Origin of the sequence: Acinetobacter halotolerans, assembly GCF_004208515.1 — a bacterium.
Taxonomy (GTDB): domain Bacteria; phylum Pseudomonadota; class Gammaproteobacteria; order Pseudomonadales; family Moraxellaceae; genus Acinetobacter; species Acinetobacter halotolerans.
Genome location: NZ_SGIM01000004.1, coordinates 1 through 115,343 on the forward strand (window position 1 = coordinate 1; position 115,343 = coordinate 115,343).

Annotated in this window: 108 protein-coding genes, 3 tRNA genes and 1 other RNA gene (1 of these 112 running past the window's edge); 69 read left to right on the forward strand and 43 right to left on the reverse strand. The window is 40.0% G+C overall.

Annotated features, from left to right (window positions below):
* Window positions 1-312: 312 nt before the first annotated feature.
* The 3 genes from EXE30_RS06125 (at window position 313) to rimI (ending at window position 3,047) form a co-directional block, all read left to right on the forward strand.
* A complete protein-coding gene (locus EXE30_RS06125) occupies window positions 313-1,194 on the forward strand; it encodes a metal-dependent hydrolase (RefSeq protein WP_130161649.1) in 882 nt (293 codons plus the stop codon).
* Between the two features lie 416 nt (window positions 1,195-1,610).
* Window positions 1,611-2,495, forward strand: coding sequence for a metal-dependent hydrolase (locus EXE30_RS06130; RefSeq protein ID WP_130161650.1), 885 nt, complete (start codon window positions 1,611-1,613; stop codon window positions 2,493-2,495).
* Window positions 2,496-2,588: 93 nt separating this feature from the next.
* Window positions 2,589-3,047, forward strand: a complete 459-nt coding sequence (gene rimI / locus EXE30_RS06135) for a ribosomal protein S18-alanine N-acetyltransferase (RefSeq protein WP_171457334.1) — start codon at window positions 2,589-2,591, stop codon at window positions 3,045-3,047.
* A 4-nt stretch (window positions 3,048-3,051) separates the two neighbouring features.
* Here rimI and EXE30_RS06140 read toward each other — a convergent pair whose 3' ends face one another.
* From EXE30_RS06140 to trxB, 3 genes are all read right to left on the reverse strand, one after another.
* Window positions 3,052-3,867 carry an arginyltransferase gene (locus EXE30_RS06140; RefSeq protein ID WP_130161652.1) on the reverse strand — a complete coding sequence of 272 codons (816 nt, stop codon included), beginning with the start codon at window positions 3,865-3,867 and terminating at the stop codon, window positions 3,052-3,054.
* Window positions 3,868-3,895: 28 nt separating this feature from the next.
* Window positions 3,896-4,627, reverse strand: a complete 732-nt coding sequence (gene aat, locus EXE30_RS06145) for a leucyl/phenylalanyl-tRNA--protein transferase (protein ID WP_130161653.1) — start codon at window positions 4,625-4,627, stop codon at window positions 3,896-3,898.
* Window positions 4,628-4,720: 93 nt separating this feature from the next.
* Window positions 4,721-5,671, reverse strand: coding sequence for a thioredoxin-disulfide reductase (gene trxB, locus EXE30_RS06150; protein WP_130161654.1), 951 nt, complete (start codon window positions 5,669-5,671; stop codon window positions 4,721-4,723).
* Between the two features lie 302 nt (window positions 5,672-5,973).
* Between trxB and EXE30_RS06155 the strand changes: the two genes are divergently transcribed.
* Both EXE30_RS06155 and rhtC read left to right on the forward strand, forming a co-directional pair.
* Window positions 5,974-9,021, forward strand: coding sequence for a DNA translocase FtsK (locus tag EXE30_RS06155; RefSeq protein ID WP_130161655.1), 3,048 nt, complete (start codon window positions 5,974-5,976; stop codon window positions 9,019-9,021).
* Between the two features lie 127 nt (window positions 9,022-9,148).
* Entirely contained in the window at window positions 9,149-9,766 is a 618-nt protein-coding gene (gene rhtC, locus EXE30_RS06160) for a threonine export protein RhtC (RefSeq protein WP_130161656.1), read from the forward strand.
* Window positions 9,767-9,799: 33 nt separating this feature from the next.
* Here the strand turns inward: rhtC and EXE30_RS06165 are convergent, their stop codons facing one another.
* The 6 genes from EXE30_RS06165 to EXE30_RS06190 form a co-directional block, all read right to left on the reverse strand.
* Window positions 9,800-10,087 carry a PA4642 family protein gene (locus EXE30_RS06165; protein ID WP_005150979.1) on the reverse strand — a complete coding sequence of 96 codons (288 nt, stop codon included), beginning with the start codon at window positions 10,085-10,087 and terminating at the stop codon, window positions 9,800-9,802.
* A gap of 122 nt (window positions 10,088-10,209) precedes the next feature.
* Window positions 10,210-10,482, reverse strand: a complete 273-nt coding sequence (gene minE / locus EXE30_RS06170) for a cell division topological specificity factor MinE (RefSeq protein WP_004670120.1) — start codon at window positions 10,480-10,482, stop codon at window positions 10,210-10,212.
* 2 nt (window positions 10,483-10,484) lie between these two features.
* Complete coding sequence (minD, locus tag EXE30_RS06175) at window positions 10,485-11,297, reverse strand: septum site-determining protein MinD (protein WP_130161657.1); 813 nt, start codon at window positions 11,295-11,297, stop codon at window positions 10,485-10,487.
* 59 nt (window positions 11,298-11,356) lie between these two features.
* Complete coding sequence (gene minC / locus EXE30_RS06180) at window positions 11,357-12,076, reverse strand: septum site-determining protein MinC (protein WP_121930716.1); 720 nt, start codon at window positions 12,074-12,076, stop codon at window positions 11,357-11,359.
* Between the two features lie 106 nt (window positions 12,077-12,182).
* The gene (locus tag EXE30_RS06185) at window positions 12,183-13,241 is read right to left on the reverse strand and encodes a preprotein translocase subunit SecA (protein WP_130161658.1); all 1,059 of its coding nucleotides are present in this window, start codon (window positions 13,239-13,241) and stop codon (window positions 12,183-12,185) included.
* A 4-nt stretch (window positions 13,242-13,245) separates the two neighbouring features.
* Entirely contained in the window at window positions 13,246-14,178 is a 933-nt protein-coding gene (locus tag EXE30_RS06190) for an acyltransferase (RefSeq protein ID WP_130161659.1), read from the reverse strand.
* A 390-nt stretch (window positions 14,179-14,568) separates the two neighbouring features.
* Between EXE30_RS06190 and EXE30_RS06195 the strand changes: the two genes are divergently transcribed.
* The 10 genes from EXE30_RS06195 to EXE30_RS06240 all read left to right on the forward strand — a co-directional run bounded on the left by EXE30_RS06195 (window position 14,569) and on the right by EXE30_RS06240 (window position 24,737).
* Window positions 14,569-15,222 carry an OmpA family protein gene (locus EXE30_RS06195; protein WP_130161660.1) on the forward strand — a complete coding sequence of 218 codons (654 nt, stop codon included), beginning with the start codon at window positions 14,569-14,571 and terminating at the stop codon, window positions 15,220-15,222.
* 183 nt (window positions 15,223-15,405) lie between these two features.
* A complete protein-coding gene (locus EXE30_RS06200) occupies window positions 15,406-17,445 on the forward strand; it encodes a UvrD-helicase domain-containing protein (protein WP_004670132.1) in 2,040 nt (679 codons plus the stop codon).
* Window positions 17,446-17,468: 23 nt separating this feature from the next.
* The gene (gene dut / locus EXE30_RS06205; RefSeq protein ID WP_130161661.1) at window positions 17,469-17,921 is read left to right on the forward strand and encodes a dUTP diphosphatase; all 453 of its coding nucleotides are present in this window, start codon (window positions 17,469-17,471) and stop codon (window positions 17,919-17,921) included.
* 194 nt (window positions 17,922-18,115) lie between these two features.
* Complete coding sequence (locus EXE30_RS06210) at window positions 18,116-19,537, forward strand: phosphomannomutase/phosphoglucomutase (RefSeq protein WP_130161662.1); 1,422 nt, start codon at window positions 18,116-18,118, stop codon at window positions 19,535-19,537.
* 13 nt (window positions 19,538-19,550) lie between these two features.
* On the forward strand, window positions 19,551-20,453 hold the full coding sequence (argB, locus tag EXE30_RS06215; protein ID WP_130161663.1) for an acetylglutamate kinase: 903 nt from the start codon (window positions 19,551-19,553) through the stop codon (window positions 20,451-20,453).
* Between the two features lie 125 nt (window positions 20,454-20,578).
* On the forward strand, window positions 20,579-21,355 hold the full coding sequence (locus tag EXE30_RS06220; protein ID WP_121930722.1) for a GNAT family N-acetyltransferase: 777 nt from the start codon (window positions 20,579-20,581) through the stop codon (window positions 21,353-21,355).
* A gap of 99 nt (window positions 21,356-21,454) precedes the next feature.
* Entirely contained in the window at window positions 21,455-22,303 is an 849-nt protein-coding gene (locus EXE30_RS06225; protein ID WP_130161664.1) for a class II glutamine amidotransferase, read from the forward strand.
* 336 nt (window positions 22,304-22,639) lie between these two features.
* Window positions 22,640-23,095, forward strand: coding sequence for a bacteriohemerythrin (locus tag EXE30_RS06230; RefSeq protein ID WP_130161665.1), 456 nt, complete (start codon window positions 22,640-22,642; stop codon window positions 23,093-23,095).
* 245 nt (window positions 23,096-23,340) lie between these two features.
* Window positions 23,341-24,423 carry an SLC5/6 family protein gene (locus EXE30_RS06235; RefSeq protein ID WP_130161666.1) on the forward strand — a complete coding sequence of 361 codons (1,083 nt, stop codon included), beginning with the start codon at window positions 23,341-23,343 and terminating at the stop codon, window positions 24,421-24,423.
* The gene (locus EXE30_RS06240; protein WP_130161667.1) at window positions 24,423-24,737 is read left to right on the forward strand and encodes an RnfH family protein; all 315 of its coding nucleotides are present in this window, start codon (window positions 24,423-24,425) and stop codon (window positions 24,735-24,737) included. The genes EXE30_RS06235 and EXE30_RS06240 overlap by 1 nt, the downstream gene beginning before the upstream one ends.
* A 62-nt stretch (window positions 24,738-24,799) precedes the next feature.
* Here EXE30_RS06240 and EXE30_RS06245 read toward each other — a convergent pair whose 3' ends face one another.
* A complete protein-coding gene (locus EXE30_RS06245) occupies window positions 24,800-25,198 on the reverse strand; it encodes an outer membrane protein assembly factor BamE (RefSeq protein ID WP_004670150.1) in 399 nt (132 codons plus the stop codon).
* Window positions 25,199-25,309: 111 nt separating this feature from the next.
* Between EXE30_RS06245 and fur the strand changes: the two genes are divergently transcribed.
* Window positions 25,310-25,747: a ferric iron uptake transcriptional regulator gene (fur, locus tag EXE30_RS06250; RefSeq protein WP_130161668.1), complete on the forward strand. Its 438-nt coding sequence runs from the start codon at window positions 25,310-25,312 to the stop codon at window positions 25,745-25,747.
* A 95-nt stretch (window positions 25,748-25,842) separates the two neighbouring features.
* Here the strand turns inward: fur and EXE30_RS06255 are convergent, their stop codons facing one another.
* Window positions 25,843-26,961, reverse strand: coding sequence for a PilT/PilU family type 4a pilus ATPase (locus EXE30_RS06255; protein ID WP_130161669.1), 1,119 nt, complete (start codon window positions 26,959-26,961; stop codon window positions 25,843-25,845).
* Between the two features lie 27 nt (window positions 26,962-26,988).
* Window positions 26,989-28,026 (reverse strand): type IV pilus twitching motility protein PilT, encoded by a 1,038-nt coding sequence (locus tag EXE30_RS06260; RefSeq protein ID WP_130161670.1) that lies wholly within the window; start codon window positions 28,024-28,026, stop codon window positions 26,989-26,991.
* A 128-nt stretch (window positions 28,027-28,154) separates the two neighbouring features.
* Between EXE30_RS06260 and EXE30_RS06265 the strand changes: the two genes are divergently transcribed.
* Window positions 28,155-28,847 (forward strand): YggS family pyridoxal phosphate-dependent enzyme, encoded by a 693-nt coding sequence (locus EXE30_RS06265; RefSeq protein ID WP_130161671.1) that lies wholly within the window; start codon window positions 28,155-28,157, stop codon window positions 28,845-28,847.
* 6 nt (window positions 28,848-28,853) lie between these two features.
* Here EXE30_RS06265 and EXE30_RS06270 read toward each other — a convergent pair whose 3' ends face one another.
* The 5 genes from EXE30_RS06270 to EXE30_RS06290 all read right to left on the reverse strand — a co-directional run bounded on the left by EXE30_RS06270 (window position 28,854) and on the right by EXE30_RS06290 (window position 36,962).
* Complete coding sequence (locus tag EXE30_RS06270; RefSeq protein ID WP_008940858.1) at window positions 28,854-29,525, reverse strand: HAD family hydrolase; 672 nt, start codon at window positions 29,523-29,525, stop codon at window positions 28,854-28,856.
* Between the two features lie 71 nt (window positions 29,526-29,596).
* On the reverse strand, window positions 29,597-29,869 hold the full coding sequence (locus tag EXE30_RS06275) for a hypothetical protein (protein WP_026070408.1): 273 nt from the start codon (window positions 29,867-29,869) through the stop codon (window positions 29,597-29,599).
* Between the two features lie 29 nt (window positions 29,870-29,898).
* On the reverse strand, window positions 29,899-33,495 hold the full coding sequence (locus EXE30_RS06280; protein WP_130161672.1) for an AAA family ATPase: 3,597 nt from the start codon (window positions 33,493-33,495) through the stop codon (window positions 29,899-29,901).
* Between the two features lie 9 nt (window positions 33,496-33,504).
* On the reverse strand, window positions 33,505-34,755 hold the full coding sequence (locus EXE30_RS06285; RefSeq protein WP_130161673.1) for an exonuclease SbcCD subunit D: 1,251 nt from the start codon (window positions 34,753-34,755) through the stop codon (window positions 33,505-33,507).
* A gap of 167 nt (window positions 34,756-34,922) precedes the next feature.
* On the reverse strand, window positions 34,923-36,962 hold the full coding sequence (locus EXE30_RS06290; RefSeq protein WP_130161674.1) for a BCCT family transporter: 2,040 nt from the start codon (window positions 36,960-36,962) through the stop codon (window positions 34,923-34,925).
* A gap of 471 nt (window positions 36,963-37,433) precedes the next feature.
* On the opposite strand from EXE30_RS06290, the gene EXE30_RS06295 reads away from it, so the two are divergent.
* On the forward strand, window positions 37,434-38,216 hold the full coding sequence (locus EXE30_RS06295) for a crotonase/enoyl-CoA hydratase family protein (RefSeq protein ID WP_130161675.1): 783 nt from the start codon (window positions 37,434-37,436) through the stop codon (window positions 38,214-38,216).
* 89 nt (window positions 38,217-38,305) lie between these two features.
* Here EXE30_RS06295 and EXE30_RS06300 read toward each other — a convergent pair whose 3' ends face one another.
* Window positions 38,306-38,683 (reverse strand): VOC family protein, encoded by a 378-nt coding sequence (locus EXE30_RS06300; protein WP_130161676.1) that lies wholly within the window; start codon window positions 38,681-38,683, stop codon window positions 38,306-38,308.
* A 161-nt stretch (window positions 38,684-38,844) separates the two neighbouring features.
* Here EXE30_RS06300 and EXE30_RS06305 point away from each other — a divergent pair, with 161 nt between their 5' ends.
* The 3 genes from EXE30_RS06305 (at window position 38,845) to EXE30_RS06315 (ending at window position 41,013) form a co-directional block, all read left to right on the forward strand.
* Window positions 38,845-39,312 (forward strand): GNAT family N-acetyltransferase, encoded by a 468-nt coding sequence (locus EXE30_RS06305; protein ID WP_130161677.1) that lies wholly within the window; start codon window positions 38,845-38,847, stop codon window positions 39,310-39,312.
* A 271-nt stretch (window positions 39,313-39,583) separates the two neighbouring features.
* A complete protein-coding gene (locus tag EXE30_RS06310) occupies window positions 39,584-40,030 on the forward strand; it encodes an ABZJ_00895 family protein (RefSeq protein ID WP_121930736.1) in 447 nt (148 codons plus the stop codon).
* A gap of 74 nt (window positions 40,031-40,104) precedes the next feature.
* Window positions 40,105-41,013, forward strand: coding sequence for a TIGR01777 family oxidoreductase (locus tag EXE30_RS06315; RefSeq protein WP_130161678.1), 909 nt, complete (start codon window positions 40,105-40,107; stop codon window positions 41,011-41,013).
* Here EXE30_RS06315 and thiO read toward each other — a convergent pair.
* Both thiO and hemB read right to left on the reverse strand, forming a co-directional pair.
* Window positions 40,999-42,120 carry a glycine oxidase ThiO gene (thiO, locus tag EXE30_RS06320; protein ID WP_130161679.1) on the reverse strand — a complete coding sequence of 374 codons (1,122 nt, stop codon included), beginning with the start codon at window positions 42,118-42,120 and terminating at the stop codon, window positions 40,999-41,001. The two genes, EXE30_RS06315 and thiO, sit on opposite strands and share 15 nt — an antisense overlap.
* Window positions 42,121-42,130: 10 nt before the next feature.
* A complete protein-coding gene (gene hemB, locus EXE30_RS06325; protein ID WP_004670174.1) occupies window positions 42,131-43,144 on the reverse strand; it encodes a porphobilinogen synthase in 1,014 nt (337 codons plus the stop codon).
* Between the two features lie 173 nt (window positions 43,145-43,317).
* On the opposite strand from hemB, the gene EXE30_RS06330 reads away from it, so the two are divergent.
* The 5 genes from EXE30_RS06330 (at window position 43,318) to ssrA (ending at window position 49,560) form a co-directional block, all read left to right on the forward strand.
* Window positions 43,318-43,815 carry a thioesterase family protein gene (locus tag EXE30_RS06330; RefSeq protein WP_004670177.1) on the forward strand — a complete coding sequence of 166 codons (498 nt, stop codon included), beginning with the start codon at window positions 43,318-43,320 and terminating at the stop codon, window positions 43,813-43,815.
* A gap of 250 nt (window positions 43,816-44,065) precedes the next feature.
* Window positions 44,066-45,214, forward strand: coding sequence for an HlyD family efflux transporter periplasmic adaptor subunit (locus EXE30_RS06335; RefSeq protein WP_130161680.1), 1,149 nt, complete (start codon window positions 44,066-44,068; stop codon window positions 45,212-45,214).
* A 5-nt stretch (window positions 45,215-45,219) separates the two neighbouring features.
* Window positions 45,220-46,746 carry a DHA2 family efflux MFS transporter permease subunit gene (locus tag EXE30_RS06340; protein WP_130161681.1) on the forward strand — a complete coding sequence of 509 codons (1,527 nt, stop codon included), beginning with the start codon at window positions 45,220-45,222 and terminating at the stop codon, window positions 46,744-46,746.
* Window positions 46,747-47,047: 301 nt separating this feature from the next.
* Complete coding sequence (ggt, locus tag EXE30_RS06345; RefSeq protein WP_130161682.1) at window positions 47,048-49,042, forward strand: gamma-glutamyltransferase; 1,995 nt, start codon at window positions 47,048-47,050, stop codon at window positions 49,040-49,042.
* Between the two features lie 159 nt (window positions 49,043-49,201).
* Window positions 49,202-49,560: a transfer-messenger RNA gene (gene ssrA, locus EXE30_RS06350) on the forward strand.
* A 349-nt stretch (window positions 49,561-49,909) separates the two neighbouring features.
* Here ssrA and EXE30_RS06355 read toward each other — a convergent pair.
* On the reverse strand, window positions 49,910-50,380 hold the full coding sequence (locus tag EXE30_RS06355) for a winged helix-turn-helix transcriptional regulator (protein ID WP_130161683.1): 471 nt from the start codon (window positions 50,378-50,380) through the stop codon (window positions 49,910-49,912).
* A gap of 167 nt (window positions 50,381-50,547) precedes the next feature.
* Here EXE30_RS06355 and EXE30_RS06360 point away from each other — a divergent pair, with 167 nt between their 5' ends.
* Both EXE30_RS06360 and EXE30_RS06365 read left to right on the forward strand, forming a co-directional pair.
* Complete coding sequence (locus EXE30_RS06360; protein ID WP_130161684.1) at window positions 50,548-51,414, forward strand: metal-dependent hydrolase; 867 nt, start codon at window positions 50,548-50,550, stop codon at window positions 51,412-51,414.
* 38 nt (window positions 51,415-51,452) lie between these two features.
* Window positions 51,453-51,890: a PaaI family thioesterase gene (locus EXE30_RS06365; protein WP_121929451.1), complete on the forward strand. Its 438-nt coding sequence runs from the start codon at window positions 51,453-51,455 to the stop codon at window positions 51,888-51,890.
* 171 nt (window positions 51,891-52,061) lie between these two features.
* Here EXE30_RS06365 and EXE30_RS06370 read toward each other — a convergent pair whose 3' ends face one another.
* Window positions 52,062-52,484, reverse strand: coding sequence for an Lrp/AsnC family transcriptional regulator (locus EXE30_RS06370; RefSeq protein ID WP_004670267.1), 423 nt, complete (start codon window positions 52,482-52,484; stop codon window positions 52,062-52,064).
* A gap of 226 nt (window positions 52,485-52,710) precedes the next feature.
* Here EXE30_RS06370 and EXE30_RS06375 point away from each other — a divergent pair, with 226 nt between their 5' ends.
* The 10 genes from EXE30_RS06375 to EXE30_RS06420 all read left to right on the forward strand — a co-directional run bounded on the left by EXE30_RS06375 (window position 52,711) and on the right by EXE30_RS06420 (window position 65,841).
* Window positions 52,711-53,985: a Glu/Leu/Phe/Val family dehydrogenase gene (locus EXE30_RS06375; RefSeq protein WP_165382380.1), complete on the forward strand. Its 1,275-nt coding sequence runs from the start codon at window positions 52,711-52,713 to the stop codon at window positions 53,983-53,985.
* 103 nt (window positions 53,986-54,088) lie between these two features.
* Complete coding sequence (locus EXE30_RS06380) at window positions 54,089-55,294, forward strand: aspartate aminotransferase family protein (protein WP_121929456.1); 1,206 nt, start codon at window positions 54,089-54,091, stop codon at window positions 55,292-55,294.
* Between the two features lie 21 nt (window positions 55,295-55,315).
* Complete coding sequence (gene astA, locus EXE30_RS06385; RefSeq protein ID WP_121929457.1) at window positions 55,316-56,362, forward strand: arginine N-succinyltransferase; 1,047 nt, start codon at window positions 55,316-55,318, stop codon at window positions 56,360-56,362.
* On the forward strand, window positions 56,359-57,828 hold the full coding sequence (gene astD / locus EXE30_RS06390) for a succinylglutamate-semialdehyde dehydrogenase (protein WP_130161686.1): 1,470 nt from the start codon (window positions 56,359-56,361) through the stop codon (window positions 57,826-57,828). Before astA ends, astD begins: the two co-directional genes overlap by 4 nt.
* A gap of 33 nt (window positions 57,829-57,861) precedes the next feature.
* A complete protein-coding gene (gene astB, locus EXE30_RS06395) occupies window positions 57,862-59,202 on the forward strand; it encodes an N-succinylarginine dihydrolase (protein WP_004670277.1) in 1,341 nt (446 codons plus the stop codon).
* Between the two features lie 44 nt (window positions 59,203-59,246).
* Window positions 59,247-60,221: a succinylglutamate desuccinylase gene (gene astE / locus EXE30_RS06400; protein ID WP_130161687.1), complete on the forward strand. Its 975-nt coding sequence runs from the start codon at window positions 59,247-59,249 to the stop codon at window positions 60,219-60,221.
* Between the two features lie 172 nt (window positions 60,222-60,393).
* Window positions 60,394-61,878, forward strand: a complete 1,485-nt coding sequence (locus EXE30_RS06405) for an amino acid permease (RefSeq protein WP_130161688.1) — start codon at window positions 60,394-60,396, stop codon at window positions 61,876-61,878.
* Between the two features lie 239 nt (window positions 61,879-62,117).
* Window positions 62,118-63,500 (forward strand): long-chain fatty acid transporter, encoded by a 1,383-nt coding sequence (locus tag EXE30_RS06410; protein ID WP_121929462.1) that lies wholly within the window; start codon window positions 62,118-62,120, stop codon window positions 63,498-63,500.
* 43 nt (window positions 63,501-63,543) lie between these two features.
* A complete protein-coding gene (locus EXE30_RS06415; RefSeq protein WP_121929463.1) occupies window positions 63,544-64,440 on the forward strand; it encodes a bile acid:sodium symporter family protein in 897 nt (298 codons plus the stop codon).
* A gap of 27 nt (window positions 64,441-64,467) precedes the next feature.
* Window positions 64,468-65,841 carry an amidohydrolase gene (locus tag EXE30_RS06420; RefSeq protein WP_130161689.1) on the forward strand — a complete coding sequence of 458 codons (1,374 nt, stop codon included), beginning with the start codon at window positions 64,468-64,470 and terminating at the stop codon, window positions 65,839-65,841.
* Between the two features lie 61 nt (window positions 65,842-65,902).
* Here EXE30_RS06420 and EXE30_RS06425 read toward each other — a convergent pair whose 3' ends face one another.
* Window positions 65,903-66,922, reverse strand: a complete 1,020-nt coding sequence (locus tag EXE30_RS06425) for an AraC family transcriptional regulator (RefSeq protein WP_121929465.1) — start codon at window positions 66,920-66,922, stop codon at window positions 65,903-65,905.
* Between the two features lie 188 nt (window positions 66,923-67,110).
* Between EXE30_RS06425 and EXE30_RS06430 the strand changes: the two genes are divergently transcribed.
* Window positions 67,111-68,163, forward strand: coding sequence for a fatty acid desaturase (locus tag EXE30_RS06430; protein ID WP_121929466.1), 1,053 nt, complete (start codon window positions 67,111-67,113; stop codon window positions 68,161-68,163).
* Window positions 68,164-68,510: 347 nt separating this feature from the next.
* Window positions 68,511-70,211 carry an NAD-dependent malic enzyme gene (locus EXE30_RS06435; protein WP_130161690.1) on the forward strand — a complete coding sequence of 567 codons (1,701 nt, stop codon included), beginning with the start codon at window positions 68,511-68,513 and terminating at the stop codon, window positions 70,209-70,211.
* Window positions 70,212-70,283: 72 nt separating this feature from the next.
* On the opposite strand, the gene EXE30_RS06440 is transcribed toward EXE30_RS06435, so the two are convergent.
* On the reverse strand, window positions 70,284-71,099 hold the full coding sequence (locus EXE30_RS06440) for an IclR family transcriptional regulator domain-containing protein (protein WP_130161691.1): 816 nt from the start codon (window positions 71,097-71,099) through the stop codon (window positions 70,284-70,286).
* A gap of 140 nt (window positions 71,100-71,239) precedes the next feature.
* Here EXE30_RS06440 and pobA point away from each other — a divergent pair, with 140 nt between their 5' ends.
* The 3 genes from pobA to EXE30_RS06455 all read left to right on the forward strand — a co-directional run bounded on the left by pobA (window position 71,240) and on the right by EXE30_RS06455 (window position 75,292).
* Window positions 71,240-72,418 carry a 4-hydroxybenzoate 3-monooxygenase gene (gene pobA / locus EXE30_RS06445; RefSeq protein ID WP_130161692.1) on the forward strand — a complete coding sequence of 393 codons (1,179 nt, stop codon included), beginning with the start codon at window positions 71,240-71,242 and terminating at the stop codon, window positions 72,416-72,418.
* Window positions 72,419-72,540: 122 nt separating this feature from the next.
* Entirely contained in the window at window positions 72,541-74,025 is a 1,485-nt protein-coding gene (locus EXE30_RS06450) for an aldehyde dehydrogenase family protein (RefSeq protein ID WP_130161693.1), read from the forward strand.
* A 151-nt stretch (window positions 74,026-74,176) separates the two neighbouring features.
* On the forward strand, window positions 74,177-75,292 hold the full coding sequence (locus tag EXE30_RS06455) for an NAD(P)-dependent alcohol dehydrogenase (RefSeq protein ID WP_130161694.1): 1,116 nt from the start codon (window positions 74,177-74,179) through the stop codon (window positions 75,290-75,292).
* A 132-nt stretch (window positions 75,293-75,424) separates the two neighbouring features.
* Here EXE30_RS06455 and EXE30_RS06460 read toward each other — a convergent pair whose 3' ends face one another.
* The 7 genes from EXE30_RS06460 to EXE30_RS06490 all read right to left on the reverse strand — a co-directional run bounded on the left by EXE30_RS06460 (window position 75,425) and on the right by EXE30_RS06490 (window position 84,506).
* Window positions 75,425-77,176: a tannase/feruloyl esterase family alpha/beta hydrolase gene (locus EXE30_RS06460; RefSeq protein WP_130161695.1), complete on the reverse strand. Its 1,752-nt coding sequence runs from the start codon at window positions 77,174-77,176 to the stop codon at window positions 75,425-75,427.
* Between the two features lie 32 nt (window positions 77,177-77,208).
* On the reverse strand, window positions 77,209-77,598 hold the full coding sequence (locus tag EXE30_RS06465) for a PaaI family thioesterase (RefSeq protein WP_130161696.1): 390 nt from the start codon (window positions 77,596-77,598) through the stop codon (window positions 77,209-77,211).
* A gap of 68 nt (window positions 77,599-77,666) precedes the next feature.
* On the reverse strand, window positions 77,667-78,917 hold the full coding sequence (locus tag EXE30_RS06470; protein ID WP_213072743.1) for an OprD family porin: 1,251 nt from the start codon (window positions 78,915-78,917) through the stop codon (window positions 77,667-77,669).
* 82 nt (window positions 78,918-78,999) lie between these two features.
* Window positions 79,000-80,139, reverse strand: a complete 1,140-nt coding sequence (locus EXE30_RS06475) for an acyl-CoA dehydrogenase family protein (protein ID WP_130161697.1) — start codon at window positions 80,137-80,139, stop codon at window positions 79,000-79,002.
* Window positions 80,140-80,214: 75 nt separating this feature from the next.
* Window positions 80,215-82,101, reverse strand: a complete 1,887-nt coding sequence (locus tag EXE30_RS06480; protein WP_171457336.1) for a feruloyl-CoA synthase — start codon at window positions 82,099-82,101, stop codon at window positions 80,215-80,217.
* Between the two features lie 81 nt (window positions 82,102-82,182).
* On the reverse strand, window positions 82,183-83,634 hold the full coding sequence (locus tag EXE30_RS06485; protein ID WP_130161699.1) for an aldehyde dehydrogenase: 1,452 nt from the start codon (window positions 83,632-83,634) through the stop codon (window positions 82,183-82,185).
* Between the two features lie 38 nt (window positions 83,635-83,672).
* Window positions 83,673-84,506: a p-hydroxycinnamoyl CoA hydratase/lyase gene (locus tag EXE30_RS06490; protein ID WP_130161700.1), complete on the reverse strand. Its 834-nt coding sequence runs from the start codon at window positions 84,504-84,506 to the stop codon at window positions 83,673-83,675.
* A gap of 267 nt (window positions 84,507-84,773) precedes the next feature.
* Here EXE30_RS06490 and mhpT point away from each other — a divergent pair, with 267 nt between their 5' ends.
* From mhpT to EXE30_RS06510, 4 genes are all read left to right on the forward strand, one after another.
* Window positions 84,774-86,003 (forward strand): 3-(3-hydroxy-phenyl)propionate transporter MhpT, encoded by a 1,230-nt coding sequence (gene mhpT, locus EXE30_RS06495; protein ID WP_130161701.1) that lies wholly within the window; start codon window positions 84,774-84,776, stop codon window positions 86,001-86,003.
* 73 nt (window positions 86,004-86,076) lie between these two features.
* The gene (locus EXE30_RS06500; protein WP_130161702.1) at window positions 86,077-86,544 is read left to right on the forward strand and encodes a MarR family winged helix-turn-helix transcriptional regulator; all 468 of its coding nucleotides are present in this window, start codon (window positions 86,077-86,079) and stop codon (window positions 86,542-86,544) included.
* A gap of 303 nt (window positions 86,545-86,847) precedes the next feature.
* Window positions 86,848-87,471: a MarC family protein gene (locus EXE30_RS06505; RefSeq protein WP_130161703.1), complete on the forward strand. Its 624-nt coding sequence runs from the start codon at window positions 86,848-86,850 to the stop codon at window positions 87,469-87,471.
* 132 nt (window positions 87,472-87,603) lie between these two features.
* A complete protein-coding gene (locus EXE30_RS06510; protein ID WP_121929470.1) occupies window positions 87,604-88,119 on the forward strand; it encodes an acyl-CoA thioesterase in 516 nt (171 codons plus the stop codon).
* A gap of 125 nt (window positions 88,120-88,244) precedes the next feature.
* On the opposite strand, the gene EXE30_RS06515 is transcribed toward EXE30_RS06510, so the two are convergent.
* Complete coding sequence (locus tag EXE30_RS06515; protein WP_121929471.1) at window positions 88,245-88,433, reverse strand: hypothetical protein; 189 nt, start codon at window positions 88,431-88,433, stop codon at window positions 88,245-88,247.
* Between the two features lie 471 nt (window positions 88,434-88,904).
* Between EXE30_RS06515 and EXE30_RS06520 the strand changes: the two genes are divergently transcribed.
* The 4 genes from EXE30_RS06520 (at window position 88,905) to EXE30_RS06535 (ending at window position 91,706) form a co-directional block, all read left to right on the forward strand.
* Window positions 88,905-89,909: a CobW family GTP-binding protein gene (locus tag EXE30_RS06520; protein WP_130161704.1), complete on the forward strand. Its 1,005-nt coding sequence runs from the start codon at window positions 88,905-88,907 to the stop codon at window positions 89,907-89,909.
* 67 nt (window positions 89,910-89,976) lie between these two features.
* Complete coding sequence (locus tag EXE30_RS06525; RefSeq protein ID WP_130161705.1) at window positions 89,977-90,507, forward strand: YaeQ family protein; 531 nt, start codon at window positions 89,977-89,979, stop codon at window positions 90,505-90,507.
* A gap of 92 nt (window positions 90,508-90,599) precedes the next feature.
* The gene (locus tag EXE30_RS06530) at window positions 90,600-90,941 is read left to right on the forward strand and encodes an FKBP-type peptidyl-prolyl cis-trans isomerase (RefSeq protein ID WP_121929474.1); all 342 of its coding nucleotides are present in this window, start codon (window positions 90,600-90,602) and stop codon (window positions 90,939-90,941) included.
* A 369-nt stretch (window positions 90,942-91,310) separates the two neighbouring features.
* Entirely contained in the window at window positions 91,311-91,706 is a 396-nt protein-coding gene (locus tag EXE30_RS06535; protein ID WP_121929475.1) for a hypothetical protein, read from the forward strand.
* A 75-nt stretch (window positions 91,707-91,781) separates the two neighbouring features.
* On the opposite strand, the gene EXE30_RS06540 is transcribed toward EXE30_RS06535, so the two are convergent.
* Window positions 91,782-91,867, reverse strand: a tRNA-Leu gene (locus EXE30_RS06540).
* A 208-nt stretch (window positions 91,868-92,075) separates the two neighbouring features.
* On the opposite strand from EXE30_RS06540, the gene EXE30_RS06545 reads away from it, so the two are divergent.
* Window positions 92,076-93,839, forward strand: a complete 1,764-nt coding sequence (locus EXE30_RS06545) for an alkaline phosphatase D family protein (RefSeq protein WP_130161706.1) — start codon at window positions 92,076-92,078, stop codon at window positions 93,837-93,839.
* A gap of 122 nt (window positions 93,840-93,961) precedes the next feature.
* Here the strand turns inward: EXE30_RS06545 and EXE30_RS06550 are convergent.
* Window positions 93,962-94,047 (reverse strand) — tRNA-Leu (locus EXE30_RS06550).
* A gap of 8 nt (window positions 94,048-94,055) precedes the next feature.
* A tRNA-Cys gene (locus EXE30_RS06555) sits at window positions 94,056-94,129 on the reverse strand.
* Window positions 94,130-94,281: 152 nt separating this feature from the next.
* Here EXE30_RS06555 and folD point away from each other — a divergent pair.
* The 3 genes from folD (at window position 94,282) to EXE30_RS06570 (ending at window position 96,292) form a co-directional block, all read left to right on the forward strand.
* On the forward strand, window positions 94,282-95,130 hold the full coding sequence (folD, locus tag EXE30_RS06560) for a bifunctional methylenetetrahydrofolate dehydrogenase/methenyltetrahydrofolate cyclohydrolase FolD (RefSeq protein ID WP_005197928.1): 849 nt from the start codon (window positions 94,282-94,284) through the stop codon (window positions 95,128-95,130).
* Window positions 95,131-95,182: 52 nt separating this feature from the next.
* Window positions 95,183-95,851 carry a class I SAM-dependent methyltransferase gene (locus tag EXE30_RS06565; RefSeq protein WP_121929478.1) on the forward strand — a complete coding sequence of 223 codons (669 nt, stop codon included), beginning with the start codon at window positions 95,183-95,185 and terminating at the stop codon, window positions 95,849-95,851.
* Window positions 95,852-96,007: 156 nt separating this feature from the next.
* On the forward strand, window positions 96,008-96,292 hold the full coding sequence (locus tag EXE30_RS06570; RefSeq protein ID WP_130161707.1) for a GNAT family N-acetyltransferase: 285 nt from the start codon (window positions 96,008-96,010) through the stop codon (window positions 96,290-96,292).
* Between the two features lie 58 nt (window positions 96,293-96,350).
* On the opposite strand, the gene EXE30_RS06575 is transcribed toward EXE30_RS06570, so the two are convergent.
* The gene (locus EXE30_RS06575) at window positions 96,351-96,773 is read right to left on the reverse strand and encodes a hypothetical protein (RefSeq protein WP_121929480.1); all 423 of its coding nucleotides are present in this window, start codon (window positions 96,771-96,773) and stop codon (window positions 96,351-96,353) included.
* A 261-nt stretch (window positions 96,774-97,034) separates the two neighbouring features.
* On the opposite strand from EXE30_RS06575, the gene glpK reads away from it, so the two are divergent.
* The 3 genes from glpK to glpD all read left to right on the forward strand — a co-directional run bounded on the left by glpK (window position 97,035) and on the right by glpD (window position 101,143).
* A complete protein-coding gene (gene glpK, locus EXE30_RS06580; RefSeq protein ID WP_130161708.1) occupies window positions 97,035-98,549 on the forward strand; it encodes a glycerol kinase GlpK in 1,515 nt (504 codons plus the stop codon).
* Between the two features lie 53 nt (window positions 98,550-98,602).
* Window positions 98,603-99,361, forward strand: coding sequence for a DeoR/GlpR family DNA-binding transcription regulator (locus EXE30_RS06585; protein WP_004670322.1), 759 nt, complete (start codon window positions 98,603-98,605; stop codon window positions 99,359-99,361).
* A gap of 261 nt (window positions 99,362-99,622) precedes the next feature.
* Window positions 99,623-101,143: a glycerol-3-phosphate dehydrogenase gene (glpD, locus tag EXE30_RS06590; protein WP_130161709.1), complete on the forward strand. Its 1,521-nt coding sequence runs from the start codon at window positions 99,623-99,625 to the stop codon at window positions 101,141-101,143.
* A 45-nt stretch (window positions 101,144-101,188) separates the two neighbouring features.
* Here glpD and EXE30_RS06595 read toward each other — a convergent pair whose 3' ends face one another.
* Window positions 101,189-103,378, reverse strand: coding sequence for a TonB-dependent siderophore receptor (locus tag EXE30_RS06595; RefSeq protein ID WP_130161710.1), 2,190 nt, complete (start codon window positions 103,376-103,378; stop codon window positions 101,189-101,191).
* 231 nt (window positions 103,379-103,609) lie between these two features.
* Between EXE30_RS06595 and EXE30_RS06600 the strand changes: the two genes are divergently transcribed.
* The 7 genes from EXE30_RS06600 to EXE30_RS06630 all read left to right on the forward strand — a co-directional run bounded on the left by EXE30_RS06600 (window position 103,610) and on the right by EXE30_RS06630 (window position 107,683).
* A complete protein-coding gene (locus EXE30_RS06600; protein ID WP_130161711.1) occupies window positions 103,610-104,197 on the forward strand; it encodes an imm11 family protein in 588 nt (195 codons plus the stop codon).
* Window positions 104,198-104,375: 178 nt separating this feature from the next.
* On the forward strand, window positions 104,376-104,789 hold the full coding sequence (locus EXE30_RS06605) for a hypothetical protein (protein ID WP_130161712.1): 414 nt from the start codon (window positions 104,376-104,378) through the stop codon (window positions 104,787-104,789).
* A gap of 115 nt (window positions 104,790-104,904) precedes the next feature.
* Window positions 104,905-105,282, forward strand: coding sequence for a hypothetical protein (locus EXE30_RS06610; protein ID WP_130161713.1), 378 nt, complete (start codon window positions 104,905-104,907; stop codon window positions 105,280-105,282).
* Window positions 105,283-105,338: 56 nt separating this feature from the next.
* Window positions 105,339-105,887: a hypothetical protein gene (locus EXE30_RS06615; protein ID WP_130161714.1), complete on the forward strand. Its 549-nt coding sequence runs from the start codon at window positions 105,339-105,341 to the stop codon at window positions 105,885-105,887.
* A 75-nt stretch (window positions 105,888-105,962) separates the two neighbouring features.
* Window positions 105,963-106,526: a hypothetical protein gene (locus EXE30_RS06620; protein ID WP_130161715.1), complete on the forward strand. Its 564-nt coding sequence runs from the start codon at window positions 105,963-105,965 to the stop codon at window positions 106,524-106,526.
* 195 nt (window positions 106,527-106,721) lie between these two features.
* On the forward strand, window positions 106,722-107,153 hold the full coding sequence (locus tag EXE30_RS06625) for a hypothetical protein (protein ID WP_130161716.1): 432 nt from the start codon (window positions 106,722-106,724) through the stop codon (window positions 107,151-107,153).
* A gap of 170 nt (window positions 107,154-107,323) precedes the next feature.
* The gene (locus EXE30_RS06630; RefSeq protein WP_130161717.1) at window positions 107,324-107,683 is read left to right on the forward strand and encodes an Imm8 family immunity protein; all 360 of its coding nucleotides are present in this window, start codon (window positions 107,324-107,326) and stop codon (window positions 107,681-107,683) included.
* 149 nt (window positions 107,684-107,832) lie between these two features.
* Here the strand turns inward: EXE30_RS06630 and EXE30_RS06635 are convergent, their stop codons facing one another.
* Window positions 107,833-109,662, reverse strand: a complete 1,830-nt coding sequence (locus tag EXE30_RS06635) for a phosphoenolpyruvate carboxykinase (GTP) (RefSeq protein ID WP_130161718.1) — start codon at window positions 109,660-109,662, stop codon at window positions 107,833-107,835.
* A gap of 396 nt (window positions 109,663-110,058) precedes the next feature.
* Here EXE30_RS06635 and EXE30_RS06640 point away from each other — a divergent pair, with 396 nt between their 5' ends.
* The 4 genes from EXE30_RS06640 to groL all read left to right on the forward strand — a co-directional run bounded on the left by EXE30_RS06640 (window position 110,059) and on the right by groL (window position 113,904).
* On the forward strand, window positions 110,059-110,997 hold the full coding sequence (locus EXE30_RS06640) for a diacylglycerol/lipid kinase family protein (RefSeq protein ID WP_130161719.1): 939 nt from the start codon (window positions 110,059-110,061) through the stop codon (window positions 110,995-110,997).
* Window positions 110,978-111,772 carry a metallophosphoesterase family protein gene (locus tag EXE30_RS06645; protein WP_130161720.1) on the forward strand — a complete coding sequence of 265 codons (795 nt, stop codon included), beginning with the start codon at window positions 110,978-110,980 and terminating at the stop codon, window positions 111,770-111,772. Before EXE30_RS06640 ends, EXE30_RS06645 begins: the two co-directional genes overlap by 20 nt.
* Before the next feature lie 148 nt (window positions 111,773-111,920).
* Window positions 111,921-112,211 (forward strand): co-chaperone GroES, encoded by a 291-nt coding sequence (locus EXE30_RS06650; protein WP_121929490.1) that lies wholly within the window; start codon window positions 111,921-111,923, stop codon window positions 112,209-112,211.
* Window positions 112,212-112,269: 58 nt separating this feature from the next.
* Entirely contained in the window at window positions 112,270-113,904 is a 1,635-nt protein-coding gene (gene groL / locus EXE30_RS06655; protein WP_121929491.1) for a chaperonin GroEL, read from the forward strand.
* Window positions 113,905-114,043: 139 nt separating this feature from the next.
* Here groL and EXE30_RS06660 read toward each other — a convergent pair whose 3' ends face one another.
* The 5 genes in view from EXE30_RS06660 to EXE30_RS06680 are tightly spaced (at most 10 nt apart) and all read right to left on the reverse strand, a layout consistent with a single transcriptional unit that may run on beyond the window.
* Window positions 114,044-114,268 carry a helix-turn-helix transcriptional regulator gene (locus EXE30_RS06660; RefSeq protein ID WP_130161721.1) on the reverse strand — a complete coding sequence of 75 codons (225 nt, stop codon included), beginning with the start codon at window positions 114,266-114,268 and terminating at the stop codon, window positions 114,044-114,046.
* A gap of 1 nt (window position 114,269) precedes the next feature.
* The gene (locus EXE30_RS06665) at window positions 114,270-114,581 is read right to left on the reverse strand and encodes a hypothetical protein (protein WP_130161722.1); all 312 of its coding nucleotides are present in this window, start codon (window positions 114,579-114,581) and stop codon (window positions 114,270-114,272) included.
* Window positions 114,574-114,885: a hypothetical protein gene (locus EXE30_RS06670; protein ID WP_130161723.1), complete on the reverse strand. Its 312-nt coding sequence runs from the start codon at window positions 114,883-114,885 to the stop codon at window positions 114,574-114,576. The genes EXE30_RS06665 and EXE30_RS06670 overlap by 8 nt, the downstream gene beginning before the upstream one ends.
* A 10-nt stretch (window positions 114,886-114,895) precedes the next feature.
* A complete protein-coding gene (locus EXE30_RS06675; protein WP_130161724.1) occupies window positions 114,896-115,168 on the reverse strand; it encodes a hypothetical protein in 273 nt (90 codons plus the stop codon).
* 2 nt (window positions 115,169-115,170) lie between these two features.
* Window positions 115,171-115,343, reverse strand: the 3' portion of a protein-coding gene (locus EXE30_RS06680; RefSeq protein WP_130161725.1) for a hypothetical protein. Its footprint extends 52 nt past the window's final position; the window shows 173 of its 225 coding nt (coding positions 53-225); its start codon lies off the right edge, out of view; the stop codon is at window positions 115,171-115,173.

Below are 115,343 nucleotides of genomic sequence, written 5' to 3' on the forward strand. Positions count from 1 at the left end.
CTCTAATCATCTAGAGTAATAAAAAAACACCCCTCTGGGGTGTTTTTTTATGCCTATTGTCTAATCTTTATTTTCTTGTGTCCGAAAATAATTCCATAAATGATATTTTCTCTTGCGTCGGAAAAATTAATACTTAATTAATTTTTCCTCTTGCGTCGAAATAAAGCGATGCTTTATTTCTCCTCATGTCCCAAACTGATACCTCACTGTCCTAAACTGCACTTAATTGATACCAATAAAACAGTAAGATAAAACTCAAGAAAATGAACAAAAGTACTCAGTGAGATATTTCACTTAAAAGGAGTAGGCTGTATGAATGCTAAAGTAAATATTTCTAATCGCGCAGGTGCGAGTTTTCCTGTACGTCGCATGAATTTTGATTTTGACCAAGTTCCTGAATATTGGATGAGTGGTTCAGCAGGTTTAACTCATTTTATGACAGCTCTATCTGCGTTATTTCCAGATGGTGAAAAGCTGTTCATTGATTCTGTTCGTGCAGTTCGCCATCATCCTGCAATCAAAGATAATGAAGCACTACAAAAAGAAATCAGTGCTTTTATTGGTCAAGAAGCCATGCATACGCAAGAGCATGTTGGCTTTAACCAGTCTGCACAGAAATATGGGCACGATGTTACAACTTTAGAAAAACGTACAGCAAAACTGATTCAACTTACGCGTAAGAATTTTGCTAAAGTTGTTAAGCCATTTGGTATGACGCAAGAAATGGTGGATTTAACAGCTACGACTGCCTTGGAGCATTTTACTGCGACGATTGCGTCTGAATTGTTGCGCAATCCACATATTCAAGAGTTGATGACAGATGACACCATGTCATATATGTGGTTTTGGCACGCAGTAGAAGAAAATGAACATAAAGCAGTTGCTTATGATGTTTATGAGGAGATTTTTGGTCGTGGTATCAAAGCCTATGCATTACGTAATACCGCTTTAGTGGTGGCCATGGTGCTTATCTTCTTGGCACAATCATCATTTGTCTTACGCTTACTTAAACAAGATGGCAAACTGAACCTAAAAGAGTTGGGTATGATTTATAAATATGGTTATAGTCCATCAAAAGGAATTATTGCAGGAATGGTTGGGGAGATGCTGGCATATCTGAAACCAGGCTTCCATCCGAACGACTTGGATACTGTGCAGTTGCTCAAAGACTGGAAAGCAAAACTAGGCTTGTGATTTCTAGTTTTATCTATTAACTGTATGTTAAGAAAGGACAATTTTTATTGTCCTTTTCTTGTTTTTTTCATGAAAACTAAATTTTATATTCTTATTCGACAAATTTCCTTTGCGTCGAAATAAAGCGATGCTTTATTTTCTTGCGTCTAGAAATAATTCCATAAATGATCTTTTTCCCTTGCGTCGGAAAAATAATTCCATAAATGATCTTTTTCCCTTGCGTCGGAAAAATAATTCCATAAATGATCTTTTTCCCTTGCGTCGGAAAAATTAATACTTAATTAATTTTTCCTCCTCATGTCCTAAGATGATGCTTTTGTGACCTTATTTGCACTTATTTAATGCATATAAAAGCGAGTATAAATAATAAATAAAGAATGATTAAAAAGAATATTTATATTGTAGGAGAACAAGGTATGAATGCTAAAGTCAATATTTCAAACCGAGCTGGTGCTAGTTTCCCTGTACGCCGAATGGATTTTGAATTTGGTGAAGTACCGCGTTACTGGGCACATGGTGATGCAGCATTGACTCATTTTATGACTGCACTTTCTGCGCTGTTTCCCGAGGGTGAGCAATTCTTTGTCAATAGTACTCGTGCCGTGAGAAATGATCCTAAATTATCAGATCCTCAATTACAAAAAGAAATTAGTGCCTTTATCGGTCAAGAGGCAATGCATTCAAAAGAACATTTGGCCTTTAATGCATCTGCACAAGCTTATGGTTATGATGTACGAAAAATGGAAGCACAGACTGGGCGTTTGATTAATCGTACGATCGGAATCACCAGCACTTTGCTTAAACCTTTTGGTTTCAGTAAAGAAATGATTAGTTTGACAGGCACGTGTGCCTTAGAACATTTTACTTCGACGATTGCAGAAGAGTTATTGAGTAACCCAGACATTCAGGCAATGTTTCAAGATGAAACGATGTATCACCTTTGGATGTGGCATGCAGTAGAGGAGAATGAACATAAGGCGGTGGCTTTCGATGTGTATGAAGCTATGTATGGTCGAGGTCCAAAAGCGTATTTTATGCGTTCGTTGGCGCTAGTGATTGCAATGGGTTTGATCTTCATCACGCAATCATATTTTACAGCGAAACTACTCAAAACTGATGGTAAGCTTACTTGGCGTGATACCAAATATATGATCAAATTTATGTATGGCTATAAAGGCTTTATGTCGCGTCAAATTCCGACATTACTCGATTTCCTCAGACCTCGTTTTCATCCGAATGATGATGATACAACTGAGTTATTAAATAAATGGCGTACTGAATTAGGCTTTAATCCAAGTTAACTTCAATGGACAGTGAAAACTGTCCATTTTTTTATTCAAATTTAGTATTAAATTGCTGATAATCACATCATCATATTTATAGAGTAATAGATCTTGATCCGTTTGATGCAAGAAAGTGATTTGGATAGTGTGGTTGCCATTGAGCGTTTGGTGCAAACACATCCATGGTCTAAGCAACAGTTTCAAGAATCGTTGGCTTCTTATCAATGCACTGTGTATGAGCAAGCACATCAAATTGTCGGTTTTTGCATTTTACAGCCTGTGTTAGATGAAGCAAATTTATTACTGATGGCCATTCATCCAAGTCAGCAAGGCAAAGGTTTGGGTTACAAATTACTCGATTATTCGATTGAGCAATTGAAAAATAATCCGATTCAGATTTTTTTAGAAGTACGAGAAAGTAATACAGCAGCGATTGGTTTATATGAAAAAGCGCAATTCCATCAAATTGATTTACGCAAAAACTATTATCCAAATGGTGATGGTTCAAGAGAGCATGCTGTGATCATGGTCAAAACATGCACTGATGATTTTGCAGCGTTATTTCAATAAAATGCTACTTAATAATTAAATTATTCCATTCAGACGGAAGTGTACTCATTAATGAATCTCCAAGTTGTTGGATTTCATTGTCTGCGAGAGGGCGATTGAGTCTTCGCCATTGCCCATCTAGTAACAGTTCGAGTGGCGTATATTGCGATTTATAATTCATTTTTTGTGAATGAGGAACCCAGTATCCCAAATAAAGGTATTCAAGATTCAGGGTGCGGACATATTCGATTTGTTTGAGGATCGCAAAGACGCCTAAAGAACGACGTTGTTCATCTGGATCAAAAAAAGTATAAACGGCAGATAATCCATCATCCATTAGATCGCATGTGGAGACTCCAATCAGTTTTTTATCTTTCCATAATTCAAGAAAAAAACTCTCAGTACAGCTATGCACAAGGAATTTTTCAAATTGATCTAGGTTTGCTGGATACATGTCCCCATCAGCATGACGTTCATTGATGTAGCGTTCATATAAATCGTAATGTTGTTGGGTGGCTTGCGAGGTGGGCAAGATACTCATTTGTAAATCTTGGTTGCGTTTCCATGCCTTTTTCTGGCTGCTATTCATTTGAAATTCCTGAATAGGAACTCGACATGATAAGCATTGTCGACATAAGTGACACTCAGGGCGGTAAACAAAATCACCACTACGACGAAAACCGACGCGAGAAAGTTCTGACAATGTCACCACATCAATGCGGTGAATCGGGTCTAGAAACACCATTCGAGCTGATTTGCTATCTAGATAGCTACAGTCATGCGGTGGCGTGATGTAATACTGTAAGTCATTTAAAAGGGACTTGGGTTGGTATGATTTCATGAATCTGTCCCTCCAAGGTGTTCGTCCGTTAACCGTCTAATTTTGCATTAACTGCTATTGTTTTACTTGAAAATACACGTTCTTGATAGTTTTTCCAATTGATAGGGGGGGCAATAATTACATCTTGTAACGATTTTAAATATATTTGGCGAGAAAGTGTACGTGCTCCTAAACTTATGAGATGTTCGTTAACCAGTTGACAATCCACCCAAGCTAACTGATTTTCTTGTCCAATGAGCATTAGTGTATAAAAGGCCATCTTAGAGACATCGGTTTCAGTACTAAACATGGATTCACCGAAACAGCCTTTGCCAATACTGACGCCATATAAACCACCTACAAGTTGCTGTTGCTTCCAGACCTCAACACTATAAGCATAGCCCGCTTCGAATAAAGCACAATAGCCTTGAATAATCTCTTCACTGATCCAAGTTTCATTTGCATAGCTGCGTGGCATGGAACACGAGCGCATGACCTCTTCAAAAGCATGGTTAACGGTAATCCGATAATCATGCTTTTTCATATTACGGATTAGTGATTTGCTCGGTTTGTATGACTTTGGTTCGATAATGCATCGGGGCTCGGGACTCCACCAACAAATTGGTTCATCTTCATTGAACCAAGGAAATAAGCCGTGAGTATATGCTTCGAATAAAGTAGCAGGGGATAGGTCTGCGCCAATACAGATAAATCCATGGCCGTCAGGATCTGCTTCTATTGGATCTGGAAAAGTGTATTGAGATAAGGGGAGCAGTTGCATATCGAGATAAGTTAATAGGAATGATTCTAAACTAACTTAACTAGAGGGCGTTGACAATCTATATAGATCGTCAACGTGAAATGATGGATACAATTAATTCAAATTATCGAGGTACTTTTCAGCATCTAAGGCTGCCATACAACCTGATCCAGCCGAAGTAATCGCTTGGCGATAAATACTATCCGCGACATCACCTGCTGCAAAGACACCTTCAATAGAGGCAGCTGTTGCATTTCCAGCGCTACCACTATGAACTTGGATATAACCATCTCGTAGGTTAAGTTGACCGTCAAACATACTAGTATTTGGTTTGTGGCCAATTGCAACGAATAGACCTTGAACTTGAACGTCTTGAGTGCTTGAGTCTTGTGTTGATTTGATACGAACAGAAGTTACACCTGTTTTATCACCAAGCACTTCATCAACTTGATGGTTCCAGATGATACTGATTTTACCTTCTTTTTCTTTTGCAAAAAGATGGTCTTGTAAAATCTTTTCTGAACGTAAGCTGTCACGACGATGAACCAAAGTGACATGAGCAGCAATATTAGAAAGATAAAGTGCTTCCTCTACAGCAGTATTACCACCGCCTACAACCATGACATTTTGGTTCTTATAGAAGAAACCATCACAGGTTGCACAAGCACTAACACCTTGTCCCATAAATGCAGCTTCAGATTCAAGACCTAAGTACTGTGCAGTCGCACCTGTTGCAATGATAAGCGCATCACATGTGTATTCAGCCATGTCACCCTTTAATACGAATGGGCGAGTTTTAAGATCAACTTCATTAATATGATCATAGACAAGTTCTGTACCGAAACGTTCTGCGTGGGCTTGCATACGATCCATCAGTACTGGGCCAGTCAATCCTTCAGGGTCACCCGGCCAGTTATCCACCTCAGTGGTCGTAGTCAATTGACCACCAAGTTGTAAACCAGCGATGAGCGTTGGTTTGAGGTTAGCACGTGCAGCATAAACTGCTGCGCTGTAACCCGCAGGACCAGAACCCAGAATAATTAATCTTGAGTGACGAGCGCTCATTAAAGAACATCCTTCTTATATTGAAAATGCTAAAATTATACGTGAATCCGCACAAATTGGGGGCAAATCCGTGTGGATAATATTGATAAGTTCAATCGAAATAGGCTATATCATGTTTGGACAATTGATTATTTCAAAAATACGTGTCGAAAATGTGAATCGCCCTTTCGATGTTAACAACAACAGTAAACAATCGTGCATCTTTTTTTTTAGAAGGAGTGCATAATATAAAACTTATTGATTAAGGTAAGTTAGACCTTAAAAGATACCAACAAATAACGAATTGGGTTACAGGACTGTATATGACTGCGGTGTCAAGTGTTTATGCACAACGCTTTTTAATGACATTATTTTTAATTTCTTTTGGCATTTATTTATTTCTTGCCACAGTGACCTACACACCATTTGATCCGGGTTGGATGCATATCTCTAGTGATACCCAGCATGTTTCAAATGCAAGTGGGGTCGCTGGCGCTTGGATCGCAGATTTATTATTTGGTTTCTTGGGCTGGGCGAGTTTACTTATTCCTTTATTTTTGTTTATAGAGGCCGTGCAGGTTTGGTGGCCAAGAAGCTTCCTGAACTTACCTTTTCGTTATGCTGCGCAGTTCTTTTTGATCTTATCGATCTCAAGTTTGTTATATCTACATTGGAATACACCTGCTGATACGCTTGATAATGCTGCAGGTGGCATCATTGGTTATGAGTTAGGACAAAGCTTGTCCCACTTGCTGACCATTTATGGCGCAACTTTGTTTTTAGTGGCATTTAGTATTTTATTGATTACTTTAGCTTTCGGTATTCAGTGGAATAAAACATGGTTGATGTTGAAAAAGACGCCAGCTTATTTACAAGATTTATTCTATAGAAATGTGCCGCAGAATGAGTCTGCTTATGACCGTACTGAGCAATTGGCGGCATCAGAAATCCCTGCAATAAAAAATAAAATATCACCACATGCCGAATCTGATGCTCAGCAAGTCAATATTGCCAGCCAAACGGCAGATGATGTTGAGTCTAAACCCACAAAAACAGATGACTCACATCACCAATTTTTGGCCGAAAAGTTATTTGCGGATGTGGTTGCGAAAGAGCAACAAAGTATTCAACCAAAACAAATGCCGCAAACTGAAGACGACTTTGAGCAAACTTTACAACGAGCTCATCAATTTGAGACTGAAAGCCAGCGTTTAGTTCAAACAGGTGAAGTGTGGCGCGCACTGCAAAGCGATGATGCCAATCATAAACAGGAGATTGATGCGCTTCTCAGAGCTGCGGATGATGTAAACTCGTCTACAGCACCACAGCATTCGCAATCAGAATTTGTGGCGCAGAAGATTAATGATCACCATTTAGATTGGAATGACGATCAAATTTTTGATGAGTTATTGGCTGCAGTTCCAAACACCAAGACAGCAACCGATTTACACACACCATTTAGAAATGAAGTTGAACAAACTGCTCATCATAATGCGCTGGAAGTGGATACTGACTTTGGTTCAGACGTCAGTAAATCGGCATCGAGCAAAAACCTTTATTCGCATCCATCATCTCCCAAAAATACAAATCTAGATGCACAAGATGATTTCGATCATTTTAATGATCTTTTAGTTGAAAGTGAGCAAGACAAGATAATAACTCCAACGAGCAGTAACTCTCATTTACAAACTGCTACTGTGAGCGCCTCTACTGAGTTGCAAAAAGAAAAGCTCTCCAAAGAAGCTTTTATTGAAGCATGGCAAGAAACAGCAGGTAAGGCTGAAACAGATTTAGATCTAGAAGAAGATTTTGATTTGGATGCGCCATTAACGGATACATTTGGGCGACCAATGTCACGTGCGATGCAAGTTGCTCAGAAACGTCGTGACTTGCCAACTTTGCCGGGCTTAGATTTGTTGGATGAGGTTGATCCAAACAAAAAGGTGAATTTTACAGCGGAGCAATTGGCACGACTTTCTGAATTGTTAGAAATTAAGCTACAGGAATTCAATGTAAAAGCACAGGTGGTTGAAGCTCAACCTGGACCTGTAGTCACGCGTTTTGAACTCGATCTCGCACCAGGCGTTAAAGCATCTAAAGTGACCAATATTTCGCGTGATTTAGCGCGTTCAATGTCGATGGCATCTGTGCGGGTTGTAGAAGTCATTCCGGGCAAACCTTATATTGGTATTGAAGTTCCGAACAGCACGCGTGAAATGGTGCGTCTGATTGAATTATTGACCATTCCTGCTTTTACCGATCCAAATAGCATTCTTTCTATGGCGATGGGTAAAGATATTTCAGGTAATCCTGTTATTGCAGATTTGGGTAAAGCACCACACATGTTGGTCGCGGGAACTACCGGTTCAGGTAAATCAGTAGCGGTTAACTCGATGATTTTATCGATGTTGCTGAAATATACGCCAGATCAATTACGCTTGATTCTTATTGATCCAAAACAGCTTGAATTAGCCAACTATAACGATATTCCACACTTATTAACGCCTGTTGTAACCGACATGAAAGATGCAGTCAGTGCATTAAACTGGTGTGTAAATGAAATGGAACGTCGTTATAAATTGATGTCGTTCTTGAAAATCCGTAAATTGAGTGACTATAACCGTAAGGTTGAAGAAGCGATTGCCAATGGTGAGGATTTAATCGATCCAACGTGGAAACCGAGTGACTCAGCAACACAAGAACGCGCACCGCGTTTGACGCCTTTACCTTCGATCGTCATCGTTGCGGATGAATTTGCAGACATGATTATGCAGGTTGGAAAAAAAGCGGAAGAAATGATTACGCGTTTAGCGCAAAAATCTCGTGCGGCAGGTATTCACTTATTGCTTGCAACACAGCGTCCATCTGTAGATGTGATCACTGGTTTGATCAAAGCCAATATTCCTACCCGTGTAGCGTTGCGTGTAAACAGTAAGATTGACTCGCGTACGATCTTGGATGCGGGTGGGGCAGAAGATTTACTCGGTCATGGTGATATGTTGTTCCTAGGGCCGGGTAAAATTGAACCTGAACGTGTTCATGGTGCATTTATTAGTGATGACGAGGTCAACCGTATTTGTGATGCTTGGCGTGAACGTGGTGAACCTGACTACGTTGATGAAATCTTGACGCCTTTTGATGAAGAGTCTTCATCACGTAGTTTTGAAGATGGTGATGGTGATCCAAACCGTGATGCGCTTTATGATCAGTGTGTTGCTTTTGTTTTGGAAACACGCAAAGCCTCAACCTCATCTTTACAGCGCAAATTCAGTTTAGGTTATAACCGAGCTGCGCGTATTATTGACCAAATGGAAGAGAATGGTATCGTTAGTGCGATGGGCGCGAATGGCAAACGAGATATACTCGTTTAACGAGAAAAATCCAGTAAGGAAGCCTCTATTTTGAGGCTTTTCTTTTTATATTTGCTTATTTTTATATGGTAATAATCACATTTTTTATTTAAGCTTAGCCTTTAGGATCCCATCGCTAGGGTGAGCTATGTTAGTCGCATTGAGTACGCTAATCTTTATTCATTTTTGTGCATTAATTACGCCCGGACCAGATTTCTTTTTGGTCTCGCAAACGGCAATCAGTCGTTCACGTAAAGAGGCGGTATTAGTCGTTTTGGGTATTTGCATCGGTGCAATGCTTTGGTCACTCTTGGCTTTGATGGGGCTTAATATCATTTTTGAGAAAATGGCTTGGCTTAAACAAGGGTTATTGATTGCTGGTGGTTTATATTTGTGCTGGCTCGGTTTTCAAATGCTTCGTTCTGCTTTCTCTAAAGGGGATCAGACGGTAAATCCCATTGTCTTACCTCAATCGCCTTATTTGTTTTTTATGAAAGGATTGCTAACAAATCTGTCTAACCCAAAAGCGATCATTTATTTTGGTAGTGTATTCTCTCTGTTTTTAACCAATCCTTTATTTGATCAGCATCATTCATTGCTTTTTATTATTGTCTCAGTTGAAACTGCATTGTGGTTTACTTTGGTCGCATTTGTCTTTTCTTTACCCACATTTCGAAATGCTTATCAAAACTTTGCAAAATGGATCGATGGTGTGTCAGGTGGAATTTTCACCTTATTGGGTGTTTATTTGATTGGCAGTCGTTAGTCAAAAAAACGCCTGCATGATGCAGGCTTTTTTTTATGCAAATTTTGCTAAGACTTCTAAGAAACCATCTTTTTGACGTGGAAATTGTGCAATCACGTCATGAATACGTTGTCCTTCAGGATTGGTTGCATTCAAGTCACGACCATCCGCCAAAAACTGAGTAATCAATCGCTCATAATCATTTGGACGCATATGTTTAAATGCGTGATAGAGGACATGAAAGTCAGCATTTACGCCTGTTGGTGGAAGTTGGTTGAGGTAGGCAAACACACGCTCATCTGACCATTCTTCATTGAAAGTTGCTGGCTGTGATAATGCCATGACAGTCTCCTCAGTCTTAAAATAATAAAGGCAAAATACGAGGCTGGATTTGCAAAGCAACGCTTTGCTCAGCAGCAAGGTATTTTGCCTTTATTTGCAAAAAATCGCTAATGAAAAAACTACTATCGATCTTCAGGTAAATTGATATTCATTTCTAACATTTCAATATTTGCTTCTGAACGAACTTGCATTTGAATATGCTGTTCATCCACACCTCGAACGTAACGACTGACGACCTGCATGATTTCTTTTTTCATCTGGTCAATCTTGTCTTGGCTTAAACGACGACCTAAGCCTTGTTCAGATGCAACAATTACCTTTAGACGATCTTTGGCAGTTTGTGCACTTGATGACTTTTCATCACTGCTAAATAGTTTACTCCAGAATCCTGCCATCATTACGCTCCAAATAGTCTAGCTAACCAACCTCTTGGCTGTACCACAATGTGTCGATAAGGACGTTCTTCACCAAGAAAACGAGCCACTAAATCATCATAGGCTTGACCAGCTTTTTCTTCTGAATAAAGAATAACAGGTTTACCTTCGTTTGATGCTTGAAGTACGCTCGGGCACTCAGGAATCACACCCAAAGTCGGAACACGTAAAATATCTTTAGAAATGTCATCAATCGTCAGCATTTCTTGTCTATCCGCACGTTCTGGATTGAAGCGTGTGATACACAAGTGTTTACGAATGCGCCCTTCGTTTTGCTCAACTTTTTTAGTTTTGCTATCCAGCATACCGATAATTCGGTCTGAGTCACGAACAGAAGAAATTTCAGGGTTTGTGACAATGATTGCTTCATCTGCATGATACATCGCTAAAATTGCACCACGCTCGATCCCTGCTGGGGAGTCACAAATGATGTAATCAAACTCTTGCGATAATTCATCAATCACGCGTGCAACACCTTCATCACTCAAGGCATCTTTATCACGGGTTTGTGACGCAGGTAGTATGTATAAGTTCTCAATCTCTTTATCACGGATAAGTGCTTGTTGTAAGCGAGCTTCGTTATTGATGACATTTACAAAGTCATAGACGACGCGGCGTTCGCAGCCCATGATCAAGTCAAGATTACGTAAACCTACATCGAAATCGATCACAACAGTTTTATGACCACGTTGGGCTAATCCTGTTGCAAAAGATGCGCTGGTCGTAGTTTTACCTACACCACCTTTGCCTGACGTTACGACAACAATTTTGGCCACCGAATCCACTCCTATTTATGGTCATACGCCCCTAAAAGGGCTTTTTTGGTGTTTATAAATTAAAACTGCAAAGTTTCAAATTCAAGCTCTTGCTTGGCGTTTAAATAAATATGTACAGGTTTTTTGATCAGATCTTTAGGGATATCATCTGCAACACAATAGGTCCCTGCAATAGAGACTAATTCTGCTTCGAGAGAGTTGCAAAAAATGCGCGCTGAAGTATGTCCACCTGCACCTGCAATGACTCTACCACGTGCATTACCATAAATGTGAATATTTCCAGATGCAATCACTTCTGAGCCGCTGTTCATACCTGCATTTAAGATAATATCGCCTTGATCTTGTACCAAACATTGCCCAGTACGCAAAATCTCATCATGATAAGAGGTGATATGGGTATGCGATGTGTTTTTTTGTGGTGTTTGTATTGCAGTACTTTGGGGTTGATCTTTGACTTCGTGAGCAATGACTTGTTCTTTAGATGCTTTAATTCGCTGTAAGGGTTGATCTGCAGGTAAAACAGGGAATTGAATCGCTCGGGCTTCATCACCCAAAAGGCCATCAATCACAGCCATAGGTTGCAGGCCTAAATCGATTAACACTTGAATCAAAGCGATGAGTTCTTGTTCAACGGTACTGTCTATAATTACCAAAGTTCCTAAATAAGAACCTTCATTGAGTGTGCTCGTTAATTGCTGTCGGATTGCATTATGGTCATTTGTGTCGAAAGTTAATCGACTAAAATTCACCATTCTGCCCGTAATCCGTATATCAGCCATAATGTATCCTTCAGGGCTTTTAAGCACTCTAGTGTGTTATAAATAAAAGCAAATGCTAGAACAAATTACATCAATTCTCTAGCTCGAATAGTAAATTTTCTTGTATTCATTCTGCTTTTTTGTTCAATTGAGCATTTTCATCCAGCATTTCTTGCCATTGCTTGACTCTGACTTGTTTACTTATTGCTTCAATACTTTCAAATACGACTGATTTGACCAATTCTTCCAGATATTGATTATCAATATTCAGCTCACTGACTTTTTGTGCAATTAATTGAAAATTTTCATTGGGCTGCTGAGGTGAGCCTGCTGTAAAAGGTTCGATTAAACCCGCGCTAATATTTTCCCCTAGGCGTTGTCCAATGCTCTGAATCTGTTGCTCAATCCGCCCACCGACGATCGGAATAAGGCGTAATAGCTGAGTCAACTCAGGCGTATCTTCGATGGCTTGATTAACAATAATTCCTACTTTTTGGGTAATCGCAGGTTGTTGTTGTTGTAAAGCAGTCGCCAAAGATTCTTGGAGTAGCGAGGAGAGCGTAGTCACAAATAATTGGCGGTGATGATCAACCAAATTATGAATGGTTTGTTGATGACTACTATTCGTTTTTAACTCATGTTTTAAACCGTCAAGAACAGTCAGTACCACTCGATCGGATAGCTCTTCCATCACTACGCGATAGTAAAACAAAAGTGTGCGTTGTATCTTGTCTGGGATCACCTGATAGCCCATTTCATATAAGCGGTAGGCGATAATCCCAGCCCGAAATAAACGTAAGAAACGTAAATAAGGAATAATGGCTAGAATTTCATAAAAATGAACAAACGGGAACCACCACCAACGTGCATGGTGTTTATTGATGATCGCAAAAATCCAACGCACAACCAGTTCTGCAATTAGAAATATAATAAACCAAGCTTCAGTGGTGATGACCCAAGGGTTTAAGTGAGTTCGATAGAAATCAAGAACGCTGAGTAGATGAATCTGTTGAAATAACCATTCCCCAAGTGAGCTCATCAGGAAAAGGTTCATACCCAAGCAGAATAAGTTAAATACAATAATAAACACCATAAAGATGTCATAGAGTAAAAACAGTCGGAAAGGCCAACTGTTTTGATCGACACTGTGGTATTTAGATTTTGGCTTCTTATTCTGCTGAGTCATAAATTTATTTAATGTCCGATGTGTTTGTATATTTTTCTTTCATATGCTGAATGAGCTGATCTTTTTCAGTCCAGATTTGATCGACCCATTTTTGGAAACGTTCACGAAACTCTAGATCATCCTCATAGTTGCCCCCAAGCACCCAATCAGGAATCTCAATTTTACGTAAATCGACAGCTATGCGGGAAACATCACCCAACCAAAAATCGCTATATTCAGGCGGGCCATCTGGATAAACAATGGTCATATCAACAAAGGCATCCACTTTATCACCTAGAATATTTAACGCCAATGCTAAACCACCCGCTTTAGGCTTAAGCAGGTTTTTATATGGTGACTGCTGTTTGGCATGTTTTTCAGGCGTGAAACGTGTGCCTTCTAAATAATTTAATAAAGTAAAAGGCTGGCTCAGCAATTGTTCACAGGCTTTGCGTGCTTCGAGCATATCGCGTGATTTCAGCTCAGGATTTTTAGCAATCTGTTCTTTCGTATGACGTTTCATCATTGGGAAGCCCAAAATTTTAAAGGCTTGGCCAACAAAAGGAATAAAAATCAGCTCCCACTTGGTAAAAAAGCGGGTAAGCGGCATGCGGGTTAAACCAAAATATTGATTGACCGTGGTATCGACCCAGCTTTGATGATTACAAATCATCATATATCGACCTTGTAAAGTCAGATCGAGTTTTTCATCGATGCTGATATCCCAATGCAAATCTGGAAGGACATTGTCAATCAACCAATTATTTACACTAAGCCAACTATTGGTAATTTGAATATTGGTTTCATCAACTTTTGCTGATTTTTTGAATAGTTTTGTCAGACCTAAAGCCAATACAGGAGGGCCATGCAAGAAGGTACTTCCTGTAATGACAGAACCAACGGTCAATCCTTTACTAACTTTTTGCAATAAAGATGCTTTTTTATTTGAGGTAGGCATAAATCAAACCTTGAGTGCAAATGTTTAAAAAATAGATGATCCAACTATAAACAACAGAAATTGAAATACAACCGTATATTTGAGGATCTTGACAATTTTTATATATTTAGATGGGTTAGAGCGTGTTCATACAAAATATTAATGCTTTTACTGAGGAATGACACATGAATATGCAGTAAACTCAACAGCGGAAATGGTGATATTATTTTTGAAAAGAACAGTCAACGTATAACGATGAAGGAAATGTGTTGCTTTATTCAAGTAAAGTGCATCAAAGTATTACAAAAATATAAATAAACTGTTTATTATTAACAAAATATCAATGGTATGGCATCGTTTTCTCATTCATTATTCACCAAGACAACAAAATACATAGACAGGAGCTACGCAATGCGTGCATTAATGATTTCAACACTCGTAGGGGCTGGATTGGTACTTTCTGGTTGCCAAACTACTGGTAATAATATTGGCGGCGTAGAATACGATAAAGCTGCACTAGGCACATTGATTGGTGCTGCTGCGGGATACGGTATTTCTAAAGGTAATGCAAATACAAGTAAGCAAAATAATCGTGCTGCTGCGATTGGTGCTGTGCTTGGTGGCGCTGGTGGTTTATACCTCGACAACAAAGAGAAAAAACTTCGTCAACAAATGCAGGGTACTGGTGTAGATGTTGGTCGTAATCCAGATGGTTCAGTTCAATTGATTATGCCAGGTAGCATTACTTTTGATACCAACAAATCAAATATCAAGCCAAACTTCTATACGACTTTAAATAAAGTTGCGCAAGTATTGGCTGAAGATAACCAAAGTGCGATCTTAGTAACTGGTTATACTGACAACACAGGTAATGATTCAATCAATATTCCTTTATCTCAAGCACGTGCTCAATCAGTTAAAAACTATTTAGCTGGTAAAGGTGTTTCAGGTGGTCGTATTGATGCACAAGGTTATGGTTCATCAAATCCAATCGCAGACAACAGTACTGCTGCTGGCCGTGAACAAAACCGTCGTGTCGAAATCAGCATTTATGCTAAACAGTAATTTTTACTGATTTTTAAAGAACCACCTTCGGGTGGTTTTTTATTGCCTACTGTTCTTGCGACAAGCTGTGGCGCGTTATTGGCAGAAGACATCATAATTTATACATATCCCAAGATTTATTATTGGGATTCTAAAACAGAGATGTCTATAATCATGCTCGGAAACGTGAGAGGTATTACAACGATGTCATCTGCCAGTCAATTGAATGACAAACAACTTGAAGCAATGAAATATGTTCAAGGGCCTTTGTTGGTGCTTGCAGGTGCAGGTTCAGGTAAAACTTCAGTCATTACGAGGAAGGTTGCTTTTTTGGTACAGCAGTGTGGTATTCCTGCTCACCGTATCACGGCAATGACTTTTACCAATAAAGCGGCGCGTGAAATGAAAGAGCGAGTCAGTAAGCTACTTTCTCGCGAAGAAGCAAAAGGACTCTCAGTTTCGACCTTCCATACATTTGGCTTAAATTTATTACGCTTAGAATTAAAAAACTTGCCGCTGAAAGCCAATTTCTCGATCTTGGATGCAGACGACTGTAAACGAATTTTGATGGATTTAATGCAGCGTGACAATTTATCAGGTGCTGAAAGCAAAGATTTGATTGCGAAGGCCATGCGAAAAATTTCAGATTGGAAAAACGATCTGGTTTTGCCTGAACATGCGCATTCAACCTGTGAAACGGTCGATGATGTCCAGCTTGCGCACTTGTATCAACTTTATGAACGTAACTTACGTGCTTATAACGCAGTTGATTTTGATGATTTGATTGTGATGCCAACGCGTTTACTTCAGGAAAATGCGGAAGTGCGTGATAAATGGCAAAACCGAGTCCGTTATTTGTTGGTGGATGAATATCAAGATACCAACACCGCCCAATATACCTTAGTTAAGCTCTTAGTCGGGGTGATGGGGCAGTTCACTGCGGTAGGAGATGATGACCAATCCATCTATGCATGGCGCGGAGCAAAGCCTGAAAACATGGCTTTACTCAAAGAGGATTTTCATAATCTAAAAGTGATTAAGCTTGAGCAAAACTATCGCTCGACTAGCCGTATCTTAAAAGCTGCCAATGCCGTGATTGAAAATAATCCGCACATTTTTGACAAGAAGTTGTGGAGTGATAAAGGCCATGGTGAAACCATTCGTATCATCACTTGTTTGAATGATGATGATGAAGCAGAGCGTGTGGTTAAAGATTTAATCACACATAAGCTCATGAATGGTAAAAGTTGGAAAGATTATGCAGTGCTCTATCGTGGTAATTTCCAAGCACGTGTTTTAGAAACCCAACTGCGTCAACTACAGATTCCTTATAAATTATCAGGTGGTCAATCATTCTTTGCGCGTGCCGAAATCAAAGATGTGATGAGCTATTTACGTTTAATCATCAATCCTGAAGATGACAGTGCATTCTTACGAATTATCAATACCCCAAAACGTGCCATTGGTCCTGTCACTTTAGAAAAGCTCGGGTTATTTGCACAAGAAAATACCTTGTCATTGCTGACGGCATCATCCGATCAACGCTTATCGATGGTATTGCCAAAGAAAGCGACAACACAATTGCATGAGTTCGCTGATTTTATTGCAACATTCACCCGTGAACTTTTAGATGATGATGAACCTGTACCTAAAGTTCGGCAGATGATCAATGAAGCTGGCTATATTGATTATGTGCGTGAACAAGCTGCAACACCCGCACAAGAAAAAACCAAGATAGATAATATTGAGACGCTATATACCAGTATTCAAAACCTGATCAATCGTGCTGACGATGTCGATGAGAAAAATATCGAAAGTGTGATTCGTAAACTGGTCTTGTTAGATATGCTTGAACAGCAACAAGAGGAAGAAGACACCGACAAGGTGAACCTATTGACGCTACATGCAGCCAAAGGTCTAGAGTTTCCTTATGTGTATATGATTGGTTTGGAAGAAGAGTTACTGCCACATAAAAACTCGATTGCAGCGGAAACCATCGAAGAGGAACGCCGTTTGATGTATGTGGGTATTACCCGTGCGCGCCAAGGTTTAACGTTGACACTTGCAGAGCAGCGTAAAAACGGTGGGCAAATGCGTCAGATGACACCAAGTCGTTTCTTGGATGAATTACCGCAAGACGAGTTGGAATGGCATGGTCGGAAAAAGAAACTCGCGCCAAATGTTGACCCGAAAGAGCAGGCACAGCATTATCTCGCAAATTTAAAAGCTTTATTGAAACGTTAAAAAATTGTAAGTAGGAAGTCGGAATGAAAGTCCAAGTTAAAGTATTAGATACGCGTTTAGGTCAAGAGTGGGCATTGCCTTCGTATGCAACGACAGGTTCAGCAGGTTTAGATTTACGTGCTTGCTTAGATGAGGCGATTGAGATTGCTGCAGGGGAAACGGTTTTAGTCAAAACTGGGTTGGCGATTTACATTGAAGATCCAAATTTTGCAGGTTTGATTTTACCTCGCTCTGGTCTAGGACATAAGCACGGTATCGTGTTGGGTAACTTGGTCGGTTTGATTGATTCAGACTATCAAGGTGAGCTGATGGTGTCTGTTTGGAATCGTGGGCAAAGCACTTTCCGTTTAGAACCGGGTGAGCGTTTAGCTCAATATGTGCTTGTACCTGTTGTTCAAGCTGAGTTTGAACAAGTGACTGAGTTTGTTGCGACTGAGCGTGGTGCAGGTGGTTTTGGGCATACAGGCCAACAATAACGTTTAAACAAGTCTTTTAAAATGCGACGTTCTCGCGTGGAACGTTGCATTTCTCATATTGATTGTTACTTAAAACTATATTAAAAAGCAGCTGACGATTTATTTATTTTAATTTTTCTCAACAAGGGTAAGTTAATTTCTTAATAGTAATATTTTTTGAATAGTCTTTCGATTATAAAAAATAGGGGCTTACTGTGAATATAAAACATACATTTCCTCTGAATATTTTTCGTGCTTATGATATCCGGGGAAAGCTAAGTAATTTAACACCTCATGTTATTCGTTCAATAGCTCACGCTTTAGTACTACAGTATAAAAAAGCTGAACAGAACCAAATTGTAATAGGGTATGATGCGCGTTTAACCAGTCCAACTTATGCGAATATTATTCAGCAAATCTTTGAACAACACGGTTTTAAGGTGACCAATATTGGTTGTTGTTCTTCGCCGATGATGTATTACCTTGCACGTGATTATGGTGGAAATGGCATTATGGTCACTGCAAGTCATAATCCGAAGTCAGATAATGGGATTAAATGGATTTTAAGAGGTGAGCCTCCGAGTCCTGATGCGATACAACATATTGCACAACTGGCTCAATTCTCTTCACCCGGCTTACAACAAGCATATGATTTAGAAACTATTTCACATGAGTTTATTCCTGAATATTGTTTGCAATACCAACAATCATTATTAAGTGATATTCAATTATCCCGCCCGCTAAAAGTTGTGTTAGATGCTTTGCATGGTTCAGCAGGGCGTTGTGCAAAACTGGTTTTAGAAAAATTAGGTTGTGAGGTGATCTCGTTACGTTGTGAAGCAAATGGGCATTTTCCAGATCATGCACCAGACCCCTCACATGCAGCTCATTTAAGACAATTACAAGCCGCGATTATTTCTGAAAAAGCAGATATTGGGATTGCTTTAGATGGGGATGGGGATCGTGTGGTTCTACTGGACGAACATGCGCATATCATTAGCCCAGATCGTTTATTGTCTTTGTTCGCACAAATGTGCTTGTTACAGCATCCACATAAAGAAATTGTATTTGATGTGAAGTGTTCTCGGATGGTTGCAGATACCGTGCAGCAACTGGATGGGCAAGCCAAAATGATTCGTACTGGTAGTAGTTTTTTACGGGCATATTTATCACAATCAAACGGTGAAGCTGTATTTGGTGGCGAATTTGCAGGCCATTATGTCTTCAATGATGGTCGTGGCTTTGGTTATGATGATGGTTTATATGCTGCACTTCGTGTGATGGAATATTTTACCCAATCCAATGCAGCCAGCCTTTCTGAATTAGTTGCTATTTATCCTGAACGATATTGCACAGAAGATACTTATATCAGTACGCATGAAGCCAATCCTAAACAAGTTTTGAATGATATTGAGATTTTAAGCCGTGGTTTAGGTGCTCGTTTGAGTAAAATTGATGGTGTAAGACTTGATTTTGACGATGGTTTTGGCATTATTCGAGCATCCAATACAGGTGAATATTTTACTGTTCGTTTTGATGCTGATCATCCAACGCGGTTAAATGAGATTCGCCAAGAATTTGTTTCTATGTTGCAAGATCAATATCCTCTAATTGCACAAGAACTCGCACAGGCTTAATAAGGAGAGATACATGCCACCTCACGAGCATATCGGTGTTGATAAAGCTAAAATTTTGATTGAAGCTTTGCCGTACATCCAACGTTTTGCTGGTAAAACCTTGGTGGTGAAATATGGTGGCAATGCCATGACTGATCCAGAGTTGGAAAGTTCATTTGCTCGTGACATCGTGTTATTAAAAACAGTGGGTTTAAATCCAATTGTGGTGCATGGTGGTGGCCCTCAAGTTGACTCATTATTAAAGCGTTTAGGACAGGAATCAGACCGTATTGATGGAATGCGCGTCACCGATCAGGCGACGATGGAAGTTGTCGAAATGGTTTTGGGTGGTAGTGTCAATAAGTCCATCGTGAACTTGATTAATCAACATGGCGGTCGTGCCATCGGTTTAACGGGTAAAGATGGTAATCTACTTCGCGCACGTAAATTGTTAATGGAAAAGCAAGAAGCAGATGGTTCAATCTCTCAAATTGATTTGGGCATGGTTGGCGAAGTCACAGGTGTTAAAACAGATGTGCTTGAGATGTTTACCCAAGGTGATTTTATTCCCGTGATTGCTCCATTGGGTGTTGATGACGAAGGCAATACCTATAATATCAACGCGGACTTAGTGGCTGGAAAAGTTGCAGAAGCGTTAGGTGCTGAGAAACTGATTTTACTCACCAATATTACTGGTGTACTTGATGAAAACAAAAACCTGTTGACTGGATTAAGCACCCAAGAAGTAGATCGTTTAATTGAGACGGGTGTAATTTATGGTGGGATGATTCCTAAAGTTGGTTGTGCACTGGATGCGGTCAAGGGTGGTGTGGTCAGCGCGCATATTGTCGATGGTCGTGTGCCACACGCAACGCTATTAGAAATCTTTACCGATCATGGGGTTGGTACGTTGATTACTAATCGTATGAAGCATTAAATATTCTAACAAAGCTAAAAGAGACCTCATATAGGTCTCTTTTTTGTCATCAGCTCTTCATGTTTTAGTCATGGCAATGTCATTTAAGCAATTTAAGGTAAGTCTAGTCATAAGGAGCTTTCATTATGCTAGAAAAATTAAACCAATATCGCCAAAATTTAACTTTACCTTTACGTCAAAAACCTTCACAAACCCAATTCCGTTTTGAATGGGTGGATAATTTAAAAGAATTACAACAAGTACAACGTTTTAGAGCGACACAATTTAGCCATCAATTTGGAATGACTTTTGAAGATGGAATTGATCAAGATCTTTATGATTTTGGTTGTGAACATGCTGTGTTACGTGAGAAATGGACAGGGGAGATCGTGGCGTATACACGGCTTAAATTGTTCCAAGGTCATGAAATAGGACAAAGCTACAGTGCACAAGAATTTGATGTGGTCCCACATTTTTCACATTTACCGAATGTATTGGAAATCGGACGAACCTGTGTTCACCCGCAATTCCGCTCAGGTAAAGCTTTATCCATGTTATGGCTGAATTTAGCCCCGAAAGTTCTTTGGTCAATGCGTGCTAAGTATTTAATGGGCTGTGTCAGTATTCATCTTGAAGATAATCTAGCCCGTGCCTATTACACACACCGTCAAATTCAACAACTCGCTGCACATCAGAGCATTGATATCCGCTCAAAACGTGCTTTTGAGCCTGAACGTCCTGACTATAGTTTTCCGCAAGATGAGCGCATGCCCAAGCTATTTCAAACGTATTTAGGGATGCAGTCGAAGTTATCAAAACAAGCATTCTATGATGAAGACTTTAAATGCTTAGACTATTTCGTATTCTTAGAAGTGAATAAAATCGCAACCTCATTTGTGATGAATAAAATGGTGCAACGCTAGGGCTTTGTCATATTTAATCTCATTCTGTGCACATATTGAGATTTACAAGACATCTAGGGCTCATGCACAATAGACAAAGATGTCATAAAGTTAAAAGATATGTGCCAACTATTAGGAATGAACTGCGCTACACCGACAGATATTACTTTTTCCTTTCGTGGTTTTTCCCAACGAGCAGGTGTCACGTCTGATCATTGCGATGGCTTTGGTATTGCTTTTTTTGAAGACAAAGCCTGCCGTTTATTTGTGGATAATCAATCCGCTGTTGAATCGCCAATTGCGGATTTAGTACGTAACTATCCAATTAAATCACGTAATGTCATCGCACATATTCGAAAAGCCACTCAAGGTAAAATTACCTTAGAAAACTCGCATCCTTTTTTACGTGAGTTATGGGGTAGACATTGGATATTTGCGCACAATGGTGATTTACACGATTTTAACCCAGTATTAAGTGGACGCTTTGAACCTGTTGGCAATACCGATAGTGAATATGCGTTTTGCTACTTATTAGATCAAATGGTTGAAGTGTTTGGCTATACCGAACCCAGCCTAGACGATCTCTTTTCTCTATTAGAACGTATTGCTCCACAAATCGCTGAACATGGCACCTTTAATTTTTGCTTATCCAACGGCCAAGCATTATTTAGTTATGCCACGACTAAGCTGCATTGGCTTGTGCGAGAGTATCCATTTCAACATGCACATTTGATTGATTTGGATGTAGAGGTTGATTTTAGCCAAGTGACTACAGCGGAAGATCGTGTCGCTGTGATTACCACTGAGCCATTAACACATAATGAAGAGTGGACTGCTTTTCAAGCTGGTGAAATGATTTTATTTAAAGATGGAAAATCGATTAAACATGCATTAACGCGTGTTGAACGACTTATTTGTGAAGCAGAGAATCCATCATTAAAGCGGATAACTAAAGCTGATCAATATTAGTTCTCCTTGTATTACTTCTATTTCTAGAAAAAAGAGATTGATGAAAGAAGTCTATTCATTATAAAAAGAAGCAGCAGCGTTTAAAGGATGATATTTCTTTGATTTAAAGATGTATATATCATATATATTTCAATAAAATTAGATAGATAGTTTTATAATTGGTTAAAAAATACTTGAGTGTTTTGCTGGGTGAAAAATTTAAAATAAATATAAAACAATAGGTTAATTTATTTATATGAAAAATATGTAAAATCTGACAAAAACACTTTGTTTTTATTTTTTTCTTTTATAGATAGTATTCCCTTATTCAATAAATAATATTGATCTTGGGGGATTTTGGGGATGAAATGGTCTGTTGAATATAATACAGGTATCGAGGTTATTGATGATCAACATCGTCGTATTTTAGATTATATTAACGAAATAGATGAATTAAAACACAGCAATGATCGGTTAAAAATGAAAGGTGTATTGGATAATATTATTGACTATACCCAATCCCATTTCACGTTTGAAGAAAGTTTACAAGAAGAGGCAAACTATAAGTATCGTGTACCTCATAAACGTGTACACGACTTATTTATCAAGAAGATAGAGATTTATCGAGAGCGTTTTGAATTGGGTCAGGAAATCGATAATGAGTTACATGAAGCACTGTCTAAATGGCTGATAAATCATATTCGTCATGATGATGCTGATTATGTTGGTGCAGTCAAAGAGAATATGATAGGTATCATTAAGGAAAATGAAAAGAAAAAAGGTAAAAACTGGTTTTCTCGGTTTTTTTCATAATAACAAGATAATAAGAAAAGACCCTTTATCTTAGAAAAATAATAAGGTGAGTATCAGTGTAAATAAGGGGTCTAATGAGTAAAATAATAATTCATGCGCGGCAAATCATCTCCTTGATGGTTTGCCTTTTTCTTTCACGATCTTTTATTTTGATTTTCAGGCTTGAGGAAGGCAAAATAGATTGAATATTTCATTGCAAACACCATAAAGTGCAATGAGTTCAAAGATTTTTCAAGGAATGCATTATGCAGGACACAACTCTGTCACGCTGGTTAGCTCCAGTGATGGCGTTTTGCTTATCTTTTGTCATGATTACCACTTTAGCCCCTACAGTTGGCGTCCAAATTGATCGGCAATTGGATTTTTGGTTGTTATGGTTAGGCACAATGTTCTTATTGGCATTGCCCATTGCTTATCTTGAAATTGCTTTAGCAAAGCGATCACAGACAACCGCATTGCAAGCATTATCCACACTTACACGTGATGCTGATGCATCACCAAGATGGCGTATCGTGGGTTGGTTAGCTATTGTTTTCGTACCATTTTTTGCGGGTAGTGTTTTAAATACAGTCGCCGATATTCTGAAGCAACAACTTGTTTTAGATACACCTCATCAAATCTTGTTCGCAATTTTTGCAATCGTGGCGCTTGGATTGTCTTTTATTCCTCGCCAGTTTTTAATTGGACTTACCACACTCGGTGTAATCACTGCTTTTATACTTGCAAACGTTATGGGAACAGAGCTAGCTGCATGGCATTGGACCAGTGTTGAGTTCAAAGAGTGGGGCAATGCCACAGTTCTTGCATTAGTCGCAAGTGGTTTGGGACTTGGTTTGTATTGGCAAAGTAGCTTATCGACAGTGAAGAAGCAGCCAGCAGCGACTACAGCTGTATTACCGATTTGGGTTGCTCAGTTACTCGCAGTGATTGCTTTCGGTTTCTTTTCTGTTCAGGCTCAGTTTCCAGCATTGGCATGGGTGTTCGCTGCGATCATGACAGCTGCATTGTTGATTCAGTTGACGAGAGAACAATTAGCACAGCGTCAACTCGCTCCTGTCATTCAATGGGCGATTATTGTTGCTGCGATCGCTGTGTGGGCGCTGCCACAGGTTGAGCAAATCTTTAATACGCTGCTGATGTTATGGGGCTTGGCGATTTGTTTGATTTATGCTGTTTTCGCTGGCTGGATTATGAAGATCAGTCATTTACGTAAAGCGATGGGTTTTAGCAATGAGTTGTTTTATAACTTATGGCGTATTGCTGTACGTGTGGTCTTACCACTTTCAATAGTCTTAGCGGCTATTGCTGTGATCGGACAGAGTCTTTAATGGAACAAATCAAGCAAGTTTGGGTTGCTTATAGCAACCCTGAGCAACAGTTTCATATTGCGGTTGCATTTGTTGAAGGGATGACTGCATTACAAGCCATTCAGAACAGTGGTTTAGCCGATCAAGTTAATTTACCCGAACCTTTGCAACTCGGCATCTTTGGTACAAAGATTGAAGCTGGAACAGTTCTTCAAGTTGGTGATCGGGTTGAAATTTACCGTGCGTTGACGATTAATCCAAACGATATTCGGCGTAAACGAGCTGCTAAAAACCCAGTAGGACGTTTCGCCAAAGGTAATCGTTTCAAACTATGAGCTTGATAAATAAAACCCCTCACGAATGATTCGATGAGGGGTTTTATTTTATAGCAAAGCGATTATAGTGGTGGTGCAGTTAAAATCGCTTCTTTTGATGCTGGTAAGCCAGGCTGTGATTCTGGAATCGTATCTAAACCTTCGATACGCTCTACATTTCCAGTTGCATCAAAGTAAATTTTTAGATGTTGGCCATGTGCTGCAGGTATTTTCGCTTTTTTTGCATAAGTGCCTGGGATATAGTTGTAGATATAGTCCCAACGTTGAGGATTCAGTGGATCTGAAACAGTCGGGCTTCCTAGCAAGAAACGGACTTGCTGGAAACTCATGCCGACTTGTACCTGAGATGCTTGTGCCTTGGTTAAGGGCGTTCCTTGTGGAATGTCGACTTTATAAACACCAAAGACAGAACAACCGCTTAGTACTGAAGTGACGAATAACGCCAGCATGATTTTTTGCATTTTGCTACACTATCCTGATAAATGATGATGCATTTGATCCGAGGATAGATCATACTGCATCTAAACTCTATTTCCTATTCCAACTTAAGATTTGTTGAGAGACCTTTTTTCATGCCTATTTCCAATCAAGACTTACGCAAAGCTGGACTTAAAGTTACCCTTCCTCGTATTAAGATTTTGGAATTATTAGAAAATTCAAAACAACACCATTTAAGTGCGGAAGATATTTATAAAACTTTGCTTGAACAAGGTGAAGATGTAGGCTTAGCGACAGTTTACCGTGTGTTAACACAATTTGAAGCTGCAGGTATCATTCAGCGCCATCATTTTGAAAATAATCATTCAGTTTTTGAAATCATGCAAGAAGAGCATCACGATCATTTAGTTTGCTTGAATTGTAATAAAGTAATTGAATTTACTAATGATATTATTGAAAAAGAGCAGCATTTGGTTGCAGAAAAGCATGGTTTCGCTTTAACTGGTCACTCTTTGAATCTTTATGGTTATTGTAAAGATACTGAATGCCAAGAGGCTTATCGTAAAAAATAAGTTTGATTCAGTTAAAATCGATGACTTCACTAAAAATGAACAATTAAAAAAAGGAAGGTTACAAAAACCTTCCTTTTTTCATGGGCTTCACAACACTATTGCCCATCAAAGGTAATATTGCGACTCGCATTTAAGAGTTGATCCGCACCTTCTTCTGAAAGTTTAATGGTGAGGCGTAAATCATTTGGTGAGTCTGCATGTTTAAGTGCATCTTTATAGGTAATTTCACCTGATTTATAGAGGTCGAATAAGGCTTGGTCAAAGGTTTGCATGCCAAGTTCACGTGAACGTTTCATCAGATCTTTGATCTCATGAATCTCACCTTTACGGATATAATCAGCTAATAATGGTGTATTGATTAGAATTTCAATTGCGGCACGCCGTGAATTGCCATCTGGTGTTGGAATCAATTGCTGAGCAACCATCGCTTTTAAATTCAGTGACAAATCCATATATAGTTGCGTATGACGATCTGCTTCAAAAAAGTGAATAATACGGTCAAGTGCTTGGTTGGCATTGTTGGCGTGTAGGGTTGCTAGAACCAGGTGACCTGTTTCTGCGAAAGCAATTGCATAGTCCATGGTCTCGCGAGAGCGAATCTCACCAATCAAAATAACATCAGGTGCCTGACGTAGCGTATTTTTTAAAGCAACTTCAAATGAGTCAGTATCAATCCCGACTTCACGTTGCGTCACGATACAGCCCGCATGCTGATGTACAAATTCAATCGGGTCCTCGATGGTAATAATATGACCTTTTGAGTTTTGGTTACGGAAACCAATCATCGAAGCCAGAGAGGTTGATTTACCGGTTCCCGTAGCACCAACAAAGATAATAATGCCGCGCTTGGTCATGGCAAGATCTTTAAGTACGGTTGGAAGTTTTAGCTCATCCATCGTTGGAATGACGGTTTCAATTCGACGTAACACCATTCCTGGCATATCACGTTGTTGAAATGCACTAACACGGAAACGTGCGGTTTTTTCACGGTTCATAATCGCAAAGTTGCATTCACGTGTTTCCGCAAATTCTTTACGTTGTTTATCACTCATAATTGAGTGCAGTAACTGACCGACGATTTCACCTGATAATTTTGTTTTGGCTACAGGGATAATTTGTCCGTTAATTTTCATCGATGGTTCAACATCATCAGTGACAAATAAGTCAGATGCATTTTGTTGAATCATCAAATTGAGCAAGTCATTAAAGTCCATGAGATTTCTCTAATCCTTTTGTATTTTTTATAGGAATGATTCCGGTTGTTTGGCGACTGTACGTGCCGTTTGAGGGCTAATCAGACCTTTAGAAACCAGCGTTTTAAGACTCTGATCGAGTGTAGTCATGCCGTAGTTGGCGCCTGTTTGAATCGCTGAGTACATTTGCGCGACTTTGTTTTCACGAACAAGGTTACGAATCGCAGGAATCCCGATCATGATTTCATGTGCTGCTACACGACCCCCGCCGTTCTTTTTCAATAAGGTTTGGGAAATCACCGCTTGTAATGATTCTGATAACATCGCACGGACCATATCTTTTTCTTCAGCAGGGAAGACGTCGATCACACGGTCAATGGTTTTGGCTGCTGAGGTAGTATGCAGCGTACCAAAGACCAAGTGACCTGTTTCCGCTGCGGTTAACGCAAGACGAATGGTTTCTAAGTCACGCATCTCACCGACTAGAATAATATCAGGGTCTTCACGTAGTGCTGAGCGCAATGCTTCATTAAAACCATGGGTGTCACGATGCACTTCACGTTGGTTGATCAGACATTTTTTAGACTGATGTACAAATTCGATTGGGTCTTCAACCGTTAAGATATGGTCATAACGATTTTCATTGATATAGTCAATCATCGCCGCAAGGGTGGTGGATTTACCCGAACCTGTTGGCCCTGTAACCAATACGATACCACGTGGATAATCGCAGATTTGCTTAAAAATCGTACCTAAACCTAAGTCTTCCATGGTCAAAACTTTAGATGGAATGGTACGGAAGACAGCACCAGCACCACGGTTTTGGTTAAATGCGTTCACACGGAAACGGGCAATATTTGGGACTTCAAATGAAAAGTCGGTTTCAAGGTCTTCTTCAAAATCACGACGTTGTTTGTCATTCATGATGTCATAAACGAGACGATGGACATCTTTGTGCTCTAGAGCGGGTAGATTAATTCGGCGAACCTCACCATCTACACGAATCATCGGTGGCATGCCCGCCGAAAGGTGCAAATCCGATGCACCATTTTTTACTGAAAAGGCGAGTAATTCTGTGATATCCATAATTTCCCCGAAACAATTAAAAAAGTAATTCATTATTTTGTAGAATAATATAAGACTTTCCCTGAAGCTTACCAAGACTTCTGATTGTGGTTATGCAAAAAAAGATGTCGTGAATGAGAACTGTGTCAATGAATTTACTCCAACAGCAGCGCCAACAAGTATTAAGCCAAATCGAACAGGCTTGTCAGCGAGTTAATCGAACGGCAGCATCTGTACAATTATTGGCTGTCTCCAAAACGCATCCGAGTAGCAGTCTCCAAGAAATGTACGCGGCTGGACAACGTTGTTTTGGCGAAAATTATTTGCAGGAAGCTTTAGAAAAAATAGATGAGCTAAAAGATTTAGAGATCGAATGGCATTTTATTGGTCATGTACAACGCAATAAAACCAAACAGTTAGCGGAAAAATTTGATTGGGTGCATGGGGTAGATCGTTTGATTATTGCTGAACGATTATCCAATCAGCGCTTAGAGGCCCAAATGCAATTGAATATTTGTCTTCAAGTGAATATTGACGGACAAGACTCTAAAGACGGTTGTCAACCTGATGAAGTGGCGGAGTTGGTTCAGCAAATCAGCCAACTGCCAAATCTGCGCTTACGTGGTTTGATGGTGATTCCTGCACCTGATAACGTCGCTGCCTTTGCTGATGCTAAAACTTTATTTGATCAAGTGAAATCATTACATGCACAACCTCAAGATTGGGATACATTGAGTATGGGGATGTCTGCCGATTTGGATGCTGCGATTGCTGCGGGTTCAACTATGGTGAGAGTTGGGACTGCGTTGTTTGGGGCGAGAGATTATTCAAGTAAGAGTTGAGTGCAATCACAATTTTAAATGCTCTAAAATCTCACTGAAATTTTCGTAATCATGTAGGTTAGCGTCAGAAATTATTGATTTAACTTCTGAATTGGGATGAAAGAAAATAGTTTTCATTCCGACAGCCTTTGCGCCTTGTATGTCTGCTAATTCATTATCTCCGACAAAGATACAGTCTTGTGGATGAACACCAAGCTGCTTGCAAGATAGTAGAAAAATTGTGGGATCTGGTTTTCGAAGTCCTACAGCCTCAGAAACGATGATACTTGAGAAGAATTCAGTTAGACCTAAAGCATAGAAATTATGTTCTTGAAATGGTGTTTTCCCGTTAGAGACTAATCCAATTAAATAACCTTTTTGTTTAAGATCAAGAATCGTTTCTTCAACATTTCTGAAACAACATGAAAATTTATTGAAATCATTGATATAACTTTCTAATAGTTGCTCTTTAGAAATATGTTTGATCATAAACTCTTGAGTTAAGTTCTCATAAACAACATCTTTCCAAACTTTGCCATTATCGTCCATATCAAGAAAGCGTTGGATAAATTGTTGTTTGATTTGATTAGGAACTAATCGAAAGTAATTCGTTTGCCAAGTTAAAAAATTGATCAGAGATGTTGTTCTATCGAGTAAAGTTTGATCAAGATCGAAAATAACAGCTTTATTGATATTCATTCGGTTTGTTTTACAGGATAATTCAACCATCATAAAATTAGTTAACTCATAATTTTACTCAGAAATTGTAACTAGCTAAATTCTAAATCATGTTGATCAATCGCTTGTTTAATTGAAGAAAACCACTTACAACGGGTGAGAGGAGATTCTTCAAGTAATAATTCTATTGTCAATTTTTTGAAATAAGTATGATCTTCATTTGAGGAAGACGGATTAAAAAAATTTGCGCATAGTACAGCATATAATTCCGTTTCTAAGTTGTGTAAACAAACATATTCAGTAAGTTCTTGATCAGACATACGTTTAAAGATAGATATTAATTTGAATAAGTTATTTTGTTGCATTTCTTTAATTTCCATTAAGGTTGTTATTTTCACCCCACCACTTCAATCCGACTTGAACCTGAACCAATGGGTTGTACCTGAATCTGAACAGGAATTCGTTCATGCATTTCCTGAATGTGTGAAATTAAAATGACTTTACGCCCTTGGCTCTGTAACTGATCTAGTGCATTCATCACCATATGCAAAGAAGAAGCATCCAAGGTGCCAAAGCCCTCATCAATAAACAGTGATTCGATTTTCATCGAACCTGATGCCATATTGGCAATCGCCAATGAAATTGCGAGGGCAGTGAGGAAAGATTCACCACCAGACAGCGAAGCAACTGAACGGGTTTCACCATCCATATCATGGTCAATAATCGCAAGACTCAGCGAATTATCCAAACGTTTTAAGGTGTAGCGCTGAGACAGCATCGCCAGTTGTTGATTGGCATATTCAAGCAAAATGTCGAGATTGTACTGTTGGGCTAAATCACGGAAATCTTTGCCTTTTGAATCTCCGATGAGACTGGAAATCTTACTCCAGCGGTGTTCTTGCTGCTGGATTTGTTGAATTTGATCAGCAAACTGTCTTTGTTTGGCGAGGTTTTGTTGATGTAATTCTAGTTGAACTCTGATTTGATCTCGTTGATCTGTCACTTGCTGTAAATTTTTTTGATTGCCATCCATTAATTCAGTCAGTTGTTTAGCTTGAATATTCGGCTGCTGTTGTAGATGTGCATTTCGTTGTTCTTGGATTGTTTTAAGTGCGTAGTCAGCTTCACTCAAGAGACGATCTGCATTTTGTATGGCTAAACGAATCTGCTGTTCTTGGATGGATGAAATTGCAAGTAACTCGCTAAGTTGGCCTTCAGTAAAATGTTCGTGTTGAGTCAGCCATGTCGCTACTTCAGCTTTACATTGCTCAAGCGAATGATGATTCTGCTGCTGTTGCGCTTTAAGTTGTTCCAATTCATTTTTTTGCTGTTCAAAGTTTTGACGGGATTGCTCAAAACTTTGCTTCACTTGCTGATATTGACGCTGCAATTGCTGACGTTGTTGATCATGTTGAGTTAACCATTCATTGGCTTTGAATTCAGTTGAACCCGTCATGATAACGATGAGTTGATTGGCTGCTTCAGTATTTTGTTTACCGTTGGCTTCGATATCTTTTAATTGTTGTTTTAAATCGGAGTGATGTGCGGTTAGTCCAGCCAAATTCGATTTTAATAAGTTCAATTGTTGATCCGCATGCTCCATTTGCTTGATGAGACTTTCTGCTTGATCAAGTTGCTGATTACGCTGCTGCAAACACTGCAAAATTTGCTGTGAAAATGACAAGGTTTGCGCAGACCATGATATTTTCTCATCGGGATTCAGGCAGTCAACGATATGCTGAATGTGTTGTTGTAACTGTTGTGCTGTTTCAAGTTGATGACGTGTATTTTGAATGGTCTGCGTTAGGTTGTATTGATCTTTATGGGCTTGGCTGAGTCGTTGTAGATCTATTTCAATCTGTTGTTTAGATTGCGTTGATTGGGTGACTAAAAGTTGCAGCGATGCTGTGATTTCATGCTGAGCCAAATTGAAATCCAGTTGAATTTCGGATTGCACTATAAGCTGCTGTAATTGATGATTCTGAATCTTTAATTTTTCACTGATCTGTTGCAAAGCGTTTTGTAATTGTACTTGTTCAGTCTGAATCTGAGTCAATTGTTGCTGGGCGGTTTGCCAAAGTTGGAAACACTGCTGTTCCTGCTGAATGGCTTGTTGTTCTTGCTGCTGTTGAAGTTCATACAACGCTTTAGAAATCTGACTGGCATCAGCACGGTAGGGGTGTTCGGTACTACCGCAGACTACACAGGCTTCACCTTGTTTCAGTTGAGCGCGTAAATGTTCAATATTTTCTGCATGTAATAAACGTTGTTGCTGCAAGATATCTTGTAATTTTTCACGTTCATTTTTTGCAGATTGATAATCTTGCTCAGTTTTTTTCTTATTCTGTTCAAGCTGTTGAGATTGCTGTTGTACCGTCTCGAATTTGCTTTGCAAAGACAAGACTTCATTTTTTAATTCAAAATAGTGCTGAAGTTTTTGCTGAATAATATCGAGTTGATTTAGTCGATTCTGTTGTTGTTCTCTTAATTTCTGTTTTTGCTCAAGCTGAGTATCGATCTGCTGCGCTGTTCCAAATTGTTGAACTAAATCATTTAGCCTCATTTGATTTTGATCGAGTTTGGCTTGGGCGTGTTGAATATTACCTAAAGCATTTTCAGCTTTTTGGTATTGTTGGATAAATTGTTTGAGTTGTTGGATATGCGCATTTAAACCTTTATCTAAAGGAGAAAATTGAATGCTTTGTTGGCATTGCTCAGCGCATATTTTTTGTTGTTCCACGAGCTTTTGAATGCTTAGCTCAAATTGCTGCTGCTGGGTTTGTAAAGGCTGTTGCTGACTTTCAATTTGGGTTAATCGATTTTTGGTTTTGTTATAGTCGTCTTTAATATGTTCGCGTTTTTGCAAATATGTTCTTAAATCGGCAAGTTCTTTGTGGTGCTTTTGTTCAAAATTTAGAAATTGATTTAATGCCGTTTCTGCTTGGGTATAAAGCGTTTTCTCTTGCTCGAATTGTGTGGTTAAAGCAGCGAAACTATTTTGTTTTTGCTGAATCTGAGGTTCGAGCTGCTGTTGATTTTTTTGAATTTGCTGTTGTTGAAAGACCACTGGTCGTATAGCAGAGAAAGTATCAAGTTGTAGCAGGCGTTGACGGTCAGCCGCTAAATTTTCATGGGTTTTGAGTTGAGTGTCGTGATACTGCTGTTTTAAGACAATCTCACTTTCCAGCTTATGTTTTTGTTCAAACCATTGCTGTTGTTGTTTAAGTTGATTTTTTTCATTTTCAAATTGTTGAACTTGTTGTTGAACTTGTTGAAATTTATTTTTTAGCTCAGCAATTTCCTCATCCGAACGGATTTCAATATGACCTAACACATTTTCCAGTTGTTTACGTTGATTGCTAATTTCTTTCGTCTTTTCAAATGCCAATTGACCAATCTTCGCAAAAATACTGGAATTGGTCAGATATTCTAATAATTCACCACGTTCATTATCACGGGCTTTGAGAAATGCAGTCACTTCTGATTGTGCCAAAAGCACCGCACGAGTGAATTGTTCAAAACTGAGTTGCGTGATTTGCTGAATATGATTTTCTACGGCTTTGGTTTTATCGGCAATGACCACACCATCGGTGAGGCATTTCAGCGAGCGCTGTACGCTTTGTAATTTACCATTGGCATTTTCACGCGCGCGTTTAATTTCCCAACGGGCTAAATAATGTTTTTGATCTTGCGCCACAAAACACAGTTCAGCAAAACCATGACCAGTACCTCGCCGTAACACTGTGAGAGGAGAATTAGTGAGTAATTCTGAACCGTCCACATCCAAGAGTTTGCCATCACTGTCTTTAAGTCTTGGAATTTTATTAAATAGCGCAAGACACATGGCATCTAAAATAGTGGATTTACCTGCGCCAGTTTTTCCAATAATCGCAATCAACCCAGCATTGGCTAAAGGCTGGGTTTCAAAATCAATAAAATGTTCACCTGCTAGAGATGCCAAATTTTTAAGTCGGATCGATAAAATTTTCATGGCGGCTCTTTAGTTACGGTGATCATCTTCAAGTTGTTTTTGTGCTTCGGCAACCAAGCTTAGGAAGTCTTTGCTGACGTCATCATCAACGCTATAACCTTTTTTTTGCCAAATTTGCTGAAATAGTTTTTCAGGCGTCGGTGGTTCAAGGCTAATACTTTTCTTCATCTCAGCATTATTTTCATTGGATAGGTATTGTCTTGAAATTCGTACTAAACGATAGCGATCTTTGGGTAAGGCATCTTCAAATTGTTGTCTAAGATTGGGTTGTGGAGGGGTCGCCGTGTGATATTCAATATCGACATATTCTCGATGATCAATATTCTGGATCACTTCGTTCGCTAAACTTTTTAGGCGTTGCATCACTTCAGTGAGTTCACCTTTAATTTTGTGAAGTTGAATGGATCGTGGGATAGCGATGGCTTCAAATTCAAATTTATTTTGGTCTTTTGCTGGATCAATGGTGACCTCAACCACTTGGTGTTTATAGTTGATTTCACTAAATGACAGTGGAATAGGTGACCCACTGTAACGAATATGCGGGTGTTGTACTTTTTGTGGTTTATGTAGATGACCCAAAGCCACATAATCAATCACATCATCAAATAGCGTGGTGGAAAGTGCTTCTTCATTACCAATGATAATTGGTCGTTCTGAATCTGAAGTTTCGCCGCCTTGCATATGTGCATGGGACATCAGGATGAGGGCTTGATCATCGGTTTTTCTGCGTTTTGCCTCAGCGATCAATTGTTGATGTAAATAGGCAATCGCACTTTGGCTTTCCGTGGTGTGTTCATTAAAACCTGTAATTTCAGCTGATCGTAAAAATGGCATGGCAATGCACCATGCCACAATCTGTTTGTGTTCATCATAGATCGGTAATATTAAGCGTTCTAGATCAAGTGTTCGGTCATCATTCCAACGAATCACACCGACTGTTTTGGCATTGTATTTTTCTAAAAGGGGTTCTACTTGTTCGATGCGATAACCTGAATCGTGATTACCTGCGATCATCAAGGTTTGCATGTGTGGAGCAATCTCATGAGCATCGGCTAGGAATTGATAGAGTTGTTTTTGTGCTTGTGAGCTTGGATTGATCACATCAAAAATGTCACCTGCGATCAGCAAAGCATGTGGTTGTTTTACCTTGATTTGTTCGAGTAACCATGTCAAAAACTGTTCATGTTCGTAATGGCGGGAATGGTTATAAAAAAACTGCCCCAAATGCCAATCGGAAGTATGAAAAAAACGCACAGTCATGAAATGGAAAGTCCCAGTTTTGAATAGGAATAAGGTAGCATAATTTACAGCTAGAAAATGGAATGGCGTTATTTGAATGCAACAAGTACGCTTAAATTGATTGAAGATCGTTCAGCAAAGCATCGAAATGCTTTGCTGAACTTATAATCTCGCTATGGCGTTATGGATTAATGATGAAAGTCATTCTCCATTTTCCATGGTAATGTTTTAGGCGAAATATGTAAGAAGTGAAGGTATTTTTCAAACTGATTTAAAATATCATTGATGAGTGAGCTTTGATCGAAGCCGTATACATCATAAGCTCGACCTCCACGAAGTAAGAAAACTTCTGCTCTATAATATTTTTCTTGGTCAGCATATTCCTTACGCTTCAACTCTTTCATATAGCTTGGCGTGCTGTATTCACACATTCGTATTTCGTAGATAAACTCGACATTATTGGGTTCAGATAATTTAAGCTGTACCCGAGAATTTATCTCATCATAGGTCACTTCAAATGGCCAATCTTTTTCTTGAAAGCCTTGTTTAACTGCCTCAATACTTTGATACGCGGTAGATGCAATAAACTCTCTGACTTGTTCTTGGGTAGGAAAGGCCACTAAATAGTTGAGACGCCTTTCTATTAATGTTTGAGTGTCATCATTTTTTTGTGCGTTATGTTGTGAGGGTTGATGATGGGTCAAGCTGGCATTTCGATGTTGTTCGATCGCCAATGCTTTGCACAACCCAATGATGGCGATTAACATAATAATGGTGAAAGGTAATGCACTCACGATGGATGCAGTTTGTAGGGCTGAAAGTCCACCTGCAAGTAATAAGCCAGAAGCAATGAGACCTTGTGTTGTGGTCCAAAATACACGCTGCCATATCGGGGTATCTGTGACGCCACCTGAGGTCAATGAATCAATAACCAATGATCCAGAATCTGCAGAGGTGACGAAAAAAGTAATAATGAGGATTACACTTAAAAAGGACAACAACGAGGTGAGTGGTAAGTGCTCATATAACTTAAACAATGCAATGGCTTTGTCCTGCTGCACATCTTGAACGAGAGACTGGTAACCTTCGACTAAAATTAAATGTAGTGCTGTATCCCCGAACACAGAGAACCATAAAAAAGTAAAAATGGTCGGAATGAGCATGATACCCACGATGAACTGTCGAATGGTTCGCCCGCGACTAATTTTCGCAATAAAGATCCCCACAAATGGTGCCCAAGAAATCGTCCATCCAAAGATGAATAATGTCCAGTTACCAATCCAGTCATTTGCTGTATAGGCTTGTAAACTAAAAGTTCTCTCGACGAGGTTGCTGAGATAACTTCCTGTATTTTCTACAAAGGTTTGTAAAATAAATAAGGTTGGTCCGACGATAAACACAAAAAGCATCAGTGCAACTGCGAGCCCAATATTGATGACCGATAGCCGTTTGATACCTTTATCCATGCCTGCGACGACTGAAAATGTGGCTAATAAGGTAATAATTAAAATGGTCGCAATTTGTACAGGGATACTGACGGGAATAGAGGGGAATAAGTAATTTACACCTGTATTGATCTGAGTGACAGATAACCCTAGCGTGGTTGCAATACCAAATAAGGTCCCTAAAACTGCAAAAGTATCAACAGTATGTCCCATCCAGCCATTTATTCTATTTCCAATAAATGGGAACAGTGTGGAGCGCATGGCAAGTGGTAGCCCATGTCGAAAAGTAAAATAAGCGAGTGACAACCCGACCACACCATAGATAGCCCAGATATGAAATCCCCAGTGGAAATATGAAATCTGCATCGCTTGTTTTGCAGCTTCAATCGTTCCGGGAGCACCTTGAGGCGGGGCACTAAAATGTAAAACGGGCTCTGCAACGCCAAAAAAGAGTAATGCGATGCCGTAACCAGCTGAAAAGAGCATGGCAAACCACGACAAGAAACTATACTCAGGTTCAGCATGATCTGGGCCTAATTTGATATTTCCCCAGTTACTCATCGCAATCCCGACAATAAAAATGAGAAATGCGGCGACTGCGAGCATGTAAAACCAACCAAAGGTGTTGGTCACATAATTGAGAACTTGAGAGAAAAACTGCCCTGCTAATTCTGGATTGCTGATGGTACCGAGAAGAACCAACACAATGACGATGATGGTTGGGATAAATACAGGAAATAAAATTGCGGTTCTAAAAAAACCTTTCGTTTCAGTAAATGTCATATAAAACCTTGCTAATTCGATATTTTTCTTTAATTTCTAGGTCGATCGAGGGTTTATATAACATCATTGATAAATGATATTTCGTTTGAATCGGTATGAATAGGAATGTGCTTGGGTCGACATAATTTTGTTCATATTGAACATACTATCGTCAAAAACCAGATAGTACAAATCAACAAAAAATACAAAACACAAAGTCAAAAAAATTTTTACAGTGGTTTCGTACTTATGAACTTGGATTGATCACTGCAAAAATATCATCTGCAATCGCCAAATATTGAGGAAAAAATACTGTACAAGATGATCATTGATTGTCTTTAACCGATCCTCTAGTTTGGTATTTAGATGATGATTCGACACTTTCATTATTCGTACCTTCTTTGTATTTCCCTCACCGAGAGAATGAGAAACGATTGAAGTTCCGCAAGGGGTGTATGAAAGATGTCTATTTAATAAAAGAGGAATTATAAAATGAGCTTAGGTAAAGTGAGCCGCGAAAAGATTGGCCATATCATGTTGATTGGGTTAGACCGAGTTCCTAAACGTAATGCATTTGATAGTCATATGATTTCAGATTTATCTCATGCTTTAACTGAATATGAAGATGATCCTGAATTACGTTGCGCCGTGATTTTTGCCCATGGTGATCACTTTACCGCAGGTTTGGATCTTGTTGAATTGCAGTCCAAAATTTCAGAGGGAATTTTCAATTTTGATGAAAATCAAATTAATCCTTGGGGCGTTGGCGGTCGGCACAGAACCAAACCCTTGATCGTTGCGGTACAAGGAATCTGCTATACCGCAGGGGTGGAGTTGATGCTTAATGCTGATGTGGTGATTGCCAGTGATGATACTGTATTTGGTCAGCTCGAAGTACAGCGAGGTATCATGCCTTTTGGTGGGGCAACCGTACGCTTTGTGCAGGCAGCGGGTTGGCAAAAAGCCATGCCATATTTATTGACAGGCAAGACTTTTAATAGCACAACAGCGAATGAACTCAATCTTATTTCTGAAATCGTTGAACAAGGTAAACAGCTTGAACGGGCAATCGAAATTGCCAAAGAAATTTGTACTTCAGCACCGCTTGCGGTACAAGCATTATTAGCCTCGGCAACGGATGCAGTAACTCAAGGACAGACATTTGCATTTGAAAAAATGAATAGCTATCTCATGCCACTCTTTGTATCGCAGGACGCACAAGAGGGTATACGTGCCATGCTAGAAAAACGTCCACCACAATTTACAGGTCGATAAAAACAACCCGACAATTCGAGTAATTATCAATTGTCGGTTAAAGCATTCAGTTCGCGTTTTGGTCGGGCATCGCCTTAATTGGAAATAAGTTACTGTGCATTCTCATCCATTTCACAAATCCCAAAAACATTATTATCTAAATCGAGAAAATAGCCTTGCCAACACCGGTTTGGAATCGCAAATTTATCCATGGCGACGATACCGCCTAGGCTCAAGATTTTAGCTGCTGTTTCATCGAAGTTTGCAACCTCGATGGTGCAGGTAAAAGCATTGGTACCGCACTCAGTCGGTGGGGTTGCAACAGGACGCTGTAATAAACCACCGTGAATACCTTCCGTTTCTATACGATAATATTCAATCGGTAAATCTTCGACTTTTTCAAATGTCCAACCAAAAGCCGACGTATAAAAAGCCGTATCTCGTTGTGGATTTGAAGATTGGATTTCAAAATAAATAATAGCGTTCATCTATTTATTCCTTTGTCTTTATTGTCTTTAAATTATTCTAAATATATTGGGTGATATAGACATAAAGATTTATGTAATTATGCTTTGTCGGAATACATTCCTTGATTGGAAAAGTAAATTTTATTAGTTTAATGATGTTGAGATAAACGTATTGAAAATGAATGAATGTCATCAAATTAGCGAATACACCACACCTTGTAGAACGAGCGGCATTATGGTTTTCCGATAAATGGGAAATTCCAGTTGAAGCTTATCGTGACAGCATACAAACATCGATTGCAAATAAAAATGGTATTCCGCAGTGGTATGTTGTTTTAAATGATGAGCAACAGATTATTGCTGGCGCTGGCATCATTGAAAATGATTTTCATGAGCGAAAAGATTTAACACCAAATTTGTGTGCTTTATTTGTGGAAGTGCCTTATCGCAACCAAAACATTGCGAGACAGTTATTAGACTTCGCAAGAGTAGATGTAAGTGTTTTCGGGTTTGAAAAGCTTTACTTGGTAACAGATCTGAGTGGTTTTTATGAAAAGTGTGGTTGGGAGTTTCTAACCTTAGTCGAGGATGATGAAGGGGAGTTGATTAAAATGTACGTTGCCGATACCGTGTTAAAACACAAATTTTAGGCAAATAAAAACCGACGATTCGAGTGATGGTAAATCGTCGGTCAAATCTTCATCATAAGTTTTGGCTGCTAACAAAACCAATTCCGAAGAGAAAAAGTCATAATGAAAGGTCACCGAAAACGTTGCGGATGCCGTGCAATGTACCTTCGGTTGCTGCGACCTTGTACTCTATATAACGTGACTAGATGTAGATTGGTTGACATAAAAATGAAAAAAAAGTGAAAAAAATCTATAATCATTGATTAAGGTCGATCTAATTGGGTATATGTTTATGATTTCATTGCGTTTGTATTATTTATGGTTTTTTATCATTTGTCTCATTTCGACTTTATTGGCTGGTGTGCTGGCTGCGATTTTACCAAATAGTATTGGCGGTATCCTCACTGCACTTCCTTATCTGATTGCGATCATCTTTGTATTATTCAAATTTTTAAAACAGCAACAACGTGCACCCAGTATCCAAGAGAAAAAACGTTTAACACTCGCCTTTACCCTGATTTTCTGGGGATATAATGTATTGGGCTTATTGTTGGGGCTATTTATCTTTGCTCGTAAAGATCCTGAAGTTTGGCAGAACTTCCTCTTATATTTGCAACAACCTAAATTCTTGCTGACTGTACTCGCGATGTGGTTGATGCTGGCGATTCCATTATTCTTAATTACTTATTGGTTTTATGGCAAGCAGGCACAGCGAATGGCACATAAGATGTTTGGATAGTTTCAAAGTCATCTTGTAATTCATTTTTATTCTGTTATAGCTACTTATACATATCATTTTTGATAGGTAGCATCATGCAAAAATTGACTGTACTGGTAACTGGTGCGAGTGGTTTCATCGGCTCTCATCTTTTACCGTTTCTGTTAGAACAACAATATCAAGTCATTGCCTTAACTCGACAAAAACAAAAGCGTTCTCAATATCCTCATTTAACTTGGGTGACTGATTTAGAACAGGTTCAGCACTCTGAAATAGACTATGTGATTAATCTCGCTGGTGAAAATATTGGGCAGAAACGCTGGAGCGAACAACGGAAAAGGCAACTCATAGAAAGCCGTGTCAGTACGACAGAAAAGCTCTATGAATGGTTAGAGCGTAAACAGATTTATCCTAAATGTATTATTTCAGGTTCAGCGATTGGTTATTATGGGATTGATCCGACTGAACAATGGGCGACAGTGTGCGATGAAAATTCGCCTCCACACGATATTTTTATGTCAGAACTATGCCAAGCCTGGGAACAGGCGGCATTAAAATTTTCTAATCAAAATACCAAGATCATTCGTTTAGGTGTGGTTTTTGCGGGTGATGGTGGAATCTTGCCGCAGATGCTCTTACCTATTAAATTGAATATGGTCAGTAAAATTGGTACAGGATTACAACCCGTAGTATGGATTCATATTCAGGATGTGCTGCGCGCCATGTTGTTTTTGTTGACCTTGGAAAGCTCGCAAAAGGTTTATAATCTTGTTGCTCCTGAACAATCTAATCAACAGCGTTTTGCTCGTATTGCAGCCAACGTTTTAAAGCGTAAACCATTTATGCGGATGCCAAAATGTATCTTTGAATGGGGCTTAGGTGAACAGTCGCAATTGATTTTAAATGGGCAATATGTACAACCAAGTGCCTTATTAGCGCATGGGTTTGAATTTAGTTTTCCCGATCTTGAGTCTGCATTACAACAAATTCTAAGGCGTGACTAAGGCCAAGCGCTGCAATCGTTGAGGTGAATAAGCTGTTGGATTGACAAAAGTTTCTTGTCCTAATATCAACTGGCGTAGAAGTTGAGCCGATCCAGCACCCATACATAGCCCATTACGGAAATGTCCAAAGTTTGCCCATAGATTTTCTATTTCAGGCATTGCACCAATATAAGGAATACCGTGTGGCGAACTAGGGCGTAAGCCTGCCCAACGTTTTACAATTGGGAACTGTTCCAACTCAGGAATCATCTCCAAACAAGCCGTTAAAATGTCCTGTTGTGTTTGTTGATCAACGGCAGTGCTAAATCCACACTCCGACATACTCGAACCACAAACGATATGACCATCTTGACGTGGAATCAGATACATCACACGATTCATACACATGGTGGGGAGCCAGTTTTCAGGGGTTTTAAACAGTAGCATCTGACCTTGAACGGGATGAACAGGAATGTTTCGTTGTATTTGTTCAACCCAGTGTTGACTCCATGCTCCAGACGCGAGTACCACTTGATCGGCAAAATATTGTTGCCCATCTTCCGCCTGTAAGCCATGCACTTTTTTATTTTTAATAATGAGTTTTTCAATCGGGCAGTATTCAAAAAAACGGACTGAAGGGTGTTGTTTTAAATAGCTGATCAGTGATTGGAGTAAACGAGGATTACGGACATTTGAAAGCTCTGGGAAATAGATTGCTTGTTCGAAGTCCGCAGAGATATGCTGATTTACCTGTTGAATGTCATCGCCTGTTAAGTATTCACAACGTTGCATCGGCTCATGATATTTTTCAGCATATTCCAAGCCTACTTGGAAGTCACCCTTATCAAAAATCAGCATACCTGTATCGTGAATTTGAAAATCAATGCCTGTGATGGGGTATAGTTTTTCATTCCACCTTTGATATAGGGATTTGCCATATTTGGCGAGTTGATTCACTTCAGGTGCATATCGCCAAGGGTACATCGGGGAGAGGATACCGCCACCCGCCCACGAAGCGGCTTGACCAGCTTGTTGTTGATCAAAAATATCGACTGAGCAGCCTTGTTCAGCAAGCTCAAGTGCAGTCATTAAGCCGCTAATCCCTGCACCAATGATGGCAATATGCATAAGTGGAGTTCTATTTCATCTCTTTCAGTTTGCGCGCTGCTTCTTCTGCAAAATAAGTCCAGATACCATCTGCACCTGCACGGCGACAGCACATCAATGATTCTAAAATCACACTGTCAGATAACCAACCATTTTGAATCGCGCCTGCAAGCATGGCGTATTCACCACTCACCTGATAGATGAAGGTCGGTACGCCAAAGGTGTCTTTTACCTCACGGACGATGTCGAGATAAGGCATACCCGGTTTGACTATCACCATGTCTGCGCCTTCTTGAAGATCCAATGCGATTTCATGCAACGCTTCGGCACGGTTGCCGATGTCCATTTGGTAATTATATTTATTGCCGCCTTTTAAGTTGCTTGCTGAGCCAACTGCATCACGGAATGGACCATAGAAGCTAGATGCGTATTTCGCTGAATAAGCCATGATGTTGGTATAAATAAAACCATTTTGTTCAAGCGCTTGGCGAATCGCACCAATACGACCATCCATCATGTCACTTGGGGCAACTACATCAGCACCTGCTGCTGCATGGCTTAAGGCTTGTTTAACCAAGCATTCAACTGTTTCATCATTCAAGACATAACCTGTCTCATCAATAATCCCGTCTTGACCATGCGTGGTATATGGATCAAGTGCGCCGTCTGTAATTAAAACCATTTCTGGTAATTCTTTTTTTAATAAACGACACGTGGTTTGTACTAAACCATTTTCATCCCAAGCGGCTTCAGCCGTCAGACTTTTATCTTGTTGTGGGGTAACTGGAAATAATGCAAGTTTTGATACACCCAGTTCCAACAAGCTTTCAGCTTTTTTGAGTAATAAATCAGCAGATAAGCGTTGCACATTTGGCATACTTGGGATGTCTTGAGTTTGTTGCTGTCCAGGTAATACAAATACTGGATAAATCAAATGATTAGCTGTGAGTTGTGTTTCACTGACCATGGCACGAAGTTGGTCATTTTTACGGATACGGCGCATGCGAGTCGCAGGAAAAGCTGGACGATTGAACGTATAAGTCATAACAATCTCGATGTTCAGTATTACACTATAGGAGTAATTGAATCTTTTTAAGTCACGCTAGGGGAGAACTTAGCGGCTTAGGTCAATTAAATATCCTCGCTATTGTAGCCCCATAATTTTAGATTTGTACAAAATAATGGGATGTTTATCGTTCCTTTGGATTTAGACAGCGTATGAATGATGTAAAGAAAAACTGGACAGGTAATATTCAGTTAGGTGCTAAAGCCGATCATGGCGTGGTATTAAAACAGCTTTGTAAAGCATTTAATTCTTCACCATTTTTTAAGCACTGTGGCATGGTCATGCGAGTGGTGGATGATCAAATCGAGGGTTATATCGACATGCAATCTGAACTGATTGGTAATGTCGCTTTCCAAATTTTGCATGGTGGTGTTGCTGCAACAATGCTGGATAGTATTGGTGGTGTGGTGGCGATGGAACAACTTTATCGTCGTGCAAACCCTGAAGATTTACCAGATACCATTAAAAAAGTCTCTCGCTTAGCGACGGTCGATATGCGTGTTGATTATTTAGCACCGGGGCGGGGGAAATTCTTCATCGCACGTGCAGAAACATTACGTTTAGGGCGCAAGGGCTGTACCATGCGCATGACCATGGTCAATGATGAAGAAAAACCGATTGCAACCGCAATTGCATCTTATGCATTTTAGTCATCTCCTGAATACTAAAGCGTCTTTGGACGCTTTTTTTATTTTTATAATCCATATCAAAAAATAATCATAATCATAAACCTGATGAATCTTGTTTTTTAGGTATAGCAATTCTGATGGTCAGAATAATTATAGCCCTTTGTTTGTCTTTAGCTTTTAAATTTTAATATTCAGTTAAGTTTTCAAAATTAAGCTGGTCGGCTGATTAAACCAAAAGTTAAAAAGTCGTTTTAATTTTCAGGAATAACCTATGACTGACGCCCCAGCAAATTCACAGAATATGGTTTCAGACTCGGCATTAGATGATGCGATGAAAGCAAAACGTAAAAAGTTTCTTGGATTTTTTGCGCTCATTCTGATTCTTGCCGCAATTTTGTATGCGATTTGGGCGCTATTTTTCAATCATTCCGTCAGCACAGATAATGCTTATGTCGGTGCAGAAACTGCTCAGATTACTTCAATGGTCAGTGGGCAAGTGGCTGAAGTATTGGTGAAAGATACCCAACAAGTGAAACAGGGTGATGTGTTGGTTCGGATTGATGAACGTGACGCCAAGATTCAATTGGCTCAGGCGCAAGCCGAGCTTGCAAAAGCACAACGTCAATATAAACAAAGCCAAGCCAACAGTAGTTCTTTGAACTCTCAAGTTGGGGTACACAATGATGAAATTATCAGTGCGCAAGCCCAAGTTAATAAAGCTCAAGCGGATTTTGATCGTGCTGTATTGGAGCTGAAACGACGTAATGAGCTTGCTGTTTCAGGGGCGATATCCAAAGAAGAACTCAGCAAAGCACAAAGTGCAGTTTCGACGGCTAAAGCCAGTTTGGATTTAGCTCAGGCAGGTTTAGCTCAAGCAACCTCAAGTCGTAAAGCTGCTGAAAGTACGCTCGCGGCCAATGAAGCATTGATTCAGGGTGTCAACGAAGCTTCAACGCCTGACGTTTTAGTGGCAAAAGCACACCTCGATCAAGCAACACTGGATTTGGAGCGTACCGTGATTCGTGCACCTGTTGATGGTGTGGTGGCGCGCCGAAATATTCAAATTGGACAACGTGTTGCACCAGGCACAGTGATGATGTCGGTTGTTCCAATTTCTGCGTTATATGTCGACGCCAATTTTAAAGAAAGCCAACTCGCTAAAGTAAAAACAGAGCAAAAAGTCACTTTAAGCGCTGATTTATATGGTGATGACGTGGTTTATCACGGTGTAGTACAAGGTTTCTCTGGGGGTACAGGTTCAGCATTCGCTTTGATTCCCGCACAAAATGCGACAGGGAATTGGATCAAGGTCGTACAGCGTTTACCTGTGCGAATTACGCTTGATCCTAAAGAACTTGCAGAGCATCCATTGCGGGTTGGGCTGTCGATGCAAGTGAATATTGATCTCGCATCGAAGTAATTGCTATGAAAACTGAGAATCCTTTCGCTGAACTGAGTGGTGGGCGATTACTGCTTGCTGCTTTTGTCATCGCACTCTCAAATTTTATGGTGGTACTCGATACCACCATTGCCAATGTTTCAGTGCCACATATTACGGGGAACTTAGCCGTTTCCAGTTCGCAAGGCACTTGGGTTATTACCTCCTACGCCGTTGCTGAAGCGATTTGTGTACCACTCACAGGTTGGCTAGCTGGACGTTTTGGAACAGTTCGAGTATTTGTGTTTGGGCTGATTGGTTTTACAATTTTTTCATTCCTGTGTGGTTTAGCGACTTCATTGGAAATGCTGGTATTTTTTCGTATTGGTCAAGGATTATGTGGTGGACCACTCATGCCATTGAGCCAAACCTTATTAATGCGCATTTTCCCACCTGAAAAACACGCACAAGCGATGGGACTATGGGCAATGACCACTGTCATTGGACCGATCCTTGGACCCATTTTGGGTGGTTTGATTAGTGATAATTTGTCGTGGCATTGGATTTTCTTTATCAATATTCCCGTGGGGATTTTTTGTGCTTTAGCTGCGGTGCGGTTGTTATCTGTGGCTGAAACCAAAACTGAAAAATTGCGTATAGATGCGATTGGTCTTGGTTTGCTGGTGCTATGGATTGGTGCGCTGCAATTGATGCTCGATTTGGGTCACGAAAGAGATTGGTTTAATAGCAGCAGTATTATTATGCTCGCTTTGGTCGCTATCATCGGCTTTATTGTATTTATGATTTGGGAGCTTACGGAAAAGTATCCTGTGGTGAATTTATACGTGTTCCGACATCGTGGTTTTAGCGTTTCAGTACTTGCATTGGCTTTTGGTTTCGGATCATTCTTTGGCAGTATTGTTTTAATCCCGCAATGGCTGCAAATCAACTTGGGTTATACCGCAACATGGGCTGGGTATCTCACGGCAACCATGGGTTTTGGTAGTTTGACCATGTCACCGATTGTGGCAAAACTTTCCACTAAATACGACCCGCGAGCATTAGCCAGTTTTGGTTTGGCTTTACTTGGCGTGGTGACGATGATGCGGGCATTTTGGGTCACGGATGCTGATTTTATGGCATTGGCTTGGCCACAAATTTTGCAAGGCTTTGCAGTCCCTTTCTTCTTTATTCCACTGTCCAATATTGCGATGGGTTCGGTATTGCCACAAGAAATGGCGTCTGCCGCAGGGTTAATGAATTTCTTGAGGACGATGGCTGGAGCAATAGGTGCCTCTATTGCGGTCACGATTTGGGATGATCACGCCAAAGTGGCACGAAGTGAAATGGTCAATGGCTTACACCCACAAGAAATACAGAATGCGTTAATCCAAAATGGATTTTCTTCGGATGCGACCTTAGGTTTGATCGCAAATTTAGTGGACAAAGAAGCCATTACGATTTCTGCCAATCATGTCTTTATGATTATGGCGATGGTGTTTGTATTTGCCAGTATCCTGATTTGGATGAGCCCTAAACCAAAAGGTAGCGTGGATGGTATGCCTTCTCACTAATCATAAAAAACACTTTTAGATGATGGTTTTGGGCTTGTTTTTTAAGTACTGGTTGAGTTTGGAAATGGCAGATTATGTTTGTATTTATCAAAATACGGCATGCTAGAATCGGGCAGATCAGTTAAAAATTAAGCTAGAGAAAACAAGGAGGAATATTATTAGGTACTGGGAATAAACCTAACTCATTCAATATTATTAAAACTTTAATTTTATCAAATATTAAAAAATCTCAATACCTGAGAACAAAGAAGCTTGCATAGCAATTGCATGGATAGGTAGGCATAAATAGTGGAGTGATCACGTGAATAAAAGATATACATTTCTTTTCAGTAGCTTATTAGCAGTCGGTTTATTACAAGGGTGTGGAAGTGATTCCTCATCAGATCAGTCCAAAGATGATTCAAATATTGGTCAGCCACCGCAGTCGCATTTAATTGTAGATAATGACCCGACCAGTTGTAGCAAATTGGCGCAAGATGGTTCAAGTGTCGTGGTTGGATCTAACCAAAATGGTGATCCATCAGCTCCTGAAGCTGCATCGGGTTATAAGTTAGGTCATACCGTAAAATATGCAGATAAATATATGGTGGTGGCAAATACCCCACTCGCGGTAAAAGCAGGCTGTGATATTTTAAAAGCTGGCGGCAGTGCAGTTGATGCTGCTGTTGCCGTACAAGCTGTACTGGGTTTAGTTGAGCCGCAATCAAGTACCATTGCTGGTAGTGGTTTTATGATGTACTACGATGCCAAGACGAAAACCGTAACCGCCTATGATGGTCGGGAAACAGCACCTGCCGCAGCCAATGAATATTATTTAATTCGTCAAAATATAGATGATCCAAACTCACCTGCACCTGTACCAAGTGCTCGTCGTAGTGGACGCTCTATAGGTGTGCCGGGTGTCATGCGTTTGTTGGAGCAGGCTCAGCAAGAACATGGCAAACTTAAATGGAACCAGCTTTTTGATGAAGCGATTCATTTGGCTGACCATGGCTTTCGTATTCCGGGGCGTTTGGCCAGTGCTATTGAAAGTAATGCCAGCAATCTAGCGCTTGATGCAAATGCGATGAAGACCTATTTTTATCCTGATGGTACACCTAGAAAAGTAGGTGAAAGCATGACCAATCAGGACTATGCAAAAACGCTAGAAGCACTTGCAAAGCAAGGGGCTGGGGCAATGTATAGTGGTCCGATTGCTAGAAATATTGTTGAAAAGGCTGGGCAGATGGTGGGAGATGATCCAGCGCGTACACCAATGACACCAAGCTTGATGACTTTACAGGATTTATCCGATTATCAAGTTAAAAAACGCAATCCCGTTTGTACGACCTATCGTGACCGTTACTATATTTGTACTATGCCACCTCCATCTTCGGGTGGTATAGCTGTTGCTCAAACGCTGGGTATTTTAGAAAGCTTTGATATGGCCCAATACCCCCCTAAAAACCCAGAAAATGAAGGTGGAGTACCAGATGTAATGGGCGTGCATTTGGTGTCTGAGGCAGAGCGTTTGGCTTATGCCGACCGTGACAAATATGTAGCAGACACTGATTTTGTGCCTTTACCTGCACGTGGTATTGCAAGTTTGCTTGATAAAAACTACTTAAAACAACGTGCCGCATTGATTAACCCAAACCAGAGTATGGGGGGGGCACAGGCAGGTGATTTCAATTCAGCTTTGGGTGTCGATAACACTGTTGAGCATGGTACAACTCAGTTCACTATCGTAGATGCTTATGGCAATGTGGTTTCAATGACATCGACTGTTGAATCGAGTATGGGGTCTTTTCACATGGTGGATGGTTTCTTACTGTCGAATCAGTTGACTGACTTTAGTGCTAATCCTTATGACAGCACAGGGGCACTGGTTGCCAACCGTGTGGAAGGGGGTAAACGTCCTCGTAGTACGATGGCACCCACTTTAGTCTTTAAGGGTACCTCGCCAGATGAGTTTTATATGGCAACGGGCTCACCTGGAGGCGGAACCATCATTCAATATGTGGTTAAAACTTTGGTTGCTGCGCTGGACTGGAACTTAAATGCTCAACAAGCAACTTCTTTGCTGAACTTTGGTGCAACCAATAGTCCAAATACCAATATTGACAGCTCGAATGACCAGCTCTCTTTGATTGAACTGATCGAGGGTTTAAAAGCAAAAGGGCATAGTGTTGCTAATACTGCGCAAACGAGTGGTATTTCAACGATTATGAAAGTCAAAATTGATAAGCAAAGCAAATATGCTGGCGGGGCAGATCCACGCCGTGAAGGCATTGTTTTAGGCAATGGCGCTTTGTAGACTAAACTTAAAAAGCTGTCATTTTTGGCAGCTTATTTTTATGCAGGCCTTGAAAAAAACAAAAGCTACTCAATTATATAAATATGCCCAACAATGGCGGACTGTTGATAAAATGCGCAGTATTTTATTTTAGTTATGCTATGATGTGCGTTCAACTATGGGGATGTTTCTGGCTTCGACGCTGGTGATGAAACTTATAGATGCATGCCGAGAGCGCATTTTCTCTCGTAAATCAAATTTGCATTTTTTAGTCGCAAACGACGAAACTTACGCTCTAGCTGCCTAAGGGCAGCTTGTCCGCTTCACTGAATACTTGTGGTTAGTGAACCCGACTGTAGCGCACGCACACAAGTCCGTATAGAGCCAAGCCTCGGGGCTTTATACCAAACTAAGAGGATCGCGATTTGTACCCTGTTCGTCGGGTCACAAAGAGTTAAAATAGTAGACGATATCTAAGCATGTAGTATTCTCGAGTGTAGTGCTGGCGGACGCGGGTTCAACTCCCGCCATCTCCACCAAAATTCTCTATATAAAAAAGCCACTTATCATAAGTGGCTTTTTTATTGCCACATTTTCTTACTTAACCAAATAGGGGGGGGCTCGTTTCCCATCTTTGGGTAAAAAATTGGGAAAATTTTACTTAAGACAGCGGTATCGATGATTTCAATTTATTGTAGTTGGTCAACAGAGCAAATCTAACCCATCAAAAAAGTTACTTTAAATCCGCAACAATTCAGATTCATTTAAGCTTAGCCAATTAGTCTATGCATAGGTTAAAGCAGTATCAGTATGAAAAACCCTTCGCCACATTCCTCAGATGTGGCTTTTTTTATGCCCAACGCAATTTTTATGATTTTATTGTAGTGCTTATACATTAATCTTCTTCATTTCTTCTGGTATATACACAGGGGACATTTGTCTAGCATCGAGTTCCTCACCGCAGCAGTCACATGTAAGCGTGGGCTTGGTGACATTGCCACAGCTTTTATGTAGATAGCGAAGTTCTGGGAATTCTTTATTTTCATTTTGCCAAAGATTTCCCCAACCACTCATGGTGACAAGGATTGGGTAAAGTGCCAGTCCTTTTTCTGTCAGTCTATATTCATACCGTTTTGGTGCTTCATGATAGAGCACTTTTTCAAAAATATTGTTATCTACCAAACGATTAATCCGTTCAGTTAACAAATGACGAGTGATACCCAACTGCTTTTGAAAGTCATCAAAACGTCGAGTTTTCATAAAGGCATTACGAATAATAAGTAAGGTCCAACGATCCCCAAAGATAGACAACGTCCTTGCAATTGGGCAGTTCATTTCACCGAGTTCATGCCATTTCATTGAATACCCCATCTATTTATCTTTACAGGAACAAGACTGTCATTTTAGGACAACTTGAGCCATTAAGACATCAGCTTTATTGACAATATATCTTAGCATCGTTATTTTGATTATATAAGTTCTTTTTTGGAACTTGCTATTTTGAGATAAACTTTTTGAGGTGAGTCATGTCTGTATCCGTGTTGAAAGAAAAAACAAAGCAAAAAACACCTGCATCATTTCCTGTACGCCGTATGGATTATGAGTTTGCAGATATGCCAAAGTATTGGTGTAATAATGAGCCTACTTTTACTCATTACTTCACAGGCTTATCCACGTTATTTCCTGAGGGCGAATCCTACTTTGTACGATCAGTTCGTGCTTTGCGTGGACAGATAAAAGAGAATGAGCAATTAGACCGTGATATTGGTGCTTTTATCGGTCAAGAAGCTATGCATTCCAAAGAGCACCACGCATTTCACCTTAGTGCTCAACAATATGGTTTAGACCCTGAATCATTAGAAAAGATCACGGGCACTATGCTCAAAGCGATTGAAAAAACGTTCCCAAAAAAATGGAATTTATTAGTTACAGTCGGGCTAGAACATTACACTGCAGTACTGGTGGTGGAAATGATGAAAAACGTCAATGAATTAATGACAGATGAAACCATTCGTAACCTTTGGTTATGGCATAGTGTTGAGGAGACAGAACATAAAGCTGTTGCTTACGATATGTATCAATATTTGTATGGTCAAGGACTGTCTGCGTATATTCCTAGAGTTGCGATTTTTACGTTTAGCATTGCTTTGATCACCCTGATGTCAAATGTTTATCAAGTAATGTTGATGTCTAGAGATAAACAAATGTTGAATCTGAAATCTTGGGTAAAATTTGCTGGGTTTACGGTACAAGCATATCGAAAGTTAGTACCGCAGTTTTTCTCTTATTATCGTTTTAACTTTCATCCAAATGATACGGATGAATCTGAAATCGTGGCGCAAACCAAAATAAAAATTGGTTTGTCTCCAGAACAATCGACCTTTATTCATTAAAAAATATTTTTAGTTTTTTCATCAGATAGGTAACAGGTATGAATCCATCAAATATGACTGGTTTAGAACTCATGCAAGCATTTCAGCAAGGCTTAGTACCAGCTCCAGGTATTGCGAAAACAATGGGGATGGAAGGTGTCGGAGAGGTTGAATATGGTCGTATCGTATTTATTGCGGTTGCAGATGAGCGTCATACCAATCCTCTAGGCGGCGTGCATGGCGGTTTCGCAGCGACAGTTTTGGACTCTGTAACAGGCTGTGCAACACATACTGTACTTGCGGCAGGTGAGGGATACGGAACAACCGATTTAGCCATTAAAATGTGTCGTCCTATGCCCTTTAATAAAAAGTTAATTGCTGAAGGTAAGGTCATCAATGTTGGAAAAAACTTAGTGATTTCTGAAGGTTATCTTCGTGATGAAGACGGGAAATTGTATGCCCATGCCACTGCCACCAATATGATTATTCGTGCTTAGTTGTATTTCATACCTCTCTCGTACGTATATTAAAAAGCCTTAAATAACTTTTGTTTAAGGCTTTTTTTTTATAAATTATTTAGCGCGTGAGTCCGTATAAAAAATATACTTTACTTGCACTGCTATCATCGTTTTGTGGAGCGTAAATATCTTATCTGATTTAGATAACACCTAAATTTTATAAGTCGATAGCAAAATACTGGTTTCACTATTATAAATCCCTGAAATATTTCGAATCCTTTCTAGGGCCTTATCAAAATTCTCTAAACTATCTGATTGTAATTCCACCAAAATATCCCATTTCCCATTGGTGGTATGCAGGCGCTCCACCGCAGATTCTAAGCGTAATTCTCGAATGACGGCCTGCGCTTTGGTTCCTTCAACCATAATGCTCATCCATGCTCGAATGATATTCTTTTCTGCATTTGGGCGGAAACGCACCGTATATCCAGTAATAACACCAGTCGATTCCATGTATTCAATACGCTTCTGCACCGTTGCTCTGGATACGCGTGTCTTGGCAGCCAAATCTGTAATCGACATCCGTGCATTGTCTTTCAGTAATCCTAAGAGAATATGATCAATATTGTTCATTTTGCTATTTACTATGAGCAGATTGCTAAAAAATAATTCATTTTAGTCATAAAAACAAATTTTATGAATCATTTTGATTCTTAATAATAATGATTATACGAAGCCCCAAACATTTCACTCAATTTTATGAAGCTGAATGTGGATCAGGGAGGATGGGGTGAAAAGGAGACCCTAAATAAAAAGGGAATCTGTAGATAACAGGGATAATTGATTAATTAAGGAACAGATGATGTCTTTATCATATACGGATCAAAATAGCGGTGCTTGGCAAACTTATCTCACTCAAATTGATCGAGTGACACCATATTTAGATGCAGACCTCAGTAATTTTGTGAATACGCTGAAACGCCCAAAACGTACTTTAATCGTGGATGTTCCGATTGTGATGGATGATGGAAGTATCCGTCATTTTGAAGGATACCGCGTACAGCACAACTTGTCGCGTGGTCCGGGTAAAGGTGGTATCCGCTATCATCATGATGTTGAATTGAATGAAGTCATGGCATTATCTGCTTGGATGACCATTAAAACTGCCGTACTCAATCTGCCATTTGGTGGCGCCAAAGGTGGTATCCGTGTCAATCCTAAAGAACTTTCACCACGTGAATTAGAGCGTTTAACCCGTCGTTTTACCAGCGAAATCAGCCCAATTATCGGTCCTCAAATTGATATTCCTGCACCAGATGTGGGTACAAATGCCGATATTATGGGTTGGATGATGGATACCTACTCAAGTATCAAAGGTCATACTGTAACCGGCGTAGTAACAGGTAAACCTGTATATTTAGGTGGTTCGTTAGGACGTGTTCGTGCAACAGGTCGTGGAGTATTTGTTACTGGCTTAGAAGTCGCCAAAAAAATCAATCTGGTTGTCGAAGGCAGTAAAGTTGCGGTTCAGGGTTTTGGTAATGTAGGTAACGAAGCCGCATATTTGTTTAGTCATGCAGGTGCAAAAGTGGTTTGTGTACAAGACCATACAGGCACCATTTTTAATGCTGAAGGTTTAAACGTAAAAGCATTGCAAAACCATGTTACAGAACAGGGTGGCGTGATGGGTTATGCCGATGCCACAGTGATTGCAGATGAAGCGTTCTGGGATGTCGATATGGATATTCTGATTCCTGCGGCATTAGAAGGTCAGATTACCGTGGAACGTGCACAAAAGTTAAAGGCCAAAATCGTACTTGAAGGTGCAAATGGTCCAACTTATCCAGAGGCAGATGATGTCTTTATTGATCGAAATATCGTTGTTGTCCCAGATGTAATTTGTAACGCTGGTGGTGTGACCGTCAGTTATTTTGAATGGGTTCAAGATATGGCGAGTTACTTCTGGACAGAAGATGAGATCAATGAACGTCTCGACAAATTAATGATTCAAGCGACGGCAGATGTTTGGGAAATTGCCCAGCATAAAGCATGTAGCCTGCGTACCGCGGCGTATATCTTGGCGTGCGAACGTATTTTAAAAGCGCGTAAAGAACGCGGTATTTTCCCTGGTTAAGTTTTGGGTCTGTTGACATTCATAGACCCTTGTACATCAGTTTAAAACTGGGCTGTTAAATATTTAAACAGCCCGACGATCAAACAGGAAGTGAGTAAATAAAATGAGCAATGTCGCGATTACACGTAGCAATTTTAATGATTGGATGGTTCCCGTTTTTGCGCCAGCAAATTTCATTTTAGTGCGTGGTGAAGGCTCTCGTCTGTGGGATCAAAATGAAAAAGAATATATTGATTTTGCAGGTGGAATTGCAGTCAATGCGCTAGGTCATGCCCATCCAGTTGCGGTCAATGCGCTGACAGAACAAGCGCAAAAGCTTTGGCATATTGGTAATGGTTATACCAATGAGCCTGTATTGGGTCTTGCAAAGCAATTGGTCGATAGTACTTTTGCTGACAAAGTATTTTTCTGTAATTCTGGTGCAGAAGCCAATGAAGCTGCGTTAAAACTGGCGCGTAAAGTCGGTCTATTAAGCGGCAACCCGAAAAAGAATCATATCGTTGCATTCAAAAATGCCTTTCATGGTCGTACTTTGTTTACCGTGACTGCTGGCGGTCAACCGAAATACTCTCAAGATTTTGCGCCACTACCAGAAGGTATTGAACATACCGCGTTCAATGATTTAGAGGCTGCAAAAGCGGTGATCACTGAAGATACTTGCGCGGTGATTGTTGAACCGATCCAAGGTGAGGGTGGGGTTGTTCCTGCTGATCTTGAGTTCTTAAAAGGTTTACGTGCGCTGTGTGATGAAAAAGGCGCAGTGCTGATTTTTGATGAAGTACAAACAGGTGTCGGTCGTACAGGTTCGCTCTACGCCTATATGAATACAGGTGTTACACCAGATATTTTGACTACAGCAAAAGCACTCGGTGGTGGTTTCCCTATAGGTGCCATGATCACCACGGATAAATACGCCAACATGTTTGCGGTGGGTGATCACGGCACAACTTATGGTGGCAATCCATTGGCATCTGCGGTGGCCGCAGCGGTATTTGGATTTATCAATACACCTGAGGTTTTAGACGGGGTTAAACAGCGTCATCAGTATTTTGTCGATGCTTTAAATAAAATCAATGCTGAATTTAATCTATTTAAAGAAATTCGTGGGCAGGGCTTACTGATTGGTTGTGTACTCAAAGATGAATATGCTGGCAAAGCCAAAAATATCGTCACTTTAGCAGGTGAAGAAGGTCTTTTAGCCTTGGTTGCGGGTGCTGACGTGGTGCGTTTTACCCCTTCACTGATTATTCCAAAAGAAGATATTGATGAAGGTCTAAATCGTTTTGCTCGTGCTTTAGCACGCCTCTAAATCTTTAGTGAGCATCTAACCATGATGATTGTTAGACATGCAGCGCATCGGGACTTAGATGATATTTATCGTTTGGCGCAACGAGCTGGGGAGTCAGGCATTGGCTTGACTTCCTTGCCACAAAATAAAGAAATTTTGGCTGAGCGAATTACCCGTACCACGCATACTTTAGAGGGCATATCTCCAAAGGGCGATGCGAGTTATTTGTTTGTGCTTGAAGATAGCAGCCTGAAAAAAATTGTGGGTGTCAGCGCGATTGAGGTTGCAGTGGGGTTAAATGAACCTTTCTATAATTTTCGTGTTGCTAAACAGGTACATGCCTCTAAAACTTTAAATGTGTATAAAACTTTAGAGACTTTATTTTTAAGTAATGATCATACCGGTTGCAGTGAGCTTTGCACTCTGTTCCTTGATCCTGATTATCGTAAAAATCAAAACGGAAAATTTTTATCTAAGGTTCGTTTCTTATTTATTGCGGCGTTTCGGTCGTATTTTGAAGAAAGATTGATTGCTGAAATGCGTGGTTTCTCAGATCAAAACGGTTATTCACCATTTTGGAATGCATTGGGCTATCACTTTTTTAATATGGATTTTGCCACTGCGGATTATTTAAGCGGTATTGGGCAAAAGGTTTTCATTGCTGAATTGATGCCAAGATTCCCTGTCTATGTTGATTTACTTCCGCAAGAGGCACGAACAGTGATTGCCGAAGTTCATCCACATACGCTACCTGCCGCCAAAGTACTCATGTCGGAAGGGCTTAGATATCAGGGTTATGTTGATATTTTTGACGCAGGTCCAACGCTAGAAGCCAATATTGCCGATTTACGCGCTGTTAAACATAGCCGTGTGTTGACGGTCAAAATTGCCGAACAGATAGAGACGGCAGAGATTTATTACTTGGTTGCAAATGACCAATATACCGATTACCGCGTTTTGCTCATCAATAACCATGTATCTGATGACGATATTTTGTTGATGAGCGCAGAACAGGCGCAGGCACTCAATGTGCAACAACAAGATCAAGTGCGCGTTTTAGCATTAGAAAATATGGAGAATCAAAAATGACACAAGGTGCATTACTCATTGATGGCGCTTGGGTACAAGGACACGGTAGCACTTTGAGCAAAACAGATCCTGTTACCAATCAAAAAATCTGGGCAGGGCACGAAGCCAGCGCTGCGGATGTTGAGCAAGCATGTGATGCTGCACGCCAAGCATTTCCAGCATGGGCACGTTTGGCATTAGAACAACGTATTGCTGTTGTTGAACGTTTTGCAGCTTTACTTGAGCAAAATAAAAATCAATTGGCAGAAGTGATTAGCCAAGAAACCAGTAAACCATTTTGGGAAACCTTGACCGAAGTTCAGGCGATGATTGGCAAAGTGGCGATTTCAATTCGTGCCTATCATCAACGGACAGGTTTTAGCGAAACAGAAATGCCTGATGGTGTTGCTTCATTGCGCCATCGTCCGCATGGCGTTTTGGCAGTATTTGGTCCATATAACTTCCCGGGACACTTGCCGAATGGTCATATCGTTCCTGCATTGATTGCTGGGAATACAGTGGTGTTTAAACCAAGTGAACTTACACCTTGGACAGCAGAAGAAACCGCAAAATTATGGCAACAGGCGGGTCTACCAAAAGGTGTACTTAATGTTGTACAAGGCGGACGTCACACTGGCGAAGCCTTAGCTGCTGCTGAGCAAATTGACGGTTTGCTGTTTACAGGCAGTGCCAACACTGGCTATCACCTACATAAACAAATGGCGGGTACACCTGAAAAAATTCTTGCGCTTGAAATGGGGGGCAATAATGCCCTCATTATTGATGAAGCAAGTGATATTGATGCAGTGGTGAATTTAGCGATTCAGTCTGCATTTGTCTCCGCGGGTCAACGCTGTACTTGTGCTAGACGTATCATCGTCAAGCAAGGTGCCAATGGTGATGCCTTTATTCAGCGTTTTGTCGAAGTGGCGAAAAACTTGGTGGTGGGTGCATGGAATGCTGAACCGCAACCGTTTATGGGCGGTGTGATTTCTGCTCATGCCGCTGAACAAATGTTAGCAGCGCAAAGCAAATTGATGGCTCTAGGTGCAAAACCACTCTTGGAAATGACACGTCCACAAGCCGATAACTCATTACTGACAGCAGGTATTTTAGAGGTCAGCGATGTTGCAGACATCCCTGATGATGAATACTTTGGTCCGCTCACCACGATTTATCGATATCACGATTTTGATGAGGCTTTAAACATTGCCAATAACACTCGATTTGGTTTGGCTGTGGGTTTGGTCTCGCCACAACGTCACTTATTTGAGCGTGTATTGATTGAAGCACGTGCAGGTATCGTGAACTGGAATAAACCACTAACCGGCGCATCAAGTGCAGCACCTTTTGGTGGTGTTGGTGCATCTGGAAACCATCGTGCCAGTGCATTCTATGCCGCTGATTATAGCGCGTGGCCAATGGCATCAATGGAAAGTGACAGCGTCACACTTCCTTCAAAATTATCACCGGGCATTGTGCTCTAAGTTAAATCGTGCCGTGACGATATGGAGAAAAAAATGTCAGGTTATGAAATCAATTTTGATGGTTTAGTTGGGCCAACTCACCACTATGCAGGCTTATCCTTTGGTAATGTTGCATCGACCAAAAACCGTAATAATGCCTCAAACCCTAAATTAGCTGCCAAGCAAGGCTTAATGAAAATGAAAGCCCTTGCAGATTTAGGGCTTAAGCAAGGTGTGTTTGCGCCACAAGAACGTCCACATGTACCCACTTTACGCCGTCTCGGTTTTACTGGTAGCGATATTGAGGTTATTACACAGGCGATGCGCACTGCACCTGCGTTATTGTCATCCTTGAGCTCTGCATCGTCGATGTGGACCGCAAATGCGTGTACGGTTTCTCCATCTGCGGATAGCGCTGATGGACGTGTACATTTTACCGCCGCTAATTTAAATAATAAGTTCCATCGATCAATTGAGCATCATACGACCACACGTATCCTTCAAGCGATGTTCAATAATGATGTATATTTCACGCATCATGAAGCATTGCCAGAAGCAGCTTTGTTTGGCGATGAGGGTGCGGCCAATCATAATCGTTTGGGTGGTGGGTATGACCAAAAGGGTGTGCAAGTTTTTGTGTATGGGCAGCAACAATTCGGCGGTGTGGTTGCACCACAAAAATTCCCTGCTCGTCAAACTCGTGAAGCCAGTGAAGCAATCGCGCGTTTACATCGTCTAGATGCAAAACGCACGGTATTCATTCAGCAAAATCCTGAGGTGATTGATAAAGGCGTGTTTCATAACGATGTCATTGCCGTAAGTAATCAACAGGTGCTATTTCATCATGAACAGGCTTTTTTAAATCAAGCCGAAGCATTGAATGCAATTCGTCAAAAAATGGCAGGGATTGAGCAAGAGTTCATTTCGATTGAAGTACCTGAAAATCGTGTCACGGTTGAGGATGCTGTCGCGACTTACTTGTTCAATAGTCAAATTTTGACGCGTGCAGATGGTGGAATGAGTATCGTTGTGCCAGAGGAGTCGCGCCAGAACAAAGCAGTGTGGAGCTATTTGAATGACATGATTCAGATGGGTACGCCGATTGATGATCTTAAAGTTTTTGATTTGCGTGAAAGTATGCGCAATGGCGGTGGACCTGCGTGTTTAAGATTGCGTGTCGCGGTCAATGAAGCTGAGCTTGCTGCCGTGAATCCGAACTTATTTATGAATGATGCTTTGTTTAAAACTCTGAATCAGTGGGTTGATCAGCATTATCGTGATGAGTTGACTCAGGATGATTTAGCAGACCCAAGTTTATTGATCGAGAGCCGTACCGCGCTAGATGAATTGACCAAAATATTAGCATTAGGTTCGGTTTATCACTTTCAAAGATAGGATGTGGAAATCGTCTGTGGAATGACTTTTAAGGATAAAGGTACATGCTTGATTTATTGACACTGACCTTAGAACAACAAACACCTGAGCAAACTCAGGGTGAGACAGCAGACTTTACATGGCAGTGGCTTGCTGAAGGGCTTTTGCAATGCACACCAAAATCAAGCTATAGCAAGACTATGGTGTTGTCTGCTGGGATTCATGGTAATGAAACTGCACCGATCGAGTTGCTCGCAAACATCATCAAAGACCTATTTACCCAACGCCTCACTTTAGGGGCTCGGGTGCTGTTTGTATTGGGCAATCCTGAAGCGATTCGCCAAGGTGTTCGTTATCTTGAAAATGATATGAATCGGATGTTTTGTGGGGCTTATCAGCATCTCACACCAGATCGAGAAACGTATCGAGCAGCACAATTAGAGCAGATGACGGCGCAGTTTTTTGCTCAAAGTCACCCAGATGCTGCGCGTTATCACTATGATTTGCATACTGCAATTCGTAGTTCTTTATTGCCAGTTTTCGCTTTATTTCCCTATCAAGTTCAAGCTTACGATGATTTCTTGATTCAAAGTCTCAATGCTGCTGACCTTGATGCTTTGGTCTATCACAATGCAGCAGGTAAAACCTTTACTCACTTCACCGCTGAAACTTTTCAGGCAGCCAGTAGCACTTTGGAGTTAGGCAAGGCAAAACCCTTCGGTCAAAATGAGTTATCAGAATTTGCTGCTATTGATCAGGTATTACGTGCGGTGCTGTCAGGCCAGGCATTGCCTGTGCGGCAGAAGCCAAGCATCCGCCAATTTAAAGTGGTGGATTCGATTTTAAAGCAAAGTGAAGACTTCCAACTCAAGTTAAATGCAGATGCGCCGAATTTTTCTCGTTTTGAGAAAGGCGAATTGATTGCAACTCAACACGCTGGAAATACGGTGGTTGATGACCAACAGGTGTGGATTTTATTTCCAAATCCAAATGTGAAAATTGGATTGAGAGCAGGGCTAATTTTAAAAGAAATTGAATAGGGTTGAACGCTTAGACATCGCTTAGATGTTGTTAAGGAATGAGCATACATGGAGTTTAAAAATGCACGATCAGTAAGAAAAAAGCAGAAAGATAATATCCGTTGGATATAAGTGTAAGAAATTGAAACAGCAAGGACAGGTTGTCATAAGAATATCGTTGGAGTGATCGTGTATGAGTAACAATAATGAAAAGACATTTCTATCGGGAGATGTTTTGGGGGGGCAGTATGTGCCCCAGCAAGACACATCCAACCCATCAAATATTTCTTCATCAGAAATAGTGGTCGGTCAGCCCTTAAAACGTGCCATGACCAAGCGTCATTTAGTCATGCTTTCATTGGGTGGTGCGATTGGTACAGGATTATTTTTGGGTTCGGGAGATGTTATTTCTCAGGCAGGTCCAGTAGGCGCTATTTTAGCTTACTTACTTGGTGGGATGATTGCATACATGGTGATGCTATGCCTAGGTGAGTTAGCGGTACATATGCCTGTTTCAGGTTCTTTTGGGGAATATGCAACAACCTATATTGGACCCGGTACTGGCTATATGGTGACGTGGTTATATTGGTTGACATGGACCGCGACACTCGGCACAGAGTTTACGGCAGCTGCATTGTTGATGCAGGAATGGTTTCCTTCGGTGTCCATGTGGACATGGACGCTTTTATTTGCGGGTTTAGTCTTTACACTGAATATTAGTTCAACACGGCTTTTTGCTGAATCTGAGTTTTGGTTGTCGCTGGTCAAAGTGCTGGCGATTATCTGTTTTATCGGTTTGGGTTTAGTCACTATTTTTGGATTCATCCCTTATCAAGGACATGAATCTGCACCACTATTTAGCAAACTCACTGAGCACGGCTGGTTTCCACAAGGGATCTTTCCAATTTTTGCGACCATGCTGATTGTGAACTTCGCCTTTTCTGGCACCGAATTGATCGGGGTTGCAGCGGGTGAAGCAGAAAACCCATCTAAAACCGTACCTAAAGCAATTAATGCCGCCATTTGGCGCTTACTTATTTTCTTTGTGGGTACCATCGTGGTGATTTGCGCATTACTTCCTTATGAAATGGCAGGGCTCAATTCAAGTGGCATCAGCAATAGCCCATTCGTGACGGTGTTTAATTATATTGGGATTCCATACGCAGAAGATATTATTCGTTTTGTGATCATTACTGCATTACTTTCAGCGGCCAACTCAGGGTTGTTTGCAGCTTCTCGAATGATGTGGTCACTTTCAATCAAAAAACAGTTGCCGAAAGTATTTTCTACCTTGACTGCTTCAGGAACTCCGATTGTTGCGATCGTGGTGACGATGTTTGGCGCAATTCCGGGACTATTATCAGAACATTTCGCGCCTGAAACGATTTTTAAGAATCTGTTGGGTGTCGCAGCATTTACCATGGTGGTGGTGTGGATTACGATTTGTATTAGCCAGTTTAATTTCCGTCGCCAATGGATCAAATCAGGTCATACAGTAAAAGATCTCAAGTTTGCAGCGCCTTTATTCCCATTGACACCAATTTTAGGCGGTGTATTTTGTACTATTACTTGTATCAGTATGGTGACTGATCCTTCGATGCAAGTGGGTTTTGTCTGCTGTATCTTATTTATTACTGCGTGTTATGCGAGCTACTATCTTTTTTATAAAAATAAATAATTCAAATTCATTCTAAGCCAACCAAAGCAGCAGATGCGTGGTTGGCTTTTTTCAGTCGGTTGCTATGCAATTTTGTTATTTATCTTCTGTTTATTTCGCTCGATCTTGATGTTTGTTATATGTTGATGGATTGAAAAGGAGATTGGCATCAGCAGACAAGTATTTGGCGTTTGGAGTTAAGCGCATAAATATAAATATAAATAAAGTAACAGATGAAAAGAAAAGTCCAGGACGGATCAATGAATCATATGACGAAAAAGAAAGCACTGGCGACCGCCATCGCTTTACTGTGTTCAGGCTCACTTCATGCCGCAGCTTTTGATAGAACAGGACAATCGATTGCCCCATTTCTTCAACCGGGCAATTATTATGAGGCTGGCTTAACGATATCGGATGCATCCCTGCAAGGTCAGGAAGCTGGTTTAAACAAAGCTCGTGCTTCAATGTCTGATATTGCAAATACGGATTATCGACCATCTACTGCATTAAAATTACAGCTTTCTCCAGAATTTTCCTTTGGTTTACTGTATGACCAGCCCTTTGGTTCTGATACTGCATATTCAGGGAAAAATAGTTTTGTTGCGTCAGCGAATGATAATGTGATACCGGGCATGACCACCACCAAATTTGCTGAAGCAACGGGGGGCAAGATTCCAACGGGTAACTCTAATGCCAGATTTAATATGCAAAATTTAAGTCTGATCTTTGGTTATCAACCGAATAAGAACTGGAATTTTTATGCTGGCCCAACTTACCAAACCTTTAAAAGTCGTGTTGAGTTAAGGGGCGATGTATATAGTCTTTATAACGGTTATGACGCGCATACCGATATCATTGGTGATTGGGGCTGGCTTGCTGGTTTCGCCTATCAAATTCCAGAAAAAGCCATCAAAACTTCTTTAACCTATCGTTCTGCGATTGTTCATAAAGTCAATGCAACTGAGAATGCGCCCATCATTGATATGTTAAATACAACCCAAGGACGGGATTTTGTTGATCAACATTTAGATCATTTGATATCGATGGGAATGATGACGCAAGAGAAAAAAGCACAATTGAATGAAGCTTTTGATGATTTGCCTGAAACTAAAAACTCAGGCACAACTAAGTTCAGATCCCCAGATTCAGTCAATTTTGATTTCCAAACAGGTTTGCGACCTGGAACTTTGTTATTTGGTAATGTCCGTTGGGTACATTGGAGTGGTTTTAAGTACCAACCTTATCGTTTTGGAGAGATTTCTAAAGCGATTGGTGTGTTGGCAACCCCAAGCAGCCCTGAAGGTTTTGGTCTCGTGCATTACTTTGAAGATCAATGGTCTGGAAATCTCGGCATTGGACAGCGCTTGTCTCCGAAATTGTTTGGTTCGGCTTCCGTGGGGTGGGATTCTGGGGCTGGCGAGAAAGTCTCAACAGGTGGGCCGTCTAAGGGATATTACAACATCGGGCTAGGTGCGCAATACAGCCCAACCCCACAGTATTTTATTTCTGGTGGAATGAAGTATTTTTGGTTAGGAGATGCCAAAGGTCAGCTCGGTGCACAGGCGGGCAGTGATTACTATGTTTCAGAATTTAAGGACAATCATTCGATTGGGTATGGCCTCAAGATTGGCTATAAATTTTAAATAAAATGCCTTAACTATTATTTTAATGAATGGAATTTCGCTCATGGATTCAGTATTAATTACCGTATTTTTGCCGATGGCACTTGCCATTGTGATGGTTGGTCTTGGGTTAGAACTTACACCGAATGATTTTAAACGCGTTCGTCAGCACCCGAAGGCTGTATTTATTGCTTTATTCTGCCAATTGATTGTTTTGGTGGGTATCGCATTTATGATCTGTAAAATATTTGTTTTACCACCGATGATTTCTGTGGGGCTCATGTTGCTTGCTGCATCACCTGGTGGCCCTACAGCAAACTTGTATAGCTATTTATTTAAAGGCGATGTGGCACTCAATGTGACGTTGACTGCGGTGAATTCAATCATTGCTGCCTTTACATTGCCGTTGATTGTAAACTTTTCATTGCAACATTTCATGACCAGTTCCCAAGAGGTGGGCTTACAATTTTCCAAGATTGTTCAAGTGTTTGCATTGATCTTAGTGCCTGTCATTATTGGGATGTTTATCCGTCATCTTGCGCCAAACTTCTCAGAGAAACTGCATAAACCTGTGCGTATTTTTGCAATCGTATTTTTACTGTTTATTGTCACCTTAGCGATCGCTAAAGATTATCAAAAGCTGATGACTTACATCGGACAAGTCGGTGGCGCAACCTTTGTTTTCTGTATTTGTAGTTTAGCAGTGGGTTATTTTGTACCGCGTTTATTTGGTATTAACCGCTTTCAAGCCAAGGCTTGTGCCTTTGAAATCGGTATTCACAACGGGACATTAGCATTAACAATTGCACTTACTGTGATGGCAAGTTCAATGGCTGCGATGCCTGCCGCAATCTACTCAATATTCATGTATATCATGGCTGCTTTATTTGGCATGTTGTTGAATAAACTAGAAAAGAGAGAGTTACAACAAAGCGTCAATAACGTTGTGAATCGAGCTTAACGGTATATGTAATAAAGGAATAATTTCATGAAGAGTATAGCCAAACATTTATGTCAGTTGGTTGGGTTTTCCGCACTTGCCTTGAGCGGCGTGGTGAACGCTCAAAGTACCGCGAACGCACCACATAGTTTACCTGCTGTCTCAGTCAAAGCTGTCTCACTGATTGATGGGCAAACAGATTGGCTTAGTAAAGTCTATAAAGATATTCATCAACATCCTGAATTGGCTTTTATGGAAACGCGGACAGCAGCCATTGTGGCCAAAGAGCTTAAATCATTGGGCTTTGATGTCAAAACAGGTATTGCAGAGACTGGCGTGGTCGGGGTTCTCAAAAATGGAGAAGGTCCAACCATCATGTACCGCGCAGATATGGATGCCAATGCCGTTGAAGAGGCGACGGGTTTGCCATACGCCAGTAAAGTTCGGGTCAAGTTGAAGGATGGAACAGAAACGCCTGTTGCCCATATGTGTGGTCATGATGCACATGTGACGTGGATGCTCGGTATGGCGAGAACCATGGTGGCACTCAAAAAAGAGTGGCGTGGCACAATTATTTTGGTCGCACAGCCTGCTGAGGAAGAAGTGACTGGCGCTAAAGCGATGGTCACAGAGGGCTTATGGCGTAAATATAATCTGCCTAAACCAGATTACTTCTTTGCTGTTCATACTGTTCCTGCACCAGTGGGCGTGGTGATCAATGCGCCGGGGCCACGAATGGCGGGGACAGATCAAGTCGATGTTTTATTCAAAGGCGTCCCAGGGCATGGATCTATGCCTCACCTCAGCAACAACCCAATCTATATGGCCACCAACGCGATTACTCAATATCAAGGGATTGTGGGCAATGTAGTAAGTGCACAACAGCCAGCCGCTTTATCTGTAGGTTCAATTCAGGCGGGTAGCGTGAATAACGTCGTTCCGTCGTCTGCTGTGGTCAAAATGAATCTTCGCTGGTTTGATCCAAAAGCACGTGAGGCTATAGTGAATCGTATTCATGCAGTGAGTGAAGGTGTTGCTCAAATGCAAGGAATGCCCAAAGAGCAGCTTCCTCAGATTACATTGAAAGGTTCAACCACACCTGTAGTGAACAATAAAGAGTTTTCAACACGCCTAAATGGGCCATTGAAAGCATTGTTAGGGGATAAAAAAGTATTAACAGACTACCCCGCATTTATGGGTTCAGAAGATGTGCATCATTTATTAGGTGAGCACAACGATGTTCCATTTAATTTCATGTTTGTCGGTGTAGCAGATCCTGTTGTGTTCGCCAATGCGATTAAACAAGGTAAACAAATGCCATATGTTCCGCATAGTTCAGAATTTATGGTGGACTTGAAAGCATTGCCAGTAGGGGTGAAAGTGATCACCGTTTCAATGTTGGAATTATTAAATAAGCAATAATTGATTCATTTAAAAACGGATACATCCAATCAGATGTATCCGTTTTTTATCTATTTTATTTTTAGTGATTGGACAATGGATTGGAAATATTATTATCACGATATTTTACTGGCGAGGAATTGGTCCAACGTCGAAAAGCGCGAGAGAAGCTACTCACATCAGTAAACCCGAGAATATAAGCAATTTCAGTAATACTATAAGCAATGTTCTTGATATAGGACATGGCCAACTCTTGCCTTGTGTTATCCAATAACTCGCTAAAAGTTGTTTTTTCCTCAGACAGTTTCCGTTGCAAACTGCGTATGCTCAAGCCTAGACTCTTGGCGATCTCTTGTTGGTGTATTTCCCCAGTAGATAAGCGTTCAATGAGTTTTAACTTCACTCGGGCAAGTATATTTTCTTTATCAAAGCGAGCGAGATAACGCATGATGATTTCATCATATTCTTGCGTCAGCTCAGGGTTTGCACCGTCTAAGGGCTGTTCGATGCTGGCTGTATCAAACACCATCATGTCCTTTGGCGCATTAAAAACGATAGGTGTTTTTAGAATACTTTGATAGGTCTCAAGATCTGCTGGCTCTGAACGACGCAGTTCGATGCGTAGTGGTGAGAAATCAGAACCTTGTAACGCCCGTGAAGCCCGAATGAATACAGAAATAAAAGCGTCGATTGCTTCAGGTTGTACTTGTTCAGGCACATGGATTAAGAAATAGTGGTTGCTGCCTTTGCTAAAAAATTCAAGCTCTGGAATATTGGTCACCAAACGGAAATAACGAATGATTCGCCCAAACATTTCTTTTAGAGTCACACTGGTATTCAGTGAGTTACCAAGAACATGAAAGGTATGGTGATTGACCTGACTGGCAACTTTAAGACCAAAGCAGGAGTCCTGCGTGGCTTCAACGGATAAACGCCATAAATGTGCAGTCTGCTCTAATGAGTATCTGGCATTGGGATCATTCAAAACTTGAATATCCAAGCCTGCTTGCTTCAATAACTCTTGACTATCACAGCCTGCTTTTTCAAGGGCTTTTTGAATCGCTTTCACCCAACTGGTCAGTGCTGTTGCTGTCTGTGACATGTCATATCCTATAACGTATAAATCAGATTCCGATGACAAGTATAAAAGGTTTTAATCAAAGTTTTTCTGCTTATTTTTGTGAATAACAATAAGTTGGCGTCAACAGCCAAGAGTTTGGCATTCTGAGTTAAGCATGTTCAGGGCGATATAAATAAAGTAAGGGTATAGGAAAAACCAAGGAAAAGTTTATGAGTTATACTTACCAAGATCCATCTGGTTGGACGGACGCAGAAAAAACAGAATATATTAAAAAAGTGGTAAACGCAGAAGGCGTTGCCTTACGCAAAAAATATTCTATTTTGAAGCATCAAAATGCAATAGGTGCCCTGATTTTGGCTTTTTCTTTAGCTGGTATGGGCGTAACAGCTTACTTTTATATCGTACATCAACTCTCTGTCTGGTGGACGATTCCACTGATTGCTTTTTTTGCTTCTTTAACTCATGAATTAGAACATGATTTGATTCACTGGATGTATTTCCGTAAAAAACCATGGGCACATCATTTGATGATGGGGTTGGTGTGGTTGGCTCGTCCAAGCACGATTAACCCATGGGCGCGCCGAGAGTTACATTTTAATCATCATAAAATGTCTGGTACCGAACATGATATTGAAGAAAGAGCTTTAGGTAATGGCGATGTCTGGGGGATCCGCCGTTTCTTTGCGACAGGTGATAATGGGCTAGCTGTGTTATTCCGAGTCATTTCTGCGAATAACTGGACTGTACGTAAAATGATTTTGAAGCGTAGTTTCAAAGCCTATTTCCCATTAGGTATCATTCACTGGTCTCTTTGGTATGTGTTTTTGGGCTACCATGCAGTTAACTTGGTCGCAATGTTGGCAGACACTTCAATTTTATGGTCGGCTACCACGTTACAAGTGATGCATGTAGTAAATATCTTAACGGTTGTTTGGATTGCACCGAATGTATTACGTACTTTCTGCTTACATTTTGTGACCAGTAATATGCATTACTACGGCGATGTTGAGTTGGGCAATGTGATTCAGCAAACTCAAGTCCTCAAGCCATGGTGGATGATGCCATTCCAGTTATTTTGTTTTAATTTTGGTTCTACTCATGCGATTCATCACTTTGTGGTTAAAGAGCCATTTTATCTCCGTCAAATGACGGCTCCTGTTGCGCACAAAGTTATGCGTGATATGGGCGTTCGATTTAATGATCTAGGAACGTTCAAACGTGCCAATCGTTGGGAAACGAAGGTCCTTTCTGAGCAAAGTTAAAGCAGCTTCGTATTGAAAACAGATTAAAAGAGCTCAGAGTTTCTCTTTTAATCTGTTTATATTTATGGTGCTAAATTCTCGCTTTTATTAGACCTTCTTTATTTTGTATTATTTTTCAATTAGAAAATGAGCGTACATAGCACTGATCACAATTTTATTGCCTCAATACCAATGATTCTTGTGAAGCAATCATTTAGCTCCTAAATATCTTATCGCTTTTCATGCAACCAGATAAATACAGTTTTGCGTCGCTATTGGTGTAAATTATTCACTACGCCATAGTTCAGTTTTATAGGAACTTGAGCGAAGAAATTTTTATATTTGACGGATAGGTTGAAGAGCGCGGTATGACAGTGAACCAGATTAAAACCAAAAAACCTTTATATATCCCTTATGCTGGAAACGCACTTTTAGAATTACCTTTGTTAAATAAAGGATCTGCTTTTTCTGAAGAAGAACGCGAAAGATTTAATTTGCATGGTCTCATTCCCAACAATATCGAAAATATTGAAGAACAAACCCAACGTTCTTATCAGCAATATCTTTCTTTTGGGAGTGATATGAATAAGCATATTTATTTGCGAAATATCCAAGATACCAATGAAACGCTATTTTATAATTTATTGAGTCAGCATTTAGATGAAATGCTACCGATTATTTATACCCCAACAGTAGGAGAGGCTTGTCAGCGTTTCTCGGACATTTATCGTCGTCATCGTGGCATCTTTATTTCTTACGGTGAGCGTGAATATATCGACCAAATCATTCATAACGTCAATAAGAAAAACGTCAAAGTGATCGTGATTACAGATGGTGAGCGCATCCTCGGTCTAGGCGATCAAGGTATTGGTGGTATGGGGATTCCAATTGGGAAATTATCCTTATATACCGCTTGTGGTGGTATCAGTCCTGCGTATACATTGCCAATTACCATTGATGTGGGTACCAATAATCAACAGTTACTCAATGACCCGATCTATATGGGCTTGAAACAGCCTCGGATAACAGGTGAACAATACTATGAGTTTGTTGAGCAGATTATTACCGCCATTCGCCAACGTTGGCCTGATGTATTGATCCAGTTTGAGGATTTTGCTCAACATAATGCTATGCCTTTACTGACTCAATACCGTGACAAAATTTGCTGTTTTAATGATGATATCCAAGGCACGGCAGCGGTCACTGTTGCGACTTTGATCGCTGCATCACGTGCGCAGGGCAAACAACTCAAAGATCAAACCATTACCTTTGTTGGTGCAGGTTCGGCTGGTTGTGGTATCGCTGAACATATCGTGAGACAGATGATTGATGAGGGCTTGAGTGACCATGAGGCACGTTCACGTATCTTTATGGTAGATCGCTTTGGTTTAATGACCGATCAACAAGAAAACCTGTTGGACTTCCAACAAAAATTGGCAACGCCAGTTGCTGCAATTCAGTCATGGGAAGGACAGGGTAAAAACATTGCCTTATTAGATGTGGTGCAAAACGCCAAACCGAGTATTTTGATTGGCGTGTCAGGGCAGGCAGGATTGTTTAGTGAAGAAGTGATTAAAAGCTTAGCCAAATATTATAAACATCCGATTGTTTTACCGTTGTCGAATCCAACTTCTCAAGTCGAAGCACAGCCAAAAGATATTATCGAATGGACACAAGGTGCGGCGATTGTCGCGACTGGCAGTCCTTTTGCCCCTGTATTTTTCCAAGGCAAAGCGTATCCGATTGCGCAGTGTAATAACTCTTATATTTTTCCGGGTATTGGCTTAGGTGTGATTGCTTGTGGTGCGACACATATCAGTGATTCAATGCTCATGGCGGCAAGCACGGCTTTAGCAGATTGTTCACCACGATTGAAAAATCCAGCAGCTGACTTATTGCCCAACATCAATGATATTCAACAGGTTTCTAAGTTTATCGCATTTAAGGTGGCAAAAGCTGCGATGGCAGATGGCTTAGCAATGCCAATGAGTAACGATGTGCTTAAAACCGTAATTGATGATAATTTCTGGACCCCAGCCTATCGTCAGTATTCACGAGTAACCTTCTAAGACTTATCTAAAAGATAAAGAATAGGCCTCCGAAAGGAGGTCTTGTATTTTATGAGCTCATATTCCAAGAATTTAAACCATGCTTCTCAACTCGTTTGCTGTATTACGGAGTAAAGGCAAGACTTGTTGAATCAAATAGTTTTCTTGAACACGATTGGTTTGAGACATACAGTTTAAAGCTGCAACAGCTTGGCCTTGAGCATTTAAAACAGGTACTGCGATCGCGATGACCCCAAGCTCATGTTGCTCTTTGGATAGACAATAGTCTAATCCTGCGATTTGTTTTAAACGTTCTAAAAAAGCGGCTTCATCGGTTTCTGTAAATGCAGTTAAACGTTTTAATCCATATTTTTTTACCCAAAGTTTTTGCTGTTCTGGTGATAATGCCGCCAATAAAATTTTACCTGTAGAGGTGGCATGTGCGGGTAAGCGATTGCCTAAATGCATACCGAAAGGACTGACTCTGAGATTATCTTGTTGAGGCAGATAACTACGGGCGATGGGCACAACCTCATTTTCATCTAAGACCACTATTGAAAAAGTCAGCGTGGTCTGGGCACATAAGAGATTTAAAAAAGATTGTGCGATCTTTGGTAAATGCGCGGAACTTAAATAAGAACTTGAGAAGCGTAATACCCGATGCGTGAGCCAAAAATAATGTTCATCTGTTTCTAAATAGCCAAGATATTTTAATGTCTTTAAATATCGTCTTGCTGCTGTTCGACTCATGCCTGTGCGTTCAGCGACTTGAGTCACATTTAAACGTTGTCGGTCTACGCCAAAAGCTTCTAATAAACTAAGTCCTTTGCCTAATCCTGCAATATAGTCTTCCTGCCGAATCTGTTCATTTAAATGGGGATGCTGCAAAAAACGATCTAGTTTAGACATTTGAACTTCCTTGCTCTGGATGAGTTTTGTCCGAATATCGGACATCTAGAATGATATGCGGCTAATTTCGATTTTCATATATAGATGCAGTACCACGCAAGCAGTAATTTAAAAGATAAGGAATGTGCAAGGATGTGGTTATGGAAATCGTTAAAACAAAGGTTGCAATTATTGGTTCGGGACCTGCAGGTTTATTGTTGGGACAGCTTTTATATAAAGCGGGTATCGACCATGTGATCATTGAACAGCGCAGTGCGGAGTATGTGGCTTCACGTATTCGCGCAGGAATTTTAGAGCAAGTATCTGTCGATTTATTGGAACAAGCGGGTGTGGATCAAAATCTAAAAGCGAATGGTTTACCCCACTCTGGTATTGAGATACTCACGAATGGAAAAAAACAACGTGTTGACTTGTCTTTATTGACAAAAGGCAAGCAGGTGACGGTCTATGGTCAAACCGAAGTGACCAAAGATTTAATACAGGCCCGTGAACATGCTGAACTGATTTCATTTTATGAAGCGGAACAGGTACAAGTTGATGACTTCTACAGCAAACCTAAAGTCACTTTTCATTATCAAGGAAAAGATTATCAAATTGAGTGTGACTTCATTGCAGGCTGTGATGGTTATCATGGTGTTTGTCGTGCCAGTGTGCCAGAAGATAAAATTAAGACTTTCGAGAAAGTCTATCCATTTGGCTGGTTAGGTGTTCTCGCGGATGTGCCGCCCGTTGCAGATGAGTTGATTTATGTGCAGTCTGAACGAGGTTTCGCTTTATGTAGTATGCGCTCAGAAACACGTAGTCGTTATTATTTGCAGGTGCCATTAACCGATCATGTCGAAGATTGGTCAGATGAACGATTTTGGGAAGAGTTGAAACGCCGCCTAGATCCTGAAAGTCGTGAAAAGTTGGTGACTGGCGGATCTATTGAAAAAAGTATTGCACCATTACGTAGTTTTGTGACTGAGCCAATGCGTTTTGGTCAACTGTTCCTAGCAGGCGATGCAGCCCATATTGTGCCTCCGACAGGGGCGAAGGGGCTCAATCTTGCTGCTTCAGATATTGCTTATTTATCCAGTGCATTGATTGAATATTATCTTGATGGTTCAGAACAGGGTATCAATGAATATTCAGAGAAATGCTTGCAGCGGGTATGGAAAGCAGAACGATTTTCTTGGTGGATGACCCATCTATTGCATCGTTTTGAAACCGAAAGTGAGTTTGACCATAAAATTAAACAGGCTGAATTAAGCTATATATTAAGTTCTCATGCTGGACAGACTACCTTGGCTGAGAATTATGTTGGTTTACCTTACTAACAGCAAAGTTTAGTAGATGTACAGCGATGAGAGAATTCATCAAAATATTAAAAAAATTAATGGGATACAAGTAATAGCCAGTCTTCTTTCTCTTTTTAAAGAAGACCAGATGATATTAAACAATGAAGCAGATGGATTGCTTCTTTATAAAGGACTACATTATGAGTTTAGAGCAGCGTTTTAATCAACAATTCATCAATGGACAGTGGTTAAAAGGTTCATCTGATAAAATTGTAACGAATACAAATCCGTATAGTCATCAACATATTGATGATATTCAAGGGGCAAATCAACACGATGTTGATGCAGCATATCAAGCCGCGCAATCTGCATTTAAATCGTGGCAAAAAACCACAGTGAGCGAACGTCAAGCCTTGATTGAACGTATTATTACGGTGATTAAACAACATCGTGATTCTCTTATTGATTGGTTAATTAATGAAGCAGGTAGCTCACGTCTTAAAGCCAATATTGAAGTTGATGCTGCGCTGGCAATTTCTCAAGCATCTTTAAAATATGCGAATGCGGTAAATGAGGTAATTGATTTAAAACCTGCTCATGATGGGCAAGTCAGCCAGGTATTTCATAAAGCTTTAGGTGTAATTACAGTCATAAGTCCTTGGAATTTTCCTTTCCACTTGAGTATGCGCTCGGTGATTCCTGCAATCATTTTGGGTAATACGGTTGTGTTGAAACCTGCAAGTGATACCCCCGTGACAGGTGGATTGATCATTGCCAAAATCTTTGAATTGGCTAATGCACCTGAGGGGGTGTTGAATGTGATTGTAGGTGCGGGTAGTGAAATTGGTGACTACGTGGTTGAGCACGACGCAAGCAAGTTTATTTCCTTTACGGGTTCGACGCAGGTCGGCAAACGTGTTGCTGAAAAAGCGATGTCTGCAAGATTGATTAAACGAGTTGGCTTGGAACTTGGTGGTAATGCCCCGTTAGTGATTTTAGATGACGCTGATTTAGACCTTGCAGTGAATCTGACGGTGATGGGACGTTTCTTACATCAAGGGCAGATTTGTATGAGTACCAATCGTGTCATTGTTGATGAAAAGATTTACGATCAATATCTCGAAAAGTTACGTCCTGCTTTAGCAAACATTAAAGTCGGAGACCCATCTAATGAAGATACTTTAGTTGGGCCAATTATCAACAAGCAGCAAACGGACAGTCTCCGTCGTATTATTCAGCGGGCGCAGAATGAAGGAGCATCGTTGTTCTTTGACGGTGGAATAGATGGGAATTTAGTTGGACCACATGTATTTATTAATGTCGAACCAGATTTTGCTGTGGCGAAAGAAGAAAGTTTTGGGCCGGTTCTGCCAATTTTAAAAGCACGTGATGAAGCACATGCGCTTGAACTTGCCAATGACACTGAATTCGGCTTATCGAGTGCAGTGTGTACTTCAAACCACGAACGTGGTGTGAAATTTGCGCTTGGTATTGAGGCAGGCATGTCACATATCAATGAAATTTCAGTTGCCGATAATCCTGTTGCACCTTTTGGGGGAGAAAAGAATTCGGGTTTGGGGCGCTTTAATGACCAATGGATTGTTGAGGAATATACGACAACACATTGGGTTACGGCACAAAAATAGGGCTTGGTCTTTGATTAAGCTGGGATACATTTAGTTTTAGATGTTTCTTGCTTGGATTTAATACCCCTTATTTTTAGGAAGATTAAACGAATGGAAGTATGGATAAGGTATTTTTTTTATAAAAATATAATCACATACAGGATGTTTGGATATGACAAATTTTATTGATATTACCGCAGCAGTGACGCAATGTAAGGGTGCAGATTTTGAACTCAAACAACTTCAAATTCGTGAGCCTCAAGACGATGAAGTGTTAGTTAAAATCGTAGCAACGGGTATGTGCCATACCGATTTAATTGTTAGAGATCAATATTATCCTGTCCCTTTGCCAGCCGTATTAGGGCATGAAGGATCAGGGATTGTGGAAGCGATTGGCTCCAATGTGAAAGATTTGGCAATCGGTGATCATGTGGTTCTTAGTTTCGGACATTGTGGGATTTGCAAACAATGTGCCAGTGGTAACCCCGCTTATTGTCAGGACTTTTTTGGTCGAAACTTTGGTGGCACTGATCCTGAAGGTAATTCAGCAATTTGTACACATGATCACCATAAAGTACACGATCATTTTTTTGCCCAGTCTTCATTTGCAACCTATGCAATCAGTCGTGAAAATAATGCAGTCAAAGTGACTAAAGATGTACCGTTGGAATTACTAGGTCCTTTGGGCTGTGGTATACAAACAGGTGCAGGTGCAGTCATGAATGCACTTGGCGTTAGACCTGCCAGCAGCTTTGTGACATGGGGGGCAGGTGCTGTTGGGTTAAGTGCTTTGCTAGCTGCAAAAGTGTGTGGTGCAACTACTATTATCGCTGTTGATATTGTGGAATCTCGTTTAACCCTTGCAAAAGAGCTAGGGGCCACACATGTGATTAATAGTAAAGTTCAAGACCCTATTGAAGCAATTAAGGAAATTACGCAGGGTGGTGTTCAATTTGCACTAGAATCTACAGGTCGTCCTGAAATTGTCAAACAAGGCATCGATGCGCTTGGAATTCTTGGCAAAATTGCAATTGTTGGTGCGCCGCCATTAGGGGTAACTGCCGCATTTGATGTAAATGATTTACTGATTGGTGGTAAATCAATCGTAGGCGTTGTAGAAGGAAATAGTGTTGCTAAACGATTTATTCCCGAACTGGTGTCATTGTATCAGCAAGGTAAATTTCCATTTGATAAACTGATCAAATTCTATGAGTTTAAAGATATTAATCAGGCTGCAATCGATAGCCAGCAAGGTATAACACTTAAGCCCATTTTAAAGATTGGTTAATCCATTTGAATGTCATGTCAGATAGGATGTGACCTTTTTTAAGATACTTAAGCAATATGGTTAGCGTTAGCTAAAAGCCCTGATTGTACACCAGAGCTTTTATTGATTTTATTCACGAGTAATCGCAATTTATTATTTACAGCTAAAGTTTTCGGCTTTTTCGCTATCGCCTTGACCATTGTAACGGGCGATTAGTGGATAAGGACAAAGTGGTCGGGTTCGATCTAGCGCCCAGTCTTGCGGAAGTTCAGTATTCACTTGACCACTTGGGTTACCTGTGCCGCGTGCAGTGGCAATGATTTTGTCAGGTACTTGTCCATATTCGACCCAATTAACTAAAGCAGTCAATGCATCAAATTGGTCGGTGGCAATGCCATCACGGGTATGGTTCATGCCCGGAACTCTAAAGAAACGTGCAAATTCAGGTGCTGTACCTTTTGCATCATTTTCATAGCGTTGGAGTAGTTGATCGTACCAGTTCTGCGTGTCATCTACAGAGAAAACGCCGTCTGCTGTGCCTTGCACCACAATCATTTTTCCACCGTGATTACGGAGTTTATCTAGATTCAATTCATCGGGTGGCATCATGAATGACATCGAACTTTCAGTGTACACCTCATTGATTGCCGATAGTTTTGGATAGTCGGTATCGAAGTTAAAATTAAAGGCAAATTGTCTAGAGTTTTTCACCACAGTTGGATCTGGTGGAACCTGAAAAATAATACCGACGGCAACAGGGTCACGTGCTGTTCCCACTGAAGATTCGAATTTCCAACTTGCCCAGTTACTGCCGACTAAACCCGGGTCGAAAGGCTGAGTTGCATAAAGTGCTTCTCCAGCAGAGTTTACCGGACCACGGTAAATGTTGGCTAATACATCAATTTGTTCGGTACTTAAACAAGTACCATCTCTTGTGCTTAAGCAAACGGGTACATGTTGGTGAATATCAAAAGCCCTACGGCAAGCCTCGACATCTTGAACCAGTCCATCTGCAACACCGTCTAAGGCATCGCATCGATCTAAAATCGCTTTTGCTAATACTTTACGCTCTGAAAGCGTAAGAGCGGTACTTAGGTCATTTTCATCTGTTGCGACACGACGGAGTTGCTGCGCTGTGTAGAGTTGAGCCGCGGCTGCACGAGGTAAATGAAAACCTGGTGTACTTGCTAAAATTCCATCATATTGATCGCCTAAACGGGTGGCAGCAATCATGGCGTGGCGACCACCGTTAGAGGTGCCGCCTGCATAGGAGCGGTCTGGTAATTTACCATATGCTGTTTTAATTAGATTTTTTGCCATCGGCGTGAGTTTGGTAATCGCACCATAACCATAGTTGATTCTGGCTTCAGGGTCTAAACCAAACATTGGATTTTGGGAAGCATTATGTCCAGCGTCGGATGAAATAACCGCAAAACCGTCATGCAGGGCATTGGTGAGTGGACCGCCGCTACCGACCTGACCCGTTGCAGGCACAAGATTACCATCACTTCCACCATTACCTTGATAGAGAAAACGACCGTTCCAATCAACAGGTAAGCGCATTTCAAAACCAATTTGATAGGTTTGCCCATCGACAGGGCTTACACGTTGATCTATATAACCTTTGACTAAACAATGTGCGCGAATTGGTTTGTTGGCGACAGTCAATGTGCCTGCTTTTTGAAGGGTGGAGGAGCTAATGACAGTATTGTTGTATTGAAATCCAAGTAAGTCTGAACAGCTTCCTGTCAGTTTTGCACCCACAGCAGCAGACAACTGAGGAGGTTTTGTTGTTGAAGGAACCGCTGTGTCCTCACGATCACTTCCACAGCCTGCCAAAGCGCCAAGTATGGCAAGCACTAAAGTTGAGTGAGTCAAAATTTGTTTATTGTTGGAATAATTCATTGATTCATATCCTTATTGAATGAATTTCGTAATTAATCTAAAACCAGAAAATTAGCGGTGCTTCGAGCAATCATTTTGTTGTTTTGCCAAGCTTCACTTTCGAGATTCAGTACGGTTTTGCCTTGTTTAATAAAACGGCATTTTGTAATGACTTCACCTACAGCACAGGGTCTTAAAAAATCCATAGTTAAGTTGATAGTGGTGGCGGGTTTACGGTCATTGGCAAGATATGCGAAAAGTCCCATCACATCGTCAAGCATGGCGCAGATCATGCCGCCTTCAACGGTGCCGCGTGGATTTGTAAAGCTTTCTAGCGCCGTATAATAAATGGTGAGTTCAGTGTTTTTTTCATTCCAATGGAGATTATGTCCACCTAAATGGTGATGGATGGGGGGTAAATTTTCTAAAAATTTTTGATCCATAATTAAAAACTCTTATTTTGAATAAGAAAGAGGCTCTATAAAAAATATAAAACCCCCATGGCTGTGAATTATTTGAACTTCCATGTGTAATCAATGTTGATACGGGTTTCATTTGCAGGTTTGATGTTGGCAGTAGAGAGCATGTTATTGTCATAAATGGCATAGCGCGCGCGAAGCCCTAAATTTTTTAACCAGCCACTTTGAACGGTGTAGCCTAAATCAAAGTCTGTTTCGCGTTCTTTTAGATTGGTTCCACCTAAGTTGGGTGCATAAATATTGTGACCTGTGGTGTAACGGGTCATAAAACGTAAGCCTGGAACATAATCTTTGAAGTCATATTCATAGCGAAAGCTATAGGCTTTTTCTTTTGGGTTTAAAAACTCGCCCGGCCATGTATCAATGAGTAGCCCGGTTTCACCTCCAGTCAAATATGGAAATGCGGTATCGCCGTGATGCTGAAAGGTTCCAAAAATAAATTTGTGGTTTTGATGTTTAAGTTCGAAATGTGCATGATAAAGATCATTATCGACTAAACCAGCTTTTGCCTGTCCATCATCGCGACTGCGGTAATAGCGTAATTGTGAACTAAGATTGGTGGCATCATTAATTTGATATTGATGTAAGGCTCCGAACATCACTTGGTTATAAAGATCGTCAACATCCATATAAAAAGCGGTGAGTTTGAGTGCAGGGTTAAACTGATAATTTCCCCCTAAATAATATAGACCGTCAGTTTCAGCACTTTTAAATCGTCCATTTACCCCTGAAATTTTCATTTTTTCATGATTAGTGGAATCACGATGGTTGACGCGATTAATGTAAGCTGCTTGTAAGTCAAAATCTTGAAGGTCTTTGGATTCAATTGAGAGACCACGGTAGGTCTGTGGTAATAAACGGGCAGGTGAGGCAACTAGAACAGGGTTCATCGGTTTTAAGGTACCGACTTTAAGTTCAGTTTGGCTCATTTTAGCTTTTGCTGTGACACCAATTTGTCCGTAAGAGTTTGCGGGTTCATTAGTGACCGTATTCCTCAGTAAATTTCCTGTACCTGCATGTTCGGCATCGGCATCAAGTTTGAAGCCTGCTGTTGCAAGAATATCTAGCCCAAAACCAATCGCTCCCTCGGTGTAGCCCGAGTTTGCTTTGAGAATAAAGCCTTGTGTCCAATCTTTTGCTGCGGGGTATCTCGACTCTTCTTGATAGTCACGATCGAAATAAAAGTTTCGTGCGGTTAGTTCTACTGAACTGTTATCAATGAAGTTGCCTGCATAGACTGAACTGGTGAGCATTAAGGTAGAGTAGATCCATAATTTCGACATGGTATTTCTTCCTGAAAATAGTATTGTTGTTTTCAAAACAGACTTGATTGTTCTGTCTGCCTTGTTTCGCTTCTAAATCGAATTATTTTCCGAGCAGCTTTCGAGCCACGATTTCTTTCATAATCTCGTTGGTTCCCCCATAAATTTTTTGTACCCGCGCATCCACAAAAAAGCGTGAAATCGAATATTCCTGCATATAACCGTAGCCACCAAAAAGCTGAAGTAATTGATCAATCACGTCACATTGGACGTCTGTGATAAAGCATTTCAATGCGGCAACTTGAGTGACGCTTAACTGGTGTTGTTGATAAAGCGCCGCACATTGATCTACAAAGGCTTGTGCGGCTTTTGCTTTGATGTGTGCATTTGCGAGCACAAAACGTGTGTTTTGCATTTGACTTAAAGGCTTCCCGAAAGCTTTACGCTCTAATACGTAGTCTTTGGTCAGTTCGATGGCACCTAAAATTGACCCTAAAGCCATCATGGAAATACTCAAACGTTCGCGAGGTAACTCTTGCATTAAATAAGCAAAGCCTTGTCCTTCTTCCCCCAGACGCTGAGTTGCAGGCACACAAACATCATCAAAAAATAGTTCGGCTGTATCTTGGGCATGCAGCCCGATTTTTTGTAAAGAGCGGCCTTTTTTTACACCGTCTAAAGCAGCATCCACTAAAAAAATCGAAATACCTTTTGCTTTGGCTTGAGGGGCGGTTTTTGCTACCAGAACGATCAGATCGGCATGTAACCCATTTGAGATAAACGTTTTAGAACCATGAATACGGTAGTGATCATTTTCCAAAATGGCTTGAGTACGTATCGCTTGTAAATCTGAACCAGCGTTCGCTTCGGTCATGGCAATAGCAGTGACGACTTCACCTGTCACCATTTTCGGTAGCCAATAACGTTTTTGTTCTTCGGTTCCAATATTTTGTAGGTAAGGAGAGACCAGCTCATTTTGCCCGCCAATGGCAACTGCCAAAGATGCAAAGCCTGCTTGAGCAGTTTCTTGAACCAGCATGAGAGAGTAATGAACAGGAGCGCCGTAACCACCATATTCCTCGGGTACATCGACGCATAAAAAGCCATTTTCCCCAAGACGAAGCCATAGATCACGTGGGATAAGGCCATCGTGTTCCCATTGTTCATAATACGGAGCAACCTGTTCTTTTAAGAACCTGCGATAGCTGTCCCGAAAGAGTTCAAATTCTGTATCGTGTGGCATGCTGAACCTTTTTTTAGGCAAAAGTGAGGCTAAGGCCCAAACCGAAGTTCGAGCTTCCTTTTTTATTTCAATTGCTTATTGCTTTAAGGTGGGTACCCGAATAATCAGCGGGTTTTCGACCTGTTTTTGATAAAGCTCATCAATTAAAGCAGCACGACGTTTTGTAATATTGCTTTGATTGAGGTTACCTTTATCGGTTACTTCGCCTGCATCGAGTTGAGGTGGCTCGGTCATTAAATAAAGCATTGAGACTGTATTTGAACTACCAGTCGCATCTTTATTAAAAGTTGTTAAAAATTGGCGGAACAATTGCTGGACTTTCGGATGCTGTAGTATCTCTGCTGGAGAATGTTCGCTCAGCTTAAGACCAGCTTGTTGAGCACAAGCATCTAGTTTTGGAAAAATCAAAAAACCAACAGCATTTAGGTTTGAACCTGTAATACAAACATCTTGAATCAGTAAATTACCTTGAATGAGCACTTTGTTGCGTAGTGTGCCGACATTGACGAAAGTGCCTGTATTGAGTTTAAAGTCTTCGGCAATTCTTCCGTCGTACATTAGGCCTTTAGTTGGATCATTGACATCGACTAAACGAACTGCATCGCCCGTATGGAAAAAGCCTTCATCATCAAACACAGTGCTTTGCTGATCTGCTTTTAAGCGCCAATAGCCTTTCATAACGTGTTTGCCACGAACACAAAACTCAAGTTTGTCACCACATGGAACTAGCTTAATTTCGCATCCAGGAGCAGGGTAACCAATAAAGCCAGCCATTACGCGTGGACCAGTGGTAAAAGCACAAGAGGGAGCAGTTTCGGTCATACCCAATCCGCTCATGATGCGAATTTTTTCTCCGCAATGTTGTTGAGCAATTTTATCGAGTCTGTTCCAGCCCGCTTCGGAAAGCGCTGCACCTGCAAAGAATAGAATTTTAACTCTAGCAAAAAAGCGGTCTCTTAATTCTTCATCTTTTTCTAACGCTTCGGTGAGTTCTTCCCAACCTTTGGGCACATTTAAATAAACGGTTGGAGAAATTTCTTTGAGATTACGAATAGTTTCGTCAAATTTTCCTGCAACGGGTTTGCCATCATCAATGTAAATGGTACCGCCGTTATAGAGTGCAATTCCGACATTGTGACTGCCGCCAAATGTGTGGTGCCAAGACAGCCAGTCGAGTAGGACAGGTGGCGTTTCTTCAAACTCAGGGAAAGTCTGTAATAGCATTTGCTGATTAACACACAACATTAAATGCGTGGTCGGTACAGCTTTAGGGAGTTTGGTTGAACCTGATGTAAATAAGAATTTGGCAATCTGGTTTTCATCAAGGCTTTGATAAAACTCTTGAACATTTGAAACTGGTGTATCTAACAGCGATTGAAAAGATGTGCAGATCTGATCGCCCACAATCCCTTTATTGGTCACCACTTCAATGTCAGGTGTAATACATGCCTGAATCGCTTTGGCAAAAGCTTGTCCATCGCTGGCATAGACCATACCCGGTGTCAGCACTTCAAACACATGTTTGAGTTTGCCAAAGTCTTGAGAAATCAGAGAGTAGGCGGGTGAAATAGCAGAGAAAGGCACACCTGCCAACATGGCAGCCATAGACAGTGTTAAATGTTCAAGATCATTACCACTTAAAATAACGAGTGGTCTTTCTTGGCTTAACTTACGTTCATGTAATGCCTGAGCAATGTGCCATGCACGTTGTAAAACTTCTGCATAACTCAGTTTGACCCATTCACCTTGAGCATTGCGTTTTGCTGCAAAAATATGGTCTGGTTTGGTTTGTGCAAAATGAATTAACCGATCTGTCAGTTTTTGTGGATATGGTTTTAATTGCTCTTTTGGGCTGATATAGAGCGTGTCATCTTTATGGTGATAATGAATATCATGTTGCCCTAATTTTACGAACCGTTCGCGGTCTTGTGATTGAGTGGCATTCATTTGCATTTCTTTCACTCCATGGCAAGCGCATCACTGCGCCTTATTTTTTGCATCATGCAATTTTTATTTAATATGTCGTTTTCCGCATTAGTCCGATTAAATCGGGTAATGGCGTGATTGGGTCTGAATGGTGATCCAGCGTAGTTCGGTAAATTCGGCAACAGAGACTTTACTACCAAATCGACCGTATCCACTCGATTTTGTTCCGCCAAATGGCATTTGAGCTTCGTCATGTACGGTTGCGCCGTTAACATGACAAATACCCGAATCAATCTGTTTAGCAACGTCTAAGGCTTGCGAAATATTTTGGCTAAACACTGCAGAAGAAAGGCCGAACTCGCTGTCATTTGCCAGTGCTACAGCTTCTTCGATGCTTGAAAAACGTTGAACCGTGCATACAGGCCCAAATGATTCTTCACGGTAAAGCAACATGTCAGGTTTAATATTGAGCACCAGCGTTGGTTGCATGATGGTGTCTTCTATATGGATACCTAAAGGTAAGTCGGCACCTTTGTTTTGAGCATCTTCTAGCAAATGTTGAATACGTTTTGCAGCGCGATGACTTTCTAAAACACCGAGCACATTGTCTTTTGAAGTCGGATTACCTGCCTGAATAGAGCGGGTTTTCTCAATCAATTTTTCAATAAATTGGTCAGCAATATCGTCTTGAACCAAAACTCGTTCAGTCGACATGCAAATTTGCCCTTGATTAAAGAATGCGCCAAAAGCAACAGCATTTACGGCTTCATTAATGTCTGAGTCATTTAAAACCACAACAGGCGCTTTACCACCTAGTTCGAGTAAAACCGGTTTTAAATATTTTGCAGCAGTCTCTGCAATAATTTTTCCGACTTTGGTTGAACCCGTAAAATTAATGCGCTTCACCGCTGGATGAGATACTAAACGTTCCACGATTTGTGGTGCGTCTTCGGCGGCGTGAGTAATCACATTCACCACACCTTCACCTAGACCTGCTTCATGTAAAACTTCACCGATCAGGCGATGGGTGGCAGGACAAGCCTCCGATGCTTTTAATACAACTGTGTTACCACAAGCCAGCGGCATGGCAAGCGCACGGGTTGCCAAGATGACCGGAGCGTTCCAAGGTGCAATGCCAACAATGACACCGCAAGGAACCCGCACACCCATTGCAAGATTGCCTGGCACATCTGACGGAATTAGACTGCCATCAATTTGTGTGGTCATGGCTGCGGCTTCGCGTAGCATATTTGCAGCAAGGTGGACATTGAACCCATACCAAGTTGCAGTTGAACCCGTTTCTTGCATGCCAATTTGGATGAATAGTTCAGTTTTTTGGTCCATCAAATCAGCTGCTTTTAATAAGCGCAAACGGCGTTCGGTAGGCGAGAGTTTCGACCATACTTTAAAAGCTTGTTGTGCAGAATCGATGGCACGATCAACATCATCCAAGGTCGCAGCAGCAGCTTGAGAAGCCACGCTGCCGTCAATTGGACTAATACGTTCAAAGGTGGCTTGATTCGAAGCAGCACAAGCTTGACCGTGTATAAGTAACTGTACATTTTGCATGGGTTGTATCCTTACTTTGCCAAGAGAAATATCAAGAGTTAACCAGTACGCTTATAGCTTTGTAAACCTGGTTTAATTGATTTTTCATCTAAAAATTGTTTCATCCCTTCTTGGCGACCATTTTCAGTATCACGATGAATACATTGATCCAACTTGGCATATAAATAATCTTCGTTTTGATCCCAAGTGAGTTCACGGCAACGTTTGAAGCCATTTTTAGCAGTACGTAGTACCACAGGATTTTTTTCAAGCAGATTATTGGCAAGCTCGGTCACTTCAGCTTTGAGTTGAGCCAATGGCACACTTTTATTAATTAACCCCATTGTTTCAGCTTCTTTGCCACTGAAGGTTTTGCCTGTCATGATGTAATACAACGATGCTCGATGGCCGACCGTATCTGCCATTGCCTTGCTCACTAAATTACCTGGTGGAATACCCCAGTTAATTTCAGATAGGCCAAAAGTAGCTTCATCTGCTGCAATGGCAAGGTCACATGCGACCAGAGGGGAAAAACCACCACCGAAACACCATCCATTCACCATTGCAATGGTTGGTTTTGAATACATACGAAGAAGTTGCCACTGCCAACGACATGAATCACGACGAATGCGTTCTTGGAAGATCTCAGGCTGTGTATCAACCTCACGGAAATACTCTTTTAAGTCCATCCCTGCGGTCCACGAATCACCTGCACCAGTGAGCACCAAGACTCGTGCATCTTGATCTAGCTCTAAGGTTTCGAGTACATCGATCATTTCTCGGTTGAGTGTTGGACTCATAGCATTCTTTTTTTCTGGTCGATTCAATGTAACCCACGCGATTCCATTCTCAACGTTTACATCTACAGTTTCCCAGCGGTTTTCATAGGTCATGGTTTGACTCCTTGAAGTGACATTTGTGTGTTCTGAGATTTAATTTAATATCAGTTAAACTTACATTCAAGTCTTTTTTAAGATTTATTTGATTAATTCTTCAATTATTTGATTTTTATAAAAATATAAAATTTATTATAATTTTTTTATATTTTTAGTTAAAAATATATTGATTTTTTGATAAGTTTAACTGATATTTTTGAGGTGTTTAATAAACAATACACAAAAAAGGCTGAATGGATAGATTGGTCGAAAAAGGACAAGATAATGGAAAAAATATTAGGACGGTCGAGCGGTGCAAAAATAACCTTACTGCTCTGTTTCGCAATTGCAATTTTTGAAGGTTTCGACCTTCAATCGATGGGCGTCGCCGCACCACGTATGCGGGCAGAATTTATGTTGGATAATGCGCAAATGGCTTGGGCATTTAGTGCGGCGATTTTGGGTACCCTACCGGGTGCTATACTCGGTGGACGCTTGGCAGATATTATTGGAAGAAAGAAAATTCTGATTTCGAGCATTTTGTTGTTTGGAATAATGTCTTTACTCACAGCGTTTGCAGCTGATTATAATTTACTGTTGTTGATTCGGTTCTTGACGGGATTGGGTATGGGCGGGGCATTACCCATTATGATTACGATGGCCTCAGAAGCTGTATCAGATCAGTATAAGGGCACAGCGGTAAGCATAATGTATAGTGGTATTCCTTTCGGTGGATTACTTACCTCTGTCGTGGCCATGTTATTGGCTGGCGATGCTGAATGGCGTCATATTTTCTACATTGGTGGTATTGCACCAATTTTATTGATTCCTTTGATTATTAAATATTTGCCTGAATCGAGTGATTATTTACAACGCAGAACACAACATCAAACTGCAATTCCATTTTTTGAGGTTTTATTTGCGAAAGAACGACGCATGTCAACCATTCAGATTTGGATCAGTTTCTTCTGTACGTTAGTGGTTTTATATTTTCTCCTCAATTGGTTGCCGTTGCTCATGGGGGCACAAGGTTTATCCAAGTTTGAGGCCAATTATGTGCAAATGGGCTATAACGTTGGAGGAATCTTTGGATCAATTTTAATGGGAGTAATGCTGGATAAATTACGCATGAGCTTTGTGATTAAATTGATTTATACAGGTATTCTTTTCTCATTATGTTGTCTATCCATTTCACCAACGGTTGCGTTACTGGTACTTTCAGCAATTGGTTGCGGTTTATTCATCGTCGGTGGACAGTCTGCATTGTATGGTTTGGCTGCAATGTATTATCCAACAGAGATGCGTGGTACTGGCGTCGGCTCAGCAGTTGCAATTGGTCGTATTGGTTCATTTGCTGGACCACTCATGGCGGGTTTCCTATTATCACTTGGGCAAAGTTCAACGATTGTGATTGGTGCCAGTATTCCAGTGATTTTAATCGCCGCGATCTCTGCTTTACTGCTTGTCAAAAAGCCTAAACAAGCTGTACATTTAGTACAACGCACAAGCGTTTAATAAGTTGCAATTCAAATAAAGTATGAGGCTTTAGCTTCATACTTTTCTCTTTTTTTATGATGAATGATGGGTTATGGCACGTTCAAATGTAGTTCCAACAACAATTCAAGATCAACCTAGACTAAGTTATATGATTGCTCGTATTGATCGAATCATCAGTAAACATTTAACTGAGCAATTAAAACATCTCAATATCAGCTTACCTCAATTTACTGCATTATCCGTTCTGGCGTCTAAAAGTAACCTGTCCAATGCTAAATTGGCTGAGCGTTCATTTATCAAACCGCAGTCTGCTAATAAAATTCTGCAAGACTTATTTAGCAATGGTTGGATAGAAAAAACACCAGATCCTACACATGGCCGTCGTATCTTGGTCACATTGACTGAAAGTGGTTTAAACAAATTGAATGAGTGCAATATTGTAGTAGAGAAAGTTGAACAAAAAATGCTGCAAGGCATCGATATCAATTTGGCATATTTAATTCGAAATAATTTGGAAGAGATGGTCAATAATCTTAAAGCTGACGAATTTATACCGTAATTTATAAACGGTATTTTATTGGGCAATGCATTTCCTAGAGATTTACATTTCCAATACTACTCATATACATGCAATACAAATTAAAAGCGCGCTGCATATGTAAAACTAATAACAACTATTTAATTTTTATAGTCTTAGGGGACGTGCTGTGAAAAAATTATTGAAACCAGTACGGCTGTTAATTTAACTAAAGACGATCAACTCAGCCATGTGATTTCAAGTGTTTATCAAACTTTTAATTACTCATCTCATTTTGTTTAAATTGTTCTATCAAATACTCCAATTGTAAGGCCAAGAGTTTATATGTTTTCTTCTTATGTTCATGCTTTTGCGTTGTTTTTCTCATTGTTAAATCCCTTCCTTATGAGTGTCTATATGGTTGGGATTATCCGGAATACTGATGTAACAGTATTTAATAAAGCCCTTATTCAAGGGAGCTTGATTGCCTTCATTGTTTTTGTTTTATTCGCGTGGGGCGGCGAGAATATTTTTAGCCGATATTTGAATGTCCGTTTTGAGTCTTTTCAAATTTTTGGTGGCTTAATTTTCTTAGTGATTGGCTATCGTTATGTATTTCAGGGGGCTGATACCATCGGTGAAATGCGTGGTGCACCTGAGCACTTAGCTGGAACGATTGCGATGCCATTTATGATTGGGCCAGGAACGATTAGTGCGGCAGTGGTCACGGGGGTAACCTTACCTTTTACAGCTGCAGTCGCTGTGATTGCTGTTACCTTGTTCTTGACCTGTAGTATCTTGATTTTAATGAAATATGGGCATGATCATTTACGCTATAAACATGCAAAATACATTGACCGTTATTTTGATATTGTGGGGCGCTTAGCTGCATTGCTCATTGGGACGATTGCGGTTGATATGATCGTCAATGGGGTATTTGGTCTCATGAATTCGGCAAATTTAAGTTAGAAATACGCTTTCGTCATAGGTAAAGAATAATCGCTCCTCGAGCAAGCGACGGTGTTTGATTGATTTAGATATATGTTTGCGATCATGAATGAGTGATAATAGTGGTGCTGCTTTCCGCTATGAGTCCCAAACATGGATCAATTAGATCAATTCCATCAGACGCCTGATGATCAATCAGAGCTTACAATGTCGGTTTTGATGACACCAGATATGGCAAACTTTTCTGGTAATGTACATGGAGGCGCGATTTTAAAACTGCTTGATCAAGTCGCTTATGCTTGTGCTAGTCGTTATTCAGGCAGTTATGTGGTTACGCTCTCAGTTGATAAAGTCAATTTTAAAGAACCCATTTATGTTGGTGAATTGGTCACATTTTTGGCGAGTGTCAATCATGTTGGACGTACCTCAATGGAAATTGGGATTCGCGTCGAAGCTCAAAATATTCAAAAACGCAGTATCAGACATACCAACACCTGTTATTTCACTATGGTTGCTGTCGATGAACAGCGCCAACCGAAACCAGTTCCATCTTTAAAATTAGACACTGATTGGAAGCGTTGTCGTTTTGAAGCAGCGGAGCAACGTAAAGAAATGCGCCTACAAGAAGTTCATCAACCTTCTTGCAGTATCTTTAAGTCTTCGCTTTAATTTTATACAGTCCATAAAAAAGATCGAACCGCAGCATGGTTCGATCTTTTTTTTATTTATTATGAAATAGGGTCAAATCATAATAAATCGATTTAAAAAAGCAGAGGTAACTTTTAAAATCTATATTAGTTTGCAACTGGTTCTGATGCTGGAGCAGCTTCGCTTGGCGCATCAGTCGCTGGTTGTTCTTGAGTAGAAACAACTACACGGTCATCAGTTTGCGCTTCAGTTTGAACTTCGTTAGCTGACGCAGCAAAAGTAGTCGCAGCAGCAAGCGTAAGAGTCGTAGCTAGAAGTGTTTTGATAAGTTTCATTGTTGGCATCCTTAATTTCAGTTTCATTTAAAAACAGCCCAATTTGTAGTTAAGCCACAAATTAAGACATGTGCCCATGCTATGTGCCAAATCTATTTAGGGCAATATACTTAACAATCTATTACACCTATCTTAACAATATGAAATATTGAAGCACTTTATGTGGTAGCTCTGTAAATTAGAAGCCATTAATTTGCGCTTAAAATGTATGTAAATATGTTTTTTTGGATAAAAAATAAACTCACTATTTACGCAGATTAAACATTACCTGTGAATTCATCAGAATTACTTAATTGGATAAATCATTTATATCTGTATTTTAAATAAGTATATTAGATTGTATATGTGATGGGTGTCTCATTAATATTTTTAAATGGGTCTCTATTAGTGTTTAGTTGTTTGAACACTGATTATTTCTTTTCCTTATTTTTTCGCATTACAATGCAATAAATTCTTGTTCCTGAGTATGTCGTGAAATTTATCTCGCCCAAAGCAGTTCCAACACATATTATTTCTGGCTTTTTAGGTGCAGGGAAGACCACATTATTACAGCATTTATTAGCACAAAAGCCTGAGCATGAAGTTTGGGCGATTCTGATGAATGAATTCGGGCAGATTGGGGTCGATCAACAACTGATTACTAAACAAGATGGTTATACCGTAAAAGAATTGTTGGGCGGTTGCTTGTGTTGTAGTAGTCAACTGCCGATGCAAATTGCATTGGCGCGGTTATTAAGTGAAACGAAACCTGATCGATTATTCATCGAACCAACTGGTTTGGGACATCCGACGCAATTACTCGAACAACTGACAGAACCACATTGGCAGAGTAGTCTAGAGATGCGTGCACTGGTGATTGTGATTGATGGCAGTCGTTTGCATGACGAGGATTGGGTACAGCAGAACCTATATACCGATCAGCTCAAAGCGGCACAAATTGTTGTATTGTCCCACATTGATCGTATGACCGAAGCCGACCAACAAGCATATTTAGCTTTAAAACAAGAATATAAAACCTATGTACAGCACTGGATAGAAGCGGAGCATGGACGAGTAGAGCTGGGACAGCTTGATTTTATTCAGCAACCTTTGCAACGAAAAATCCAACCTTTACTCCGATTGCAAAAAACACAGCTCGGTGATGCTGCGGAACAAGAAATTAAACAGTTGCCCTACCATTATATTGAAACTGCCCAAGGATTTACTGTCGCTGGTTGGAAGTTTTCCAAACGTTGGCAATTCAAATTTTATGATTTATTGGATCTATTATGCGCACAGCAGGATTGGGTTCGGATCAAAGGAATATTTAATACCGATCAAGGATGGAAAAGTTTTAATTTTAATCCGAAACAGTTTAACTATAAGTCGGCAGAAGCAAGTATTGATAATCGAATCGAAATTATTTGTCAGGTGCAACAGGACTGGTTTGAGTTTGAAAAACAACTTTTGGCATGTCGCTTAGATGAGGTCAGTTGATTCGCAAATCGCACCATTTTTTAACAAAATAGAGTATGCTTAGCGCCAAATTTGAGGACATGATTCAATGGCATTAAAAGCAACGATATATAAGGCAGACCTAAATATTGCCAATATGGATCAGCATATTTATGCGGATTATCAACTAACCCTTGCTCAACATCCATCTGAAACGATTGAACGCTTAATGGTGCGTATTCTTGTTTATGCACGCTATGCAGATGAGCATTTGGATTTTACTAAAGATCTATTTGAAACGGATGAGCCTGCTTTATGGCAAAAAGATCTGACGGGCTTGTTAGAAAAATGGATCGAAGTGGGCTGTCCATCTGAAGATAAAGTGAAAAAGGCCAGTGCGCGATGTAAACATGTTGCCGTGGTGACCTATGGCGCACAAGCAAATGATTGGTGGCAGAAAAGTACTAAAATTAAAACATTGAGTAATGTTGAGGTTTGGCAGCTTTCTCCTCAAACCACTCAAGCGATTGAGCAGTTGTGTGAGCGAACTATGCAATTGCAGTTAAATATCATGGATGGTGAATGGACATTGTTGAGTGATAAAGGTCAAGTCGACATTCAGTGGCAACAATTGCAATAATGAGAGAGGCTGTTGGATATTCATATCCATGAGTGACATGACAGGCAAAAGTGATATAAAACCTGAATTGAGCTGAGTTTAGAGAGGCATACATGAGCGCAGAGTTACAGATTATTGATTTAAAAGTGGGTGAAGGCAAAGAGGCTGTGAAAGGCGCTTTAATCACCACACATTATACAGGTTGGTTAGAAGATGGAACTCAGTTCGATTCTTCGCTTGATCGCGGTAATTACTTCGAAACTGTGATTGGTACAGGGCGTGTAATTAAAGGATGGGATCAAGGCATTATGGGTATGCGTGTGGGTGGAAAGCGTAAACTCATCGTACCTGCACATTTAGCTTACGGTGAACGTAAGATGGGGAAAATTATCCCTGCAAATTCAAATCTGACTTTTGAAATTGAACTTTTTGATGTAAAAACACGCGACGAATAGATATAAGACGACACAGAATCGCTAAAGTGATTTAGCTTTTTTTGGCTAAATCACTTTAAAATCATAAATATAAATAGATTTTTTTGAGTTGAATTTAATTTTCATTTTAAATCATTTTCTTTTTATCTGATTTTTATAACAGCCCAAGAGAAAAATCTTGATTCTCTAAATCTCTCTATATATCTTTGAGATTAAAGAGCAATTTTCTTTAAATGACAATAACTTGAATAGAATAATCATTTTGTAATCTTTTAAAATTTTGCTCATCAGGTCGCTATCGAATGGTGAGGTTATGCCACGAAAATAGTGGTATTGACTATAAAAATACCGAACTGCAAACAAGCAATAAAAATTTAAATAGAGGTCTATATGAATGATTATTTGGATATCACTGCTTCTGAGTTACTAAAAGAGTTACATCATTTTTTTATGATTGATACATATGATGGTGCGGAAACGGGTTTTTGGGTCAATGAAAAAGCATTGGTTGATAAACAATACTGGCTTGATGGTGAGCATAAGGTTGAAATCGTCAGAGAACTCAGTGCTTCTCATCTACATGCACCGCATAGTTATCGAATTACGCTATTGAACCAAGAAGGTGGTGATGTTGTTTTGCTGAGCTACGATGGTGTGAATAAAAAAGTACTCACTTTTCGACGTGGTGAGTGGGTCAATCGGATGTACAAATATTTTTATCAAAAAGAACGTTATTATTTACAGCAACTCGCTGATCACCCAAATTTCCAACTGATTCAGTATTAAGGTCACTAAATTTTAGGCATAAAAAAACCAGCTTAGGCTGGTTTTTTATTAGCACCATATTTCACTATCTGAAAATGGTGCCCGAGGCCAGACTCGAACTGGCACGCTTTGTGGGCGGGGGATTTTAAATCCCCTGTGTCTACCGATTTCACCACTCGGGCATGTGCGCAATAATAGAGGACACTTTAAAACTTGGCAAGAGTAAAAAGGATTATTTGCTTTCTTTTCAATCAACTTATGTCTTTCTCGAATAAAAAATAGATTAAATGAACTGACTTTCATAAATTTTTCATTAAATTGAGATCAAACCTTCATCAACCTACTTTAGTTTTATTTGTTTAAAGTAATAAAAACCAAGGTAGCCATCTAATGACAGCAAAAATTTCACGACGGGAACTGATTCAAAAGAGTTTATTTGGTTTTGGGGCTTTGTCTTTATCCGCAGGTTTTACAGGGTGTAATAACAGTTCAGATAAAGAAAGCAATGCGCTGAAAGTCAGTTTTGATCATGGTGTGGCGAGCGGTGATCCATTGCAGGATCGTGTGATTCTTTGGACACGTCTTAGCCCAAACGAGGCAAGTGCACGTTTGCAAGTCACTTGGGAAATTGCATTAGATGATCAATTTAAGCAAATCGTTAAGACGGATAAGGTGACAACCGCAGCAGCACAAGATTTTACGGTTAAGGTCGATGCAACAGGTTTGACACCGAATCAAAACTATTTCTATCGCTTTATTTTTGGTGATAAAAAGTCTCCTGTTGGACAAACAAAAACACTGCCGACCAGTACTTCAAAAGTCAGTTTCGCAGTTTGTTCTTGTTCGAATTATCCCGCTGGCTATTTCTACGTGTATCGTGAAATTGCAAAGCAAAATGTCGATGTGGTGATTCATTTAGGCGACTATATTTATGAATACGGTGCGGATGGTTATGCCACAGAAGATGCGGCTAAGCTCGGAAGAACCTTGGCGGCTGATAATGATCAAGAAATTATTAAATTAGATGATTATCGCAAGCGTTATGCGCTGTATCGTAACGATAAAGATCTACAAGCACTGCATCAACGTCATCCTTTTATTGTCGTTTGGGATGATCATGAGTTGGCCAATGATACTTGGAAAGAGGGTGCGGAGAATCATCAAGAAAATGAAGGTAGTTTCCTTGAGCGTAAACTTGCAGCATTACAAGCCTATTTTGAATGGATGCCGATTCGTCCAGTATCTGAGACAGATCATTTAAATATTTATCGTCAGTTTGATTTTGGCAATCTGGTACAACTGACCATGCTGGATACCCGAATTTTAGCACGAGATAAACAACTTGATTATGCAGACTATTTGACTGCTTCAGGTTTGGATATTCAAAAGTTTCAACAAGATTTAACCAATCCTGCACGCACTTTGATGGGCTATACCCAACGTGATTGGTTGCTGGGGAAATTACAACAATCTACCGCAACATGGAATGTATTGGGTCAGCAGATTCTTATGACCAAAATGCTAATTCCAGCTGAATTATTATTGTCGCTTGCAGAAATTACTTCAGGCAATCCAAGCACAGATACATTAAATCAAATGACGACTCAGATTACTGAGTTAGTGACTCTGAAAATGCGTCTTAAACAAGGTGATCCAAGCCTTACTGAGCAAGAAAAAGCGCGTGTGCTGACGGTTGCTCCTTATAACCTAGATGCTTGGGATGGCTATTTTGCTGAACGTGAGATTCTATATGGCACTTTGGCGCAGTTAAAAAAGAAAGTCGTGGTCCTTGCAGGGGATACGCATAATGCGTGGTCGTCTAATTTATATAGCAAAGATGGTGCTTTTGTCGGCGTTGAGTTGGCAACCAGTTCTGTATCTTCGCCGGGGATGGAAAAATACCTTAATATCCCTACGGCACAGCTTCAACAATTCGAGTTTGCATTTACAGCGTTGATTGATGAATTAAATTACTGCAATTTGAATCAACGAGGTTATTTGCTTGTTCACTTAGACGAAGCACAAGTGCAATCACAATGGATGTTTGTGGATTCAATTAAAACTGCGAATTATACTGTGGATGCTAGTCGACAGTATCAATTGGAGTTAGATGTCAATTTATTGCCGATGCAGACTGTACAACACGTCGCGTAAATTTAATTCTTAATATAGCCAAGTCGTTGTACTTGGCTTTTTTATGCTTCGTTAAATTTCAGACATAAAAAAACCAGCTTACGCTGGATTTTTATTTGCACCATATTTCATTAGCTGAAAAATGGTGCCCGAGGCCAGACTCGAACTGGCACGCTTTGTGGGCGGGGGATTTTAAATCCCCTGTGTCTACCGATTTCACCACTCGGGCTTTACCAATGGAGGCGGAGGTCGGAATCGAACCGGCGTACACGGAGTTGCAGTCCGCTGCATGACCACTCTGCCACCCCGCCATCTCTTGGTGATGCACATATTAGCAATCTTTAGAAAAAAAACAATAGTGTTTGTCGCGAATATGCACATAAAAACAACATCTAAAAGAATATTGCTCAAATTATCATGTATTATTTACGCAATTGATTCATACCCATTTTGGAGATGCGCTGTGGCATTGGTTTTAGACGGTCGTGCATTGGCAACACAAATCGAAGCGGATTTGTTGGTACGTGTAGAAGCATTAAAAGCAAAATCGGGGCGTACCCCAATTTTGGCAACAATCTTAGTTGGTGATGATGGTGCATCGGCAACTTATGTGCGTATGAAAGGTAATGCTTGCCGTCGTGTAGGAATGGATTCGCTTAAAGTTGAGCTTCCGAAAGAGACGACAACTGAACAATTGCTTGCAGAAATTGAAAAGTTAAATGCAAATCCTGATGTACACGGGATTTTGTTGCAACACCCAGTGCCAGAGCAAATTGATGAAAGAGCTTGTTTTGATGCAATTTCATTGGCAAAAGATGTCGATGGTGTGACTTGCTTAGGTTTTGGTCGTATGGCGATGGGCGAGTCTGCTTATGGTTCAGCGACTCCAGCAGGCATCATGACCATTTTGCAAGAAAACAAGATTGAGATTGCAGGCAAACATGCCGTTGTGGTTGGTCGCTCTGCGATTTTAGGTAAACCAATGGCAATGATGCTATTACAAGCCAATGCAACCGTTACGATCTGTCATTCACGTACACAAAATCTTGCTGAGTTGGTTAAACAAGCCGACATTATCGTGGGTGCAGTAGGTAAAGCCGAATTGATTCAAAAAGATTGGATTAAGCAAGGTGCTGTTGTGGTTGATGCTGGTTTCCATCCACGCGATGGTGGTGGTGTTGGGGATATCCAATTAGTCGGTATTGAAGAGGTTGCTTCTGCTTATACACCTGTTCCTGGTGGAGTCGGTCCTATGACGATTACCACTTTGATTCGTCAAACAGTTGAAGCTGCTGAAAAAGCATTAGGTTAATTTTTTAGCCCCTCTACTTAGAGGGGCTTTTTTCAAGAATTAAAGAAACGATATGAGCTGTACTTTTCAATTTGCTAAAGCGCCTGAACAGTTACTTAAAGCATTGCATGATGTGATTCCAAATACTGACTTATTGGCACAACAATTACCTGAAACGCCGATTTCTTTATGGCTGATACCACCAGTATTTCCTACAGATCGTTTGGATGATGAAGTCATTCGACGTATTTGGAATGAAACGCCGTATTGGATCTTTTGTTGGGCATCTGGCTTAGCGATGGCACAATGGTTATTGGCAGAACCCCATCATGTTAAAGATAAAGTTGTTCTAGATTTTGGTGCTGGTTCAGGTGTGGTTGCAATTGCTGCAAAAATGGCAGGTGCGAAACGCGTTATTTGTTGTGATATTGACCCCATTAGTCTTGAATCATGCCGTGAAAATGCGCTCTTAAATGATGTAGAGCTTGAATATCTCGATGATCTCTATAAATCAGAACAAGTGGATGTCTTGCTTGCTGCTGATGTACTTTATGATCAGTGCAATCGCTTCTTTTTAGATGAATTTTTGAAATTCGCACCTGAGGTTTGGGTTGCTGACAGTCGAGTTAAAAATTTTAGCCATCCAAAATATATAAAGATTGATGAGCGAAGTGCAACAACTTGGCCTGATTTAGATGAAGCGAAAGAGTTTAAAAATGTGAGTTTCTATCGAACGAAATAAGTCTCTTGCTGGTCTAAAAATAAGGTTTATTGTCTATTTCAAAGATATAAAATCGTAACACAGCATCGTTTAACATCATGTTAAAACATTCAATGGAATAAAAAGATAATCGATTTAAATTTCGTTCAATAAAGTTGACTAAAAAAGGAATATGACATGAATATTCAACACGTTGATGATGGCAAACATGGTGCTTTTAAGCTTTTAGACGGTGATGTATTGGCAGGTGAAATGGCTTATACATGGGCTGGAGATGAGATGCTCATTATTGATCATACCGATGTTAGTGATCAATTTCGTGGGAAAGGCGTTGGCCGTCAATTATTAGATGGATTGGTCGAATTTGTACGACAACGTCATGTGAAGGTGATTCCTTTATGTCCTTTTGCAAAATCAGTGTTTGATAAAGATTCATCCATTCATGATGTGCTAAAAAAATAAATTTGGTTGGATGTATTCATCATCAATATCTGCATACATCCATTCTATATTTATGTGATTAAGAACATGTATAACGAACGACAGTAAGTGTGGTTGGTCGAGTCTCAAGTGCTTGACGAGTGGCATAACCTTCACTGTTATTTAAATCAGGGGAGTTGGATAGACCAAAAGTTGTGCGACTGGTGCCAAGCTGAACACCGTATTTTTCTTGTGTAGCAGGGTTCATGATTTCATTGGTGCTTAGAATTGAAATTTTATAATTTTTTTCTGCACCGAGCACTTGTTTACATGCATGCTGCAATTTTTTCTCATCCACATTTGCATTGCCACGTGCAGAAAGTGTATAGGCAATCGTCGCCGAAGTTGCTGTTTTATCTTCAATTTGATAGCCCTTTGCACCATTATATTGATGTGAGCTGGTCTGACATGCAGCAATCAAAAGTGTACCGCTTACAATAAAGAATAAATTGGTTTTTTTCATATCAATGATCCTGTTATTTATACTTTAAGTATCGCATAAAATGATTTTTGAATTGTGTGTAATCTTTTAAAAATGGTTTTTTCGTCACTTTTGTATTCAAAAATAAAGAAAGAATTTTCGTTTGCGAACAATTTTGCATATAATCGCCCAAGTTTTTAATTTAATACAGAAGTCGTTGCTTTATTGCAGTATTACGCTCCGTTTTTTTCGGGTGTTTAATTCATTGCTCTAATACATCAGGCCAGTCTGGATAGGTATGTCATGATCTCTACAGATAGTCAAAAAAAATATGTGGTTGCATTTGATCAAGGTACAACGAGTTCACGTGCGATCGTATTGGATCACGATGCGAATGTCATCACCATTGCTCAGCGCGAATTTACCCAAATTTACCCACAACCAGGTTGGGTTGAGCATGATCCAATGGAAATCTGGGCGACTCAAAGTGCAGTTTGGGTTGAAGCGTTAGCGCAAGCGAGTATTTCTAGTGATCAAATTGCTGCGATTGGGATTACCAACCAACGCGAAACCACGGTGATTTGGGATAAAAAAACGGGCAAACCTATTTACAATGCTATTGTTTGGCAAAGTCGCCAAAGCAATGAAATTTGTAATCAGCTTCGTCAAGATGGCTGGCAAGACTATGTGCGTAAAGTTACGGGTTTAGTGATTGACCCATACTTCTCTGCGACAAAAATTAAATGGATTCTCGATCGGGTCGAAGGCAGTCGTGAGCGCGCGGAACGTGGCGAGCTTCTATTCGGTACAATTGATACATGGCTTATTTGGAAACTCACCAACGGTCAAGCCCATGTGACGGATTATACCAATGCCTCACGTACCATGTTATTTAACATTGAAACATTGGAATGGGACGATAAGCTACTTGAGGCTTTAAACATCCCTAAAGCAATGTTGCCTGAAGTGCGTAGCTCTTCAGAGGTTTATGGATACACGCATACTATCAGTGGACAAGAAATAGGCATCCCGATCGCTGGTATCGCAGGGGATCAACAAGCCGCATTATTTGGTCAAATGTGTGTTGAAGTAGGACAAGCAAAAAATACCTACGGCACAGGCTGTTTCTTGTTAATGAATACAGGAAAGCGTATTGTTCAGTCGGACCATGGCTTGTTGACCACCATCGCATGTGGTGCAAAAGGCGAAGTGAACTATGCACTTGAGGGTGCTGTGTTTAATGGCGGCTCGTGTGTGCAATGGTTACGTGATGAAATGAAAGCGATTAATGATTCACATGATTCTGAATATTACGCAACCAAAGTCAAAGATAGTAATGGTGTCTATGTTGTTCCAGCCTTTACCGGACTTGGAGCTCCTTATTGGGACCCGACTGCACGTGGTGCAATCTTGGGAATTACAAGAGGGGTTAGTATCGAGCATATTATTCGTGCGACTTTAGAGTCGATTGCGTATCAAACGCGTGATGTTTTAGATGCGATGCAGCAAGATTCAGGTGAGAAGTTACGTACGCTCCGTGTTGATGGTGGCGTCACAGCCAATAATTTCCTGATGCAATTCCAAGCTGATATCTTAGGTACTTCCGTTGAACGTCCTGCAATGAAAGAAACCACAGGTATGGGTGCGGCATTTCTTGCTGGTTTGGCTGTCGGTTTTTGGTCGGATCTGAATGAATTGAAGAGTAGAATGACCATCGAGCGCACTTTTACGCCTGAAAGTAGTCGAGCTAGAACTGAGAAGCTCTACAAAGGCTGGTTAAAAGCGGTCGGTCGTACTCGGGATTGGGATGGGGATTAAGTTCGACTGGGTGCCTGTATCGGATGAGTTGAAATAACATAGGATGGATGAGCATGAGTTTGATATTACGCCAACAAAAGACCCTCGAATTAGTACGCGAGCGTGGCTATATTAGTATTGAAGAACTTGCCCAATATTTTGATGTTACACCTCAGACGATTCGACGTGATATTAATCAGTTGGCAGATGAAGGCTTATTGCGTCGCTATCATGGCGGCGCAGCACATGATTCGAGTGTTGAAAACACAGAGTACACCATGCGTGTCGGGCACATGCTTGAACAAAAGCGTTCTATTGCGGAAGCTGTTGCCGCAGCAGTACCTGATCATGCTTCATTGTTCATCAATATCGGTACTTCAACTGAAGCTATCGCGCATGCCTTGTTAAATCATACGGGCCTAAAAATTATTACCAATAATTTAAATGTTGCTAAAATTTTGAGTACCAAAGAAGATTTTGAAGTACTGATCGCTAGTGGACGCGTTCGCCCTGATGGTGGGGTGATCGGGCAGGCAACGGCTGATTTCTTTAAGCAATTTAAAGCCGATTATGCGTTGGTTGGGATTAGTGGTATCGACGAAGATGGCACGTTATTGGATTTCGATTTTCAAGAGGTTTGTGTTTCCCAAGAAATTATTTCAAGCGCACGTCAGGTTTTTTTAGCGGCTGATAGCAGTAAGTTTGGGCGTAATGCGATGATTCGTTTAGGTTCGCTTAAACAAGTGGATTGTATTTTTACTGACCAACAACCCAATGATCAATATATGAAAACCATTCGAGATTTGGATATTGGATTGATCGTTGCAAAATAAATATTCATTTTCGAAAACATGTTACTTTTTTTGAATAAGCTGTTTTTTTGCTTCGTTCACTTTATATAAAATTATTTTTTATTCCTTATAAATATTGTATTTAATAAACTTATCACCATTTCCTCACATCCTTTTAATTTTTTACCATCAGTCTAAAAATCTCGATAAATTGACATTTTTATCGTGTATTTTTATTGTCTATTTTCATTTTATATGTTTAAATTTTCATTATTGAACAATATCGAAAATTTGCGGTGATGTATGCCAAATTCTCCTCAGCTAACGAATAAAATTTATGATCTTGCGATCATTGGTGGTGGTATCAATGGTGTAGGTATCGCAGTCGATGCGGCTGGTCGCGGATTATCGGTGTTTTTATGTGAAAAGGATGATTTAGCGAGTCATACTTCTTCCGCAAGCAGTAAGCTCATTCATGGTGGTTTGCGCTATTTAGAACACAAAGAGTTTCGCTTAGTGCGAGAGGCATTGGCTGAGCGTGAAGTGTTATTGAATAAAGCACCACATATTATTCGTCCAATGCGCTTCATCATGCCACATCGTCCACATTTACGCCCAGCTTGGCTGATTCGTACAGGTCTATTCTTCTATGATCACCTTGGAAAGCGCGAGAAATTACTGGGTTCAAATAACGTTTATTTTAAAGAAGATAGCCCATTAAACTCGGCGATTACCCGTGGTTTTGAGTATTCTGATTGTGCGGTAGATGACTCACGTTTAGTGGTACTGAATGCGATGCATGCACGTGAAAAAGGTGCTGATATTGTGACACGTACCCGTTGCTTATCCGCCAAGCGTGACGGGGAATACTGGATCGTTGATTTGGAAAATGCACAGGGGGCATTTCAAATCAAAGCGAAGGCTTTGGTCAATGCAGCAGGTCCATGGGTTGCTCAGTTTATCAAACAAGACTTACAGCTTAAATCCCCGTATGGGATCCGTTTAATTCAAGGCAGCCATATTATTGTGCCGAAGCTTTATGAAGGTGATAAGGCCTTTATTATGCAAAATGATGACCGTCGTATCGTGTTTGCGATTCCTTATTTGGATCAATACACCATGATTGGGACAACGGATCATGAATACAAAGGTGATCCAGCTCAGGTGAAAATTACTCAAGGTGAAATTGACTATTTGGTTAAGGTGAGTAATGAGCATTTTAAAAAGCAATTAACTCAAGACCAAATTATTTCGACTTTTGCTGGTGTGCGTCCGTTGTGTGATGACGAGTCAGATAATCCTTCTGCGGTGACACGTGATTATACCTTGGCATTGTCAAAGCAAGCAGTCGGCGAAGCACCATTGCTTTCTGTATTTGGTGGAAAATTAACAACTTACCGTAAGTTGGCTGAATCTGCGATGCAGCAGCTCAAAGCATTCTTTCCTGAAATGCAGGGGCGCTGGACGGCAAAAGAAGTCTTGCCGGGTGGTGAGAAGATGGATACTGTTGAGCAGTTGGTTCAAGAAATTCTTCTACAAGTGACTGATGCACCAGAGTCTTTAGCTAAACGTTGGGCATCTGCTTATGGTACACGTGTGTGGAATATTCTGGGGGAAGCAACTTCTGTCGCACAGCTTGGGCAGCATTTTGGTCAGGGCTTATATGTCAGAGAAGTGGACTATTTGTGGCGTTTCGAATGGGTAACGACCAGTGAAGATCTTCTTTGGAGACGCTCTAAGCTTGGTTTAAGCATGAGTAATGATGAAGTCACATCATTGGATGCATATTTAAAAACTAAAAATCAGGCACCTAACGCTGCTTAAAATATTAACCCCTTATCCTAGTATTAAGATAAGGGGTTAAATGTATTAATATTTAAACTTAAGCGCAACGCTATAGTTTGCAGGTTCTCCGTAGAATGCTTGACTATAAGTGAAGCTATTTAAATAATTTTTATCGGTGACATTATTTGCATTGGCCTGAACGGTGAAATGTTGGTTCACTTCATAGCTTGCCATTAGATTAAGTAAAGCATAATCGCTTTGTTTCAAATACGCCGATTTTACATTGTCAAAAATCGACGTTTTCCCTTGCCATTGCAGCCCTGCGCCAACTTTGAGTTTTGGTAGTTGAGCAGGTGTATAGGTGGTCAGTAGATTAAAGGTTTGAGTCGGATTATAAGTTCTCGCAGCCCCACCATTTTTTAGATCTTGTAAACTAAATTGAGCATAACCAAGAGAGACGTTGACTTGATCGGTTAATTGTCCTGCCAAACCAACTTCGACACCTTGTGAACGTAAATCACTAATCCCAACTTTTCGATTTAAAGGATGTCCGTCACTTGAGCGCAGAGGATAATTATTTTCTTCAGTTCTAAAGATTGCCAAAGTGCCCGTTAGTTTGTCATCTAACCACGCACTTTTAATCCCAACTTCATAGCTTTTACCTTCGATTGGATCGGCAACTTTTCCTGTGGCTTCATTCACAGAAGTTTGAGGGCGAAAGATCGAGGTGTAACTCATATAACCTATATATTCAGGGCTAAAGTTATAGGTAATCCCTGCATAAGGCGAAAGCTTACTTTCATCGTAATTCATTGGTGAAGTGTAGCTATAACCCTCACTTTTTGCTTTAACGTAGTTGGCGCCAAGTGTCACTTTGAGATCATCATTGAGGTGAAGACGTGTGGCTGCATAAATAGATTCATTACGTTGGCTGTAGTCAGCTTGTTTGACGAAATCTGACCAAGTGACATGCTTTGGTGTCCAGCTTGCCCAATTGGTTGTATAAGGTGTAACTGAGATTTGTCCGTTGTATTCAGAGCTTACATGATTGATATTGCTGTCATGTAGCGTACCTTGCTTTTGGTGGTCAACTTGATCACTTTTAGAAAAGGTATAACCAATGATTGCTTCATGCTCTCGATTAAATAGGTCAAATTTGCCTTGAAGATTAAAATCAGCAGTGTGTAGTTTATTATTCTCTAAATAACCATTTGGTGTTAATGAAACTCCTGAACCGTCTGCGTTTGGATAGCCGTAATAGTATAAAAGCTGGCTTTCACGATCTTTTTCATTGTAGTTATAGCTTAGGTTGGCAGACCATGTATCTAGGAATTTTTGTTTTAGTTCGATAAATGCATTTCTAGAAGTGTTGTCCCAATATGCCCAATCTGGATTGGGGTTAAATGAGCGATCATAACTGAGTTGTTTGCCAGAACTATCCATGAGTGGAATCGCACCCCAGTTGTTGGCATTTGGCTTATTTTTTTCTTGACTGGCACCAATGGTGAGAAGGGTTGAGTCAGTAATATCTGCTTCTATAACACCTACAATTCCATTTTTTTCTGAGGAATAACGATCGAGATGTGAGTCACCTGTTTGTTGGAAGCCAGCCAATCTTGCACGTATATGATCATTTAAACGACCAGAAGCATCTGCTTCATAGCGTTGCGTGTCCCACGAACCATAGCTAAGAGAGCTGCTGGCTTGAAATTCTTTTGTTGGACGTTTCCGAACATAATTGATGGTTGCACTTGGATCACCAAAAGCATTGGTTAAAGCATTTGCGCCTTTAACGACTTCAATACGATCATAAAAATAACTGTCAGGATTAGTATCTGTGGTATTCCAATTGGTTAATGGGAAACCAACACCATCAATTAATATATTTGAAATTTCAAATCCGCGAGCCATATATACGGCTCGTTCCGTTTCAAGCGCGTTGACTGTCACGCCAGGGGTATTATTTAAAATATCTCGTGTTGAGGTTAAACCAAAGTCTTCTATTTGTTGGCGGGTCACAACATTGATAGTTTGTGGTGTTTCTTTGGCGGCGATATTAAGCTTGGTCGCACTTGAGCTATTTTTAATCGTATAGGTTTTGGTGCTTTCAGAATCTGAAATTTCATTCTGAGTCGCTTTGACTTGAATTGTTGGGAGTTGCTGTGATACTTCATCTGCTGCAAAGCTATAGGGGCTAATGCTGACTAAGCTTGATAGCGCAAGAAAAAGTGAGTTTCGTTTGAAGGAGAGAGTCGAGCACATATTTACAACCATGTAAATGAGAAATATTATTATTACAATTATCGTTAAAAATGTTTTGTTTTGCAATTTTTTTGTGGCTAGGTTGATAGAAATAAGTTACATGTTAAGAGGGGGAATCTTAAAATTGATCTAAAAGTATTTCAAAAAAGTTGTGAAGTGGGAGTACTTAGAAAAATAAAATTGGAATTTTTAATCTCGGGCTTACAAGTTAATAAGTGGTTAACTGAAATATAGGAGGTGACAATGGATTACTATGAAATTAAAGCAGATTTTTATGACTTTTCTAATCAATATTTTATAACAGAGATTGATGGTTTCAATAATCCAAGAGCACAACTTGATTGGGATGAGTTTCTATTTGAGTATCTTTCAAATAAGCAAAAGCAATATGTTGCTACTATAGAAAGTGGTCTAGAGGAAGTTGATTTTACTACAACATTCTATGGGTTTTGTGTTGTTAGTGAAAAATTTGCAAATCTATTGGTATTAGAGAAAATTAGTGATTGCTTATTTATTCCTTTAATTTTTAATAAACAGTTATCACAGAAATTTTACCTATTAATTGATTCTTTAAGATATGACTGTGTAGATGAAAAGAACTCAGATTTTCAGAAATTTCTAGAAAATGATCCTGTAAGACCTGACTTTGCTGGTCGTTATAGAGCATTCTTTAAATTGATTATTGATGCTTCAAAAACAGATAATTCCGACTTATTTAGATTGGAGAATGAGGATTCAACTGTTATTGTGAGCCAGAGAATAAAAGATATTTATGACAGTAACCACTTTACTGGTGCAAGCTTTACAAAAGTGACATTAGACCGATTATAAGCTCTGTTTGAGCCTGATCTAATAATTTTAAATTCCTTTTTTATGAAATAGATATCTTCTATAAATGTTTAAATAAACTTATATTAGTAATCTTAATGTGAAAATCAGAGAAGAGGGATTCGATAGCTTTCACTATTGGTTAATGGACATGGAATCAAATAACAGGAGAAACTGAAAAATGGTTTACTTTCCTATAGAGCCTTTTAGGGATTTGAAAGATGTTAAAGATGACGAGTTCTGGACAGTAAGGAATTGTTTTGCTCATATGATATATGAAAATAATATAGATATAGACCTATTCAAAAAATTTATTATAAGAGGAGGTGTGGCAGGTGATGTAGATTGGGGTGTAGAAAAATGGAATATTTACTCGGAAGAAGATCATGGTATAGAGGCATATTATGATGGTTATCTTTTTTTTCTTGGGGAGGAAGAACTTGGTAGAGATAGAGGTGTAGGGGAATCACAAGTAATTTTATCTAAGGATGAGATCAAGCCATATATTCATCATATTGTTGATTGGTATAAAAAAAGGATAGATTCTAATGTGGAAGAATTAATCAAACTGGCAAAAGAAAATGGCTTTTATTAGTATAGTTGATTATCTTGTTCCACGGTTGTTTGGAAGGTACTAACACGGATGAATACTGATTAATATGAAAACTAGAGAAGAAAGGTTTGACAGCTTTCAATATTGGTTAATGGACATGCGTGATGCTTTATCACGTATACATGATACCCTCCCAAAAGAAATTAGTGAGAAGTTAGATTACTCGGTAAAATCATTGGATATCTTGGAAAATTGGATATTGGAGCAGTATCCGACGACTCAAGCGATCTTAGCCCAAGAAGAATCTCGTAAAGTTGATGGCTATGCACGTTATGTTGGTGAAACATTTAGAAAATATCTGGGGGGGAAATGGATTATAGAGTTGGATAATCCCAAACATGCATTTTATAATTTGCCTGAAATTAAAAGCGAGTTTTTTAGAGACTGTCCATTATCATTCGTTATTGCGAGTACAGATCGTCGAACAGGGCATTACATTTCAGATATTCTTAAGAATTTTATTGATAGTGAATAAGCTTCTTTGGCTAAGTATGAGTTATTTTAAAACTTTCCGATCATAATGAGTAATACATGAATATTAAAAACTTAATAAGATGTTTTGGACTTTTATTAGCTCTTTCAACTCTTACCGCTTGTGCTACACCTAGAATCTTATCGAATGAGATAAATGGATTATGCTTAGTAACGCAACAAGATTTTCGGCTGTCTAAGAAAGCCTTAAAAACGTTGGATACGCAGTATATGCTAGAAAGCCCTAATGCGTGGGTTACGCCGATTACGATAGGTTACCAAGAGATAGGTTTAGTCCCAAATTCAACAAAGTTAAGTATTTTTAGAGTCTATGAAGCATATGAGTCAATAGGTTACTTTAGACCTGATATTGTTGTGAAAATAGAGCAGGGAAAATATAAGGGAATAATCGCTAGTATTCCTGGATTTAACGAGAGTATGGCTGATCCAGACACAAGAAAAAGAGTTGCTGATGAAAGGGGTACATTTATATTCGGATCATTATGGTTTACAGGGTTTGATAGGGTTGATGTTCCTGGAAAAAGGCTTAGAAGGTCAGATGTAAATAAAATTAAGTTTAATCCCGAATATCTAAAAAAGTGTGATTGAGTGAAAATCCAAGGCTTTAAAGTTTGTTATCAATTCTGAATGGATTTAAATTCCTCTGAGTGTAATGAGTAATACATGAATATTAAAAACTTAATAAGATGTTTTGGACTTTTATTAGCTCTTTCAACTCTTACCGCTTGTGCTACACCTAGAATCTTATCGCATGATATAGATGGATTATGCCTGATTACACAACAAGATATGGTATTGTCTAGAAAGAAATTTAAAGATTACGGTACAACGAATTATAGCTTACGAACAACCAAAAACTGGCATCCACCCTTTACGATCGATACGATAGGTTACCAAGAGATAGGTGACCTTCCTCGTTTTACAAGATTAAGTATTTTTAGGGTTTACGAGGTTTATGACTCTTTGGGATATTATGCTCCACGTATTGTTGCTAAGTTAGAGCAAGGGGAATACAGTAATATTTTGGCCGTTATTCCTTCATGGCAAGAACATGTTGTTGATCCTGTTACGGGTAGATCTGTCACGATGGATGGAAGTAGTGCTATTATGACTAAATCATTATGGTTTACAGCACGTGATACTATTGATATTCCAAGAAAGGTGTTTAGTAGATCAGATGTAAATAAAATTAAGTTTAATCCCGAATATCTAAAAAAGTGTGATTGAATGAAGCCAATATTTTAAGGTTGTTCTTCTGATGGTTTGAATAAATTTAATTCTGATATTTAAAGGCAGTCCGTGGCTAAAAAATAAAAATGCCTCCTATGAATTTCATTCCAATACTCCGATACCCCAACATATTAAAGAGTGGTTAACGAAAAAGGGTATTAAATTTTATGAACATTAATGGAGGAATTTGACATGTCTATATCTTCAGGGTTATATGTAAAAATAGTAAGCAATGATAATAGTCCAATGGAAATTCTGGAACTTATTTATCAGGCTGGTTGGAACTTTAATGATCATGGGCTAAAAGCTTATTTGCCCATTCATGATAATGATGATTTTAATTGGAATTTTGATGCAATTTCTGATGAAGAATTACTCTTGATTTTGAATCATAAAAACTCTTTAAGGGAAATGTTAGGTGTGGTTTTAACTTGGAGAGATTCAAATATTGGAGGGGAGTTTTTGTTGGACTTTGAAGGTGGGATTACTGTAAGTTTAAGTATAAATCGTCAAATATTATTAGAGAATATAACTAATGTTAATTGGTATTTAGAAAGAATTATTCCATTTATTAAACTTGGTGATTTTGAAATTGAAAATATACGGTTTGAAGAGTATTTTTAGGGTTTTGTGAGGGGTAATTAAAGTGTAATAATTAAATATGAATAATCTGTAAATTATCTTTTTGATTTTAAGTGTTAAAAGAGAGTGACTTAACTCTGAGAAATATTGTAAGAAAGGGTGGCTGGAGTAAGTACTATGGTGTTATATGATGTTTTGAAATAAGGGTGGTTATGATGCAATTAATTATTCATTCAATCTCCTCAGATTACTTTGATCTTAAATCTTGGATTCCAAGCAACTTGGATGAAGTGTTTGTTAATCTAGTTATTGAAATTGGGTGTAACTTAGAGGAAGGTGTAAATTTATTCTATGTAGATATGGCTTCACCAGAGGGCTTAAGAAAGGCGAAAGGAAACATGGATATTCTTGCACTTAATAGAACTATTCTAATATCTAATTATTCTTATGAAATAATGTATGATGCTATTTGTAAGGTCGTGGAATCATGTACAGATAAAAATTGGAGTTTAAGTTGTAGTAAATTGCAAAGATACTTTGATTGGGAGTATGAAGACTATGAGCTTGAATAGCTAATATTTTTACAGGCTCTAGACATTCTTAAACTATTCGATTTTTTTTAAAACCTATTCTTCTTATGGATAGGTTTTTTATATTAAAAAGCCAAATCACCAGACAACAAAAAAGGTCGCCGAAGCGACCTTTTTATGTCATTTAATTATTAAGCAGATTTAACCGCATTTAATAATTCATTTTGACGATCTTTAAGTGCTTGAGGTAAACGATCACCAAGTTTAGTAAATAACTCAGTGTGGCTCTCAAGCTCTTTGATCCATTGATCTTTATCTTGCGCTGTAACAGTTTCGAATTGCTCTTTAGAGAAATCGATACCTTCCCAGTTCAATTGCTCATAAGTTGGAACTAGACCGATTGGTGTTTGAGTCGCTTCAGCACGACCTTCACAACGATCAATGATCCACTCAAGAACACGCATGTTTTGACCGAAACCAGGCCATACGAAGTTGCCTTCAGCATCACGACGGAACCAGTTTACATTGAAGATTTTTGGTAATTTGTTACCAGCAGCTTCTGCTTTAGCACCAACTTCTTGACCAAGTTGTAACCAATGACCGAAGTAATCAGCCATGTTATAACCAGCGAAAGGAAGCATCGCAAATGGATCACGACGAACGATACCTTGTTGACCAACAGCAGCAGCAGTTGTTTCAGAACCCATAGTTGCAGCTTTATACACGCCATCAACCCAATCAAAAGCTTCTGATACTAAAGGCACTGTGTCCGCACGGCGACCACCGAAGATGAATGCTGAGATTGGAACACCTGCTGGATTTTCCCAGTCAGCGTCAATCGAAGGGCATTGACCAGCAGAAACAGTGAAACGTGCATTTGGATGAGCAGCTTTATCTTCACCAGTATGTGGTTGACCTTTCCAGTTGGTAAGGTTCGCTGGAACTTCTTTAGAAAGACCTTCCCACCATACTTCACCATTATCTGTAACAGCAACGTTGGTATAAATGACATCTTTATGCATAGTTGCCATGCAGTTCGGGTTGGTTTTGGTATTTGTACCAGGTGCAACACCGAAGAAACCAGCTTCTGGGTTGATTGCATATAAACGACCATCTTCACCTGGTTTGATCCAAGCGATATCGTCACCTACAGTTTCAATCTTCCAACCTTCATAACCTGCTGGTGGAATCAACATCGCAAAGTTAGTTTTACCACATGCAGAAGGGAATGCCGCTGCGATGTAATGTTTTTCACCTTGAGGATTGGTTACGCCTAAAATTAGCATGTGTTCAGCTAACCAACCTTGTTCACGACCCATTGCAGAAGCAATACGTAATGCTAAGCATTTTTTACCAAGTAATGCATTACCACCATAACCAGAACCGTAAGACCAGATTTCACGCGTTTCTGGGTAGTGCACGATATATTTTTCGTTGTTGCATGGCCATGCAACATCTTTTGCACCAGCGGCAAGAGGGGCTGCAACAGTGTGTACGCAAGGTACATATTCACCGTCTGTACCAAGTACGTCATAAACCGCTTTGCCCATACGTGCCATTTTCTTCATCGAAACAGCAACGTAAGGTGAATCTGTAAGTTCGATACCAATGTGTGCAATGTGGCTACCTAACGGACCCATTGAGAAAGGAACCACATACATGGTACGGCCTTCCATTGCACCATCAAATAATCCATTTAATTTTTCGCGCATTTCCGCAGGTGCAACCCAGTTATTAGTCGCGCCAGCATCTTCTTGGTTTGCAGAGCAAATATAAGTGCGGTCTTCAACACGAGCAACATCAGAAGGATCAGAATTTGCAAGATATGAACCAGGATGCTTTTCTTGGTTAAGTTTTTGCATGGTGCCGTTAGCGATCATCAAGTCGATCAGACGTTGATATTCTTCTTCGCTTCCGTCACACCATTCAATTTTTGCTGGTTTGGTTAATTTTGCAATTTCTTCCACCCATGCAATAAGCTTAGGGTGACGAACGAATTCTGGTGCGTTCACTTGGGTCATGGTGATGCCTTTTTAAAGTGTGTACGACGTACAATTCTATTCATTGGGATACAATGAAAATAGATGAAGTAAAAAAAGTGGCTGTATTAAAGCATAAAATCGAAAAAAAAATAAGAGCCAAGAATGTTATCTCCTGTTAATAAAAACCCGTTTAATGCTATCTAAGTAGTTGTTTTTGATCGATTGAATGTTTTTTAAATGCAGTATACGTTTTACTTATAGGTGTTATTTTTATTAAAAATACCAATAAATAACAATAATTTACTGTTTATGCATTTCTTGAGAATTATTATTGATAAAATGAATTATGCTCATTCAAAATTTACATAAACAAGCTTTCATTTGTTGCTTTTGTACCCAAAAATACAGCTATTAACAGCCTTATGTTTGATCTTTATGAGTCCAGATTTACGCCCACTTTCTATTATATATAATCAAAAATCAGGATTTCATGCGGCGCAACAAGATGAAGAATATGAACGTCTCATGACATTTTGGACACAATATGGTTTTGAAATTCAGGTTTTTGAGTTAAATCAAACAATTGATTTTGATGAAATGATGGCAGTTATTTTAGTGAGACATCAACAGGCTGATAAGCGGGGAGTGGTGATTGCAGCAGGTGGAGACGGGACTTTAAACGCAGTTGCAAAGCGTTTGATGCATACCGATATCCCAATGGGGATCATACCGCTAGGTACTTTTAATTATGTTGCTCGAGCTTTAAATATCCCGATTGATGTACATAAAGCGGCAGAAGTGATTGCGACTGGGACAATCCATGAGGTGCATGTCGCAACTCTCAATGACCAAATTTATTTGAATAATGCCAGTCTAGGTTTATATCCGTTATTTATTAAGAAGCGTGAATTATATAATCAACGGTTCGGTCGATTCCCATTGCATGCATATACATCAGGCTTGGATGTGTTGCTACGCGAACATAGATCTTTAAAGTTGGCTGTGACGGTTGATGGAAAAAAACACCCAGTGAGCACGCCGCTGATTTTCTTTGGAAATAATCAGCTACAACTCAGTGACTTGAATCTCAGAATTGCGGAATGTGCTGCCAATGGAAAACTGGCTGGCGTTGTGGTTGCGAAAAGTGATCGCTATAGCTTGTTAAAAATGTTGTGGAAGTTAATTCAAGGAAAAATTGATCAAGCTTCTGATGTCTATACCTTCTGTGCTGAACAGATACGGGTAGATTGTAAAAAGACACAGTTAACGGTAGCAGTGGATGGAGAGTTAAGGGAAATGCACACGCCATTAAACTTCGCTGTTAAAAAATCGGCCCTAAAAGTGATGGTTCCAAATGTTGTTACATCTGTCTGATCTGCATTTTGGTACTGAACGTGAAGCATGTATGCACGCAATTCGGCTGTTTTGTGAGCAACATCATCCTGAAGCAATGGTGGTGAGTGGTGATTTAACTCAACGTGCCCGTTTTAAGCAGTTTTATGCGTGTCGTCAGTTCCTAGAAAGCTTGTCGATTCCTTATTTGGTAGTGCCGGGTAATCATGACATTCCTTTGTACCATGTATGGAATCGCTTTTTCTCACCTTTTCTGCGCTATCAAATGTTTTTTGGTGATCTGGAAACGGCTTTAGAAACGGAGCATTTCTATATTGTTGGCTTGAATAGTATTCGTAGACGTTACCATACGCGCGGGCATATTTCCGCGCAGCAAATTCACGAAACATACGATAAACTCAAACAAGCGCCAGCGAATAAAATTAAACTGGTGGTGTTTCATCAACCTTTTTACATTGCGCCTGATGAACATCATGATAAAGATTGCCCTGTACTTGGACAGATTGCTTTGGAGCAATGGGGGCACACTGGGTTATTTGGGCTATTACATGGACATTTACACCAAGCAGCGGTTTATGATCTCACCCAAATCTATCAATTGAATATTGAGCATCCTGTTTACGATATTCATGCAGGTACCGCGATTTCCAATCGTTTGCATCATGATGCCACCAATAGTTTCAATGTAATTTTAGACAACGGTGTGATTGAACATTATTGGTTTGATGAACAAAAAAAACGGTTCGAAAAGCATGAAAAAGCGATGAATTTAAATCACAATGACGATGATGTCTGAAAAAGCACCAAAAAGTAGAATTTTTTTTATTTTTCCCCTTGAAGCCTTTTTTTTTAACCCCACAAAAGTGGCATATCAAAATTTTGTTTATTGCTACTGGAGTAGCAATACAAATTAATCAAAAAGACTAAGTCTGATGGAGTTAATTATGAGCAACATTCGTCCATTACATGATCGTGTTGTGATTCGTCGCGTAGAAGAAGAAACCAAAACTGCTGGTGGTATTTTACTGCCAGGTTCTGCTGCTGAAAAACCATTACAAGGTGAAGTGATTGCAGTTGGTAATGGTCAAATCACAGATAACGGCGTACGTGCTTTGGATGTCAAAGTTGGTGACAAAGTATTGTTTGGTGCATATGCAGGTACCACAGTTAAAGTGAGTGGTGAAGAACTCTTGATTATGAAAGAGTCAGATATCTTAGCTGTGCTAGAAGGCTAATCGACACATAACTCATTTTATTATCAGATTAAGTATTTAAAAAGATTCGGAGTTTAATATGTCAGCTAAAGACGTAAAATTTGGTGATTCAGCTCGCTCAAAAATGATTGCAGGCGTAAATATTCTTGCAGACGCAGTAAAAGTAACGCTAGGCCCTAAAGGTCGTAACGTTGTAATCGACCGTTCTTTCGGTGCGCCGCACATTACTAAAGATGGTGTGACTGTTGCGAAAGAAATCTCACTCAAAGACAAGTTTGAAAACATGGGTGCTCAACTTGTTCGTGAAGTTTCAAGCAAAACTAACGACATCGCTGGTGACGGTACCACGACTGCAACTGTACTTGCTCAAGCAATTTTAAATGAAGGGATCAAATCTGTAACTGCAGGTATGAACCCAATGGATTTGAAACGTGGTATCGACATCGCAGTGAAAACTGTGGTTGAAAATATCCGTGCCAATGCAAAACCAGCTGATGATTTCAAAGCGATTGAACAAGTGGGTTCAATCTCTGCGAACTCTGACACAACTGTTGGTAAGTTGATTGCGCAAGCCATGGAAAAAGTGGGTAAAGAAGGCGTAATCACTGTTGAAGAAGGTTCTGGCTTCGAAGACGCTTTAGACGTTGTAGAAGGTATGCAGTTTGATCGTGGTTATATCTCTCCATATTTCGCGAACAAACAAGAAACTTTGACTGCTGAACTTGAAAACCCGTTCATTCTTCTTGTTGATAAAAAAATCAGCAACATCCGTGAATTGATCACTGTATTAGAAGCGGTTGCTAAAACAGGCAAGCCACTTTTAATCATCGCTGAAGATGTTGAAGGCGAAGCGCTTGCTACACTTGTTGTAAACAACATGCGCGGTATCATTAAAGTATGTGCGGTTAAAGCGCCTGGCTTTGGTGACCGTCGTAAAGCAATGCTTCAAGACATCGCGATCTTAACGGGCGCGACTGTGATTTCTGAAGAAGTAGGTATGTCTTTAGAGCAAGCTTCTCTTCAAGATTTGGGTACTGCGCACAAAATCACTGTATCTAAAGAAAATACTGTGATTGTTGATGGTGCTGGTAATGCTGAACAAATCGCTGAGCGTGTTCAACAAATCCGTGGTCAAATCGAAGAGTCTAGCTCTGAATACGATAAAGAAAAACTTCAAGAACGCGTTGCTAAATTAGCAGGCGGTGTTGCCGTAATTAAAATCGGTGCTGCGACTGAAGTTGCAATGAAAGAGAAAAAAGACCGCGTAGATGATGCACTTCATGCAACACGTGCTGCTGTTGAAGAAGGTGTTGTTGCGGGTGGTGGTGTTGCGCTAGTACGTGCTGTCAATGCGCTTGAAAATCTGAAAGGTGCAAATGACGATCAAACAGCGGGGATTAATATCTTACGTCGTGCGATTGAAGCGCCACTTCGTCAAATCGTTGCGAACTCAGGTGATGAGCCATCAGTCGTGATTAATGCGGTTAAAGCGGGTGAAGGTAACTTCGGTTATAACGCTGCAACTGGCGAATATGGCGATATGTTAGAAATGGGTATTCTTGACCCTGCTAAAGTTACGCGTTCTGCACTTGAGCACGCAGCTTCTGTTGCTGGTTTGATGTTAACAACAGAATGTATGATTACTGATCTTCCTGAAGATAAACCAGCTGCTCCTGATATGGGTGGTATGGGTGGTATGGGCGGCATGATGTAAGCCGCCCAATCAAAGCATAAGTGATTGATATTTAAATTTATTAATTTAATATCACTTGTGTTTACTCACAGTATTACTCACATATGATTTTACTGTAAGTATAAAGGCCGCTAAATGCGGCCTTTTTTATATTCTCTGTTCAAGCTTGTATTTTGCTTTGACTACTGTCCTTAAATTTCTCCAAGATACATTCCAGAACATAACTATTTAGCCAAATATTTTTACGACCATCTTTGACTGGCGGCTTTATCCGTCCATCTTTAATTCGGTCATATAGTTCTTTTTCACTAATATTTAATCTCAATGCAAACTCAGCAGTGGAAACTAAACGCTCAGTATTTGTTAAATCAATTGCTATTCCCATCTCACCCCTCCGTATCCGCTTTTGGTTCATCACTCAGCCCAACCACGGCAAAAGTTAATAATGAATATTTACTTTTACTCCCACAAACCCTAAACGACTTTAATAAGCCCTTTGATTCAAGTTTATGGGCCATTCTTCTGCGTTTATTAGCATCAAACTCATTTAGCCACCACAATGGCACAGCACTAAACTCACCGAATTGATAATCCTTAGAAGTTCCATTTGCTAAATGCCCATACTGTTCAAGTTTTTCGAGCTGCCGCTTCTTAATAGCTTCTACGAGTTCAGATTCTGTAAAATTTAAATTACTCATTTCCGCCCCTTGCTGCTTCTAGCATTGCAACTTTAATCATCTTTTTATAGATAAACTCATTTCGAGAGTTATGACTCATTTTTTCGATTTCATCTTGATCATCCCAAGTTGAATCGATCATTTTTGGTGTGGGCTCAACAGGCACCACCACGCAGCCTTCGAGTTTTGTTTCCTCTTTTACCTTTGCAGATAGTGTTTTTAAGTTGTCTATAAAGTCTTGAACGGGGTAAACACCCGCTTGCTCAAACATTTCAACTTCATAGATCAATTCATCAATTGCTTTTAACTCAATATCTTTAGTCATTTACGCCACCTCAACTAAACTTTGTTTTGCGGTTTTGCATAGCCTGTACAGCCATGTGATCGACGCATTGAAAAACCAAGCCTTTTACCTTTTGGACTTTCGCAGGCTTGGTGACACTGAATAAGCAACCAATCGCATTGCCAGCCATGCAGAATGCAAACTCACTTGCTTTGTCTGGGTTGTGCTTTTTTATTTCTTCGTAAACTTTGCCAACCAACTGTTGAAAAATTTGCTCCGCAATATCTTTTGCATCACCTTCAAGCTTTAAGTCATTAATATCCATCTTCACGCCCTCACATGATCTTTAAATTCTTTAAACAGATTGCTTGCTGCTTTGTTTAGTCTGCCGCAGTGATCTATTGAGCCACCACGTGGCAAGTTCTTACTTACATATTTCGGCACAAATTCACTGTGCATACCTTTAGTAACGATTCGATAGCCGATGTACTGCACCCAAA

Coding starts and splice junctions, on each gene's coding strand:
- mhpT (WP_130161701.1), top strand. CDS start 84,774: ATGGAAAAAATATTAGGACGGTCGAGCGGTGCAAAAATAACCTTACTG.
- EXE30_RS06410 (WP_121929462.1), top strand. CDS start 62,118: ATGAATCATATGACGAAAAAGAAAGCACTGGCGACCGCCATCGCTTTA.
- EXE30_RS06625 (WP_130161716.1), top strand. CDS start 106,722: ATGTCTATATCTTCAGGGTTATATGTAAAAATAGTAAGCAATGATAAT.
- EXE30_RS06530 (WP_121929474.1), top strand. CDS start 90,600: ATGAGCGCAGAGTTACAGATTATTGATTTAAAAGTGGGTGAAGGCAAA.
- glpD (WP_130161709.1), top strand. CDS start 99,623: ATGCCAAATTCTCCTCAGCTAACGAATAAAATTTATGATCTTGCGATC.
- EXE30_RS06380 (WP_121929456.1), top strand. CDS start 54,089: ATGAGCAATGTCGCGATTACACGTAGCAATTTTAATGATTGGATGGTT.
- EXE30_RS06475 (WP_130161697.1), bottom strand. CDS start 80,139: ATGCCACACGATACAGAATTTGAACTCTTTCGGGACAGCTATCGCAGG.
- EXE30_RS06490 (WP_130161700.1), bottom strand. CDS start 84,506: ATGACCTATGAAAACCGCTGGGAAACTGTAGATGTAAACGTTGAGAAT.
- EXE30_RS06455 (WP_130161694.1), top strand. CDS start 74,177: ATGACAAATTTTATTGATATTACCGCAGCAGTGACGCAATGTAAGGGT.
- EXE30_RS06500 (WP_130161702.1), top strand. CDS start 86,077: ATGGCACGTTCAAATGTAGTTCCAACAACAATTCAAGATCAACCTAGA.
- EXE30_RS06245 (WP_004670150.1), bottom strand. CDS start 25,198: ATGCAAAAAATCATGCTGGCGTTATTCGTCACTTCAGTACTAAGCGGT.
- EXE30_RS06430 (WP_121929466.1), top strand. CDS start 67,111: ATGAGTTATACTTACCAAGATCCATCTGGTTGGACGGACGCAGAAAAA.
- EXE30_RS06675 (WP_130161724.1), bottom strand. CDS start 115,168: ATGGATATTAATGACTTAAAGCTTGAAGGTGATGCAAAAGATATTGCG.
- EXE30_RS06425 (WP_121929465.1), bottom strand. CDS start 66,922: ATGTCACAGACAGCAACAGCACTGACCAGTTGGGTGAAAGCGATTCAA.
- EXE30_RS06295 (WP_130161675.1), top strand. CDS start 37,434: ATGAGCTTAGGTAAAGTGAGCCGCGAAAAGATTGGCCATATCATGTTG.
- EXE30_RS06635 (WP_130161718.1), bottom strand. CDS start 109,662: ATGACCCAAGTGAACGCACCAGAATTCGTTCGTCACCCTAAGCTTATT.
- EXE30_RS06140 (WP_130161652.1), bottom strand. CDS start 3,867: ATGAAATCATACCAACCCAAGTCCCTTTTAAATGACTTACAGTATTAC.
- EXE30_RS06255 (WP_130161669.1), bottom strand. CDS start 26,961: ATGGACTTTAATGACTTGCTCAATTTGATGATTCAACAAAATGCATCT.
- EXE30_RS06300 (WP_130161676.1), bottom strand. CDS start 38,683: ATGAACGCTATTATTTATTTTGAAATCCAATCTTCAAATCCACAACGA.
- EXE30_RS06460 (WP_130161695.1), bottom strand. CDS start 77,176: ATGAATTATTCCAACAATAAACAAATTTTGACTCACTCAACTTTAGTG.
- EXE30_RS06595 (WP_130161710.1), bottom strand. CDS start 103,378: ATGGTTGTAAATATGTGCTCGACTCTCTCCTTCAAACGAAACTCACTT.
- astD (WP_130161686.1), top strand. CDS start 56,359: ATGACACAAGGTGCATTACTCATTGATGGCGCTTGGGTACAAGGACAC.
- EXE30_RS06440 (WP_130161691.1), bottom strand. CDS start 71,099: ATGTCTAAACTAGATCGTTTTTTGCAGCATCCCCATTTAAATGAACAG.
- pobA (WP_130161692.1), top strand. CDS start 71,240: ATGGAAATCGTTAAAACAAAGGTTGCAATTATTGGTTCGGGACCTGCA.
- EXE30_RS06370 (WP_004670267.1), bottom strand. CDS start 52,484: ATGAACAATATTGATCATATTCTCTTAGGATTACTGAAAGACAATGCA.
- EXE30_RS06220 (WP_121930722.1), top strand. CDS start 20,579: ATGCTAGAAAAATTAAACCAATATCGCCAAAATTTAACTTTACCTTTA.
- fur (WP_130161668.1), top strand. CDS start 25,310: ATGCCTATTTCCAATCAAGACTTACGCAAAGCTGGACTTAAAGTTACC.
- EXE30_RS06640 (WP_130161719.1), top strand. CDS start 110,059: ATGAGTCCAGATTTACGCCCACTTTCTATTATATATAATCAAAAATCA.
- glpK (WP_130161708.1), top strand. CDS start 97,035: ATGATCTCTACAGATAGTCAAAAAAAATATGTGGTTGCATTTGATCAA.
- EXE30_RS06130 (WP_130161650.1), top strand. CDS start 1,611: ATGAATGCTAAAGTCAATATTTCAAACCGAGCTGGTGCTAGTTTCCCT.
- EXE30_RS06600 (WP_130161711.1), top strand. CDS start 103,610: ATGGATTACTATGAAATTAAAGCAGATTTTTATGACTTTTCTAATCAA.
- EXE30_RS06125 (WP_130161649.1), top strand. CDS start 313: ATGAATGCTAAAGTAAATATTTCTAATCGCGCAGGTGCGAGTTTTCCT.
- EXE30_RS06285 (WP_130161673.1), bottom strand. CDS start 34,755: ATGACTGTGCGTTTTTTTCATACTTCCGATTGGCATTTGGGGCAGTTT.
- EXE30_RS06575 (WP_121929480.1), bottom strand. CDS start 96,773: ATGAAAAAAACCAATTTATTCTTTATTGTAAGCGGTACACTTTTGATT.
- EXE30_RS06310 (WP_121930736.1), top strand. CDS start 39,584: ATGATTTCATTGCGTTTGTATTATTTATGGTTTTTTATCATTTGTCTC.
- EXE30_RS06465 (WP_130161696.1), bottom strand. CDS start 77,598: ATGGATCAAAAATTTTTAGAAAATTTACCCCCCATCCATCACCATTTA.
- thiO (WP_130161679.1), bottom strand. CDS start 42,120: ATGCATATTGCCATCATTGGTGCAGGGATTAGCGGCTTAATGACTGCA.
- minE (WP_004670120.1), bottom strand. CDS start 10,482: ATGGCAGGATTCTGGAGTAAACTATTTAGCAGTGATGAAAAGTCATCA.
- astA (WP_121929457.1), top strand. CDS start 55,316: ATGATGATTGTTAGACATGCAGCGCATCGGGACTTAGATGATATTTAT.
- EXE30_RS06515 (WP_121929471.1), bottom strand. CDS start 88,433: ATGAAACTTATCAAAACACTTCTAGCTACGACTCTTACGCTTGCTGCT.
- EXE30_RS06535 (WP_121929475.1), top strand. CDS start 91,311: ATGAATGATTATTTGGATATCACTGCTTCTGAGTTACTAAAAGAGTTA.
- EXE30_RS06265 (WP_130161671.1), top strand. CDS start 28,155: ATGAATTTACTCCAACAGCAGCGCCAACAAGTATTAAGCCAAATCGAA.
- EXE30_RS06570 (WP_130161707.1), top strand. CDS start 96,008: ATGAATATTCAACACGTTGATGATGGCAAACATGGTGCTTTTAAGCTT.
- EXE30_RS06615 (WP_130161714.1), top strand. CDS start 105,339: ATGAATATTAAAAACTTAATAAGATGTTTTGGACTTTTATTAGCTCTT.
- EXE30_RS06420 (WP_130161689.1), top strand. CDS start 64,468: ATGAAGAGTATAGCCAAACATTTATGTCAGTTGGTTGGGTTTTCCGCA.
- trxB (WP_130161654.1), bottom strand. CDS start 5,671: ATGAGCGCTCGTCACTCAAGATTAATTATTCTGGGTTCTGGTCCTGCG.
- EXE30_RS06305 (WP_130161677.1), top strand. CDS start 38,845: ATGAATGTCATCAAATTAGCGAATACACCACACCTTGTAGAACGAGCG.
- EXE30_RS06670 (WP_130161723.1), bottom strand. CDS start 114,885: ATGACTAAAGATATTGAGTTAAAAGCAATTGATGAATTGATCTATGAA.
- EXE30_RS06650 (WP_121929490.1), top strand. CDS start 111,921: ATGAGCAACATTCGTCCATTACATGATCGTGTTGTGATTCGTCGCGTA.
- EXE30_RS06355 (WP_130161683.1), bottom strand. CDS start 50,380: ATGAAATGGCATGAACTCGGTGAAATGAACTGCCCAATTGCAAGGACG.
- groL (WP_121929491.1), top strand. CDS start 112,270: ATGTCAGCTAAAGACGTAAAATTTGGTGATTCAGCTCGCTCAAAAATG.
- EXE30_RS06585 (WP_004670322.1), top strand. CDS start 98,603: ATGAGTTTGATATTACGCCAACAAAAGACCCTCGAATTAGTACGCGAG.
- EXE30_RS06240 (WP_130161667.1), top strand. CDS start 24,423: ATGGAACAAATCAAGCAAGTTTGGGTTGCTTATAGCAACCCTGAGCAA.
- EXE30_RS06190 (WP_130161659.1), bottom strand. CDS start 14,178: ATGCCTACCTCAAATAAAAAAGCATCTTTATTGCAAAAAGTTAGTAAA.
- minC (WP_121930716.1), bottom strand. CDS start 12,076: ATGGCTGATATACGGATTACGGGCAGAATGGTGAATTTTAGTCGATTA.
- hemB (WP_004670174.1), bottom strand. CDS start 43,144: ATGACTTATACGTTCAATCGTCCAGCTTTTCCTGCGACTCGCATGCGC.
- EXE30_RS06630 (WP_130161717.1), top strand. CDS start 107,324: ATGATGCAATTAATTATTCATTCAATCTCCTCAGATTACTTTGATCTT.
- EXE30_RS06525 (WP_130161705.1), top strand. CDS start 89,977: ATGGCATTAAAAGCAACGATATATAAGGCAGACCTAAATATTGCCAAT.
- EXE30_RS06365 (WP_121929451.1), top strand. CDS start 51,453: ATGAATCCATCAAATATGACTGGTTTAGAACTCATGCAAGCATTTCAG.
- EXE30_RS06485 (WP_130161699.1), bottom strand. CDS start 83,634: ATGCAAAATGTACAGTTACTTATACACGGTCAAGCTTGTGCTGCTTCG.
- EXE30_RS06620 (WP_130161715.1), top strand. CDS start 105,963: ATGAATATTAAAAACTTAATAAGATGTTTTGGACTTTTATTAGCTCTT.
- EXE30_RS06435 (WP_130161690.1), top strand. CDS start 68,511: ATGACAGTGAACCAGATTAAAACCAAAAAACCTTTATATATCCCTTAT.
- EXE30_RS06340 (WP_130161681.1), top strand. CDS start 45,220: ATGAAAACTGAGAATCCTTTCGCTGAACTGAGTGGTGGGCGATTACTG.
- astE (WP_130161687.1), top strand. CDS start 59,247: ATGCTTGATTTATTGACACTGACCTTAGAACAACAAACACCTGAGCAA.
- EXE30_RS06660 (WP_130161721.1), bottom strand. CDS start 114,268: ATGGGAATAGCAATTGATTTAACAAATACTGAGCGTTTAGTTTCCACT.
- EXE30_RS06280 (WP_130161672.1), bottom strand. CDS start 33,495: ATGAAAATTTTATCGATCCGACTTAAAAATTTGGCATCTCTAGCAGGT.
- EXE30_RS06545 (WP_130161706.1), top strand. CDS start 92,076: ATGACAGCAAAAATTTCACGACGGGAACTGATTCAAAAGAGTTTATTT.
- EXE30_RS06505 (WP_130161703.1), top strand. CDS start 86,848: ATGTTTTCTTCTTATGTTCATGCTTTTGCGTTGTTTTTCTCATTGTTA.
- EXE30_RS06185 (WP_130161658.1), bottom strand. CDS start 13,241: ATGACTCAGCAGAATAAGAAGCCAAAATCTAAATACCACAGTGTCGAT.
- EXE30_RS06415 (WP_121929463.1), top strand. CDS start 63,544: ATGGATTCAGTATTAATTACCGTATTTTTGCCGATGGCACTTGCCATT.
- EXE30_RS06470 (WP_213072743.1), bottom strand. CDS start 78,917: ATGTCGAAATTATGGATCTACTCTACCTTAATGCTCACCAGTTCAGTC.
- EXE30_RS06565 (WP_121929478.1), top strand. CDS start 95,183: ATGAGCTGTACTTTTCAATTTGCTAAAGCGCCTGAACAGTTACTTAAA.
- EXE30_RS06450 (WP_130161693.1), top strand. CDS start 72,541: ATGAAGCAGATGGATTGCTTCTTTATAAAGGACTACATTATGAGTTTA.
- aat (WP_130161653.1), bottom strand. CDS start 4,627: ATGCAACTGCTCCCCTTATCTCAATACACTTTTCCAGATCCAATAGAA.
- EXE30_RS06330 (WP_004670177.1), top strand. CDS start 43,318: ATGAATGATGTAAAGAAAAACTGGACAGGTAATATTCAGTTAGGTGCT.
- EXE30_RS06290 (WP_130161674.1), bottom strand. CDS start 36,962: ATGACATTTACTGAAACGAAAGGTTTTTTTAGAACCGCAATTTTATTT.
- EXE30_RS06610 (WP_130161713.1), top strand. CDS start 104,905: ATGCGTGATGCTTTATCACGTATACATGATACCCTCCCAAAAGAAATT.
- EXE30_RS06235 (WP_130161666.1), top strand. CDS start 23,341: ATGCAGGACACAACTCTGTCACGCTGGTTAGCTCCAGTGATGGCGTTT.
- rhtC (WP_130161656.1), top strand. CDS start 9,149: ATGTTAGTCGCATTGAGTACGCTAATCTTTATTCATTTTTGTGCATTA.
- EXE30_RS06270 (WP_008940858.1), bottom strand. CDS start 29,525: ATGAATATCAATAAAGCTGTTATTTTCGATCTTGATCAAACTTTACTC.
- EXE30_RS06645 (WP_130161720.1), top strand. CDS start 110,978: ATGTTGTTACATCTGTCTGATCTGCATTTTGGTACTGAACGTGAAGCA.
- EXE30_RS06665 (WP_130161722.1), bottom strand. CDS start 114,581: ATGAGTAATTTAAATTTTACAGAATCTGAACTCGTAGAAGCTATTAAG.
- EXE30_RS06335 (WP_130161680.1), top strand. CDS start 44,066: ATGACTGACGCCCCAGCAAATTCACAGAATATGGTTTCAGACTCGGCA.
- EXE30_RS06155 (WP_130161655.1), top strand. CDS start 5,974: ATGACTGCGGTGTCAAGTGTTTATGCACAACGCTTTTTAATGACATTA.
- EXE30_RS06260 (WP_130161670.1), bottom strand. CDS start 28,026: ATGGATATCACAGAATTACTCGCCTTTTCAGTAAAAAATGGTGCATCG.
- EXE30_RS06195 (WP_130161660.1), top strand. CDS start 14,569: ATGCGTGCATTAATGATTTCAACACTCGTAGGGGCTGGATTGGTACTT.
- EXE30_RS06605 (WP_130161712.1), top strand. CDS start 104,376: ATGGTTTACTTTCCTATAGAGCCTTTTAGGGATTTGAAAGATGTTAAA.
- astB (WP_004670277.1), top strand. CDS start 57,862: ATGTCAGGTTATGAAATCAATTTTGATGGTTTAGTTGGGCCAACTCAC.
- EXE30_RS06405 (WP_130161688.1), top strand. CDS start 60,394: ATGAGTAACAATAATGAAAAGACATTTCTATCGGGAGATGTTTTGGGG.
- EXE30_RS06510 (WP_121929470.1), top strand. CDS start 87,604: ATGGATCAATTAGATCAATTCCATCAGACGCCTGATGATCAATCAGAG.
- EXE30_RS06375 (WP_165382380.1), top strand. CDS start 52,711: ATGATGTCTTTATCATATACGGATCAAAATAGCGGTGCTTGGCAAACT.
- argB (WP_130161663.1), top strand. CDS start 19,551: ATGCCACCTCACGAGCATATCGGTGTTGATAAAGCTAAAATTTTGATT.
- EXE30_RS06225 (WP_130161664.1), top strand. CDS start 21,455: ATGTGCCAACTATTAGGAATGAACTGCGCTACACCGACAGATATTACT.
- EXE30_RS06315 (WP_130161678.1), top strand. CDS start 40,105: ATGCAAAAATTGACTGTACTGGTAACTGGTGCGAGTGGTTTCATCGGC.
- dut (WP_130161661.1), top strand. CDS start 17,469: ATGAAAGTCCAAGTTAAAGTATTAGATACGCGTTTAGGTCAAGAGTGG.
- EXE30_RS06165 (WP_005150979.1), bottom strand. CDS start 10,087: ATGGCATTATCACAGCCAGCAACTTTCAATGAAGAATGGTCAGATGAG.
- EXE30_RS06200 (WP_004670132.1), top strand. CDS start 15,406: ATGTCATCTGCCAGTCAATTGAATGACAAACAACTTGAAGCAATGAAA.
- EXE30_RS06360 (WP_130161684.1), top strand. CDS start 50,548: ATGTCTGTATCCGTGTTGAAAGAAAAAACAAAGCAAAAAACACCTGCA.
- EXE30_RS06275 (WP_026070408.1), bottom strand. CDS start 29,869: ATGCAACAAAATAACTTATTCAAATTAATATCTATCTTTAAACGTATG.